Source organism: Streptomyces sp. NPDC001663 (assembly GCF_042893105.1).
Classification (GTDB): Bacteria; Actinomycetota; Actinomycetes; order Streptomycetales; family Streptomycetaceae; genus Streptomyces.
The window spans coordinates 216200-329800 of record NZ_JBIAUR010000008.1; the positions used below are offsets into that span (position 1 = coordinate 216200).

Annotated in this window: 108 protein-coding genes and 2 riboswitches (2 of these 110 only partly in view); of the genes, 52 read left to right on the plus strand and 56 right to left on the minus strand. The window is 70.4% G+C overall.

Annotated features, from left to right (window positions below):
• Positions 1-1083: the 5' portion of an NAD(P)/FAD-dependent oxidoreductase gene (locus ACFY1L_RS26150; RefSeq protein ID WP_388828977.1), read on the minus strand. It extends 159 nt beyond the left edge of the window; only the first 1083 of its 1242 coding nucleotides appear in the window; it begins with the start codon at positions 1081-1083; its stop codon lies off the left edge, out of view.
• Positions 1084-1155: 72 nt separating this feature from the next.
• The gene (locus tag ACFY1L_RS26155) at positions 1156-1500 is read right to left on the minus strand and encodes a hypothetical protein (RefSeq protein WP_361256422.1); all 345 of its coding nucleotides are present in this window, start codon (positions 1498-1500) and stop codon (positions 1156-1158) included.
• A 53-nt stretch (positions 1501-1553) separates the two neighbouring features.
• Positions 1554-1665: riboswitch (TPP riboswitch) on the plus strand.
• Here ACFY1L_RS26155 and thiO point away from each other — a divergent pair.
• The 6 genes from thiO to ACFY1L_RS26185 all read left to right on the plus strand — a co-directional run bounded on the left by thiO (position 1663) and on the right by ACFY1L_RS26185 (position 7379).
• Positions 1663-2817 carry a glycine oxidase ThiO gene (gene thiO, locus ACFY1L_RS26160; RefSeq protein WP_388828980.1) on the plus strand — a complete coding sequence of 385 codons (1155 nt, stop codon included), beginning with the start codon at positions 1663-1665 and terminating at the stop codon, positions 2815-2817. Its footprint overlaps the riboswitch before it by 3 nt.
• Positions 2814-3014 carry a sulfur carrier protein ThiS gene (thiS, locus tag ACFY1L_RS26165; RefSeq protein WP_388828983.1) on the plus strand — a complete coding sequence of 67 codons (201 nt, stop codon included), beginning with the start codon at positions 2814-2816 and terminating at the stop codon, positions 3012-3014. Before thiO ends, thiS begins: the two co-directional genes overlap by 4 nt.
• A gap of 3 nt (positions 3015-3017) precedes the next feature.
• Entirely contained in the window at positions 3018-3812 is a 795-nt protein-coding gene (locus tag ACFY1L_RS26170) for a thiazole synthase (protein ID WP_388828986.1), read from the plus strand.
• A gap of 118 nt (positions 3813-3930) precedes the next feature.
• Complete coding sequence (gene pknB / locus ACFY1L_RS26175) at positions 3931-5862, plus strand: Stk1 family PASTA domain-containing Ser/Thr kinase (RefSeq protein ID WP_388828989.1); 1932 nt, start codon at positions 3931-3933, stop codon at positions 5860-5862.
• Between the two features lie 67 nt (positions 5863-5929).
• The gene (locus ACFY1L_RS26180) at positions 5930-6808 is read left to right on the plus strand and encodes a deoxyribonuclease IV (protein ID WP_388828992.1); all 879 of its coding nucleotides are present in this window, start codon (positions 5930-5932) and stop codon (positions 6806-6808) included.
• Between the two features lie 76 nt (positions 6809-6884).
• Complete coding sequence (locus ACFY1L_RS26185) at positions 6885-7379, plus strand: DUF4396 domain-containing protein (RefSeq protein WP_388828995.1); 495 nt, start codon at positions 6885-6887, stop codon at positions 7377-7379.
• Positions 7380-7401: 22 nt separating this feature from the next.
• On the opposite strand, the gene ACFY1L_RS26190 is transcribed toward ACFY1L_RS26185, so the two are convergent.
• Positions 7402-8049, minus strand: a complete 648-nt coding sequence (locus tag ACFY1L_RS26190) for a sulfite oxidase-like oxidoreductase (protein ID WP_388828998.1) — start codon at positions 8047-8049, stop codon at positions 7402-7404.
• A 174-nt stretch (positions 8050-8223) separates the two neighbouring features.
• Between ACFY1L_RS26190 and bfr the strand changes: the two genes are divergently transcribed.
• Positions 8224-8703 (plus strand): bacterioferritin, encoded by a 480-nt coding sequence (gene bfr / locus ACFY1L_RS26195; RefSeq protein ID WP_388829001.1) that lies wholly within the window; start codon positions 8224-8226, stop codon positions 8701-8703.
• On the opposite strand, the gene ACFY1L_RS26200 is transcribed toward bfr, so the two are convergent.
• Together ACFY1L_RS26200 and ACFY1L_RS26205 are read right to left on the minus strand one after the other, a co-directional pair.
• The gene (locus ACFY1L_RS26200; RefSeq protein WP_388829004.1) at positions 8700-8948 is read right to left on the minus strand and encodes a bacterioferritin-associated ferredoxin; all 249 of its coding nucleotides are present in this window, start codon (positions 8946-8948) and stop codon (positions 8700-8702) included. The two genes, bfr and ACFY1L_RS26200, sit on opposite strands and share 4 nt — an antisense overlap.
• 166 nt (positions 8949-9114) lie before the next feature.
• Positions 9115-10467 (minus strand): class II 3-deoxy-7-phosphoheptulonate synthase, encoded by a 1353-nt coding sequence (locus ACFY1L_RS26205; RefSeq protein ID WP_388829007.1) that lies wholly within the window; start codon positions 10465-10467, stop codon positions 9115-9117.
• Positions 10468-10576: 109 nt separating this feature from the next.
• On the opposite strand from ACFY1L_RS26205, the gene ACFY1L_RS26210 reads away from it, so the two are divergent.
• Both ACFY1L_RS26210 and ACFY1L_RS26215 read left to right on the plus strand, forming a co-directional pair.
• The gene (locus ACFY1L_RS26210; protein WP_078912442.1) at positions 10577-10633 is read left to right on the plus strand and encodes a trp operon leader peptide; all 57 of its coding nucleotides are present in this window, start codon (positions 10577-10579) and stop codon (positions 10631-10633) included.
• Positions 10634-10750: 117 nt separating this feature from the next.
• Positions 10751-12628, plus strand: coding sequence for an anthranilate synthase family protein (locus ACFY1L_RS26215; RefSeq protein ID WP_388829010.1), 1878 nt, complete (start codon positions 10751-10753; stop codon positions 12626-12628).
• 52 nt (positions 12629-12680) lie between these two features.
• Here ACFY1L_RS26215 and ACFY1L_RS26220 read toward each other — a convergent pair whose 3' ends face one another.
• From ACFY1L_RS26220 to ACFY1L_RS26235, 4 genes are all read right to left on the minus strand, one after another.
• Positions 12681-13709, minus strand: coding sequence for a 6-phosphofructokinase (locus tag ACFY1L_RS26220; RefSeq protein ID WP_388829013.1), 1029 nt, complete (start codon positions 13707-13709; stop codon positions 12681-12683).
• 109 nt (positions 13710-13818) lie between these two features.
• The gene (locus ACFY1L_RS26225) at positions 13819-14496 is read right to left on the minus strand and encodes a response regulator (RefSeq protein ID WP_388829015.1); all 678 of its coding nucleotides are present in this window, start codon (positions 14494-14496) and stop codon (positions 13819-13821) included.
• Positions 14493-15722 carry a MacS family sensor histidine kinase gene (macS, locus tag ACFY1L_RS26230; protein ID WP_388829018.1) on the minus strand — a complete coding sequence of 410 codons (1230 nt, stop codon included), beginning with the start codon at positions 15720-15722 and terminating at the stop codon, positions 14493-14495. The genes ACFY1L_RS26225 and macS overlap by 4 nt, the downstream gene beginning before the upstream one ends.
• A gap of 43 nt (positions 15723-15765) precedes the next feature.
• On the minus strand, positions 15766-16509 hold the full coding sequence (locus ACFY1L_RS26235; protein ID WP_388829855.1) for a lysophospholipid acyltransferase family protein: 744 nt from the start codon (positions 16507-16509) through the stop codon (positions 15766-15768).
• 173 nt (positions 16510-16682) lie between these two features.
• Here ACFY1L_RS26235 and ACFY1L_RS26240 point away from each other — a divergent pair, with 173 nt between their 5' ends.
• From ACFY1L_RS26240 to ACFY1L_RS26255, 4 genes are all read left to right on the plus strand, one after another.
• Positions 16683-17462: an alpha/beta hydrolase gene (locus ACFY1L_RS26240; RefSeq protein ID WP_388829858.1), complete on the plus strand. Its 780-nt coding sequence runs from the start codon at positions 16683-16685 to the stop codon at positions 17460-17462.
• Positions 17455-18018 (plus strand): hypothetical protein, encoded by a 564-nt coding sequence (locus tag ACFY1L_RS26245; protein ID WP_388829022.1) that lies wholly within the window; start codon positions 17455-17457, stop codon positions 18016-18018. Before ACFY1L_RS26240 ends, ACFY1L_RS26245 begins: the two co-directional genes overlap by 8 nt.
• A gap of 159 nt (positions 18019-18177) precedes the next feature.
• Positions 18178-18798, plus strand: a complete 621-nt coding sequence (locus ACFY1L_RS26250; RefSeq protein ID WP_388829025.1) for an RNA polymerase sigma factor — start codon at positions 18178-18180, stop codon at positions 18796-18798.
• A complete protein-coding gene (locus ACFY1L_RS26255; protein WP_388829028.1) occupies positions 18791-19774 on the plus strand; it encodes a CU044_5270 family protein in 984 nt (327 codons plus the stop codon). The genes ACFY1L_RS26250 and ACFY1L_RS26255 overlap by 8 nt, the downstream gene beginning before the upstream one ends.
• Before the next feature lie 68 nt (positions 19775-19842).
• Here the strand turns inward: ACFY1L_RS26255 and ACFY1L_RS26260 are convergent, their stop codons facing one another.
• The 6 genes from ACFY1L_RS26260 to ACFY1L_RS26285 all read right to left on the minus strand — a co-directional run bounded on the left by ACFY1L_RS26260 (position 19843) and on the right by ACFY1L_RS26285 (position 24912).
• Positions 19843-20601 (minus strand): endonuclease/exonuclease/phosphatase family protein, encoded by a 759-nt coding sequence (locus ACFY1L_RS26260; RefSeq protein WP_388829031.1) that lies wholly within the window; start codon positions 20599-20601, stop codon positions 19843-19845.
• Positions 20602-20676: 75 nt separating this feature from the next.
• A complete protein-coding gene (locus ACFY1L_RS26265) occupies positions 20677-21630 on the minus strand; it encodes an ROK family glucokinase (RefSeq protein ID WP_361256473.1) in 954 nt (317 codons plus the stop codon).
• Between the two features lie 123 nt (positions 21631-21753).
• Positions 21754-22254, minus strand: a complete 501-nt coding sequence (locus tag ACFY1L_RS26270) for a DUF5304 domain-containing protein (RefSeq protein WP_388829034.1) — start codon at positions 22252-22254, stop codon at positions 21754-21756.
• A 57-nt stretch (positions 22255-22311) separates the two neighbouring features.
• Entirely contained in the window at positions 22312-23481 is a 1170-nt protein-coding gene (locus tag ACFY1L_RS26275) for an ArsA family ATPase (protein WP_388829036.1), read from the minus strand.
• A 76-nt stretch (positions 23482-23557) separates the two neighbouring features.
• Entirely contained in the window at positions 23558-24001 is a 444-nt protein-coding gene (locus ACFY1L_RS26280) for an SRPBCC family protein (protein WP_388829039.1), read from the minus strand.
• Positions 24002-24114: 113 nt separating this feature from the next.
• The gene (locus ACFY1L_RS26285) at positions 24115-24912 is read right to left on the minus strand and encodes a metallophosphoesterase (protein ID WP_388829042.1); all 798 of its coding nucleotides are present in this window, start codon (positions 24910-24912) and stop codon (positions 24115-24117) included.
• Between the two features lie 295 nt (positions 24913-25207).
• On the opposite strand from ACFY1L_RS26285, the gene ACFY1L_RS26290 reads away from it, so the two are divergent.
• Entirely contained in the window at positions 25208-27004 is a 1797-nt protein-coding gene (locus ACFY1L_RS26290) for an AMP-dependent synthetase/ligase (protein WP_388829045.1), read from the plus strand.
• Between the two features lie 19 nt (positions 27005-27023).
• Here ACFY1L_RS26290 and ACFY1L_RS26295 read toward each other — a convergent pair whose 3' ends face one another.
• Together ACFY1L_RS26295 and ACFY1L_RS26300 are read right to left on the minus strand one after the other, a co-directional pair.
• Complete coding sequence (locus ACFY1L_RS26295) at positions 27024-28613, minus strand: GMC oxidoreductase (RefSeq protein WP_388829048.1); 1590 nt, start codon at positions 28611-28613, stop codon at positions 27024-27026.
• Between the two features lie 182 nt (positions 28614-28795).
• Positions 28796-29938 carry a glycosyltransferase family 4 protein gene (locus ACFY1L_RS26300; RefSeq protein ID WP_388829051.1) on the minus strand — a complete coding sequence of 381 codons (1143 nt, stop codon included), beginning with the start codon at positions 29936-29938 and terminating at the stop codon, positions 28796-28798.
• A gap of 138 nt (positions 29939-30076) precedes the next feature.
• Between ACFY1L_RS26300 and ACFY1L_RS26305 the strand changes: the two genes are divergently transcribed.
• Positions 30077-31312, plus strand: a complete 1236-nt coding sequence (locus ACFY1L_RS26305; RefSeq protein WP_388829054.1) for a glycosyltransferase 87 family protein — start codon at positions 30077-30079, stop codon at positions 31310-31312.
• Here ACFY1L_RS26305 and ACFY1L_RS26310 read toward each other — a convergent pair.
• Entirely contained in the window at positions 31273-32595 is a 1323-nt protein-coding gene (locus ACFY1L_RS26310) for an MATE family efflux transporter (RefSeq protein WP_388829057.1), read from the minus strand. The genes ACFY1L_RS26305 and ACFY1L_RS26310 overlap by 40 nt on opposite strands.
• A gap of 91 nt (positions 32596-32686) precedes the next feature.
• On the opposite strand from ACFY1L_RS26310, the gene ACFY1L_RS26315 reads away from it, so the two are divergent.
• Entirely contained in the window at positions 32687-33217 is a 531-nt protein-coding gene (locus tag ACFY1L_RS26315) for a PadR family transcriptional regulator (RefSeq protein ID WP_388829060.1), read from the plus strand.
• Positions 33218-33244: 27 nt separating this feature from the next.
• On the opposite strand, the gene ACFY1L_RS26320 is transcribed toward ACFY1L_RS26315, so the two are convergent.
• From ACFY1L_RS26320 to ACFY1L_RS26340, 5 genes are all read right to left on the minus strand, one after another.
• Positions 33245-34435, minus strand: coding sequence for a hypothetical protein (locus tag ACFY1L_RS26320; protein WP_388829063.1), 1191 nt, complete (start codon positions 34433-34435; stop codon positions 33245-33247).
• A 32-nt stretch (positions 34436-34467) separates the two neighbouring features.
• Positions 34468-35478, minus strand: a complete 1011-nt coding sequence (locus tag ACFY1L_RS26325) for an NlpC/P60 family protein (RefSeq protein ID WP_388829066.1) — start codon at positions 35476-35478, stop codon at positions 34468-34470.
• A 237-nt stretch (positions 35479-35715) separates the two neighbouring features.
• The gene (locus ACFY1L_RS26330; RefSeq protein WP_388829861.1) at positions 35716-36750 is read right to left on the minus strand and encodes an NlpC/P60 family protein; all 1035 of its coding nucleotides are present in this window, start codon (positions 36748-36750) and stop codon (positions 35716-35718) included.
• Positions 36751-36985: 235 nt separating this feature from the next.
• A complete protein-coding gene (locus ACFY1L_RS26335) occupies positions 36986-38329 on the minus strand; it encodes an NYN domain-containing protein (protein WP_388829069.1) in 1344 nt (447 codons plus the stop codon).
• Positions 38330-38363: 34 nt separating this feature from the next.
• Positions 38364-38603, minus strand: a complete 240-nt coding sequence (locus tag ACFY1L_RS26340) for a hypothetical protein (RefSeq protein WP_361256516.1) — start codon at positions 38601-38603, stop codon at positions 38364-38366.
• Positions 38604-38759: 156 nt separating this feature from the next.
• Here ACFY1L_RS26340 and ACFY1L_RS26345 point away from each other — a divergent pair, with 156 nt between their 5' ends.
• The gene (locus ACFY1L_RS26345) at positions 38760-39503 is read left to right on the plus strand and encodes a rhomboid family intramembrane serine protease (protein ID WP_388829072.1); all 744 of its coding nucleotides are present in this window, start codon (positions 38760-38762) and stop codon (positions 39501-39503) included.
• Positions 39500-39781, plus strand: a complete 282-nt coding sequence (locus ACFY1L_RS26350; RefSeq protein WP_388829075.1) for an Lrp/AsnC family transcriptional regulator — start codon at positions 39500-39502, stop codon at positions 39779-39781. Before ACFY1L_RS26345 ends, ACFY1L_RS26350 begins: the two co-directional genes overlap by 4 nt.
• Here ACFY1L_RS26350 and ACFY1L_RS26355 read toward each other — a convergent pair.
• From ACFY1L_RS26355 to ACFY1L_RS26385, 7 genes are all read right to left on the minus strand, one after another.
• The gene (locus ACFY1L_RS26355; protein ID WP_388829078.1) at positions 39778-42345 is read right to left on the minus strand and encodes a PQQ-binding-like beta-propeller repeat protein; all 2568 of its coding nucleotides are present in this window, start codon (positions 42343-42345) and stop codon (positions 39778-39780) included. The genes ACFY1L_RS26350 and ACFY1L_RS26355 overlap by 4 nt on opposite strands.
• 67 nt (positions 42346-42412) lie before the next feature.
• The gene (locus tag ACFY1L_RS26360; protein WP_388829081.1) at positions 42413-43774 is read right to left on the minus strand and encodes an aminotransferase class V-fold PLP-dependent enzyme; all 1362 of its coding nucleotides are present in this window, start codon (positions 43772-43774) and stop codon (positions 42413-42415) included.
• A 163-nt stretch (positions 43775-43937) separates the two neighbouring features.
• A riboswitch (SAM riboswitch) is annotated at positions 43938-44054 on the minus strand.
• 74 nt (positions 44055-44128) lie between these two features.
• On the minus strand, positions 44129-45193 hold the full coding sequence (gene trpD / locus ACFY1L_RS26365; RefSeq protein ID WP_388829084.1) for an anthranilate phosphoribosyltransferase: 1065 nt from the start codon (positions 45191-45193) through the stop codon (positions 44129-44131).
• Between the two features lie 138 nt (positions 45194-45331).
• Positions 45332-46975, minus strand: a complete 1644-nt coding sequence (locus ACFY1L_RS26370; protein WP_388829087.1) for a cytochrome bc complex cytochrome b subunit — start codon at positions 46973-46975, stop codon at positions 45332-45334.
• The gene (locus tag ACFY1L_RS26375) at positions 46972-48027 is read right to left on the minus strand and encodes a Rieske 2Fe-2S domain-containing protein (RefSeq protein ID WP_388829090.1); all 1056 of its coding nucleotides are present in this window, start codon (positions 48025-48027) and stop codon (positions 46972-46974) included. Before ACFY1L_RS26375 ends, ACFY1L_RS26370 begins: the two co-directional genes overlap by 4 nt.
• Positions 48024-48833, minus strand: a complete 810-nt coding sequence (locus tag ACFY1L_RS26380; RefSeq protein WP_388829093.1) for a c-type cytochrome — start codon at positions 48831-48833, stop codon at positions 48024-48026. Before ACFY1L_RS26380 ends, ACFY1L_RS26375 begins: the two co-directional genes overlap by 4 nt.
• A gap of 80 nt (positions 48834-48913) precedes the next feature.
• Positions 48914-49534, minus strand: coding sequence for a heme-copper oxidase subunit III (locus ACFY1L_RS26385; protein ID WP_388829096.1), 621 nt, complete (start codon positions 49532-49534; stop codon positions 48914-48916).
• Between the two features lie 145 nt (positions 49535-49679).
• On the opposite strand from ACFY1L_RS26385, the gene ACFY1L_RS26390 reads away from it, so the two are divergent.
• Positions 49680-50084 (plus strand): hypothetical protein, encoded by a 405-nt coding sequence (locus ACFY1L_RS26390; protein ID WP_388829099.1) that lies wholly within the window; start codon positions 49680-49682, stop codon positions 50082-50084.
• A gap of 5 nt (positions 50085-50089) precedes the next feature.
• Here ACFY1L_RS26390 and ACFY1L_RS26395 read toward each other — a convergent pair whose 3' ends face one another.
• The 4 genes from ACFY1L_RS26395 to coxB all read right to left on the minus strand — a co-directional run bounded on the left by ACFY1L_RS26395 (position 50090) and on the right by coxB (position 54578).
• Positions 50090-51352, minus strand: coding sequence for an Ig-like domain-containing protein (locus ACFY1L_RS26395; protein WP_388829103.1), 1263 nt, complete (start codon positions 51350-51352; stop codon positions 50090-50092).
• A gap of 132 nt (positions 51353-51484) precedes the next feature.
• Positions 51485-51883 carry a cytochrome c oxidase subunit 4 gene (locus tag ACFY1L_RS26400; RefSeq protein ID WP_388829110.1) on the minus strand — a complete coding sequence of 133 codons (399 nt, stop codon included), beginning with the start codon at positions 51881-51883 and terminating at the stop codon, positions 51485-51487.
• Positions 51880-53613: a cytochrome c oxidase subunit I gene (ctaD, locus tag ACFY1L_RS26405; RefSeq protein ID WP_388829113.1), complete on the minus strand. Its 1734-nt coding sequence runs from the start codon at positions 53611-53613 to the stop codon at positions 51880-51882. Before ctaD ends, ACFY1L_RS26400 begins: the two co-directional genes overlap by 4 nt.
• On the minus strand, positions 53610-54578 hold the full coding sequence (coxB, locus tag ACFY1L_RS26410; RefSeq protein ID WP_388829116.1) for a cytochrome c oxidase subunit II: 969 nt from the start codon (positions 54576-54578) through the stop codon (positions 53610-53612). Before coxB ends, ctaD begins: the two co-directional genes overlap by 4 nt.
• 288 nt (positions 54579-54866) lie before the next feature.
• Here coxB and ACFY1L_RS26415 point away from each other — a divergent pair, with 288 nt between their 5' ends.
• Positions 54867-56243 carry a cysteine desulfurase/sulfurtransferase TusA family protein gene (locus ACFY1L_RS26415; protein ID WP_388829119.1) on the plus strand — a complete coding sequence of 459 codons (1377 nt, stop codon included), beginning with the start codon at positions 54867-54869 and terminating at the stop codon, positions 56241-56243.
• Between the two features lie 12 nt (positions 56244-56255).
• On the opposite strand, the gene ACFY1L_RS26420 is transcribed toward ACFY1L_RS26415, so the two are convergent.
• On the minus strand, positions 56256-57230 hold the full coding sequence (locus tag ACFY1L_RS26420; protein ID WP_388829122.1) for a carbohydrate kinase family protein: 975 nt from the start codon (positions 57228-57230) through the stop codon (positions 56256-56258).
• 130 nt (positions 57231-57360) lie between these two features.
• Here ACFY1L_RS26420 and ACFY1L_RS26425 point away from each other — a divergent pair, with 130 nt between their 5' ends.
• Together ACFY1L_RS26425 and ACFY1L_RS26430 are read left to right on the plus strand one after the other, a co-directional pair.
• Complete coding sequence (locus ACFY1L_RS26425) at positions 57361-57570, plus strand: hypothetical protein (RefSeq protein WP_388829125.1); 210 nt, start codon at positions 57361-57363, stop codon at positions 57568-57570.
• 163 nt (positions 57571-57733) lie between these two features.
• Positions 57734-59527, plus strand: coding sequence for a hypothetical protein (locus ACFY1L_RS26430; protein ID WP_388829128.1), 1794 nt, complete (start codon positions 57734-57736; stop codon positions 59525-59527).
• Positions 59528-59614: 87 nt separating this feature from the next.
• Here ACFY1L_RS26430 and ACFY1L_RS26435 read toward each other — a convergent pair whose 3' ends face one another.
• Positions 59615-59971: an iron-sulfur cluster assembly accessory protein gene (locus tag ACFY1L_RS26435; protein WP_030582488.1), complete on the minus strand. Its 357-nt coding sequence runs from the start codon at positions 59969-59971 to the stop codon at positions 59615-59617.
• Positions 59972-60264: 293 nt separating this feature from the next.
• Between ACFY1L_RS26435 and nadA the strand changes: the two genes are divergently transcribed.
• Positions 60265-61449 carry a quinolinate synthase NadA gene (gene nadA, locus ACFY1L_RS26440; RefSeq protein ID WP_388829132.1) on the plus strand — a complete coding sequence of 395 codons (1185 nt, stop codon included), beginning with the start codon at positions 60265-60267 and terminating at the stop codon, positions 61447-61449.
• Positions 61450-61464: 15 nt separating this feature from the next.
• Here nadA and ACFY1L_RS26445 read toward each other — a convergent pair whose 3' ends face one another.
• From ACFY1L_RS26445 to ACFY1L_RS26470, 6 genes are all read right to left on the minus strand, one after another.
• Positions 61465-63717 carry a PQQ-binding-like beta-propeller repeat protein gene (locus ACFY1L_RS26445; protein ID WP_388829135.1) on the minus strand — a complete coding sequence of 751 codons (2253 nt, stop codon included), beginning with the start codon at positions 63715-63717 and terminating at the stop codon, positions 61465-61467.
• Positions 63718-63836: 119 nt separating this feature from the next.
• Positions 63837-66947 carry an efflux RND transporter permease subunit gene (locus tag ACFY1L_RS26450; protein ID WP_388829138.1) on the minus strand — a complete coding sequence of 1037 codons (3111 nt, stop codon included), beginning with the start codon at positions 66945-66947 and terminating at the stop codon, positions 63837-63839.
• Positions 66948-67084: 137 nt separating this feature from the next.
• Positions 67085-67768: a response regulator gene (locus ACFY1L_RS26455; protein WP_388829141.1), complete on the minus strand. Its 684-nt coding sequence runs from the start codon at positions 67766-67768 to the stop codon at positions 67085-67087.
• A gap of 76 nt (positions 67769-67844) precedes the next feature.
• Entirely contained in the window at positions 67845-69059 is a 1215-nt protein-coding gene (locus tag ACFY1L_RS26460; protein WP_388829864.1) for a sensor histidine kinase, read from the minus strand.
• A gap of 103 nt (positions 69060-69162) precedes the next feature.
• The gene (locus tag ACFY1L_RS26465; protein WP_388829867.1) at positions 69163-69441 is read right to left on the minus strand and encodes a hypothetical protein; all 279 of its coding nucleotides are present in this window, start codon (positions 69439-69441) and stop codon (positions 69163-69165) included.
• A gap of 31 nt (positions 69442-69472) precedes the next feature.
• Positions 69473-70237 (minus strand): PspA/IM30 family protein, encoded by a 765-nt coding sequence (locus tag ACFY1L_RS26470; protein ID WP_388829870.1) that lies wholly within the window; start codon positions 70235-70237, stop codon positions 69473-69475.
• 218 nt (positions 70238-70455) lie between these two features.
• Here ACFY1L_RS26470 and ACFY1L_RS26475 point away from each other — a divergent pair, with 218 nt between their 5' ends.
• From ACFY1L_RS26475 to ACFY1L_RS26485, 3 genes are all read left to right on the plus strand, one after another.
• A complete protein-coding gene (locus tag ACFY1L_RS26475; RefSeq protein ID WP_388829144.1) occupies positions 70456-71127 on the plus strand; it encodes a DUF3043 domain-containing protein in 672 nt (223 codons plus the stop codon).
• Positions 71128-71210: 83 nt separating this feature from the next.
• Complete coding sequence (locus ACFY1L_RS26480; protein WP_388829872.1) at positions 71211-71912, plus strand: class I SAM-dependent methyltransferase; 702 nt, start codon at positions 71211-71213, stop codon at positions 71910-71912.
• A 79-nt stretch (positions 71913-71991) separates the two neighbouring features.
• A complete protein-coding gene (locus ACFY1L_RS26485) occupies positions 71992-73071 on the plus strand; it encodes a S1C family serine protease (RefSeq protein WP_388829147.1) in 1080 nt (359 codons plus the stop codon).
• A gap of 35 nt (positions 73072-73106) precedes the next feature.
• Here ACFY1L_RS26485 and ACFY1L_RS26490 read toward each other — a convergent pair whose 3' ends face one another.
• Positions 73107-73319: a hypothetical protein gene (locus tag ACFY1L_RS26490; RefSeq protein ID WP_361256597.1), complete on the minus strand. Its 213-nt coding sequence runs from the start codon at positions 73317-73319 to the stop codon at positions 73107-73109.
• Positions 73320-73432: 113 nt separating this feature from the next.
• Here ACFY1L_RS26490 and ACFY1L_RS26495 point away from each other — a divergent pair, with 113 nt between their 5' ends.
• Entirely contained in the window at positions 73433-74635 is a 1203-nt protein-coding gene (locus ACFY1L_RS26495) for a bifunctional adenosylcobinamide kinase/adenosylcobinamide-phosphate guanylyltransferase (protein WP_388829150.1), read from the plus strand.
• Here ACFY1L_RS26495 and ACFY1L_RS26500 read toward each other — a convergent pair.
• A complete protein-coding gene (locus ACFY1L_RS26500) occupies positions 74624-75157 on the minus strand; it encodes a class I SAM-dependent methyltransferase (protein ID WP_388829153.1) in 534 nt (177 codons plus the stop codon). The genes ACFY1L_RS26495 and ACFY1L_RS26500 overlap by 12 nt on opposite strands.
• Positions 75158-75294: 137 nt before the next feature.
• On the opposite strand from ACFY1L_RS26500, the gene cobT reads away from it, so the two are divergent.
• The 3 genes from cobT to ACFY1L_RS26515 all read left to right on the plus strand — a co-directional run bounded on the left by cobT (position 75295) and on the right by ACFY1L_RS26515 (position 79000).
• Positions 75295-76395: a nicotinate-nucleotide--dimethylbenzimidazole phosphoribosyltransferase gene (gene cobT / locus ACFY1L_RS26505; RefSeq protein WP_388829156.1), complete on the plus strand. Its 1101-nt coding sequence runs from the start codon at positions 75295-75297 to the stop codon at positions 76393-76395.
• A gap of 82 nt (positions 76396-76477) precedes the next feature.
• Positions 76478-78274, plus strand: coding sequence for a phosphatidylglycerol lysyltransferase domain-containing protein (locus ACFY1L_RS26510; protein WP_388829159.1), 1797 nt, complete (start codon positions 76478-76480; stop codon positions 78272-78274).
• Between the two features lie 24 nt (positions 78275-78298).
• Positions 78299-79000: a hypothetical protein gene (locus tag ACFY1L_RS26515; protein ID WP_388829162.1), complete on the plus strand. Its 702-nt coding sequence runs from the start codon at positions 78299-78301 to the stop codon at positions 78998-79000.
• Here the strand turns inward: ACFY1L_RS26515 and ACFY1L_RS26520 are convergent.
• On the minus strand, positions 78943-79704 hold the full coding sequence (locus ACFY1L_RS26520) for a hypothetical protein (RefSeq protein WP_388829165.1): 762 nt from the start codon (positions 79702-79704) through the stop codon (positions 78943-78945). The genes ACFY1L_RS26515 and ACFY1L_RS26520 overlap by 58 nt on opposite strands.
• A 60-nt stretch (positions 79705-79764) precedes the next feature.
• On the opposite strand from ACFY1L_RS26520, the gene ACFY1L_RS26525 reads away from it, so the two are divergent.
• Positions 79765-80559: an adenosylcobinamide-GDP ribazoletransferase gene (locus tag ACFY1L_RS26525; RefSeq protein ID WP_388829168.1), complete on the plus strand. Its 795-nt coding sequence runs from the start codon at positions 79765-79767 to the stop codon at positions 80557-80559.
• 46 nt (positions 80560-80605) lie between these two features.
• Positions 80606-81211 carry an RDD family protein gene (locus ACFY1L_RS26530; protein ID WP_388829171.1) on the plus strand — a complete coding sequence of 202 codons (606 nt, stop codon included), beginning with the start codon at positions 80606-80608 and terminating at the stop codon, positions 81209-81211.
• Here ACFY1L_RS26530 and ACFY1L_RS26535 read toward each other — a convergent pair.
• Positions 81171-81947, minus strand: a complete 777-nt coding sequence (locus ACFY1L_RS26535) for an endo alpha-1,4 polygalactosaminidase (protein ID WP_388829174.1) — start codon at positions 81945-81947, stop codon at positions 81171-81173. The two genes, ACFY1L_RS26530 and ACFY1L_RS26535, sit on opposite strands and share 41 nt — an antisense overlap.
• Before the next feature lie 373 nt (positions 81948-82320).
• On the opposite strand from ACFY1L_RS26535, the gene ACFY1L_RS26540 reads away from it, so the two are divergent.
• From ACFY1L_RS26540 to sucB, 3 genes are all read left to right on the plus strand, one after another.
• Complete coding sequence (locus tag ACFY1L_RS26540) at positions 82321-83847, plus strand: leucyl aminopeptidase (protein ID WP_388829177.1); 1527 nt, start codon at positions 82321-82323, stop codon at positions 83845-83847.
• 254 nt (positions 83848-84101) lie between these two features.
• The gene (lpdA, locus tag ACFY1L_RS26545) at positions 84102-85490 is read left to right on the plus strand and encodes a dihydrolipoyl dehydrogenase (RefSeq protein WP_388829179.1); all 1389 of its coding nucleotides are present in this window, start codon (positions 84102-84104) and stop codon (positions 85488-85490) included.
• A 59-nt stretch (positions 85491-85549) separates the two neighbouring features.
• On the plus strand, positions 85550-87346 hold the full coding sequence (gene sucB, locus ACFY1L_RS26550) for a 2-oxoglutarate dehydrogenase, E2 component, dihydrolipoamide succinyltransferase (protein WP_388829182.1): 1797 nt from the start codon (positions 85550-85552) through the stop codon (positions 87344-87346).
• 52 nt (positions 87347-87398) lie between these two features.
• Here sucB and ACFY1L_RS26555 read toward each other — a convergent pair whose 3' ends face one another.
• A complete protein-coding gene (locus tag ACFY1L_RS26555; RefSeq protein WP_388829185.1) occupies positions 87399-88118 on the minus strand; it encodes a hypothetical protein in 720 nt (239 codons plus the stop codon).
• 279 nt (positions 88119-88397) lie between these two features.
• On the opposite strand from ACFY1L_RS26555, the gene ACFY1L_RS26560 reads away from it, so the two are divergent.
• The 5 genes from ACFY1L_RS26560 to ACFY1L_RS26580 all read left to right on the plus strand — a co-directional run bounded on the left by ACFY1L_RS26560 (position 88398) and on the right by ACFY1L_RS26580 (position 94196).
• The gene (locus ACFY1L_RS26560; RefSeq protein ID WP_361256638.1) at positions 88398-89021 is read left to right on the plus strand and encodes a GntR family transcriptional regulator; all 624 of its coding nucleotides are present in this window, start codon (positions 88398-88400) and stop codon (positions 89019-89021) included.
• Between the two features lie 251 nt (positions 89022-89272).
• Positions 89273-91975 (plus strand): pyruvate dehydrogenase (acetyl-transferring), homodimeric type, encoded by a 2703-nt coding sequence (aceE, locus tag ACFY1L_RS26565; RefSeq protein ID WP_388829188.1) that lies wholly within the window; start codon positions 89273-89275, stop codon positions 91973-91975.
• A gap of 75 nt (positions 91976-92050) precedes the next feature.
• Complete coding sequence (locus tag ACFY1L_RS26570) at positions 92051-93043, plus strand: helix-turn-helix transcriptional regulator (RefSeq protein ID WP_388829191.1); 993 nt, start codon at positions 92051-92053, stop codon at positions 93041-93043.
• Between the two features lie 56 nt (positions 93044-93099).
• A complete protein-coding gene (locus tag ACFY1L_RS26575) occupies positions 93100-93618 on the plus strand; it encodes a DUF4240 domain-containing protein (RefSeq protein WP_388829875.1) in 519 nt (172 codons plus the stop codon).
• A 35-nt stretch (positions 93619-93653) separates the two neighbouring features.
• Positions 93654-94196, plus strand: coding sequence for a carboxymuconolactone decarboxylase family protein (locus ACFY1L_RS26580; RefSeq protein ID WP_388829194.1), 543 nt, complete (start codon positions 93654-93656; stop codon positions 94194-94196).
• 11 nt (positions 94197-94207) lie between these two features.
• Here ACFY1L_RS26580 and ACFY1L_RS26585 read toward each other — a convergent pair whose 3' ends face one another.
• On the minus strand, positions 94208-94435 hold the full coding sequence (locus ACFY1L_RS26585) for a hypothetical protein (protein WP_388829196.1): 228 nt from the start codon (positions 94433-94435) through the stop codon (positions 94208-94210).
• 92 nt (positions 94436-94527) lie between these two features.
• On the opposite strand from ACFY1L_RS26585, the gene ACFY1L_RS26590 reads away from it, so the two are divergent.
• Positions 94528-95655: a lipid II:glycine glycyltransferase FemX gene (locus ACFY1L_RS26590; protein WP_388829199.1), complete on the plus strand. Its 1128-nt coding sequence runs from the start codon at positions 94528-94530 to the stop codon at positions 95653-95655.
• Positions 95656-95661: 6 nt separating this feature from the next.
• Here ACFY1L_RS26590 and ACFY1L_RS26595 read toward each other — a convergent pair whose 3' ends face one another.
• Positions 95662-96465 carry a peptidoglycan recognition protein gene (locus ACFY1L_RS26595; RefSeq protein WP_388829202.1) on the minus strand — a complete coding sequence of 268 codons (804 nt, stop codon included), beginning with the start codon at positions 96463-96465 and terminating at the stop codon, positions 95662-95664.
• A gap of 363 nt (positions 96466-96828) precedes the next feature.
• On the opposite strand from ACFY1L_RS26595, the gene ACFY1L_RS26600 reads away from it, so the two are divergent.
• Positions 96829-98013, plus strand: a complete 1185-nt coding sequence (locus ACFY1L_RS26600) for a MarP family serine protease (RefSeq protein WP_388829205.1) — start codon at positions 96829-96831, stop codon at positions 98011-98013.
• A gap of 12 nt (positions 98014-98025) precedes the next feature.
• Here the strand turns inward: ACFY1L_RS26600 and ACFY1L_RS26605 are convergent, their stop codons facing one another.
• Complete coding sequence (locus tag ACFY1L_RS26605) at positions 98026-98514, minus strand: GNAT family N-acetyltransferase (RefSeq protein ID WP_388829208.1); 489 nt, start codon at positions 98512-98514, stop codon at positions 98026-98028.
• A gap of 41 nt (positions 98515-98555) precedes the next feature.
• Between ACFY1L_RS26605 and ACFY1L_RS26610 the strand changes: the two genes are divergently transcribed.
• Positions 98556-99452 carry a TIGR01777 family oxidoreductase gene (locus tag ACFY1L_RS26610; protein WP_388829211.1) on the plus strand — a complete coding sequence of 299 codons (897 nt, stop codon included), beginning with the start codon at positions 98556-98558 and terminating at the stop codon, positions 99450-99452.
• 174 nt (positions 99453-99626) lie between these two features.
• Positions 99627-100970 (plus strand): NAD(P)/FAD-dependent oxidoreductase, encoded by a 1344-nt coding sequence (locus ACFY1L_RS26615; RefSeq protein WP_388829214.1) that lies wholly within the window; start codon positions 99627-99629, stop codon positions 100968-100970.
• Positions 100971-101063: 93 nt separating this feature from the next.
• Here the strand turns inward: ACFY1L_RS26615 and ACFY1L_RS26620 are convergent, their stop codons facing one another.
• Positions 101064-102500, minus strand: coding sequence for a regulator (locus ACFY1L_RS26620; RefSeq protein WP_388829217.1), 1437 nt, complete (start codon positions 102498-102500; stop codon positions 101064-101066).
• Between the two features lie 253 nt (positions 102501-102753).
• Here ACFY1L_RS26620 and lipB point away from each other — a divergent pair, with 253 nt between their 5' ends.
• From lipB to ACFY1L_RS26640, 4 genes are all read left to right on the plus strand, one after another.
• A complete protein-coding gene (gene lipB / locus ACFY1L_RS26625) occupies positions 102754-103551 on the plus strand; it encodes a lipoyl(octanoyl) transferase LipB (protein WP_388829220.1) in 798 nt (265 codons plus the stop codon).
• A 106-nt stretch (positions 103552-103657) separates the two neighbouring features.
• Positions 103658-104623, plus strand: a complete 966-nt coding sequence (lipA, locus tag ACFY1L_RS26630) for a lipoyl synthase (protein WP_388829223.1) — start codon at positions 103658-103660, stop codon at positions 104621-104623.
• A 277-nt stretch (positions 104624-104900) separates the two neighbouring features.
• Positions 104901-105101 (plus strand): hypothetical protein, encoded by a 201-nt coding sequence (locus tag ACFY1L_RS26635; RefSeq protein WP_361256678.1) that lies wholly within the window; start codon positions 104901-104903, stop codon positions 105099-105101.
• A 60-nt stretch (positions 105102-105161) separates the two neighbouring features.
• Positions 105162-105863, plus strand: coding sequence for a DUF4191 domain-containing protein (locus tag ACFY1L_RS26640; protein WP_388829226.1), 702 nt, complete (start codon positions 105162-105164; stop codon positions 105861-105863).
• An 85-nt stretch (positions 105864-105948) separates the two neighbouring features.
• Here ACFY1L_RS26640 and ACFY1L_RS26645 read toward each other — a convergent pair whose 3' ends face one another.
• Complete coding sequence (locus tag ACFY1L_RS26645) at positions 105949-106416, minus strand: RDD family protein (protein ID WP_388829229.1); 468 nt, start codon at positions 106414-106416, stop codon at positions 105949-105951.
• A 197-nt stretch (positions 106417-106613) separates the two neighbouring features.
• Between ACFY1L_RS26645 and glnA the strand changes: the two genes are divergently transcribed.
• The 4 genes from glnA (at position 106614) to ACFY1L_RS26665 (ending at position 110065) form a co-directional block, all read left to right on the plus strand.
• Positions 106614-108023 carry a type I glutamate--ammonia ligase gene (gene glnA, locus ACFY1L_RS26650; RefSeq protein WP_388829232.1) on the plus strand — a complete coding sequence of 470 codons (1410 nt, stop codon included), beginning with the start codon at positions 106614-106616 and terminating at the stop codon, positions 108021-108023.
• 146 nt (positions 108024-108169) lie between these two features.
• Positions 108170-108427, plus strand: coding sequence for a hypothetical protein (locus ACFY1L_RS26655; RefSeq protein ID WP_388829235.1), 258 nt, complete (start codon positions 108170-108172; stop codon positions 108425-108427).
• A 126-nt stretch (positions 108428-108553) separates the two neighbouring features.
• Entirely contained in the window at positions 108554-109477 is a 924-nt protein-coding gene (gene htpX, locus ACFY1L_RS26660) for a zinc metalloprotease HtpX (RefSeq protein ID WP_388829238.1), read from the plus strand.
• A gap of 3 nt (positions 109478-109480) precedes the next feature.
• Complete coding sequence (locus ACFY1L_RS26665; RefSeq protein WP_388829241.1) at positions 109481-110065, plus strand: hypothetical protein; 585 nt, start codon at positions 109481-109483, stop codon at positions 110063-110065.
• A gap of 28 nt (positions 110066-110093) precedes the next feature.
• On the opposite strand, the gene ACFY1L_RS26670 is transcribed toward ACFY1L_RS26665, so the two are convergent.
• The 4 genes from ACFY1L_RS26670 to ACFY1L_RS26685 form a co-directional block, all read right to left on the minus strand.
• The gene (locus ACFY1L_RS26670; protein WP_388829244.1) at positions 110094-110396 is read right to left on the minus strand and encodes a hypothetical protein; all 303 of its coding nucleotides are present in this window, start codon (positions 110394-110396) and stop codon (positions 110094-110096) included.
• A gap of 232 nt (positions 110397-110628) precedes the next feature.
• Positions 110629-111360 (minus strand): ANTAR domain-containing protein, encoded by a 732-nt coding sequence (locus ACFY1L_RS26675; RefSeq protein WP_388829247.1) that lies wholly within the window; start codon positions 111358-111360, stop codon positions 110629-110631.
• A 76-nt stretch (positions 111361-111436) separates the two neighbouring features.
• Positions 111437-112300: an ANTAR domain-containing protein gene (locus ACFY1L_RS26680; protein WP_388829250.1), complete on the minus strand. Its 864-nt coding sequence runs from the start codon at positions 112298-112300 to the stop codon at positions 111437-111439.
• Positions 112301-112324: 24 nt separating this feature from the next.
• Positions 112325-113601, minus strand: partial view of a CheR family methyltransferase gene (locus ACFY1L_RS26685; protein WP_388829252.1) — the 3' portion only. It continues 604 nt past the right edge of the window; only the last 1277 of its 1881 coding nucleotides appear in the window; its start codon lies beyond the right edge, outside the window — the gene reads right to left on this strand; its stop codon occupies positions 112325-112327.

A 113601-nucleotide genomic window follows, 5' to 3' on the forward strand; every position in this document is an offset into this window, starting at 1 on the left:
CCAGGCGGGGCCCGACGGGTCGCCGCGCCACAGGGTCGTGTCGGCGGAGGTGTGGTGGCCGGCGTACTGGACGAAGCGGCCGAACTGCTCGGACCAGAAGTACGGGACGGGGTCGTAGACCGCCGGCGGCTCCCCGGTGGCCTCGCCGATGATGTTCGCGGCGACCGTGCGCGGGCCCTGGAGGGCGTTGTCCCAGTGGTGGACCAGCAGGCGCTCGCCGTACCTTCCCGAAGGGAAGGATGCGCAGTCGCCCACCGCATAGACGTCCGGTGCCGAGGTGCGCAGGTGGTCGTCGGCCACGACCTCGCGGTGCACCCCGAGGTCGATGCCGGAGTCGGCGAGCCAGGCCGTGGCGGGGCGCGCGCCGATGCCGACCACGACCGCGCCCGCGGGCAGCCGCGCGCCGTCGTCGAGGACGACCGAGCCGGGTTCGATGCGCTCCACGCGCGCGTGCGTACGCAGCGACGCGCCGGCGTCGGCGTACCAGGACGTCATCGGCGCCGCCACCTCGGCGGGCAGCGCGCCCGCGAGCGGCCGGTCCGCGGCCTCGACGACGGTCACCGCGCAGCCCGCCTCGCGCGCTGCCGTGGCGAACTCGGCGCCGATCCAGCCCGCGCCGACCACCACGATGTCGTGCTGCCGGGCGAGCACGGGCCGCAGCCGCTCGGCGTCGTCCAGGGTGCGCAGCAGATGCACTCCGGGCACGCCCTCGGCGCCCGGCAGCCGGATCGGTTCGGCGCCGGTGGCGAGGACCAGGACGTCGTACGGGACGGGCCCGGCCTCGGTGTCCAGTTCGTGCTCGGCGGAGCGCACGCCCAGGGCCTCCCGCCCCAGCTGCAGCTCGATGCCGAGCGCCTCGAAGTCGACGTCGAAGGCGGAGCCCTCGGACTTGCCGAGCAGGACGGCCTTGGACAGCGGTGGCCGGTCGTACGGCTGGTGGGGCTCGGCGCCGATCAGCGTGACGGTGCCGGTGAAGCCCTGCTCGCGCAGGGCGACGGCGGTCTGCACACCGGCCATGCCCGCGCCGACGACGACCACGCGCCGTCCCGGTGCCGTGCTCGCGTCCCGTGTCTGCTCGCTCACCTGATCACCATAGACAACTGACAAATTGTCAGTCAGGAGTCGTGCGCCGTGACCTGCTGCACAAGGGCCGGCTCAGGCGTCGGCGACCTGCTCCACCACACTCGTCCCGCTGCCCGGCTGCGACTCCCACTCCCAGGTCTCCTCGAGGCGCACCCGTCCGTCCGGCAGCTCCACCACCGTCGACACGCAGTGTCCCGAGGACGTCGTCCCGTCGTGCTTGAGCTGCACGTACCGGAAGTCCAGCCGGTCACCCGACCGAGTACCCACAAGGTGCCCGCGTACGACGTCGCCGCCCGCGTACTCGGCCCAGATCTCGCCGTCCTTCTCGTGGTACGTGAAGCGCGTACGGGTACCCACCTGACCTGGGGCTTGGTCGGCGACGGGCGCGAGGACGAGGCCGTCCAGCGAGCGGGGCATGACAGGAGGCTCCCTTACAGAGGCGTCGGGGGGCGGGCTAGGGTGGCCAACGTACAAGCACTCGCGGGAGCCCGGACGCACCGGGCTGAGAGGGAGGCTGGCGGCCTCCGACCGTACGAACCTGATCCGGGTCATGCCGGCGAAGGGAGGGGCTGGACGCCCATGTCGTCACGTACGTCAGACGTCCTCGTCATCGGGGGCGGAATCATCGGCCTGGTCACGGCCTGGCGCGCCGCTCAGCGCGGGTTCGCCACGGCCGTCGTGGACCCCGAACCGGGCGGCGGGGCCGCCCAGGTGGCCGCCGGGATGCTGGCCGCCGTCACCGAGCTGCACTACGGCGAGCAGACCCTGCTCGGCCTGAACCTCGCCTCGGCCCGCCGCTATCCGGACTTCGCGGCCGAGCTCACCGAGGTCACCGGGCTCGACCTCGGCTACCGCCAGTGCGGCACGCTCGCCGTCGCGCTGGACGCCGACGACCGCGCCCACCTGCGCGAACTGCATGCCCTGCAGCGGCAGTCGGGCCTGGAGTCCGAGTGGCTGTCGGGGCGCGACTGCCGGCGCCTGGAGCCGATGCTCGCGCCGGGCGTGCGCGGGGGGCTCAGGGTCGACGGCGACCACCAGATCGACCCGCGGCGCCTGGCACGCGCGCTCGTGGCCGCCTGCGAGCGGGCCGGAGTCGTGTTCCACCGGGTGTGGGCCGAGCGTTTCCATGTCGTACGGGACCGGGCCGCCGGCGTCACCACGGCGGACGGCGCCGAGCTGGGCGCGGGCCAGGTGGTGCTGGCCGCGGGCAGCCTCAGCGGGCGCCTGCCGGGCATCCCGGACGACGCACTGCCGCCGGTGCGGCCGGTGAAGGGGCAGGTGCTGCGACTGACCGTGCCGAAGCGGTTCGCGCCGTTCCTGAGCCGCACCGTGCGTGCCGTCGTCCGCGGCAGCCACGTCTACCTGGTGCCGCGCGAGAACGGCGAGCTGGTGATCGGCGCGACCAGCGAGGAGCTGGGCTGGGACACCACGGTCACCGCGGGCGGGGTGTACGAGCTGCTGCGCGACGCGCACGAACTCGTCCCCGGGATCACCGAACTGCCCCTGACGGAGACGCGCGCGGGCCTGCGCCCCGGCTCCCCCGACAACGCCCCGCTGCTCGGCCCGACGGAGCTGCCCGGACTGCTGCTGGCCACCGGCCACTACCGCAACGGCGTGCTGCTCACGCCGGTCACCGGCGACGCGCTGGCGCACGCCCTGGCCACCGGTGAGCTCCCGGACGAGGCCCGCCCGTTCACCCCGAAGCGCTTCGCGCTCATGGAGCAGCCCGTATGAACATCTCCGTCAACGGAGAGCCGCGGGAGTTCGCTCCCGGCACGGCTCTCGACACCGTCGTACGCGCGCTGACCCCGGCTCCCTCCGGAGTGGCAGCCGCCCTCAACGAAACCGTCGTCCCGCGCGCGCAGTGGCCGTCGACGTCCCTGACCGACGGGGACCGCGTCGAGGTCCTCACCGCCGTCCAAGGAGGCTGAACCATGGCCGACGACCCCTTTGTCATCGGCGGTACGTCCTTCACGTCCCGCCTGATCATGGGCACCGGCGGTGCCCCCAGCCTGGAGGTGCTGGAGCGGGCGCTGGTGGCCTCGGGCACGGAGCTGACGACGGTCGCGATGCGCCGCGTCGACCCTTCGGTGCACGGTTCCGTCCTGTCCGTCCTGGAGAAGCTCGGCATCCAGGTGCTGCCGAACACGGCCGGCTGCTTCACCGCGGGGGAGGCGGTGCTGACCGCACGGCTGGCGCGCGAGGCCCTCGGCACCGACCTGATCAAGCTCGAGGTCATCGCCGACGAGCGCACCCTCCTGCCCGACCCGATCGAGCTGCTGGACGCCGCCGAGACCCTGGTCGACGACGGTTTCACCGTGCTGCCGTACACGAACGACGACCCCGTGCTGGCGCGCAAGCTGGAGGACGTCGGCTGTGCGGCGATCATGCCGCTGGGCTCGCCGATCGGCTCCGGGCTCGGCATCCGCAATCCGCACAACTTCCAGCTGATCACCGAGCACGCGCGCGTACCGGTGATTCTGGACGCGGGCGCCGGTACGGCGTCGGACGCGGCGCTCGCGATGGAGCTGGGGTGCGCGGGTGTGATGCTCGCCTCGGCGGTGACGCGGGCGCAGGAGCCGCAGTTGATGGCCGAGGCCATGAAGCACGCCGTGGACGCGGGCCGGCTGGCGTTCCGGGCGGGCCGCATCCCGCGCCGCCATTTCGCCGAGGCGTCCTCGCCCCACGAGGGGCGCGCGCACCTGGATCCCGAGCGCCCCGCGTTCTGAACGGACGTTCGAAAAGATCCGGAAGTCGGTGCGACGTCCGTCACAGCTCGGCTGCAGTAGCGCCCCGATCCCGCAGGATCCAACGGCCCTGTCAGTCGCGGCTCGTACACTCACCTGCGTGGATACGACCCTTCAGGACCCTCTGGTCGGGCAGGTGCTCGACGGGCGCTACCGCGTGGACGCGCGGATCGCGGTCGGCGGGATGGCCACGGTCTACCGGGCCCTGGACACCCGCCTCGACCGCGTGCTCGCGCTCAAGGTGATGCACCCGACGCTGGCGGCCGACGGCTCCTTCGTCGAGCGGTTCATCCGGGAGGCCAAGTCGGTCGCGCGCCTCGCGCATCCGAACGTGGTGCAGGTCTTCGACCAGGGCACCGACGGGTCGTACGTCTATCTCGCCATGGAGTACGTCGCCGGGTGCACCCTGCGTGACGTGCTGCGCGAGCGCGGGGCGCTGCAGCCGCGCGCCGCCCTGGACATCCTGGAGCCGGTGCTCGCCGCGCTGGGCGCCGCCCACCGCGCCGGGTTCGTGCACCGGGACATGAAGCCGGAGAACGTGCTGATAGGGGACGACGGCCGGGTCAAGGTCGCCGACTTCGGCCTCGTACGTTCCGTGGACACGGTCACCAGCACGACCGACACCGTACTCGGCACTGTCTCCTACCTCGCGCCGGAGCAGATCGAGCACGGCACGGCCGATCCCCGGGTCGACGTGTACGCGTGCGGTGTCGTCCTCTACGAGATGCTGACCGGCGACCGGCCGCACTACGGGGACTCTCCGGCCACCGTCCTGTACAAGCACATCCACGAGGACGTCCCGCCCCCGTCGGGCGCCGTGCCGGGACTGCCGTACGAGCTGGACGAGCTGGTCGCCTCGGCCACCGCGCGCACCCCCGACATCCGCCCGTACGACGCGGTGGCGCTGCTCGCGCAGGCCCGCGAGGCGCGTGCCGCGCTCAGCACCGACCAGCTCGACGCGATGCCGCCGCAGGCGCTCGCGCCGGAGCACCTGGACATCTCCGAGGACCGTACGAGCGTCATCCCGCGCGCGCTGACGCTGCCGCGGCTGCTGCCGGTCAACGAGGACGCGCCGGAGCCCGCGCTGCACCGCACCAGCCGGCTGGAGTCACCCCCGCCGCCGCCCCCGCGGCGGCGCGGCGCGCGCTCCCGGCGCGGTCCGCTCGCGATCGTCGCCGCCGTACTGCTGATCCTCGGTGTCGGCACGGGCGTGTGGTACATCAACTCCGGCCAGTTCACCAAGGTCCCGCCGGTGCTGGCGAAGACCCAGACGCAGGCCACGCAGCAGCTGCAGAAGGCCGGGCTGGACCTCGGGTCGGTCAAGCACGCCTACAGCGACACGGTGAAGCGCGGCACGGTCATCACCTCGGACCCGGCGCCCGGCAGCCGCATCCGTGACAACGCCTCGGTGTCGCTCACCATCTCCGACGGCCCGCAGACGGTGAAGGTCCCCGACGTGAAGGGCTACCGCCTGGACAAGGCGCGGACCCGGCTGAAGGAGGCCGGCCTCGAACCGGGCATGATCACCCGCGAGTTCAGCGACGACGTCCCCAAGGGCTTCGTGATCTCCACGGACCCCGAATCAGGCACCACGCGGCGCGGCGGCTCGGCGATCGCACTGGACGTCAGCAAGGGCAGTCCGGTGGACGTCCCGGACGTCACCGGCGAGGACCTGGCGGACGCGAAGGCCGATCTGGAGGACGCGGGCCTGAAGGTGAAGGTCGCCGCCGAGCGGGTCAACTCGGAGTACGACAAGGGCCAGGTCGCCCAGCAGACACCCGAGGGCGACAGCCAGGCCGCCGACGGCGACACGGTCACGCTGACCCTGTCCAAGGGCCCGGAGATGGTCGAGGTCCCGGACGTCACCGGCGACAGCGTGGACGACGCGAAGAAGGCGCTGGAGGACGCCGGCTTCCAGGTGGACGAGGACCGCGGTCTGCTGGGCCTGTTCGGCGACACCGTCAAGAGCCAGTCGGTGGAGGGCGGGGAGACGGCGCCCAAGGGGTCGACGATCACCATCAAGATCCGGTGATCCCGGCCGGCCGCTCGCCCCGAGATCCGGTGCCGGGGCAGGTCGTGGCGCATGACACCCTGAACGGGTGAAGAGCCAGCACCTTGCCCCGCCCCGCAATCCCGTCGGCGGCCACGTCCCCGTGGCCGGCGGCCTCCACTCCGTAGGCCTGTCCTACGCCCACGACCTGAAGGCCGAGACCGTGCAGGTCTTCGTCGCCAACCCGCGCGGCTGGGCCACGCCCGCCGGCAATCCGCGGCAGGACGAGGAGTTCCGCGCGGTGTGCGAGGCCGAGTCGATCCCGGCGTACGTCCATGCCCCGTATCTGATCAACTTCGGCTCGCACACCGAGGCGACCGTGGAGAAGTCGGTGGATTCGCTGCGGCACTCGCTGCGGCGCGGCCGGGAGATCGGAGCGCTCGGCGTGGTGGTGCACACCGGCAGCGCGACCGGCGGCCGGGAGCGGTCCGTGGCCCTGAAGCAGGTGCGGCAGTACATGCTGCCGCTGCTCGACGAGCTGACCCACGACGACGCCCCGTTCCTGCTCCTGGAGTCGACGGCCGGGCAGGGCGCCTCGCTCTGCTCGCGAACCTGGGACTTCGGGCCGTACTTCGAGGCGCTGGACGCCCACCCGAAGCTGGGCGTCTGCCTGGACACCTGCCACATCTTCGCGGCCGGGCACGACCTGACCGGGCCGAGCGGCATGCACCAGACCCTCGACCTGCTGGTGGACACGGTCGGCGAGGGCCGGCTGAAGCTGATCCACGCCAACGACTCCAAGGACGTCGTCGGCGCGCACAAGGACCGGCACGAGAACATCGGCGCAGGTCACATCGGCGAGGACCCGTTCCGGGCATTGATGACCCACCCCGCGACCGAGGGCGTACCGCTCATCATCGAGACGCCCGGCGGCAAGGAGGGGCATGCGGCGGACGTGGAGCGGCTGAAGAAACTGCGCGATTCATAACCCGTTCCGGAATACCCCCAGGGGGTATACGGTTTCTGCTCGGTGCAGGAACCGTTACCTGGCATTGGGGGAAGTCATGCAGCACGAGGCACACGAGGCACACGCACACCAGACACACGCACACCATCACCCGGCGGCCGCGACCTGGAGCACGGCCGCCCAGGCCACGCTCCACTGCCTCACCGGCTGCGCCATCGGCGAGGTGCTCGGCATGGTGATCGGCACCGCGCTGGGCTGGGGCAACGCCCCGACGACGGTCCTGGCGATCGTCCTCGCGTTCTTCTTCGGCTACTCGCTCACCCTGCGCGGGGTACTGAAGGCCGGCCTCGGCTTCCGCGCGGCCTTCCGGGTGGCGCTGGCCGCGGACACGCTGTCCATCGCCGTGATGGAGCTGATCGACAACGGCGTGATCGTCCTGTGGCCGGACGCGATGGACGCGGAGCTGGCCGACGCGCTGTTCTGGATCTCGCTCGCGCTCTCGCTCGTGATCGCCTTCGTGGTCACCGTGCCGGTCAACAAGTGGATGATCGGGCGCGGCAAGGGCCACGCGGTGGTGCACCAGTTCCACTGAGGTACCCGCAAGACGCCGGGAGTCAGAGCTCGGGGCCGTCCCCGGGCTCCTCCTGGTAGGAGTAGCGCTGTTCCTTCCACGGGTCGCCGACGTTGTGGTAGCCGCGCTCCTCCCAGAAACCGCGGCGATCGGCGGTCATGTACTCCACACCGCGCACCCACTTGGGGCCCTTCCAGGCGTACAGATGGGGGACGACGAGGCGCAGCGGGAAACCGTGTTCCGCCGTCAGCAGCTCGCCGTCCTTGTGGGTTGCGAAGATGGTCCGCTCGGACGCGAAGTCCGCGAGGCGGAGGTTGGAGCTGAATCCGTACTCGGCCCACACCATCACATGGGTGACGGCGGGCGCGGGCGGCGCGATCTCGAGGATCGTACGGGCCGGAATGCCGCCCCATTCGGCGCCGAGCATGCTGAACTTCGTGACGCAGTGCAGGTCGGCCACGACCGTGGTGTAGGGCAGGGCTGCGAACTCGTCATGGGTCCAGCAGTGCTTCTCGCCGTCCGCGGTGGCGCCGAAGACCCTGAACTCCCAGCGCTCCGGACGGAACTTGGGGACGGGCCCGTAGTGCGTGACCGGCCAGCCGCGCTGCAGCCGCTGCCCCGGCGGAAGCTCTGGCTGAGCTGCTCCTCCTGAATCGCGTTCTCCCGATTCACGCTCCACCGGCTGACCCATGACTCCATCCTGACAGACCGGGAACAGTGCGCTTGACCACCCCTTTCCAAAACGGGGCAATTGCGACTAAGCATGCACTTACTTACTAAGTGAAGACTTACTGGACGATCTTCGTCGCCAGTGCAATCATGCGGCGCAACCTGCCAGTTCCCCCGCTTGGAAGGAGCCTCTGCGATGCAGGGCGACCCCGAGGTCATCGAATTCCTCAACGAGCAGCTCACCGGTGAGCTGACCGCGATCAACCAGTACTTCCTGCACGCGAAGATGCAGGAGAACTTCGGCTGGACGAAGCTCGCGAAGTACACCCGGCACGAGTCGTTCGACGAGATGAAGCACGCCGAGGTGCTCACCGACCGAATCCTCTTCCTCGAGGGGCTGCCGAACTACCAGCGGCTCTTCCATGTGCGCGTGGGGCAGACGGTCAAGGAGATGTTCGAGGCGGACCGGCAGATCGAGGTCGAGGCGATCGACCGTCTCAAGCGGGGCGTCGAGGTGATGCGGGCCAAGGGCGACATCACGTCGGCGAACATCTTCGAGTCGATCCTGAAGGACGAGGAGCACCACATCGACTACCTCGACACCCAGCTGGAACTGGTCGAGAAGCTCGGCGAGGCGCTGTACATCGCCCAGCTGATCGAGCAGCCGGAGAGCTAGGCGGCCTCGTCCAATGCGGGCTCGTCCAGCTCGGCGAGGACGGGCTGACCCTGCTCGACGAGCTCGCGCCGCGGGCAGGCGCCCCGGCCGAGGAGTGCCTGGATACGACGGACGCAGGAACCGCAGTCCGTGCCCGCCTTGCAGGCTGAGGCTATCTGGCGGGGAGTGCAGGCACCGTCCTCCGCGTGCTTCTTGACCTGCTGCTCTGTGATGCCGAAACAACTGCAGACGAACACGCGGTTCACCTCCCGCCGGGATCGATAAGTCGTGCCGTACCGATTTACCGAGTGCCCTCTTGATCGGTGAGGCTAACCTAACCTTACCCGTCGCACAGGAACCGTAAAAGTGGGGTGGGGCGCGGATCGTATGTGATCCGCGCCCCAATTCATGTCCCTGTAACAGGCGAACCCGTCACTGGTCCCTGTACATCTCCGCGACAAGGAACGCCAGGTCGAGCGACTGGCTGCGGTTCAGGCGCGGGTCGCAGGCCGTCTCGTAGCGCTGGTGCAGGTCGTCGACGAAGATCTCGTCACCGCCGCCCACGCACTCGGTGACGTCGTCGCCGGTGAGCTCGACGTGGATGCCGCCCGGGTGGGTGCCCAGGCCCTTGTGGACCTCGAAGAAGCCCTTGACCTCGTCGAGCACGTCGTCGAAGCGGCGGGTCTTGTGGCCGGAGGCCGCCTCGAAGGTGTTGCCGTGCATCGGGTCGGTCACCCAGGCCACGGTGGCGCCGGAGGCGGTGACCTTCTCGACCAGCTCGGGGAGCTTGTCGCGGATCTTGTCGGCGCCCATGCGGACGATGAAGGTCAGCCGGCCGGGCTCCCGGTCGGGGTCGAGGCGGTCGATGTACTGCAGCGCCTCCTCGGCCGTCGTGGTCGGGCCGAGCTTGATGCCGATCGGGTTGCGGATCTTCGAGGCGAACTCGATGTGCGCGCCGTCCAGCTGGCGGGTGCGCTCACCGATCCACACCATGTGCGCGGACACGTCGTAGAGCTGCCCGGTGCGGGAGTCGACGCGGGTGAGCGCGGACTCGTAGTCGAGCAGCAGCGCCTCGTGCGAGGAGTAGAACTCGACCGTCTTGAACTCCTCCGGGTCGGTGCCGCAGGCCCGCATGAAGTTCAGCGCGTTGTCGATCTCGCGGGCCAGCTGCTCGTAGCGCTGGCCGGACGGGGACGACTTCACGAAGTCCTGGTTCCAGGCGTGCACCTGGCGCAGGTCCGCGTACCCACCCGTGGTGAAGGCGCGCACCAGGTTGAGCGTGGAGGCGGAGGCGTTGTACATCCGCTTCAGGCGCTCGGGGTCCGGGATGCGGGCCGCCTCGTTGAAGTCGAAGCCGTTGACCGAGTCGCCCCGGTAGGTCGGGAGCGTCACGCCGTCGCGGGTCTCGGTGCCCTTGGAGCGCGGCTTGGAGTACTGGCCGGCGATGCGGCCGACCTTCACGACCGGCACCGAGGCGGCGTACGTCAGCACGGCGCCCATCTGCAGCAGGGTCTTGAGCTTGTTGCGGATGTGGTCCGCGGACACCGCGTCGAAGGCCTCGGCGCAGTCGCCGCCCTGGAGGAGGAACGCCTCTCCCTTGGCGACGGCCGCCATCCGGGCGCGCAGCTGGTCGCACTCGCCCGCGAAGACGAGCGGCGGATACGACTCGAGGTCCGCGATCACTGCGCGCAGAGCCTCGGTGTCGGGGTACTCGGGCTGCTGCGCCGCGGGCAGGTCTCGCCAGGTGTTGCCAGCGCTCGCGCTGGTCTTAGCGTTCACGGTCACCCCGTAAACATTACGGGGTCGTGTCGACTGATTTTCCCCCTGCTCGTCTGGTGAGACGGAGGGATCACGGTCCGGACGGCGGGCTCGGTGGTGCGGTAGGGTGCCTCGCATGTTCGCGCTTTCGACCCAGAACTGGTGGTGGACCGCTCATCCGGCGGCCCACTGACTAGCGCGTACGCAAGACTTCGCGAAGGCCGCCCGAGGGGCGGCCTTCGGCGTTTCCGGGGTCGTTCCTCACCGACATCGACATCGACATCGACTCGACATCGACGGAAGAGGAACCATGGATCTCGTACGGCTCCTGCACGACCCCCGCCCTTTCGCCCTGCTCCGCCGCCGCACCCCCGGCCACGACGAGCACACGGTCGAGCTGCTCCTCGGCCCGGTCACCACGTACGACCGCCTCGCCGATCTCCCCGACGAGGGCCTCGCGCTCGTCCCTTACCGCCAGATCCGCGAACGCGGCTTCGACGTCCGTGACGACGGGACGCCCTTGACCTTCCTCACCCCCGAGGAGTCGTACGAGATCCCGCTCGCCGAGGCCCTGGAACAGCTCCCGGCACAGGACGTGCGCGTCGAGGACGGGGGCTTCGACGTCGACGACGAGGAGTACGGCGAGATCGTCGGGCGGGTGCTGCGGGAGGAGATCGGGCAGGGCGAGGGCGCCAACTTCGTGATCCGGCGGACGTACGAGGGCAGGATCCCGGGGTTCTCCCGCACGGACGCCCTCGCGCTGTTCCGGCGGCTGCTGGAGGGCGAGCGGGGCGCGTACTGGACGTTCGTCGTGCACACCGGCGAGCGCACGCTGGTCGGGGCCAGTCCCGAGGTGCATGTGCGGATGTCCGGCGGCACGGTCGTCATGAACCCGATCAGCGGGACGTACCGATATCCCGCCGAGGGGCCGACCCCCGAGCACCTGCTGGACTTCCTCGCCGACGGCAAGGAGATCGAGGAGCTGTCGATGGTCGTCGACGAGGAGCTCAAGATGATGTGCACCGTCGGCGACATGGGCGGGGTGGTCGTCGGCCCGCGGCTGAAGGAGATGGCCCATCTCGCGCACACCGAGTACGAGTTGCGCGGCAAGTCCACGCTGGATGTGCGGGAGGTCCTGAAGGAGACCATGTTCGCGGCGACCGTCACCGGGTCGCCGGTGCAGAACGCCTGCCGGGTCATCGAGCGGCACGAGGTCGGCGGGCGCGGCTACTACGCGGGCGCGCTGGCGCTGCTCGGCCGGTACGCGGGTGGCGGGCGGGAAGGATCAGCCGGCGCTCAGACCCTCGACTCCCCCATCCTCATCCGCACCGCGGACATCTCCTCGGACGGGCGGCTGCGGGTGCCCGTCGGCGCCACGCTGGTGCGCGGGTCGGACCCGGCGAGCGAGGTCGCGGAGACGCACGCGAAGGCGGCGGGAGTGCTGGCGGCTCTCGGCGTACGGCCGTCCCGGCCGCGTGCGGAGCACGCGCGCGTACGTCTCTCCGACGATCCACGCGTGCGTGCCGCGCTCGACGGGCGCCGGGCCTCGCTCGCGCCGTTCTGGCTGCGGATGCAGGAGCGGTCCGCGGAACTCGCCGGACACGCCCTGGTCGTCGACGCCGAGGACACCTTCACGGCGATGCTCGCGCACGTGCTGCGGTCGAGCGGCCTGGAGGTGACCGTCCGGCGCTACGACGAGCCCGGGCTGCGGGAGGCGGTGCTCGTGCACGAGGGGCCGCTCGTGCTGGGCCCCGGCCCCGGTGACCCCTGCGACCTGGACGATCCGAAGATGCAGTTCCTGCGGGAGCTGACCGCCGAGGTGATCCGCGAGCACCGGCACGGCGTGCTCGGCGTCTGCCTCGGGCACGAGCTGATCGCGGCCGAGCTGGGCCTGGAGATCGTACGGAAGGAAGTGCCGTACCAGGGGGCGCAGACGACGATCGAGCTGTTCGGGCGGGCCGAGACAGTCGGCTTCTACAACAGCTTCGTGGCGCGCTGCGACGACGAGGTGGCCAAGGAGCTGTCCGCGCACGGGGTGGAGGTGAGCCGGGCGGGCAACGGGGAGGTGCATGCCGTACGGGGGCCCGGATTCGCCGGCGTGCAGTTCCACCCGGAGTCGATCCTGACGCTCAACGGGGCAGCGGTCGTACGGCAGTTGGTGGGCCAGTTGCGCAACACGACCGTATAGCCGTCTGGGGGCTCGCAGCCCCCAGACTTCCGTTCCCTCGCCGGCCGAAGGATCAGCCGAAGAAGACTCCGACCTCCTCGTACAGCTTCGGATCGACCGTCTTCAGCTTGGCCGTGGCGTCCGCGATCGGGACCCGGACGATGTCGGTGCCGCGCAGGGCGACCATCTTGCCGAAGTCGCCCTCGCGGACGGCGTCGATGGCGTGCAGGCCGAAGCGGGTGGCGAGCCAGCGGTCGAAGGCGCTGGGGGTGCCGCCGCGCTGGATGTGGCCGAGGACGGTGGTCCGGGCCTCCTTGCCAGTGCGCTTCTCGATCTCCTTGGCCAGCCATTCGCCGACGCCGGACAGGCGGACGTGGCCGAAGGAGTCCAGCGACTGGTCCTTGAGGACCATGTCGCCGTCCTTGGGCATGGCGCCCTCGGCGACGACCACGATCGGCGCGTACGACGCCTTGAAGCGGGAGGTGATCCAGGCGCACACCTGGTCGACGTCGAAGCGCTGCTCGGGGATGAGGATGACGTTGGCGCCGCCCGCGAGCCCGGAGTGGAGCGCGATCCAGCCGGCGTGACGGCCCATCACCTCGCAGACGAGGACGCGCATGTGGGACTCGGCGGTGGTGTGCAGGCGGTCGATGGCCTCGGTGGCGATGCCGACGGCGGTGTCGAAGCCGAAGGTGTAGTCGGTGGCGGAGAGGTCGTTGTCGATGGTCTTCGGTACCGCGACGACGGGGACGCCGTACTCGTCGTTGAGGCGGGCGGCGACGCCCAGGGTGTCCTCGCCGCCGATGGCGATGAGCGCCTCGACCTCCAGCTTGGCGAGGTTCTCCTTGATACGGCGGATGCCGTTCTCCTGCTTCAGCGGATTCGTGCGCGAGGAGCCGAGGATGGTGCCGCCGCGGGGCAGGATGCCGCGCACGGCGGGGATGTCGAGGCGCACGGTGTCGCCCTCGAGGGGTCCTCGCCAGCCGTCCCGGAAGCCGACGAAGTCATAGCCGTACTCCTGCACGCCCTTGCGGACGATGCCCCGGATGACGGCGTTGAGCCCGGGGCAGTCGCCGCCTCCGGTCAGTACTCCGACCCGCATGGAAATGTCCCTTCGCCGCGGTTGCCTGGTGAAGGCCACGCTAATGGTGATCCAGGTCACAGAGGGATGGGCGGGAAGGGCAATTCCGGTGAATCAGCAGGACGTTGGTTTACTCGTCGTCAAGTCCGCGCTCGATCGCGTACCGCACGAGTTCCACCCTGTTGTGCAGCTGCAGCTTGCCGAGGGTGTTCTGGACGTGGTTCTGGACCGTGCGGTGGGAGATGACCAGGCGTTCGGCGATCTGCTTGTAGCTCAGCCCCTTGGCGACCAGCCGCAGTACCTCGGTCTCGCGGTCGGTGAGCTGCGGGACCTTGGGATCGTCGGCGTCGGCGGAGGGCGCGGGCTCGGAGGCCAGGCGGCGGTACTCGCCCAGGACCAGTCCGGCCAGGCCGGGCGTGAACACCGGGTCGCCGACGGCCGTGCGGCACACCGCGTCCAGCAGCTCCTCGGTCGACGCCGACTTCAGCAGATAGCCGGTCGCGCCGGACTTCACCGCTTCCAGTACGTCGGCGTGCTCGCCGCTCGCGGAGAGGACCAGGACGCGCAACGCCGGGTTGTGGCCGACGAGTTCCTTGCAGACCTGGACGCCGGGCTTCAACGGCAGGTTCAGGTCGAGCACGAGCACGTCCGGCGCGGCGGCCTTGGCGCGGCGTACGGCCTGGTCGCCGTCGCCCGCGGTGGCGACCACGTCGAAGCCGGACTCGGTCAGGTCGCGGGCGACGGCGTCGCGCCACATGGGGTGGTCGTCGACCACCATGACCTTGATCGGGCCCTGCTGCTCACTCATCGATGCCCCGCCTTCCCCCGTGGGTCCTTCGCGTTCTTCGGTACCTTCAGTTCGACCTCCGTGCCCTGCCCGGGCACCGAGATCAGGTCGGCGCTGCCGCCGAGTTCGCGCAGCCGGCCGCGGATCGACAGAGCGACACCGAGCCGCCCCTCCCCCTCGGCCTGCGCGAGGCGCCCTTCGGGGATGCCGGGTCCGTCGTCCCGTACGGTCACCACGACCTCGTCGGGCTCGTCCTCGACGAGGATCCACGCGCGCGCGTCCTCGCCGGCATGCCTGCGTACGTTGTCCAGGGCGGCGCCGACGGCCGCGGCCAGCTCCTTCGCGGCGGGCGCGGGCAGCAGCACCGGAGCGCCGGGCTCGGCGAAGCTGACCTTCGCCGCGGCGTACGGGGCGAGGATCGCACGCAGGTCCACGGGGCTGTCCTCGTCGTACGAGGGCTCGTCGACGGCTCGTACGACCGCCCCCTCGGCGGCGTCCTCCGACGCCCGCGAGACGGGCAGCAGGCCTCCGGAGACCAGCGTGCGCAGCGCCACCTCCTGCTCGCCGGCCATCCGGCCCAGCTCGCCTGCCTCGCCGCCGATGACGGCACCGCGCCGCTGCACCATGGCCAGCACCTGCAGCACACCGTCGTGGATGTCCCGGGCGAGCCGCTCCCGCTCCCTCGTCGCGGCCTCGATCTCCAGGGCACGGGCGAGGGTGCGCTCGGAGGCGCGGGCGACCTCGACGACGTAGCCGATGGCGATGGAGGCGACCCAGACGAGGATCACGTTGTGGACGGTGTCGCGCGCGGGGGCGCCGCGCTCGATGAGGTTGGCGGCGGCGACCGGTGTGGAGGCGAACGCGGCCCAGCGCCAGCCGCCCTTGATGGCGTACGCGAGGACCGAGCCGGCGGTCCATATCGACGGCAGGGTGGGGCCGCCGCTCTGGATGTGCTGCTCGTTGACCGCGAGCGGGGTGAGCAGGATGCCGGTGAGCGCGATGGCGAGGTCGACGGCGAGGAAGCGCTTGGTACAGGCGGCCGCGCTCTGGACGCGGGGCAGGGTGGCGAGGGTCCAGAGGAACAGGACGACGTAGTAGACGATGGCGACGCCCGCGTGGTCGTACTCGTCGTAGGCGGTGGCGAACAGGCCGACCGCGTACAGCATCGTGAGCACCCGGTACGCGGTGAGCGCACGCCACAGCGGCTGCTCGACCGACATTCTCATGACCCGCTCGCGCCTGGCCATCTCCCCACCCCCCACAAGAAAGGCCCCCCGCACGGGCAAGAGCCTAGGCCCCGGACTTCTCCTTGTTGGCCTGTTCCTTCTTGGCCAGTTCCTTGGCCTGTTCCTTCTCGGCCTTCGCCGCATCCGCGATCTGCCGCTTGGCCGCGGTCGCGTACATGTCGACGTACTCCTGGCCGGAGAGCTTCATGATCTCGTACATGACCTCGTCGGTCAGCGCGCGCAGCACGAAACGGTCGTGCTCCATGCCCTGGTAGCGGCTGAAGTCGAGGGGCTCGCCGATGCGGATGCCGGGGCGCATCAGCTTGGGCATGACCTTGCCCGGCGGCTGGATCTTCTCCGTGTCGATCATCGCGACCGGGATGACCGGCGCGCCGGAGGCGAGCGCCACGCGCGCGAGGCCGCCGGGCTTGCCCCGGTAGAGGCGGCCGTCGGGCGAGCGCGTGCCCTCCGGGTAGATCCCGAACAGCTCGCCGCGCTCCAGGACCTCGAGGCCGCTCTTGATCGCCGCCTCGCCCGCGCCGCGCGCGCCGGAGCGGTCCACCGGGAGCTGGCCCACGCCCTTGAAGAAGGCGGCCGTCAGCCTGCCCTTCACGCCGGGCGTGGTGAAGTACTCCGCCTTCGCGATGAAGGTGACCTTGCGGTCGAGGACCGCGGGCAGGAAGAACGAGTCGGAGAAGGAGAGGTGATTGCTCGCCAGGATGGCGGCACCCTCGGCCGGAATGTTCTCCAGGCCTTCCACCCAGGGTCTGAAGGCGACCTTCAGCGGTCCCCCGATGGCGACCTTCATCGTGCCGTACAACAACCGAGTGCCTCCTGTTTCCGTCGGTCAGACCTTAACCCGGCGCACTGCCAAAGGAGCCGACGGCCCTGGTCGGTGTCAGTGCGGTCGCGTACGGTGAAGCACACCTGGACTTCACGTCACTCTCATGAACAGTCACTCTCATGAACAGGAGACCGATGGTGCCGGTCCTTCCTGGAGCCGAGCCGTACCGCCATGAGGGCGGGGAGGTCGGCGTCCTCCTCTGCCACGGCTTCACCGGTTCCCCGCAGTCGCTGCGCCCCTGGGCGGAGTACCTCGCCGAGCAGGGCCTGACAGTCTCGCTGCCGCTGCTGCCCGGCCACGGCACGCGCTGGGAGGACATGCAGCTCACCGGCTGGCAGGACTGGTACGCGGAGGTGGACCGCGAGCTGCGCGCCCTGATCGAGCGCTGCGAGCAGGTCTTCGTGGCCGGCCTGTCCATGGGCGGGGCGCTCGCGCTGCGCCTGGCCGCGCGGCACGGGGACGCGGTCAGCGGCGTCGCGGTCGTCAACCCCGCGAACAAGGTGCACGGCCTTTCCGCGTACGCCCTCCCGGTGGCCCGGCACTTCGTCCGTACGACGAAGGGGATCGCCAGCGACATCGCCAAGGAGGGCAGCGCCGAGCTGGGCTACGACAAGGTGCCGCTGCACGCGGCGCACTCCCTGCGGAACTTCTTCCGGCTGGTCGACGGCGAGCTGCCGCAGGTCACGCAGCCGCTGCTGCTTCTGCACAGCCCGCAGGACCATGTCGTGCCGCCGGCCGACTCGGCGCGGATCCTCGGCCGGGTGTCGTCGCGGGACGTGACGGAGATCCTGCTGGAACAGAGCTACCACGTCGCGACGTTGGACCACGACGCGGACCGGATTTTCGAGGAGAGCCTCGCGTTCATCGGCCGGCTCGCACCCAGTCTCGGCAAGGAAGGGACGGCCGCAGGTGGCTGAGCACGACTCGGATCGCGAGGACCGCGAGCCGGAGGAGCAGGGCGTCCCGTTCGACGAGGACGCCGCCTGGGCCGCGATCGTCGCCGGGTACGGCGAGGAGCCCAAGGACCCGCCGGGCACCAAGCCCTTCAGGTCGGTGGAGGACCTGGCCCTGCCCGAGCCGAACACGGACGAGCCCGAGGCCGACGCACCGAAGCAGGAGAAGCCGGCCAAGCCGCTCGGCGGCTCCGTCTCCTTCGCGCCCGGCGTCGGCCCGCGCGACTACACGACCACCGAGCCGGCCGAGGACGACTTCGACGAGGACGACGAGGGCCACTTCGTACCGCCGGAGCCGCCGCCGCTGCCCGAGGCCGACGCGACCTCGAAGTTCGCCTGGCTCGGGGTGATCGGCGGTCCGATCCTGCTGCTGCTGGCGGTGCTGTTCGGCTGGGACATGACCTGGTGGCTCGCCACGCTCGGCATCGGCGGCTTCCTGGGCGGGTTCGCCACGCTGGTGATGCGGATGAAGACGGACGACGACGATGACGGGGATCCGGGGCGCGGCGCAGTGGTCTGACGCGCCCGTCTCCGATCGTTCGAGGGCCCGCCCGGAACTTCCGGGCGGGCCCTGGTGCGTGCGAATGGAACTCGATCCGCCGCTGCGGCGAAGGAGGAGTGACAACAGCACGAACGAGCCCAAGCCTTCGAGGCGTTCGGACGAACGAAAGGAGCCCCGATGACCGTCGGACCGGGCGTCGGCACCCGCGCGGAGGATCGCGGGGAGAGTGACGCCCGCGTGATCGAGCGGTCCCGGGACGAGCCCGAAGCATTCGCCGCGCTCTACGACCGCCACGCCGACGCCGTGCACCGTTACGCGGCCAGGCGGCTCGGTCCCGAGGCGGCGGAGGATCTGATGGCGGAGACCTTCGTCACCGCCTTCCAGAGACGCGAGACCTATGACCTCACGCGTGCCGACGCCCGCCCGTGGCTGTTCGGCATCGCGACCAACCTCGTGGGACGGCACCGCCGGGCCGAGGCGCGCCGCTTCAAGGCGCTCGCCCAGGTGCCGGTGCCGGTCGAACACGAGGAACCGGTCGCGGACCGCGCGGTCGCCAGGGCCGGTGCCACGGGGGTGCGTCGGGATCTGGCGGCCGCGCTGGCCGGGCTGTCCGCCCGGCATCGCGATGTGGTCCTTCTGGTGGCCTGGGGCGGCCTCGACTACGAGGAGGCGGCCGTGGCCCTCGGAGTGCCGGTCGGCACGGTCAGATCGCGGCTGCACCGGGCCCGCAGCAGATTGCGCGAAGCACTGGGCGGCACCGATCCGACAGCTCTCCGGGAGGCAGACGCCCATGCATGACCTCGATCAACTGCGCGAATGGGACGCGGGGGCACCCCCGCTCGACGAGGAGACCCGCACCCGGGTCCGGGCCCGGCTGCTCAGGGCGATGCGGGAGCCGACGCCGGTCGCCGTACGACGCCGGCGGCCCGTCCTCCGTATCGCGCTGACCGGCCTGGTGGCCGCCGCGGTCGCCGGGACCGTCCTGGTCGCCGTGCACGACGACGGGCCGCCGACCCGGACGGCCACGCCGCCCGCCAGTAGCGCGCCGGCGCTGGAGAACGTGAGCGCGCGGACGGTGCTGACGAAGGCGGCCGCCTATCAGCGCGCGCACGAGAGGCAGGTCGCCCCGCGGGACGACCAGTTCATCTACTCCAAGGAGATCATCAAGGAGACCGAGAAGGGCACGGGGACCACGAAGACGTACGTCGACGAGGACTGGCGGTCGGTCGACGGCTCGCAGCGCTCCTGGGTGATGGAGATCGGCAAGGGCTGGTGGTCGCCCCCGCTGAAGGGCAACGAGCGCGTGTGGCCGACGCAGGACTGGACGCTGCTGTCGAAGCTGCCGACGGATCCCGACAAGCTGCTCAAGGCCATGCGGGACCCGTTCGACAGGACGCCGGACTACTCGAAGCCCATCAGGGCCGACGAGTGGGAAATGATCAACTTCAGTCTGCAGGGGCTGCTGTACCGGGTCCCGGTCATGCCGCCGGGGCTGCGGGCGGCCGCGTACGAGGCGCTGGGGAAGATCCCGGGAGTCAAGGCGACGCACGGGGTCAAGGACGCCCGCGGGCGGGTGGGCATCGGGATCACCTACAGCGGGCGGGTGACCCTCGGCACGATGATCTTCGATCCGGAGACATACGCGTTCCTGGGGTTCCGGGACACGCGCACCTCCGGTGACGGCAAGGACATGAAGACCTACATCCAGCTGTCGTACCTGGACAGTTGGGCGATCGTCGACAAGGCGAAGGTACGGCCGTCCGCCGAGGGCTAGGCGGCGGGGACTTCGAGGGCGGCCAGGACCGGGAGGTGGGTGGCCGCCCTCGGGGCAGCAGGCGTGGTTCAGGCCGCGGGCACGTGAAGTGCGGCCAGCACGGGCAGGTGATCCGTGGCCCTCACGAGGTCGGTCTCGGCCACCCCGGGATGCCCCAGCGGAACCCCGCAGCCCAGCACCTCGATGCCCTTGGTGGCGAAGATCGCGTCGATGCGCTGGAAGGGCGTGACCGGCGTGAAGGTGAACTCGCTGCCCCAGGGGGCGGTGGTCCAGCAGTCCTGGAGACCGTCGGCGAGGCGCTTGAAGGTGCGGCCGGTGGGGCGGTCGTTGAGGTCGCCGCCGGCGATCGCATGCTCTGCGCCCAGGCCGGCGAGACGGTCCAGGAGCATGCCGCCCTGCTCGTACCGCTCGTCCTTCTGCAGGGACAGATGGCAGCTCAGGACACCGAGGCGGGCGGCGCCGAAGCGGACGACGGCGGTGGCGAAGCCGCGTCGGTGCTGGCCTGGGGTGAGCGGGAGGAGCACGTCTTCCGTCCGCTCCACGGTGGCCCTCAGGTTGCACAGGATCGCCGGGCCCGCTGCTGTCGCCCCACCCGTGAGGATGACCTGGCCGGAGGCCGCCGCCAGCCGGGCCAGCTTCTTGCGCCAGCGGAAGAAGCGGGGGGCTTCCTGGATCAGGACCAGGTCGGGGGCGCAGGCGGTGATCACCCGGGCGAGGGCGCGGGTGTCGTCACGCATGGAGCGGATGTTGTAGCTGAGGACGCGGATGACGGCTGAACCGTCGGGTTCGGTACGGGAGTTGGGCAGCAGCGGGATCGAGGTCGCCATGGCGATCAACATACGACGAGGCCCGCCGTCCCGGGGGTGGGCTCGGCGGGCACGGTCGTACGAAACCAACTGGTGCTACATGATCGGGTCGGGCTCCCGGGCCAGGTCCGCCGCGCCCACCAGGCCCGCCTTGTTGCCCAGCTGGGCTGCGATGACGTCCGCGACCGGGCGCCAGTTGCCGCCCACCAGCCAGCGCTTGTAGGACTTGCGGATCGGGTCGAGGACCAGTTCGCCCTCGTCGGAGAGGCCGCCGCCGACGATGAAGGCGGAGGGGTCGAAGAGGGAGGCCAGGTCGGCGAGGCCGGCGCCGGCCCAGCGGGCGAGCTCGCGGTAGGAGTCGACGGCGACCGGGTCGCCCTGGCGGGCGGCCATGGAAATGTGCTTGCCCTCGATGCCCTCGGGACTGCCGTCACCGAGGCCGAGCAGGATCTCGGCGTTCTCCGGCGTGGCGTTGGCACGCTGCTTGGCGTATCTGACGAGGGCGCGCCCGGAGGCGTACTGCTCCCAGCAGCCCTGCGAGCCGCAGCCGCACAGCAGGCCGTCCGGGACCATGCGGATGTGGCCGAACTCGGCGGCGACGCCGAAGTGGCCGCGGCGCAGCTTGTTGCCGATGATGATGCCGCCGCCGAGGCCCGTGCCGAGGGTGATGCAGATGACGTTGCGGTGGCCCTTGCCTGCGCCGAACTTGTACTCGCCCCACGCGGCCGCGTTGGCGTCGTTCTCCACGACGACCGGGAGGCCGACGCGGGCCTGGACCTTCTCCTGGAGCGGCTCGTTGCGCCAGTCGATGTTGGGCGCGAAGTAGACCTCCGAGCGCTGCCGGTTCACATAACCGGCGGCGCCGATGCCCACGCCGACGATCTCGTGCCCGGCGCGTGCGCCCTCCACGGCGGAGGCGATGGCGTCCACGATCGCCTCGGGCGTACCCGGGGTCGGCACCTTGTGGGTCGAGAGGATGTTGCCTTCCTCGTCGACCACACCGGCCGCGATCTTGGTACCGCCGATGTCGACGCCGATGGTGAGTCCCATGAATCCCTCAGTTTCGGTCGAGCCCCGCTACGGCCAACCGTACCCGAGGCCCTGCCGTGGGATTCGCGTCGTCCGAACCGTGGGCGGGCCCGGCGGGTTCATGGGACATGTTCGCCGGGGCGTTCAGTCCAGGTCGATGCGCTGACCGGGGCCGGTGCCCTCGCCACCGTCCTTGTTGTGCTCGTCCAGATCCTTGTGCAGGTCGGTCGTACGGGCCGTCCAGCGCTGTTCCTGTGCCTGGACCGCGGAGCGGTAGGCGGCGAGCAGTTCGTTGCCGGCCGCCGCCAGGTGGTCGAAGACGTCCGGGTTGCGCTCGATGACCGGTTCGACCGCGGCCTTCGCCTGCTGGACGACCTGCTTGACCACCTGCTGGGCGGCGGGTCCGGCCACCGCGCCGAACAGCGGCGACTGGATGGACGACAGCTTCTCCGACACGGCGTCGACGAGCTTGCGCAGTTCCTCGGCGGCCGAGCCCGGGGGCGGGCCGTACTCGGCGCGGCGGCGGGCTTTCTCCGCCGCGAGGTCCTCGGCGCACGCCGTCGCCCAGGCGTCGGCGTCGGTCGCCCGCACCTCGTCGATCGCCTCGTGCTCTCCGGCGTCGGACGGGGGGAGCTCTTCGCTCATGACGACCTCCTGACTACGGTTCGTCTCTACGACGTTACCCGAATGGGCGTACGTGGTTCACGGCCTGTCCGGCCACAGATCGGGGTCCGGCGCGAACCGGATGCGCAGTTCGCCCTCGCGCAGCGCCGCCCCGTCGACGGTGCAGCGGCGCAGGGCGGACGGAAGCGGGACGATTCGGCGCAACTGCCCGGCGGCGACGACGAGTTCGTCCCCGCGCCGGATCAGGTCCAGATCGTCGCGTATCGCACCGGGCAGCGGGATGTGCCAGACGAGCACGCCGTCGTCGGCGAGCCGGTCGGTGACGGGCCACTCGACGGTGGAGGTCGTGTCCTTGACGCCGGGGACGGCGAGGCCGGTGAGGTCGTCGGTGCCGCGCGGGTCGTGCCCGAGGTGGGTGACCGTCCGGACGTCGTACGACTCCTGCCACTCCTCCAGGACCTTGCGCTGCTGGGCGGCGAGCCCGGCGAGCCAGGTGACCCCCGCTTCCTCGGGCAGCACCCGGTTGGCGACCAGGGCGTCGGGGCGCAGGCCGCGCAGGGCCAGGGCGAGCCCGGCGGAGCGCACGGCGTCGGCGCCGGCCGGGCCGGGTTCGGCGACCAGCCGTACGACGGTGTTCCGGTCGGCGAGGACGGCCTCGACGGCGCCGAGCTCGAGGTCCCAGCGGGCGACGGTCTCGTACAGCCACTCCGAGGGCATGGGGACGCCGGCCAGCCGCCCGAGGACGGGGCGCAGCGCACGGGCCGCCTGCCGCTCGGGCGGGAGCAGACGGCGCAGATAGCGGCGCAGTTCCTCGGGCAGGGCGAGCAGGGCGAGGGCCTGCGGGGTGGCCGACAGGTCGACGATCAGCAGGTCGTGGGCCTCGGCGAGGGCGGCGTCCCTGAGGGCCCGCAGCAGCGTGAGCTCCTCGGCACCGGGGAGGGGCGTGACCTCCTCGGCGTCCAGCCGGGAGGCACCGAGGAGATCGAGGACACCGGCGGCACGTTCCTGAAAACCGGCGAGATCGTCCCGGAAACCGGCGGTGGCATCGGGCCGCCAGGCGGTGAGGTTCGGGGCGACCTGGACGGGGGCCGCCCCGGTCGCCACGCCGAGCGCCGCACCGAGGGTGTCGGTGCGGTCGGCGCTGAGGACCAGGGTGCGGGTGCCCTGGCGGGCGGCGGCGAGAGCGGTGGCGGCCGCAACAGTCGTACGCCCGCTACCGCCAGGACCCGTGATCAGGATGGTGCGCATGATGCTGAACGGTACCTGTGCCTGGCGGGCGACCGAGCCGTGGACCGGCGTGGGCCGGGCGGCCGGAGGGCCCCGCCTACTTCTCCCCGGTCTCCACCCTCTTCTTCAGCCCCGCCAGCGCCCGGTCGATGATGACCTTCTCGGCCTTGCGCTTGATCATTCCCAGCATCGGGATCTTGACGTCCACGGTCAGCTGGTACGTGACCTCGGTCGCCCCCGCCCCCGCCGCCTTCAAGATGTACGAGCCGTCGAGCGACCGCAGCATCTGGGACTTGACCAGCGTCCAGGAGACCTCGTTCTCGCCGGTCCAGGTGTACGCCAGGACCTGGTCGTCCTTGATCGCGCCGGCGTCCATGACGAGGCGGACCTGCTCGGCGCGGCCCTGGGCGTCGGATTCGAGGACCTCCGCCTCCTTCACCTCGCCGGTCCAGTCCGGGTAGCGGGCGAAGTCGGCGATCACCCCCATGACATCGGCCGGTGCCGCCTCGATCGTGATGCTCGAGCTGGTGTGTTCCGCCATCGCCGTGGCTCCTCCAGATGCGGGCCGGTAAAGACGTCGTCCTGCGCACGGTGTGCGCAGCGTGAAGGCTACCGCGCACGTGACCACCCGACTTCACCCCCACCTGCGTTCATTCACCATTCAAGCGCCCAGGGCTTGCCGGTCCCCGCGAAGTGGCCCACGTTCACACACTCCGTGGCACCGATCCGCATCCGCGGCACCAACGGCTGGTGGACATGACCGAACAGGGCATAACGGGGCCGGGTCCGTCGAATCGCCTCCAGCAACGCATGGCTGCCGCGCTCGAAGCGGCGGGCCACCGTGTCGTAGACCAGCTCGGGCACCTCCGGCGGGATGTGCGTGCACAGGACGTCCACCTCGCCCACCGCCTCGATCTTCGCCGCGTACTCCTCGTCGCTGATCTCGTACGGGGTGCGCATCGGCGTTCTGAGGCCGCCGCCGACGAAGCCGAACGTCCAGCCGCCGATCTCCACGGTCTCGCCGTCCAGCACGGTCGTACCCGGTCCGGCGTACTCCGGCCAGAGAGGCGGCATATCGACATTGCCGTACGTCGCGTACGTCGGTGTCGGGAACGCCGCGAACATCTCTGCGTACTGCTTGCGCACCGCCTTCTCGATCGCGGCGGCCCGGTCCATGCCGATGCCGCCCCACAGCTGCGCCCCGAACTCCCTGGCCTCCTCGAAGCGGCGGGCGGTGCGCAGTTCGACGATGCGGGAGGCGTTCTCCTGGCCGAACAGATCGGGGAAGATCCCGCGCGAGTGGTCGGCGTAGTCCAGGAAGAGGACCAGGTCGCCCAGGCAGATCAGGGCATCGGCGCCCTCGCCGGCTCGGGCCAGGTCACGGGCGTTGCCGTGCACGTCGCTGACCACATGGACACGTGTCCTGCGGTTGCCGGCTGGTGTGGATGCCATGGCGATCAAGGGTAAGCGTGTGGGGTGTACGTGAACAGTGGCGGCGGGACCTGCGGTTACTGGCCGGTCAGTTAGCCGGTGGACTACCGTACGCGTAGGAACACCAACCTGTGTGACGCAGCGAACATCTCGCCGGGACCCCCTGTCGAAGAAGCCATACCGGCGGGTAACGTCCGGGCAGTCCAGTCGTGCTCAGTATTTCAACCACTGAAGCTCTGAGCACCTGCCCGAGCCTTGGACCCACCGTCGCATCACACAACGTCGTGGCGCCGGCGCCTTATTAGGAGCAGCAGTCTTGCGCGAGTTCAGCCTTCCGGCTTTGTACGAGGTCCCTGCGGACGGCAATCTCACCGACATCGTCCGCAGAAACGCCGCGCAGCATCCCGACGTGGCCGTGATCGCCCGCAAGGTGGGCGGCCAGTGGCAGGACGTGACGGCCACGACCTTCCTCGCCGAGGTGCACGCGGCCGCCAAGGGGCTCATCGCCTCCGGCGTCCAGCCCGGCGACCGGGTCGGTCTGATGTCCCGCACCCGTTACGAGTGGACGCTGCTGGACTTCGCGATCTGGAGCGCGGGCGCGGTCACCGTGCCGGTGTACGAGACCAGCTCGCCGGAGCAGGTGCAGTGGATCCTGTCCGACTCGGGCGCGACCGCCATGATCGTCGAGCTGGACAACCACACGGCCGCCGTCGAGTCGGTGCGCGAGTCGCTGCCCGCCCTCAAGCACGTCTGGCAGATCGAGGCCGGCGCGCTCGAGGAGCTGGGCAACCTCGGCAAGGACGTCACCGACGCGATGGTCGAGGACCGCAGCTCGCTGGCGCGGGCCGACGACCCGGCGACGATCGTCTACACCTCCGGCACCACCGGCCGCCCCAAGGGCTGTGTGCTCACCCACCGCAGCTTCTTCGCCGAGTGCGGCAACATCGTGGAGCGGCTGCGTCCGCTGTTCCGCACGGGCGACTGCTCCGTCCTGCTCTTCCTGCCGCTCGCGCACGTCTTCGGCCGGCTGGTGCAGATCGCGCCGATGATGGCGCCGATCAAGCTGGGCCTGGTCCCGGACATCAAGAACCTCACCGACGAACTGGCCTCCTTCCGGCCGACGTTGATCCTCGGTGTGCCGCGCGTCTTCGAGAAGGTCTACAACTCGGCGCGGGCCAAGGCGCAGGCGGACGGCAAGGGCAAGATCTTCGACAAGGCGGCGGACACGGCGATCGCGTACAGCCGCGCGCTGGACACCCCGTCCGGTCCCTCGCTCGGTCTGAAGATCAAGTACAAGACGTTCGACAAGCTCGTATACAGCAAGCTGCGTGCGGTGCTCGGCGGCCGCGGCGAGTACGCCATCTCCGGCGGCGCCCCGCTGGGCGAGCGCCTGGGCCACTTCTTCCGCGGCATCGGCTTCTCGGTCCTGGAGGGCTACGGCCTGACCGAGTCCTGTGCCGCCACCGCCTTCAACCCCTGGGACCGCCAGAAGATCGGCACGGTCGGCCAGCCGCTGCCCGGCTCGGTGATCCGGATCGCGGACGACGGCGAGGTGCTGCTGCACGGCGAGCACCTGTTCAAGGGGTACTGGAACAACGAGGCGGCGACCGCGGAGGCGCTGGCCGACGGCTGGTTCCACACCGGTGACATCGGCACCCTCGACGAGGACGGCTACCTCAGGATCACCGGCCGCAAGAAGGAGATCATCGTCACCGCGGGCGGCAAGAACGTCGCCCCGGCCGTGATCGAGGACCGCATCCGGGCGCACGCCCTGGTCGCGGAGTGCATGGTGGTGGGCGACGGGCGGCCGTTCGTGGGCGCGCTGGTCACCATCGACGAGGAGTTCCTGGGCCGCTGGGCCGACGAGCACGGCAAGCCGGCGGGCTCCACCGCGGCGTCGCTGCGCGAGGACGCGGACCTGCAGGCCGCGATCCAGTCGGCAATCGACGACGGCAACGCCGCGGTGTCGAAGGCGGAATCGGTGCGGAAGTTCCGCATTCTGTCCTCCCAGTTCACGGAGGAGTCGGGCCACCTGACGCCCTCGCTGAAGCTCAAGCGCAATGTGGTGGCGAAGGACTACTCGGCCGAGATCGAGGCCATCTACGCGAAGTAGCGGGCCTCTTGACGGTTCGTCATGGCGCGGTGTCCTCGACGAGGACCCGCGCCATCGTCCGTTCGGCGAGCGCGGTGATCGTCACGAACGGGTTCACGCCGATCGACCCCGGCACCAGCGAGCCGTCGGTGACGTAGAGCTTCGAATACCCCTTCACCCGGCCGTAGTTGTCGGTCGCCCTGCCCAGCACGCAGCCGCCCAGCGGGTGGTAGCAGAAGTCGTCGGCGAAGACCTTGTTGGACGAGCCGAACAGGTCGTAGCGGTAGATCGTGGCGTTCGCCGAGTTGATCCGGTCGAACAGCTTCTTGGCCATGGAGACGGAGACCGCGCTCTGTGCGGCGCTCCAGCCCAGCTTCACGCCCCCGCTCGTCGAGTCGTACGTGAACGAGGCGCGCTCCGGGTTCTTGGTGATCGCCAGATAGAGGCTGACCCAGTGCTCCAGGCCCGTCGGCAGGGGGGCGATCTCCGCGAAGACGGGGTTGGCGGTGTTGGCCCAGTCGTCGATGCCCATGACCGGCATGGTCGACTGGTTGGCGCCGACGGTGTCCCACAGGTGGTTGGCGCGGCCCAGCATCACGTTGCCGTTGGTCCCCCACCCGGCGCCGACGCTCGCGTCCAGCGCGGGCAGCGTGCCCGTCTCCCGTGCCCGGACGAGGAGTTCGGTGGTGCCGAGGCTGCCGCCGCCGAGGAAGAGGTACGTGCAGCCGTACTGCTTGGTCTCGACGACCGCGCCGGTGTTGTCGATCCGGTCGGCGGTGAGCAGCCAACTCCCGTCGCTCGCCCGGCTGATGGCCTTCACCCGCTCCATGGTGTTGATGGTCACGTTCCCGGTGCCGAGCGCGGAAGCGAGGTACGTCTTGTCGAGGCTCCGCTTGCCGTAGTTGTTGCCGTAGATCACCTCCTGCCCGAGCGCGGACTTGGTCGCCGTACCGGCCGCCTCGCGCTCCATGTAGTCGAAGTCGTAGACGTTCGGCACGAAGGTGGTCTTCAGGCCGGCGTTCGAGGCGGCCTTCCGGGAGGTCCGGGTGAACCGGTACCACTCGGTCGACTCGAACCACGTGGGGTCGACGGTGTTGACGCCGAGCATGGAACGGGCCCGCGGGAAGTACGTGTTGTACATCTCCGCGGTGTCCACGCCCGGGAACTGCTCGGCGAAGTAAGACTGGAGCGGGGTGACCGCCATACCGCCGTTGACCAGGGAGCCGCCGCCGACACCGCGCCCGACGTACACGGACATGTTGTCGTAGTGCACGCGGTCCAGGACGCCGGGGTACGGGCTGATGTCCTTGTTGACGACGTCCAGCCACAGGAAGGTCGCCAGCGGGGCCTCCGTGCGCGTCCGGAACCACATGGAGCGCTGGTCCGGGGCGGCGGTGGAACAGAAGATCTTGCCGTCGGAGCCGGCAGTGTTCCACAGCCGGCCCATCTCGAGGACGAGGGTACGGATGCCGGCCTGGCCGAGGCGCAGGGCGGCGACCGCGCCGCCGTAGCCCGAACCGACCACGATGGCGGGGGCGTTGTCGACGGCGGCCGCTTCCTCGGCGGCCTGAGCGGACTGGAGGCCGATACGGGTGAGGCCGGCCGCGGCGGCGGTCTGGAGGGCAGCCATGCCCAGGATTTGACGTCTAGTCAGCTGACGCTGCATCAGTTTTGCTGTCATGCGCGCAGCATGTGCGGATTATTCGGTTCCGACTAGAGCTACTGCCGGGTTTGGGGCGCCATCTGGGGTGCCAGGTACTCAGTCGGGCGGCTGCGGGCCGATTGTGGCTGGTCGCGCAGTTCCCCGCGCCCCTAAAGGAGCGCCTTGAGCTTCTCGGCGAGTAGATCCCACCGCCACTTCTCCTCGACCCACTCCCGGCCCCGCTCGCCCATCCGGCGACGCAGCTCCGCGTCCCCGAGAAGGACGACGATGCGGTCGGCCGCCTCCTCGGCGGAGCCGCCGCGGACCACCCAGCCGGTCTCGCCGTCGAGTACCGCGTCCGGGGCGCCGCCCGAGTCGCCCGCGACGACCGGCAGCCCGGTCGCCGACGCCTCCAGGTAGACGATGCCGAGCCCCTCGACGTCGAGGCCGCCACGGCGCGTGCGGCACGGCATCGCGAAGACGTCGCCGGCGCCGTAGTGGGCGGGCAGCTCGGACCAGGGCACGGCGCCCGTGAAGCGCACCGAGTCGGCGACGCCGGTCTCGTGCGCCAGCTTGCGCAGCTCCTTGTCGTAGGGTCCGCCGCCGACGATCAGCAGCACCGCGTCCGGCTCGGCGGCCAGGATGCGCGGCATCGCGAGGATCAGCGTGTCCTGTCCCTTGCGCGGCACCAGCCGGGACACGCACACGACCACGGGCCGGTCCGTCAGCCCCAGCCGCGCCCGGACGACATCACCGCCCGACTCGGGATGGAAGGTCTTCTCGTCGACGCCCGGCGGCAGCTGCACCATCCGCCCGGCCGCGTCCGGCGTCAGCGCGGCGGCGATCCGCGAGCGGGTGTACTCGCCGAGATAGGTGATCGTGTCCGTCGACTCCCCGATCCGGCGCAGCAGCTGCCGCGCGGCGGGCAGCTGGGCCCAGCCGGCCTCGTGACCGTGGGTCGTGGCCACCAGCCGCTCGGCACCGGCCTTCCTGAGCGCCGGCGCCATCAGGCCGAGCGGCGCCGCCGCCCCGAACCACACCGACGTACAGCCGTGCTCGCGCAGCAGCCCGACCGCCCGCCGGGTCGCGCCCGGCGTGGGCAGCAGCATCGTCGTCGAGTCCCGTACGACCGTGAAGGGCTGCTCGGCGTCGAAGGCGGCCGTAGCCTCGATCCCCTCCTTGCTGCGCTTCCAGGTGGACGCGTAGACGACGAGGCGCTCGGGGTCGAGCCGCAGTGCCATGTTGTGCAGGAACGCCTGGATACCGCCCGGGCGGGGCGGGAAGTCGTTCGTCACGATCAGGGTCTTGTGCATCGCCGCCGACCCTATCCAACGCTCCCGCACAGCTCGCCACGGCCACGTTTATGGCGGGCACACAGCAACGCAGGACATCATGTCCACTCAGGACGAGGAAGCAGGCCAGGCCGGAAAAGTCAGCGAACAGGGGCTCAGGTGGACATTGCGGGTGCAAGGCGGTCCCTGGCGGGGCTGCTGGGGACCTGGGGCCTCACCAGGCTGCTGTTGCTGCTGTTCGTGTTCAAGGTCTACGTCTTCCCCGGCCCGGACGTCACCAGCGACGTGTCCGTGATCTACCAGGGCTGGTACGAGACGCTGCGCACCGGCACCTTCCCGCTGGACGACGTCACCTGGCAGTACCCGCCGGCGGCCGCCCTCGCGATCCTCTCCCCCGGGCTGCTGCCCTTCCTCGACTACGCGTCGGCCTTCTTCGTCCTCGCCTTCGTGGCCGACCTGGCCGTCCTGTGCCTGATGCTGTACGCCGGTCTGCGCCCGGGCAAGACGCTGCGCGGCGCCTGGGTGTGGGTGGTGGGCGTACCGCTGCTCGGGCCCACCGTGTACGCCCGCTACGACGTGATGGTGACCGCGGTGGCGGTGGCCGCGCTGCTCGCGGGCGCCCGCCATCCCCGCGTGATGGGCGCCCTCGTGGGCTTCGCGGCGATGCTGAAGGTGTGGCCGGCACTGCTGCTGGTCGGCGTCCGCAAGCGCGTCGCCTGGGGCTGGGCGGCGGGCACGGTGGCCGCGCTGGCGGCGCTGTTCGCGGTGTCCATGCCGGGCGCGTTCTCCTTCCTGACCTTCCAGCGCAACCGCGGCACCGAGGTGGAGTCGCTGGGCTCGCTCGTCTTCCACATCGCCCGGCAGTTCGGCTGGGACGGCCAGGTGCTGCTCAACTACGGCTCGGTGGAGTTCCTCGGCCCGTATGTGAACCTGGTCAGCTCGGCGGCGCTGTTCCTCACCGGTGTCGCCTTCGGCTGGATGCTGCTGTGGCGGCTGATGGCGACGCGGTTCCTGCCGAACACGCTCGCCGACGCGGCCTTCGTCGGGGTGCTGATGTTCACGGCCACCAGCCGGGTGATCAGCCCGCAGTACATGGTGTGGCTGGTCGGCCTGGCCGCCGTCTGCCTGTGCTTCCGCAGCAGCCGCATGCAGCTGCCCGTGTACCTCGTCCTCGCGGCGGCCTTCGTGACGGTGCTGGAGTTCCCGATCTGGTTCGCGCACGTGGTCGCCAGCGACACCCTCGGCGTCACCCTCCTGATCCTCCGCAACGGCCTCCTGGTCGTCGCCGCCCTGCTCGGTGCCGTGGAGCTGTGGCAGTCGACGGTCTCCCGCGAGCCGGTACCCGCCCTTCCCACTCAGGCGACCCGTACCAAGGAGACCTCGACCTCTTCCTGACGCCGGGTACGGGCGAACAGCACCGCCACCACCGCGCACTGCACGGCCATCGCGAGCGCCAGGGCCAGGCACACGCCCGGCAGGCCGAGCCCCGACAGGCCGTACGCGAGCGGGAGTTGGACCGCCGTGCCGAGCACCGTCACCCGCAGCAGCACCGGCGCTCCCCCGCTCCCCTCGAAGACCCCGCCGAGCGCGATGAAGCCGGCCATCAGCAGCAGGTACGGCCCGATGCAGCGCAGGAAGAGCACGCCGGCGTGCGCGACGTCGGGCCCGGCGCCGAAGGCGGCCATGATCCAGGGGGCAGTGCAGAACAGGAGCGCGGCCGCCCCCGTCCCGACCGTCCCCGACACCAGCACCGCCTGCCGCCCGATGGCCGGCCGCGCGTCCTGCCCCGCACCCCGCGTGTGGGCGGTGTGGATCGAGGCCGCCTGCCGCACCGAGTAGAACGCCATGGTGGCGACGTACATGACCTTGTACGCGATCGAGTACGCCGCCACCGCCGTCACCCCGAGCCGGGCCACGACGGCGACCAGGACCAGCGCGCCGCCCTGCCGCACGGTGAAGTCGGCGGACATCGGCAGCCCGGTCCTCAGCGTGCGCCGCACCGCGGCCCCGACGGGCTCGGCGGGCGGGACCCCGAGTGCCGTACGCAGCAAGGCGTTCCGGCGCAGCGCGACCAGCCCCGCCCCGAGGGCCACGCAGCGGCACAGCACGGTCGAGGCGGCGGCGCCGCGGACCCCGTACAGATGGATCAGGAACGGGTCGCACACCAGGATCAGCCCGTTCGCGAGCAGCGCCAGCCGCATGGGCGTCTTCGTGTCGCCGGCGCCCTTGAGGATGCCGTCGACGAGGTTCTGCGCGAAGAAGACGGCGATGCCCGGCAGCGAGATCGCGAAGTAGGCGACGGCGAGCGGCACGGCGGCACCGTCGCCCCCGCCCAGCACCAGCCGGGCCAGCGGCTCGCGCAGCAGCAGCCCGCCCACCACGACCACCGGCGTCACCAGCGCGCACAGCGCCCAGCCCCCGCGCACGGCGGCCCGCACCGCCCCCGGATCCCGCGCTCCCCTGGCGTGCGCGACCAGCACGGTCGTACCGGAGGCGAAGACCAGTGAGACGCCGAGCAGCACGTTCTCGGTGTTGGTCGCCACGGCCACGGCGGCCACGGCCGGACCGCCCAGCCGGGAGACCCAGACGGTGTTGATGATCCCGGCGGCGACGGTCGCGAGAAGCGAGAAGTAGACCGGGCGGGCGAGCGAGACGAGCTGTTTCCGGTGAGCGTTCACGACGATCCGACCCCCTCGATACAAACTACCTCGATTCGAGGTAGCTCGATAAGAGGTACCATCGACGCACCGCGCCCGCAAGGAGGAAACGTTGCTGGAACTGTCGATCCTGGGCTTCCTGGCCGAACAGCCGCTGCACGGGTACGAGTTGAAGGAACGCATCAAGGCACTGAGCGGCCATGTCCGCCCGGTCAGCGACGGTGCCCTCTACCCGGCCCTCACCCGCCTCGTCACCGCCGGCAAGCTCGACCAGCACACCGAGCCGGGCGCGAGCGCGGCGCCGCGCCGCATCCTCTCCCTCACCGACAAGGGCCGCGAGGACCTGCTGGAACGCCTGCGCCACCCGAAACAGCCGGAGATCACCGACCAGGTCCGCTTCAACACGGTCCTGGCCTTCCTGCGCCACCTGCCGGACCGCCACGAACAGGCCGCGGTCCTCCGCCGCCGCCTGGAGTTCCTCCAGGCCCCCTCCAGCTTCTTCTACGACGCCGGGAAGCCCGTCCGCGCGGAGCAGGCGGACGACCTCTTCCGGCAGGGCATGCTGCGGGTGGCGCGGGCGACCGGCGAGGCGGAGCGGGCCTGGCTGGAAGAGGCCATCGGCCTTCTGGACCGGCCGAATTGACTTGGATCAGCCGAATTCGATCCCAGGTCAGCCGAGTTGAGTCCGGAGGTAGTCCCGCCACTCCTGCGTGAACTGCTCCAGGGTCGTCCCGAGCACCTTCTTCAGCGCGCCCTCGACCGAACCGGCCCGCTGCCCGTGGTCGCCGACAGCCCGGTAGAACTGGCCGAGCTTCACCGCGTCCCAGTGCTCGGCGATCAGCCGGCAGGCCAGCCAGCCGCCCTCGTAGGCCTGCGCGAGCTTCGTCGCGTCACCGCTGAACCCGAAGTCCTTGTCGGTCGGCAGATCCGCCGGCACATTCCCCGCGGCGACCGCCCGCGCCAGCTCCGGCGCGGCCTCGGACGGGGTGCGGCCGGTGCCGCGGTAGCCGATCCAGTCGGCGTACCCCTCGGACAGCCACAGCGGGGTGGCGGCGGTGGTGTGGGCGCGGGTGGCGACATGGGTGGTCTCGTGGGTGAGCACGACCTGCTTGCCGAGGGTGCCGAGGAGGGCGTACGCGTCGGGGTTGACGATGATCCGGTCCGCGGGCGCGGTCGGCGGGCCGCCCACCTCTCCGGTGGTGACCGCCGCGATCCCGCGGTACTGGGAGGCGGGCGAACCGAGCAGCCCCGCCATGCCGTTCACCGAATCCGGTACGAGCACCACGACGTGCCGCGCCCAGTCGCTCCCCCACGCCACCGACACGGCCGGCACCGCGGTGTCCGCGAGGTCGGCGTAGGTGTGCAGCGACTCGTTGGAGTGCCCGATGCCGAGGACGAGGCTGTGGCTGCCGCGTACGACGGTCACCTGGCCCTGGTCCCACAGCTGCTGGGCGGACTTCTTGGCGGGCTTGTCGGCGTCCACGTACCAGCGCCCGTCCGATTCCCGGCTCAGGGTCAGGGTGCGGCCGACGGTGACGGGGGCCTTGTCGTAGCCCTGGAGCTCGTAGCGCAGTTCGGCGTCGGCGGTGGCCCGGTCGCCGGTGCGGTGCAGGGCGGTGACTCGGTAGGACCAGGACGCGAGGGGCACCCCGCGCAGGTTCTCGAACCAGCCGAGCGCGCCCGTCCTGAGGAAGGCGCTCTGGTCGCGGTCGAGGACGGCGGTGGACCGCCGGTCCAGGAGCCGCTGCAGATCGGCCTTGGCACTGTCGGCGGCGGGCTGCCCGCCGCACGCCACCAGCGAGACGAGCAGCAGCACGAGCGCCACCACTGAGAACCTCGACGCCCGCCTGCGACCAGCCATCTTACGATCGTACGGTCGATGAAGGCGTGTGGTCAGACCCTGGTGACCGAGGACACCGGCATCATGTCCACCGGGTCGTAGCGCACGGGCGCGCCGGGATAGGGCGCGTGGATGACCTGGCCGTTGCCCATGTACATCGCGACATGGCTGGCGTCGGAGTGGTAGGTGACCAGGTCTCCGGGGCGCGCCTCGGAGAGCGGGACCTGCCGACCGGCGTACCGCTGCTCCTCCGAGGTGCGCGGCAGCTGCATCCCGGCCCGTCCGTACGCCCACTGCATCAGGCCCGAACAGTCGAAGCCGGAGGGGCCGTTGGCGCCCCAGACGTACGGCCTGCCGAGTGCGGAGCGGGCGGCGGCGATCGCGGCGGCCGCGCGGGCCGAGGACGGCAGGGCGCTGCCCAAGTCGGGGATGCCGCCGGCCCGGGAGGCGCGGGCGTAGGCGGCGCGCTCCGCGTACGGCAGGGAGTTGAGCAGCCGCCGGGCCTTGGCGAGCTTGCGCTCGACGGCCTTCTTGTGGATGGCGACGGCCTTGCGGCTCTTCTCCAGCTCGGCGAGCTTGCCGACCGCCTCGGCGCGCTCCTGGGCGAGGTCGCGCATGGCCGACTGCAGGTCCTGGAGTTCGCCGGCGTCGTGGGCGGTGATCCGGTCGAGGACGGAGGCCTTGTCGAGGTAGTCGGCCGGGTTGTCGGAGAACAGCAGGGCCAGGGCCGGGTCGATGCCGCCGGAGCGGTACTGGGCGCCGGCCAGCGAACCGAGCTTGTCCCGCATGGTGTTGATGCGTTCCTGCTGCCGGGCGATCCGGTCCTGCGCGTCACCGACCTGTCTGCGCAGCCTTCCGGCGCTCTCGTCGGCCTTGTTGTAGGCCTCGGTCGCCTTCTCGGCCTCCGTGTAGAGGCGGTCCACCTCGGCCCTGGTGTCCTCGTGCGGGGCGGCGTTCGCCGGTACGCCGCCGAGGGCGGCGGCCGCGGCGGACAACACACACAGGGCGGCACCGGCACCCTGGTTGAACCCGGACGTCGGTGCAAGGCGGCGATGGGAGCCCACGGGAAGCCGCGCTCCTTCCGTTGGCGACAGGGACTGCCTCCCCGCCGCAGCGGGGAAACGCGGCAGACAGTAGCCGCGCGGCAGGGCCCGGGCCAAAGACCTCCGTGGGCACACACAGTGACGCCCCGCCTCTGACGCAGGTCATCGGCGGGGCGTGAGGTCAGCGCGGCTTCGCGCAATTCGCCCGTTCGGGCGGCGTGGTGTCCCGATCTTGAAACGAACCCCGGGGGGTGGGCGTCAGATCCGGACGCCGAACTGGAACGGCATGTTCCCGATCGACTCGTAGCGCACGACCGTGCCGGTGCGCGGGGCGTGGATCACCTGGCCGTTGCCCGCGTAGAGGCCGACGTGGTGCAGGTCGCCGTAGAAGAGCACGAGGTCGCCGACCTTGAGCTGGCTCTGGCTGTAGATCCGCGTGCCGGCGTTGGCCTGGGCCTGCGAGGTGCGCGGGATGGAGACGCCGGCCTGGGCGTAGGCCCAGGAGGTCAGGCCCGAGCAGTCGTAGGAGGCGGTGCCGGTGGCGCCGTAGACGTACGGCTTGCCGAGCTGGGTCTGGGCTGCCTGGAAGGCGGCGGCCGCGCGGCCGGAGGCGGAGGTGTCGTCGCCGAGGTCCACGCGCGAGGCGGCGTCACGGCTGGCGCGCTGGTCCGCGGCGTTGAGCGCCGCCCGCTCCGCGGCCGTCAGGGTGTTGAGGAGCTTCTGCGCCTCGGCGAGCTTGCCCTGGACCTGCTTCTTCTTCTTGGCCAGTTCGGTGCGGGTGGAGGCGAGGTCCTTGAGCTTGTCGGAGGCCTCGGCCCGCTCCTGGGCGAGCTCGCGCTGCTTCTCCTGGATCTTCTTCAGCGCCTCGACCTGCTGGGCGCTGAGCTGGTCGGCGGTGGACGCCTTGTCCAGGTAGTCGTCGGGGTTCGACGACAGGAACAGCTGGAGGGAGGAGTCGATGGTGCCGGTGCGGTACTGGGCCGCCGCCGCCAGGCCGATCGAGTCGCGCAGGGTGTTGAGCTCCTCCTGGCCGCGCGCCACGTTGTCCTGGATGGTGGAGATCTCCTTCTGGAGTTTCTCCTGCTTCTCCTTGGCGCCGTTGAGCTTCTCGGTGGCCTGCTCGGCCTCCTCGTAGAGCTTGTCGACCTTCGCCTTGACCTCGTCCTTGCTGGGCTTCTCGCTCGGCGCGGCGTTGGCGGCCTGCGCGCTGAACGCGACAGCGGCGGCGGCTGCGGTGGTCAGCACGGTCACACGTGTGCGACTCGGCTGCTTGGGTCGGCGATGGGACGGCACGGAGGTGAACTCCTTCTTCTGAGTGATCACCCGCTCGGAGGTTCGGTGCCAGACCCTAGTGATGTTCCTGTGATCAGATCAAATCCTCCCACCAAAAAATCCCGTCACGCAATGCATTCTTTGCACACAACTCACATGGTGTGATCCGCGGTTGACGCTACGTTGCGTGACGATCCCGCCAATTCGGGCATTAAACCTGCAAGTTCGACGTTTAAGACAGGCGCTACGACGGGCGCTACGACAGCCGCTTCAGAAGCATCGCCGAGGCGACCGGCCGCGCCCCCGCGCGGGCCACTCCGTCGGCCACTTCCCGGTCGGTCGAGGCGACGATGACGGGCCGGCCCGGCGGCTCGGCGCGCACCAGCTGGCGGATCAACTCGTCCGCGGTGACGCCCGGTTTGGAGAACAGCACCCGCACCCCGCGCGGCGGCGCGAGCAGTACCGGCGCGGCCAGCTCGGCCCCGTCGAAGACACAGGTCACCTCGGCGCCGGTCTGGGCGGCGAGCTGGGAGAGCTGCCCGAGGAGCCTCAACCGCTGCTTCTCCAGGGGCATTTGGGGATAGCCGGTCTTGGTGACGTTGTAGCCGTCGACGACCAGATGCGCCTGCGGCAGGGCGAGGAGCTGGTCCAGGATGGCCGGATCATGCTCGGACAGGGCCCGCGCGGCGATGTCCTTCGGGGTCATTCGTCCCGGTTCGACCGCATCGACGGTCTCGGCGGGCCGTACGGACACGGGCGGCAACGCCAGCTCCCGGCGCAGCCCCTGGGCCGCGTCCAGCACGGTGTCCAGAAGCAGACGCACGCGCATGTCCTCGACACTGCGCCCCTCCCGCGCCGCTTTGCGCGTGGCCTCCAGGGCGGCCTCCGCCTCCCCGAGCCGCGCCTTCAGCCGCCGGGTCTCGCTCTCGGCGGCGGACACCTGGGCCTGCCCGTCGGTGCGTACGGCCTCGATCTCGGCCTGGGTCTTGCGCAGGGCCGCCTCGCCCCGCTTGACGTCGCTGAGGGCCGCACGCAGCTTGCGGTGCAGCGAGTCGGCCTCCTTCTTGGCGGCCTCCAGCTCGGCGCGCAGCTGCTCGGTGTCGGCCCGGGTCTGCTCACGGGCCCGGTCGAGCTCCTCGCGCAGCCGCTCCAGCTCGGCCCGGCTCTCCTCGTCGGCGCGCTCGGCATCGGCCCGCTGGGCCTCCTCGCCGGCCGCGGTCACGAGCTTCACCCAGCCCGTGGGGCGCAGAACATAGGCCGCGGCCGCCACGTCGAGCGGATCCGCGGCCGGGGGCGGCGAGCCGGAGTCGAGGGCGCCGGCGAGCTCCGACTGGGCCTCTCTGAGCTTCTCCCCGATGCGCTGCCTGAACAGCGGATCGGTCTCCAGCGCGGCCGCCATGGCGTTACCGGCGAACTTGGCCCGACGGTTCGGGGCGAACCGGGCGTACTGCCTGAGCTGGGCGGGCAGTTCGGCGACGGTCAGCCCGCCGAACCCGTCCGAGACGATCTGTACGACTCTGCGGCGCACTCCGTCGGGCAGCGGACGGTCGAGCACCTCGGCGGCGCCGTCGCCCGGCCCCCCGCCTGTGGTCTCCACCATCCGTCACACCCCAATACCTGTGGGGCCGCTCCGCTCAGGAGTCGGCGCCCGGCCTGTCCACGAGTTCCACCTGATCCACGGCGTTGCACCAGCGGCAGCGCACCGACTCGATGGTCTCACTGACCACCTCGCGCTCCTCGACCTTCGGCTCGCCGGCCAGATCGAGATGGATGTACTCGACGACCTTCGACGAGCGGGTCACGTCGAAGCGCGTGAGGTTGCCGCAGAGGGTGCAGCGCCACCGCGTCGTGGCGGTCGGGAGGGGAACCGTCATCGTGACCGTGCTCTTTCCTTCTAGTGTCCGTGACGCGCCAGCTTCCCTGGGCGTGTGGCTCGTAACCCTACGGCCTGGCGGGGACTCGCCGCCCGTCCGTCCACGGCGGCGAGGCGGTCTGTGCGAGTGCGTCCCGTTACGTCATGCTCTGTGTTCATGATCAGCAACTGGAGCGGGACGGTCGGCAGAACTTTCAGGACGCCCCGCAGGCCGTCCGCACCGGTGACGTACGGCCTGATCGCCCTGTGCTGCCTGATCTTCCTGGCCGGCCCGGCAGCGGGCCTCAATCCGGCCTACGGCTCCGGCGACGCGCTGCTCGCCGCCCAGCGCGCCTATTTCCACCGTTGGGGCGTGGTCCCGGCCGAGCTGTTCGAGGGCTCCCCCAGGGCCGCCCTGACCCCGGCCACGGCCCTGTTCGTCCACGGCAGCTGGGTACACCTGCTCGGCAACATGCTCTTCCTCTACGTCTTCGGGGTGATGACCGAGGAACGGATGGGCCGCGTGCAGTTCACGCTCTTCTACGTCGGCTGCGGCTATCTCGCGCTGCTGGGGTACGCAGCGGCCAACGCCGCGTCCGAGCAGTCCCTGGTGGGCGCGTCGGGGGCGATCTCCGGGGTCCTCGGTGCGTTTCTGTACCTGTTCCCCGGCGCCAGGGTGACCAGTCTCCTGCCGTTCCTCTTCTTCCTCCCGCTGCGCTTCCCGGCCTGGGTGGTCCTGCCGTTCTGGGCGGCCCTGCAGTGGCTGGCGGCGCAGCGGGCGGCACAGGGGCCGGGGGTGGCGTATCTGGCGCACCTGGTGGGCTTCGGGCTGGGCTTCACCTTCGCCTGGGTGCGCTTCGGCCGTACGACTAGAGTGAAGTCCGCCCCAGCTCCGGCCCCCGAGGGAGAGAACCAGCCGTGATCACCGCGATCGTCCTCATCAAGACCAGCGTGGACCGGATCCCCGAGATCGCGGAACGGATCGCTGCGCTGGAGTCGGTGAGCGAGGTCTTTTCCGTCACCGGTACGTACGACCTGATCGCCATGGTGCGTGTGAAGCAGCACGAGGATCTGGCGGAGGTCATTCCGGGCAGCATCAGCAAGATCCCAGGCGTGGAGGCGACGGACACGCACGTGGCGTTCCGTACGTACTCGCAGCACGACCTGGAGGCGGCGTTCGCGATCGGTCTGGACGGCTAGGCGCCGATGTCGAGGGCGGCGACTCCCTCGGCGGTCGCCACGTAGGCGCGTGTGCCGTGGAGTACGGGGCTGTGGACGCCGCCGTCCGGCTCGGGGTCGCCGAAGGACAGTTTCCGGCGCTGCTTGCCGTTGCGGTCCACCGCGTACAGGGCGCCGCCCAGACAGACGTAGACGGTGTTCCCGACGACCGTGGGGTCGCTGTGGTCCGATCCGTCTCCCGAGCCGTCGAAGGTCCACCGCGTCTTCCCGTCCGAGGGGTCGAGTGCCGCGAGCCGGCCCTGGTCGGTGGTGACCGCGAGGTCGCCGAGGCGTACGGAGGTGAAGTACCGTCCGCCGCCCGCTTCGTCGTTGCCGGTGCTCCACACGGTCGTACCGCTGAGGTTGATGCCGTGCAGGGGGTAGTCACCGCTGGATCCCACCAGCAGCCTGCGCCCGACCAGTGTGGGCCGCCCGGTGTCGCCCCCGGTCGGGGCCGACCAGCGCAGATTCCCGTCCTTCACGTCGAGCGCGTTCACGACGTCCCCGAAGGTGCCGACGTAGGCCACACCGCCCGCCACCGTCGGCTCGCTGGTGGGCCCGAAGACGGTCTGCTGGTACCAGGCGACGTCGCCGGCGGCTGTGTAGGCCCGTACGCCACCCGCGTCCGCCGTGCCGCTCGCGACCAGCACCAGGTCACCGGCGGCCACGGGGAACTGACTGCCGACGGGTCCGGCGATCTTCTTCGTCCAGCGGATCCGCCCGTCCGGCCCGACCGCGCACAGCTTCGACGCCCCCTCGCCCTCGTTCTCCAGCAGGCAGTAGGCCCCGTCGGCGGTGGCCAGCGGCGGCATCACCGGCCCGCCCAGATCGGTGGCCCACAGCTTCTTCCCGGCGGGGGACACGGCGTGCAGCGCGCCGTCCGCGCCCCCGACGTACAGGATGTCGCCGGCGGGTGACAGCGCGACGCACGCCCCGTGCCGCCCGCCCGCCCGGCCGCCGAGCCCGCCGACGCCGTACGTCCAGCTCACCCCCGGGGGCAGGGTCCCGGTCGCCGACCGGGACGTGGACACGGACACCTCGGGCGACACCCCGGAGCCCTCCGCCCGGTCCCCGCCGTCCCGGTCCCGCAGCCACAGCCACCCACCGGTCCCGGCTCCCGCAGCGACCACGCCCCCGCCCACCAGCACCCTCAACAACCCCCGGCGGGAAGGACGTCCGACGCCCGCGGCGGCGCTGTCGGTCACGTCCATGACGGTCATCGGGGCCACACCATCGGCCCGGCTCACCCGCCCACCGACCGCCGCGGACCCGACCGGCACATCCGGCGCATCCATCCGAGCAACGCGCTCGCGAGGGTTCTCCGGCCCACCGGCCGCGGCGTCCGTCGTCCCCGGCGGAGCCACGCCGTCGGCCCGGCTCAGCCGCCCACCGGCCGCCTCGGCCCGGATCTCCGCGTCCGGCGACGCCGTCATCGGGTCCGCACCGCCCGGGTTCCCCCGCCCACCGGCCGCGGCGTCCAGGTTCTCCCGCCCACCGGCCGCGGCATCCGTCGTCCCCGGCGGAGCTACGTCGTCGACCTGGTTCTCCCCCTCCCCGGTCAGCGCGGGGCGGGCCGTCGCATCGGTGACGGTCATCGGAGCGACGTACTCGACCCGGCTCTCGCGCTCGCCCGAGTCCCGTTCCGGAAGCCAACGGTCGGCTTCCGGAACGGGATCGGGCGTGGTCGCCGCCCGGGTCGCGTACCAGCCCGGCCGCAGGCCTTCGCGCAGGGATTCGGCGGTGTGACCGGCGGCCTCGACCACCCGGGCCGGAGTCGGCCGGTCGGCGGGTTGCTCGCGCAGGCAGGCCTCCACCAGCTCGCGCAGGCCGTCGGGCACTCCGGAGAGATCGAAGTCGCGGGTCAGGATGCGGAGCAGGATCACCGAGTCCTGGCCCTCACCGAAGGGCTCCCGGCCGGCGGCGGCATGGGCGAGGACCGCGCCCAGGGAGAAGACGTCGCTGGGCGGGCCGACCTCGGCGCCGTTGCGGATCTGCTCCGGCGAGACGTACCCCACCGAGCCGACGACCGCGCCGGTGTTGGTCAGCGCGGTCGCCTCCAGGGCTCGTACGATCCCGAAGTCGATGACTCTCGGGCCGTCCGGCGAGAGCAGGATGTTGGAGGGCTTCAGGTCCCGGTGGACCATCCCCTTGGCGTGGATCGCGGTGAGCGCCTCGCCGAGGGCGCCCGCCAGGAGCCGTACCGCCTGCTCGGGCAGCGCGCCGTGGTCGAGGACGGCGTCGCGCAGATTCGGCCCCTCGACGAACTCCGTGGCCATCCACGGCCGTTCGGCCTCGGTGTCCGCGTCCACCACCCGGGCGGTGTAGGTGCCCGTCCCGCCGATGGTCTGCGCGGCCCGTACCTCCTGACGGAACCGGGCCCGGAAGGTGCGGTCCTCCGCGTGTTCGGCCCGCACCACCTTCACGGCCAGCCGTGGACCCCCGCGGCCCTCCGCGAGGTACACCTCGCCCATCCCGCCCGCGCCGAGTCTGCCCAGCACCTCGTACGGCCCGATCCACCGCGGATCGTTCGCGCGCAGCGCCTCCACCCGTGCTCCCCCCGTCCAGCGTCCGGCTGACGAAGGGGAGCGTATACGTCAGACGACGTACGTCGGGTCAGACCGCCGGCACGCAGCGGCCGTCCTCGGTCCGGTACTGCCACTTCGCGCCAATCGTCACCAGCTCCTTGACTGCGGTGACGAAGCGCTCGACGTGCTCGTCGGGGGTGCCGGCGCCGAAGCTGACGCGGATCGCGTTGAGGGACTTCTCGCCCGGGGCGGCCTCGGGGGCGCCGCACTCGCCCTGGGTCTGCGGGTCGCTGCCCAGGAGGGTGCGGACCAGCGGGTGGGCGCAGAAGAGGCCGTCGCGGACGCCGATGCCGTACTCGGCGGAGAGGGCGGCGGCGAAGTGGGAGCTGTTCCAGCCCTCGACGACGAAGGAGATCACGCCGACCCGCGGGGCGTCGTCGCCGAAGAGGGAGAGGATCCGGATCTCCGGGACCTCGGCCAGGCCCGCCCGCACCTTCTCGATCAGGTACTGCTCGCGGGCGACCAGGGTGTCGAAGCCGGCCTCGGTCAGCGCCTTGCAGGCCGACGCGATGGAGTAGGCGCCGATCACGTTCGGCGAGCCCGCCTCGTGCCGGGCGGCGCTGTCGTGCCACTCCACGTCCACGCCGCCGTCCTCGCGCCGGGTGACCTTGCGGCTGGCGCCGCCGCCCGCGAGGTAGGGGTCGGCCGCCTGCAGCCAGTCGGCGCGGCCGGCCAGGACGCCGGAGCCGAAGGGCGCGTACAGCTTGTGGCCGGAGAAGGCGACCCAATCGACGTCGAGGTCCTGGACGGAGAGCGGGTGGTGCGGGGCCAGTTGGGCGGCGTCCAGAACGATGCGGGCGCCGTGCGCGTGGGCCGCGGCGGCGAGTTCGCGGACCGGCCACAGCTCGCCGGTGACGTTCGAGGCGCCGGTGACGCAGACCAGGGCCGGGCCGAACGGGTCGCGGTCGGCGAGGGCGCGCTCCAGGGTCTCGACGGCCTGCTGCGGAGTGCGCGGGGCGTTGAGGTAGGTGACCCGGGCGTCCTTCCAGGGCAGCAGCGAGGCGTGGTGCTCGGTCTCGAAGACGAAGACCTGGCAGTCGGCGGGGAGCGCGGCGGCGAGGAGGTTCAGGGAGTCCGTGGTCGAGCGGGTGAAGATCAGCTGGTCGTCGGCGCGGCAGTCCAGGAACTCGGCGACCGTCCTGCGGGCGTTCTCGAACAGGTCGGTGGAGAGCTGCGAGAGGTAGCCGGCGCCGCGGTGGACGCTGCCGTAGTACGGGGCGTAGGCCGCCACGTCGTCCCAGACGCGCTGCAGGGCCGGGGCGCTGGCCGCGTAGTCGAGCGCGGCGTAGGTGACTTCGCCGCCCGTGACGAGCGGGACGGTGACATCCCTGCCCAGAACGGGCAGCGGAGCACAAATGGCGGTGGCGGCGGCAGCGGTGGAGACAGACATGGCGAACTCCTGTGAGGGGTAAGCGGAATCGCCGTACCGGACGGTGCGTCGACGGCACGGGAGAAGGTGAAAGGGGTATGCGGAGGCGGGGCTCGACGCCCTATCGCATTCGCTTGCTCACAGAAGACTCCCTCGAACGACCAGGACCCCTGGTTTCGAGAGGGGCCCGCGCTTGCCGTAGACCTCGCTGCCTACGGCCTGGTCTTCACCCGGGGCACCCCGCCACGGACGGAGGGTTGCCGGACAGTCGGCCGGGGCCTCATGACTGTCACTCATGACCTGGAAAGGAACGTACGTGAAGTGATCGCGGTCCCGCAACCCGTGTCCGAATTACGGGACCGCAGCGCCTGTCGGCTACTTGTTGCTGGCCGCCACCCAGCGCTCCAGCACCCGCTTCGCCGACCCGGAGTCGATCGACTCCGCCGCCTTCTCCATGCCGGCGCGGATCTGCTCGGCCAGGGTGCCGGGGCCCGGGTCGAGGGCCACCAGGGCCGCCGCCGAGTTCAGGAGTACGGCGTCGCGGACGGGGCCCTTCTCGCCGTCCAGGAGGCGGCGGGCGACCTCGGCGTTGTACGCCGGGTCGGCACCCCGCAGCGCCTCCACCGGGACCAGCTCGATGCCCACGTCCCGCGGGTCGAACGACTCCTCGGTGACCTTGCCGTCGCGGACGATCCACACCCGGGAGGTGGACGTGGTCGTCAGCTCGTCGAAGCCGTCGTCACCGCGGAAGACCAGGGAGGAGTTGCCGCGCTCGGCGAGGACGCCGGCGATGAGCGGCGCCAGACGCGGGTCGGCGACACCCACCGCCTGGGCCTTCACCTTGGCCGGGTTGGTCAGCGGGCCCAGGGCGTTGAAGGTCGTCCGGATGCCCAACTGCCCACGGGCGGCGGCCACATGACGCAGCGCCGGGTGGAACTTGACGGCGAAGCAGAAGGTGATCCCGGCTTCCTCGGCGACCTCCGCCACCCGCTTCGGCGTCAGCTCCAGATTGACGCCCAGCTTCTCCAGGACGTCCGAGGCACCCGAAGCCGAGGAAGCGGCCCGGTTGCCGTGCTTGACGACCTTCGCGCCCGTGCCGGCGATGACGATCGACGACATCGTGGAGATGTTCACCGTCTTCGCGCCGTCGCCACCCGTCCCGACGATGTCCACGGTCCGTCCGGGCACCTCGATCACGTTCGCGTGCTCGTACATCGTCCGGACCAGGCCGGTGATCTCCTCGACGGTCTCGCCCTTGGCCCGCAGGGCCACCGCGAACCCGGCGATCTGGGCGTCGGTCGCCTCGCCGCGCATGATCAGGTCCATCGCCCAGGCGGTGTCGTCGGCGGTGAGGTCGTGGCCGTCCAGCAGGCCGTTCAGCAGCCTGGGCCAGGAACGGCCCGCCGCGGTGTCGCCTCCAGCGGGGGTCACAGCGCTCATACGGCCGCTCCTGGGTGTCGTAGAGGAAAGTGCGCATCCCACATGCGCATCCCCACCCTATCCAGCTCAGGGGCATGGAGAAGGGCCCCGTCCGAACACCGGACGGGGCCCTTCTGGTGCGCGTGGCGAGCGCAGCGATCAGTGGTGGCCGTGGCCGCTCGTGATCTCCTTGTACTCCTCGACGGTCGGCTTCGGGATCTGGGACTCCTCGCCGTAGTACGCCTCGCTGAGCTTGGCGCGCAGCTTCTCGGCGCCCTTCACCTTGCGCTCGACGCCGTTCTCGTCGACCGTCGGGCCGATCTCGAGCGGCTTGTACTGCTCGTGCGCCGTGAGGGTGTGCAGCGCGTCCTGGCTGAGCGGCTCGTGCACCTCGATGAACTCACCGTGCGGCAGGCGCTTGATGATGCCCGACTCGCGGCCGTGCAGCACCTTGTCCTTGTCCCGGCGCTGCAGGCCGAGGCAGATCCGCTTGGTGGCGATGAACGTGAGCACCGGCACGATGAAGAACGCGCAGCGGACGAACCAGGTGATCGAGTTGATCGACAGGTGGAAGTGGGTCGCCCAGAGGTCGTTGCCACCACCGACGAGCAGCACGAAGTACCAGGAGATCCACGCCGCACCGAAGGCGGTACGCGTCGGGGCGTTGCGCGGGCGGTCCAGGATGTGGTGCTCGCGCCGGTCGCCGGTGACCCAGGACTCGATGAACGGGTAGACCGCGATCGAGACCAGGACCAGCGGGAAGATCACCAGCGGGATGAACACACCCAGGACGAGCGTGTGGCCCCACAGGTTGATCTCCCAGCCCGGCATGACACGGATCAGGCCCTCGGAGAAGCCCATGTACCAGTCGGGCTGGGCGCCGGTCGACACCTGGTCCGGACGGTAGGGGCCCATGGCCCAGATCGGGTTGATCGAGGCGATCGCCGCGATGGCCGCGATGACACCGAAGACCAGGAAGAAGAAGCCGCCGGCCTTCGCCATGTACACCGGCAGCAGGGGCATGCCGACGACGTTGTTGTTCGTCTTTCCGGGGCCCGCGAACTGCGTGTGCTTGTGGTAGAAGACCAGGATCAGGTGGCCGACCACCAGGCCGAGCATGATGCCCGGCAGCAGCAGGATGTGGATCGAGTAGAAGCGGGCCACGAAGTCGCCGCCCGGGAACTCTCCGCCGAAGAGGAAGAACGACAGGTACGTGCCGACGATCGGCACGGACAGGACCGCGCCCTCCATGAAGCGGACACCGGTGCCGGAGAGCAGGTCGTCCGGGAGCGAGTAACCGGTGAAGCCGGTGAACATGCCCAGGACGAACAGCAGGAAGCCGAACAGCCAGTTGACCTCACGCGGCTTGCGGAACGCACCCGTGAAGAACACGCGCATCATGTGCACGAACATGCCGGCGAGGAAGATCAGCGCCGCCCAGTGGTGGATCTGCCGGATCAGCAGACCACCGCGCACATCGAAGGAGATGTGCATGGTCGAGTTGAACGCCTCGGACATCAGCTGTCCCTGCAGCGGGACGTAGCTGCCGTGGTACTCCACCTCGTTCATCGACGGGTGGAAGAACAGCGTCAGGTACACACCCGTGAGGATGATGATGATGAAGCTGTAGAGGCAGACCTCGCCCAACATGAACGACCAGTGGTCGGGGAAGATCTTGCGCATGTTGGACTTGGCCAGGGAGTAGATCCCCAGTCGGCCGTCGGCCCAGTCGGCGACGCGCTCGCCGGCGGGCGCCTTGCCGCGGCGTGCGGCATTGTTCCCGTTGGTCTCGTTGGTGCTCATCCGCGCTCCCAGAATGCAGGACCGACGGGCTCTTCGAAGTCGCCGAGCGCCTCGAGGTAGCCCTCGTCGTTCACGCTGATGCGCAGCTGCGGCAGAGCGTGACCGGCGGGGCCGAAGATCACTCGGGCACCGTCGGAGAGGTCGAAGGTGGACTGGTGGCAGGGGCACAGCACGTGGTGCGTCTGCTGCTCGTACAGGGAGATCGGGCAACCGACGTGGGTGCAGATCTTCGAGTACGCGACGATGCCCTCGTACGACCACTCGAGCTCGCGCTTGTCCTTGATGTTGTCCGGCTGCAGCCGGACGATCATCAGGGCCGCCTTGGCGATCTCGGTCTGGAACTCCTCGTCGTGCTCCTCCAGGCCCTCGGGCTTGGCGAAGGTGAGCGAGCCGACCGCGACGTCCGAGGGACGCAGCGGCTGGTTCGTGTTCATGTTGACGAGCAGCTTGCCCTTGGACCACAGCGTGTGGCGGAGCTTGGTCCCCGGCAGCGGACCGAGGTCGCGCAGCAGCATGACGCCGGAGAGCGGGAACAGGGCCAGCGCACCGAACATCGTGTTGCGGATCAGCTTGCGACGGCCGAGCGCGGACTCCTTGGCGCCCTGCTTGAAGTCGGCCATGACCTTGGTCTTGACCTCGGGCGACGCCTCGATCGGGTGGCGCTCGTCGGCGATCTCCGCGTCGGACATCAGGGTGCGGGCCCAGTGGACCGCGCCCGCGCCGATCGCGAACAGGGCCAGACCGAGGGTCAGGCCGAGCGCGAAGTTCAGCGCGTTGATGTGCCCGATCGGGAAGACGAAGATCGCCTTGTCGTGCGGGATCGCCACGTACGAGGCGATGAAGCCGACCGTGGCCAGCATCGACACCGTGAACAGCATGGCCACCGTGCGCTCGGACCGCCTGGCGGCCCGCTCGTCGATGTCCTGCACCCGGTGCTCGTGGGGCGGCAGACCGGGGTCCGCGAACGGGTCCTTCTCGTCCGCGATGCCTACGGTGCCGTGCGCGTCCTGCTCAGCGGGCAGGTTCTCTTCTGGAATGTCTTGGCTACTCATGACTTCTTGGCCTTTGCGGTCCGAGCGGCGACCCAGACGGCGACCGCGATCAGCGCGCCGAGTCCGAAGATCCAGGCGAACAGGCCTTCGGAGACCGGGCCGAGACCGCCCAGCTCAAGACCGCCGGGGCTTTCGGTGTCGTCTCCGTTGACCGCGTTCAGGTACGCGATGATGTCCTTCTTGTTCTGCTCCGACAGCGTGGTGTCGGGGAACGACGGCATGTTCTGCGGGCCGGTCTGCATGGCCTCGTAGATGTGCTTCGGGTCGACGCCCTCGAGGCTCGGCGCGAACTTGCCGTGCGTCAGCGCACCGCCCTTGCCGGTGAAATTGTGGCACTGCGCGCAGTTGGTGCGGAACAGCTCGCCACCCTTGGAGATGTCGGCACCGTCGGGGCCGTACTCCGCCTTCGTCGGGATGGACGGACCGGCGCCCAGGGAGGAGATGTACGCCGCGAGCTGGTCGATCTCGGCCTGCGTGTAGATGACCTTCTTCTTCGGGACCTGCGCGCCCGGCTGCTGGGCCGGCATACGGCCGGTGCCGACCTGGAAGTCGACGGCCGCGGCGCCCACGCCGACGAGGCTCGGACCGTCGGAGGTGCCCTGACCGCCGGTGCCGTGGCAGCTGGCGCAGCCCACGGAGTAGAGCTTCTTGCCCTCGTCGATGGCGAGAGACTGGGCGGTTTCATCGGCCTGCGCCTTGCTCGCGGGTGCGAACGCGGCGTACAGCCCCCCGGTGCATGCCAGCGCGAGGAGTAGGACGACGAGCGCCGCCATGGGATGGCGTCGTCGTACGGAGAGCTTTTTCACGGATTACCCCGGTGTCAGGATCTTCTGCGTCGATGCTTTGGGTATGTGCGCCGCGCGGGCGCACGCGGGAACGGGCCCGGCTACTTGATCAGGTAGATCGTGGCGAAGAGGCCGATCCACACGACATCGACGAAGTGCCAGTAGTAGGACACGACGATGGCCGCGGTCGCCTGCTCGTGGGTGAACCTCCTCGCCGCGTACGTGCGGCCGAGGACGAACAGGAAGGCGATGAGGCCGCCCGTCACGTGCAGGCCGTGGAAGCCGGTGGTCAGGTAGAACACCGAGCCGTACGGGTCGGAGGAGAGCGAGAGCCCGTCCTTCGTCACCAGCTCCGTGTACTCGAAGATCTGACCACCGATGAAGATCGCACCCATCACGAACGTGACGATGAACCAGCCCCGGAGCTTCTTCACGTCCCCGCGCTCGGCGGCGAACACGCCGAGCTGGCAGGTGAGGGAGGAGAGCACCAGGATCGTGGTGTTGGTCGCGGAGAACGGAAGGTTGAGATGGCTCGCCATCTCCTTCCAGTGATCCGGACCGGTCACCGATCGCAGGGTGAAGTACATCGCGAAGAGGGCCGCGAAGAACATCAGCTCGGAACTCAGCCAGATGATGGTTCCGACGCTGGTGAGGTTCGGCCGGTTGACCGACGGGTGCGCGTGCCCGGTTTCTACTGTCGTTGCTGTCGCCACGACCGACATTATGTCGGTCGCTTATCCCGCCCTCACTCCGGGGGGTGCCGTTCGGAGTGTTGCTCCCGTCCATACCGGTGTTGACGTGGTGTTGAACGGAGTAACATCCGCCGCAACGGGCCTTTCCGTACGACGCTGACGTCTCGGAGGAACAATGCAGCCGACCGCCACGGTGCTGGTCTACAGCGACGACTCCAACACCCGCGAACAGGTGCGGCTCGCGACCGGGCGAAGGCCTGCTCCCGACGTTCCCGTCGTCGAGTTCCTGGAGTGCGCGACGCCGGCCGCCGTCCTCAAGGAGCTGGACCGGGGCGGGATCGACGTCTGCGTCCTGGACGGCGAGGCCGTGCCGATGGGCGGGATGGGCATGTGCCGGCAGATCAAGGACGAGGTGTTCAACTGCCCGCCGGTGCTGCTGCTCATCGGGCGGCCCCAGGACGCGTGGCTGGCCACGTGGAGCCGTGCGGACGCCGCTGTGACGCTGCCGGTGGAGCCGGTGGAGTTCGCGTCGGCCCTGGCCTCCCTGCTGCGGAAGAAGAGCCTTCAGCAGAGCGCCTAGACGCCTCACACGGACTCTGGGCGCAGCCTCGCCGCATCCTCCGGGCGGGGCCCGTCCGGTGTCCCGCTCACCAGGGCGCTGCCCTGGCGCCACTTCTTCCAGTCCAGATTCCAGTCGCCGAAGCCGTTGCCGAACGTCTCCATGGTGTCGCCCTGGGAGTTGACGACCTTCACGACGTCGCCCTCCTCGACGTGCTCGAAGAACCACTCGGCGTTGCTGGTGCTCATGCCGGTGCAGCCGTGGCTGACGTTGGCGTAGCCCTGGGAGCCGACCGACCAGGGGGCGGCGTGGACGTACTCGCCGCTCCAGGTGACGCGGGTGGCGTAGTAGACGGGCAGGTCGTACGAGTCCGCGGAGCCCTCGGAGATGCCGACGGTGGCACTGCGCATACGTACGAAGTACTCCTTGCCCAGTACCACCTTGACGCCGTTGCGGGTGTCGAAGCCGGGCTTGCCGGTGGTGACGGGGATCTGGTTGATCTCCTCGTCGTTCTTGTAGAACGTCATGGAGTGGGACGCCGCGTCGGTGACGGCGATGACGCGGTCGCCGATGGTCAGCTTCAGGGGCTTGGTCTTCGTGCCCCACAGCCGGTCGCCGACCTTGACGCCGTCCAGGTCGCTGCGCACCTGGACGGTGGCGTGCGCGGGCCAGTACTCCTTGGGGCGGTAGTGGAGTTCCTTGTCGTCCACCCAGTACCAGGTGCCCTGCACGGCGGGCACGGAGTCCACCCGTAGCGCCCGTTCGACGACGGCCCGCTGGGCCTTGTCCTTGACGGGCTTGTTCAGCTTGGCGGTGATGGGCTGGCCGACGCCGTACTTGCCGGACTTGGGCCCGAACTCGACGGTCAGGCGCTTCTTGGTGGTGGGCTTGCTGGTGTCGAAGGCGAGGACCTTGCGGCCCGGCGCCCCGTCCTCGTCCTCCGTGCTCACCCGCACCGTGTAGTGCGCGTCGGCGGCCAGCGGGGAGGTGCTGTGCCAGCGGGTGCCGTCGGCGGAGAGTTCGCCCGTCACATAGCGACCGGTGGCGTCCGTGGCCGTGACGTCCGTGATACGGCCGTCGTCGTCCTCGGCGGTGACCTCCAGGGGCTTGTCGGGGTCGGCCTTCTTCCCGGTCTCCTTCGGTCCGTTGAAGGAGATCTGGTCCGTCGCGTCGTACGGCTTGTCGGTCAGCGGGTTGCCGCCGCCGCTGCAAGCGGTGCCGCCCGCACCGAGGGCGATCACCAGCATCGTGCAGCTGACGACGGTGCGGGTGCTCGGAGTGTGGTTCATGTCCCCGACGCTATGGACATTCGTCAAGCACGGCGCGCCGGGTGACTCGTACGAGGGAACATCATTACGGCAAACGCAGGAGCCCGGACGCTCCTGACGGAGTGTCCGGGCTCCTTTGGTGCTCGGGTCGTGCTACTGGGTGCGGTTCTCACCGCGGTAGTACTCGAAGACCCAGCCGTACAGGCCGATCAGGATCAGCGGCGCCGAGAAGTACATCAGCCACCAGCCGATCGCGATCGACAGGAAGGCGAGCGCGCCGCCGACCGCGAGGGAGAGCGGCTGCCAGCTGTGCGGGCTGAAGAACCCGACCTCGCCGGCGTCGTCCGCGACGTCCGCCTCCTTGTTGTCCATGGCACCCGCGTCGACCCGCCGGGCGGTGAAGCCCAGGTAGAAGCCGACCATGATGCACAGCCCGAAGGCCAGGAAGAGCGCCGTGGTACCGGCCGGCTCCTTCGACCACACGCCATAGACCACCGCCATGGCGAGGACGAAGACGCTCAGCCACATGAACATCTTGCCCTGAACCTTCACTTGCCGGCCTCCTTGCCACCAGCCAGAGCCTTCTCACCATGAGGCGCGTTCTCGAGCTGGTCGAGGGCCGCGATCTCAGGGTGGTGCAGGTCGAACGCCGGGGATTCGCTGCGGATCCGCGGCAGGGTGAGGAAGTTGTGCCGCGGCGGCGGGCAGGAGGTCGCCCACTCCAGCGAGCGGCCGTAGCCCCACGGGTCGTCGACGCCGACCGGCTTGCCGTACTTGGCCGTCTTCCACACGTTGTAGAGGAACGGCAGGATCGACATGCCGAGCAGGAACGAGCTGATCGTCGAGATCGTGTTCAGCGCGGTGAAGCCGTCGGCCGCCAGGTAGTCGGCGTAACGACGCGGCATGCCCTCGGCACCCAGCCAGTGCTGGACCAGGAAGGTGCCGTGGAAGCCGATGAACAGCGTCCAGAAGGTGATCTTGCCGAGGCGCTCGTCGAGCATCTTGCCGGTCATCTTCGGCCACCAGAAGTGGAAGCCGGAGAACATCGCGAAGACGACGGTGCCGAAGACGACGTAGTGGAAGTGCGCCACCACGAAGTACGAGTCGGAGACGTGGAAGTCCATCGGCGGCGAGGCCAGGATGACACCGGTCAGACCACCGAAGGTGAAGGTGACCAGGAAGCCGGTCGCCCAGAGCATCGGGGTCTCGAAACTCAAGGACCCCTTCCACATCGTTCCGATCCAGTTGAAGAACTTCACGCCGGTCGGTACGGCGATGAGGAACGTCATGAAGGAGAAGAACGGCAGGAGCACACCGCCGGTGACGTACATGTGGTGGGCCCACACCGTCACGGACAGGCCGGCGATCGCGATGGTCGCGCCGATCAGGCCCATGTAGCCGAACATCGGCTTGCGGGAGAAGACCGGGATGACCTCGGAGATGATGCCGAAGAACGGCAGCGCGATGATGTACACCTCTGGATGGCCGAAGAACCAGAAGAGGTGTTGCCAGAGTAGGGCGCCGCCGTTTGCCGAGTCGAAGACATGGGCACCGAACTTGCGGTCCGCCTCCAGGGCGAACAGCGCGGCCGCGAGGACCGGGAAGGCGAGCAGGACCAGCACCGCGGTCAGCAGCACGTTCCACACGAAGATCGGCATGCGGAACATGGTCATACCCGGCGCGCGCATGCAGATGATGGTGGTGATGAAGTTGACCGCACCGAGGATCGTGCCGAAGCCGGAGAAGGCCAGACCCATGATCCACAGGTCGGCGCCGATGCCCGGCGAGCGGACCGCGTCCGACAGCGGGCTGTAGGCGAACCAGCCGAAGTCGGCCGCGCCCGACGGCGTGAGGAAGCCGCCCACCGCGATCGTCGAGCCGAACAGGTAGAGCCAGTAGGCGAACATGTTCAGCCGCGGGAACGCCACGTCGGGCGCGCCGATCTGCAGCGGCATGATCCAGTTCGTGAAGCCGGCGAACAGCGGCGTCGCGAACATCAGCAGCATGATCGTGCCGTGCATCGTGAACGCCTGGTTGAACTGCTCGTTCGACATGATCTGCAGACCGGGCCGGGCGAGCTCGGCGCGCATCAGCAGCGCCATGACGCCGCCGATCAGGAAGAACGCGAAGGACGTGACGAGGTAGAGCGTCCCGATCGTCTTGTGGTCAGTGGTGGTGAGCCACTTGATCACGACGTTGCCGGGTTGCTTGCGCCGGACCGGCAGCTCGTCCGCGTAGTGGGACTCTGCCGCGGCACCCTGGGGTTCGTTGAGGATGCTCACAGGTTGTTCGTCTCCCGGTTCTTCTCGTGGCTCGTCTGCGCGATGCCGGCGGGAACGTAACCGGTCTGCCCCTTCTTGGCGAGGTCCTTGAGGTGCTGCTCGTAGCGCTCGGGGGAGACGACCTTCACGTTGAACAGCATCCGGGAGTGGTCGACGCCGCAGAGCTCGGCACACTTGCCCAGGAAGGTGCCCTGCTTGTTGGGGGTCACCTGGAAGGCGTTGGTGTGGCCCGGGATGACGTCCATCTTCATCAGGAACGGCACCACCCAGAAGGAGTGGATGACGTCACGCGAGGTGAGGACGAAGCGGACCGTCTTCCCCTCGGGGAGCCACAGCGTCGGACCCGGGTTGCCGGTCTGCGGGTTCCGCGTGCCCGGCGTACCGACGTCGTAGACACCGCCGGCGTTCGCCGGGAATTCCTTCTTGAACCGGTCCGGGATCGCGGCCAGGTTCTTGTCGGTCTTCGCATTACCGGTGACGCCGTCGACGGGCGCGATGTAGTTGAAGCCCCAGCTCCACTGGTAGCCGACGACGTTGACGGTGACGTCCGGCTTCTTGTCCGTGAGGCTGAGGAGCTTCGTCTCGTCGCGGGCCGTGAAGTAGAACAGCACCGAGACGATGATGAGCGGAACGACCGTGTACAGCGCCTCGATCGGCATGTTGTACCGGGTCTGCGGAGGGACCTCGACCTTGGTCCTGCTGCGCCGGTGGAACATCGCGCTCCACAGGATCAGGCCCCACACCAGCACGCCGGTAGCGAGCGCGGCAGCCCAGGAACCCTGCCACAGGGAGAGGATCCGCGGAGCCTCTTCCGTGGTCGGGGTGGGCATACCAAGGCGGGGGAAGTCTTCCCAGTTGTACGAGCAACCGGTGGCTGTCGCCAGGACCAGGCCCGCGGTCATTGCCTGCAGCAGCTTCCGCCGCATCGGGCGCCGCGGCGAGCGGTCGGAGCCGTTGGGACTCACGTAGCGCCTTCCCGAGAGTCTCGCCCGCGCGGATTGGCTGCGGCCTGCCTTCTTCGGTGGTCGGTCGCCGCCCTGCGTCGGGCAGGGGTTTGGATGTTTATGCGGACCAAACCCTAGCCGACGCGTTCCGGGGGTTCGCGGGGAGGGGTGCCTACTCACTCCATGGGTTCGCTTGTTTGGCGGGTGCGGGTTGTTTGTGGCTGTTCGCGCCCCGCGGCGCAGCCGCTGACGTCACCGCCCCGCGCCCCTTTGGGGCTGCTGTCCTGCACCACGTCTTACGGTTGCCATGTGTCCTACTTCGACGCTGCATCTGCTGCTCCCCTCCATCCCGTCGCTCGTCAGGCGTTGTTGGCCTCGCTCGATGAAGGGTGGGCGGATCCCGCACGCCTGTACAGGGAAGGACGTAAGGCCCGACTGCTCCTGGACGCCGCGCGTGAGGCCGCTGCCGAGGCCGTTGGCTGCAGGCCGGACGAGTTGGTCTTCACCTCCTCCGGCACCCGGGCGGTGCACGCAGGCATCTCGGGCGCGTTGGCGGGGCGGCGGCGCATCGGGCGTCACCTGATCGTGTCAGCTGTCGAACACTCCTCGGTGCTCCATTCGGCCGAAGTGCACGAGGCGGACGGCGGGTCGGTGACCGAGGTGCCTGTGCTGCGGTCGGGGGCGGTGAGTGTCGAGTCGTACGAGAGCGTTCTTCGGTCGGACACCGCGCTGGCCTGTCTTCAGTCGGCCAACCACGAGGTGGGGACGGAGCAGCCGGTGGCGGAGGTGGCCGCCGTGTGCCGGGAGGCCGGGGTGCCGTTGTTGGTGGATGCGGCGCAGTCGTTGGGGTGGGGGCCGGTCGAGGGGGACTGGTCGTTGTTGGCGGCCAGTGCGCACAAGTGGGGTGGGCCGTCCGGGGTGGGGCTGCTCGTCGTGCGGAAGGGTGTGCGGTTCGCTCCCCAAGGGGCCGTGGACGAGCGGGAGTCCGGGCGGGCGCCGGGGTTCGAGAACCTGCCCGGCATCGTCGCGGCAGCGGCTTCGCTGCGGGCGGTGCGTGCCGAGGCGGCGCAAGAGGCGGTACGGCTGCGGGAGCTGACGGAGCGGATTCGGGTGCGGGTGGCGGAACTGGTGCCCGATGTGGAGGTCGTGGGCGATCCGGTGCGGCGGCTGCCCGGGATCGTCACCTTCTCCTGTCTCTATGTCGACGGGGAGACATTGCTGCACGAGCTGGACCGGGAGGGTTTCTCCGTCTCGTCCGGGTCGTCCTGTACGAGCAGCACGCTGACGCCCAGCCATGTGCTGAAGGCGATGGGGGTGCTGAGTGAGGGGAACGTGCGGGTTTCGCTGCCGCTCGGGACGCCGCGGGAGGACGTCGAGCGGTTCCTGGAGGTGCTGCCGGGGGCGGTGGCGGGGGTGCGGGAGAAGCTGGGGGCGCCTGTTCCCGTGACGGTGCGGCAGGAGGACACGCTGGTCGTGGATGCGCTGGGCAAGCTGTGCCCGCTCCCCGTCATCGAACTGGCCAAGGTGATCGGCGACGTCCCGGTGGGCGGCACGGTCAGGGTTCTGGCCGACGACGAGGCGGCCCGCCTGGACATCCCGGCGTGGTGCGAGATGCGGGGGCAGGAGTACGTGGGCGAGGAGCCGGCGGACCAGGGCTCGGCCTATGTGGTCCGCCGGGTCTCGTAACCCTTCGGGGAGTTACGCCAGGTACTTCTGGACCTCGGCGGCGGCCTCGTCGCCGTACGCCTTGGTGAAGCGGTCCATGAAGTGCGCCCGCCGCAGCTGGTACTCCTGGGTGCCGACCGTCTCGATGACCAGGGTGGCGAGCATGCAGCCGACCTGTGCGGCCCGCTCCAGCGAGACCCCCCACGCCAGTCCCGACAGGAACCCCGCGCGGAAGGCGTCGCCGACACCCGTGGGGTCGGCCTTGCGGTCCTCCTCGGGGCAGCCGACCTCGATCGGGTCCTCGCCGTCGCGCTCGATACGGACGCCGCGCGCGCCGAGCGTGGTGACGCGGTGGCCGACCTTGGCGAGGATCTCGGTGTCGGACCAGCCGGTCTTGGACTCGATCAGGCCCTTCTCGTACTCGTTCGAGAAGAGGTATGTGGCGCCCTCCAGCAGTATCCGGATCTCGTCGCCGTTCATCCGGGCGATCTGCTGGGAGAAGTCGGCGGCGAAGGGGATCTGGCGGGAGCGGCACTCCTCGGTGTGGCGGAGCATCGCCTCGGGGTCGTCGGCGCCGATCAGGACCAGGTCGAGGCCGCCGACGCGGTCCGCGACGGTCTTCAGCTCGATCTGGCGGGCCTCGCTCATCGCGCCCGTGTAGAAGGAGCCGATCTGGTTGTGGTCTGCGTCGGTGGTGCACACGAAGCGGGCGGTGTGCAGGGTCTCGGAGATACGGACCGAGTCGGTGTCGACGCCGTGCCTGTCCAGCCAGGCGCGGTACTCGTCGAAGTCGAAGCCGGCGGCGCCGACCAGGAGCGGGTTGGTGCCGAGCTGACCCATGCCGAAGGCGATGTTCGCGCCGACGCCGCCCCGGCGTACGTCGAGGTTGTCGACCAGGAAGGAGAGCGAGACCGTGTGCAGCTGGTCCGCGACGAGCTGGTCGGCGAAGCGGCCGGGGAAGGTCATGAGGTGGTCGGTGGCGATGGAGCCGGTGACTGCGATGCGCACGGCGGGGACTCTCCTGAGGGGAGACGGATTGACAGTTCACGCTACCGGGTCGTAGCAGCGCTCTGAAGTGGCCAAAACTACCCGATAGTAGATCTTTCTTCGCGGGGTGCTGCGTGCATACGGTTCCGCTATGACGAACCTCAAGGTCCACTCCCCGGCCCCGGTCGACCTCGAAGGCGACATGGCGTCGCTGTGGGGGGACTGCGCCAGGATGGTCCCGCACTGGGCTGCTCCCGACCGGGTTGCTTCCCGCCCGGTCTCCCCGTCACTCATCCACGGCGTGCAGGTGCCACCGAAGTCGGCCCGGCTGCTGGACGCGATGTCGGACTACGGCGACTGAATCCGGCTGCGTAGTCCGGATCGGCGCCTTCGAGGGAACCGCGCGCTCCCCCGGTGCGTCCCATCGCCGTCCCCCGTAAAGGGGATGCGCGATACGACCCCCCGCAGGCCGTTTTGACAGGGCCGGGTCAGGGTCATGGACAGCACGGTGAAGGAGCGATGCGGTGACTACCGAGCAACCCGACAAGGACGCCGCCGGCCCCGCCGAGGAGCGGGAGGACACCGGCTCCACGGCGGAGCGGGGTGCCGGGCGCGAGCAGCGGGCCGAGGCAGAAGAGGCTCGAGGCGTCACGGAGGGCGATGCGGAAGCTGCCGAGGCGGACGCCCCCGAGTCAGGAGCCGCCGAGGTCGAGGGGACCATGGCCGCCGAGGCCGAGGAGAACAAGGCCGCCGAAGCTCCTGCGACCGAGTCGGGTGACGGTCCTGCGACCGACGCCGGCGACGACGACATCCCCGACGCCACTCCCGGTCCCGAGGCCGAGCACCCCCGCCCGCCCCGCCGCCGCTCCCCCGTGCTCATCGCCTCCGTCGCCGCCGCCGTGCTGCTCGTCGGCGGTGGTGGGGCCTATCTCGCGGCGTCCGCCACCGGCGGCTCCGGCGGCGCTACGAACTCCGGGACGCCCGGTGACGGCGGCACTCCCCCGCCGCTTGCCCTCGACGGCTACTCCGAGGGCGGTACGAACGGGATCGCGCCCGGCGAGCCCAACCCCTACGGCGTGACGTACAAGATCGACGGCAGCCTCCCCGACGGACCGGACTCGGCGCCCGTGTACCGCGCGTCCGGCGAGGTCACCAAGGACGAGGTGGCCCGGCTGGCGAAGGCGCTCGGGCTGGACGGGACGCCCGTGGCGACGGGGCAGGCCTGGCAGGTCGGACCGAGCAAGGACGGATCCGGGCCCAGTCTCGTGGTGAACAAGCAGGCGCCGGGGACCTGGACCTTCCATCGGTACGCGGCCGGGACCGACGCCTGCAAGAGCATGACCGTGTGCACGCAGGACCCCGCCAACCCCGCCGGCGACACGGTGAGCGAGGCGGCCGCGAAGAAGGCGGCGGCGCCGGTGCTGAAGGCGTTGGGTCAGGACGACGCGAAGGTGGACGCGAGCCAGGTCATGGGCGCCCAGCGGGCGGTGAACGCCGATCCGGTGGTCGGCGGACTGCCCACCTACGGCTGGTCGACCGGGCTGACCGTGAGCGCACAGGGCGAGGTGGTGGGCGGCAGCGGCCAGCTGAAGGCGCCGGTGAAGGGGGACACGTACCCCGTGCTGGGCGCGCAGAAGACGCTGGACCTGATGAACGCGGCGCCGACCACCGACCACCGCATGGGCATCGGCGGCTGCGCCAGCCCCGTACCGCTGAAGGACCGGCTGGAGGCGCCCTGCGGCCAGTCGACCTCGACCTCTGGGGCGACGGCCACGCCCGCGAAGGAGACCGTCACCGTCGACAAGGCGGTGTTCGGGCTGGCCGCGCGGGCCGTGGACGGGCGGCAGGCGCTGGTGCCGTCCTGGCTGTTCCAGGTGAAGGGCGCGGGCGCGCAGAACGGCTTCACGGTGACGTATCCGGCCGTGGACCCGAAGTACCTGGCCTCGAACTCGCCCTCCGGCGAGCCCACCCCGTCGGCGACCGCACCGAGCGACGAGCCGACCTCGGGGCCGGTCACGCGTGACGTCGCGGTGGAGGGCTACACGGCCGACGGCAGGGACCTGACGGTGACCTTCACCGGCGGGGTGTGCGCCGACTACGCGGCGAAGGCGAGCGAGACCTCCAACAAGGTGACCGTGACGGTGACCGAGACCAAGGAGCGGGGCAAGGTCTGCATCATGATCGCCAAGGAGATCGAGAAGACGGTGCAGCTCGACGAGCCGCTGGGTGACCGGAAGGTCGTCGGCTCGGACGGCAAGGAGATCCCGCTGATGAAGCAGGGGGCGCGGCTGCCGCGGACGTCGGCCGGCGTGCAGTAGCGCTGCAGATACACGAAGGCGGCGGCCCTGTCGGAGGGGGCCGCCGCCTTCGGCGTGTTCAGTTGTTCAGCAAGCCGGCTTCAGGGCTCAGCTGAAGGAGTCGCCGCAGGCGCAGGAGCCCGTCGCGTTCGGGTTGTCGATCGTGAAGCCCTGCTTCTCGATGGTGTCGACGAAGTCGATGGACGCGCCGCCCAGGTAGGGGGCGCTCATGCGGTCGGTGACGACCTTCACGCCGCCGAAGTCCTTGACCACGTCGCCGTCGAGGGAGCGCTCGTCGAAGAAGAGCTGGTAGCGCAGGCCGGAGCAGCCGCCGGGCTGAACGGCGACGCGCAGTGCCAGGTCGTCACGGCCTTCCTGGTCGAGCAGGGCCTTGACCTTCGCCGCGGCGGCGTCGGACAGGATGATGCCGTCGGTGACGGTGCTGGTCTCGTCCGATACGGACATCTACATCTCTCCCGGGTTGTACGGAGACTGCTTGCCGACGATTGCAACCGCCGGGGCCGCGGATTCATTCCGCGCCGAGCAACTTGTCTTTTCGCCTGTCCTTTCATGCTCGCACACCGGCGGGAAAGCGAACAGCGGCCCAAAGGTCACCTGCCGGCCAGGCACCGGGATTCATGTCACATCGACGTTATGACCATCGTCAAAGTGACGTGAAGCGGGTTATGATAGATAGCGTCAGTTCGACGAGAAGCACTCCCGCAGAGAACATCCGCAGAACAGAAAGGGTGCGTGTCGTGACCACCGCCCAGACCACGGAGCTCGACGTACAGCCGACTCCGCTCGCCCTGCTGCTGCTCGGCCGCGAGGCCGACCCGAAGAGCGAGCGGGGCGTCGAGTGCCCCGGCGACCTGCCGTCCCCGTCCGACCCGGACCTCGTGGCCCGCGCCCGCGCGGCCAAGGAGAAGCTCGGCGACAAGGTCTTCGTGCTCGGCCACCACTACCAGCGCGACGAGGTCATCCAGTTCGCCGATGTCACGGGCGACTCCTTCAAGCTGGCCCGGGACGCGGCCGCGCGCCCGGAGGCCGAGTACATCGTGTTCTGCGGTGTGCACTTCATGGCCGAGTCGGCGGACATCCTGACGTCGGACGACCAGAAGGTGGTCCTGCCCGACCTCGCCGCCGGCTGCTCGATGGCCGACATGGCGACGGCCGAGCAGGTCGCCGAGTGCTGGGACGTGCTGACCGAGGCCGGCATAGCCGAGCAGGTCGTGCCCGTCTCGTACATGAACTCCTCCGCGGACATCAAGGCGTTCACGGGCAAGCACGGCGGCACGATCTGCACCTCGTCCAACGCAAAGAAGGCCCTGGACTGGGCCTTCGAGCAGGGCGAGAAGGTGCTGTTCCTGCCCGACCAGCACCTGGGCCGCAACACCGCCGTCCGCGACATGGGCATGTCCCTCGAGGACTGCGTCGTCTACAACCCGCACAAGCCGAACGGCGGGCTGACCGCGGACCAGCTGCGCGCCGCGAAGATGATCCTGTGGCGCGGTCACTGCTCGGTGCACGGCCGGTTCTCGCTCGACTCGGTGAACGACGTGCGCGAGCGCATCCCGGGCGTGAACGTCCTCGTCCACCCCGAGTGCAAGCACGAGGTCGTGGCCGCGGCCGACTACGTCGGTTCGACGGAGTACATCATCAAGGCCCTGGAGGCGGCCCCGGCGGGCTCCAAGTGGGCCATCGGCACCGAGCTCAATCTCGTACGGCGCCTCGCCAACCGTTTCGCGCCCGAGGGCAAGGAGATCGTCTTCCTCGACAAGACGGTCTGCTTCTGCTCGACCATGAACCGCATCGACCTGCCCCACCTGGTCTGGGCGCTGGAGTCGCTGGCCGAGGGGAACCTGGTCAACCGGATCGAGGTCGACAAGGAGACCGAGGCGTTCGCGAAGCTGGCGCTGGAGCGGATGCTGGCGCTGCCGTAGCCGTGTGCCCCGCTGTCACCCCGATGCGGACTTCCGCTCGGGGTGCGCGGGGTCGAGGGAGAAGACCGTGCCGTCCGGCGTGCTCACGACCACTGCGCCGCCGTACAGCAGCACCTTGGACTTGGTCACGTCACCGCTGGCGAGCTGGTCGGCGCGTGCGCCCGTCTCCCACAGCAGCTTGCCCTTCCGGGTGTCCAGGGCCCCGACCCGGCCGCTGGTGCTGGCCAGGTAGAGGGTGCGGGTGCGGGCGTCGTACGTGGGCTGTCCCGAGCCCTCGACGTCGGTACGGGTCTGCCACAGCTGTTTGCCGGTCAGCGGGGACACGGCGGTCACCTGGCCGTTGGCCCCGGTGATCCACAGGGTGCCGGCGGCCAGCCGCACCGCGCCGTCGTAGGTCTTCGTCAGCTTCGTCGTGGTGGCCGCGCCGGTGTCCGGGTCGAGCAGCCGGATCTCGCCGAACTTCAGCTCCTCGGGGCGCACCGGGCCGCTGTCGCCGCCGACCACGAAGGCCAGTCGGCCGCCGACGGTGCCGAGCAGGCCGCTCGCGTTCGGGGTGTTCAGACGCCGGAGCACCGATCCGTCGGCCTTGTTCAGCTCCAGGAGTACGGCGTCCTTGTTCGCGTCGTCCGGGAAGCAGTGCGCGTACAGGCGGGAGCCTTCCGTCGCGAACTGGCAGTAGTCGCCGGAGGGCAGCTGGGTGGTCCAGCGGTCGGTGCCGGTGCGTGGGGAACGGGCCGTCACCAGCCGACCGCTGGTGTCGGGGGTCAGGATGAGGTCGCCGGACACGATCTGGTCGACGGTCACGTTGTTCCGCTCGCGGGCCCACAGCTGCTCGCCGCTCTCGGTGTCGAGGGCGACGATGCTGGCCTTCGTGCCCCCGTCGGCCCCGTAGACGTAGTGCTGGAGGAGCATCGCGTCGTCCCGCACCCCGAGGAGTTCGAAGTTGTCCCGCGCCGAGTCCGCGCCCTCGGCGGAGGTGGCGAGGGCGGAGCGCCAGACGGTTTTGCCCGTACGGCCGTCCAGACGGACCGGGAGGACGTTGTTGCCCGCGCAGTAGACCGCGTTCTCGTACCGCTCGCAGGTGGCGTCGCCCGGGTCTCCGTTGTCCTTCGCCAACGGGTTGACCTCGCCCAGCGCCGCCGTCTTGAACATCGTCGTCTGCCAGGGCTGCCAGCCGGTGGGCACGGCCGGCCATCGGGAGTTCGCGGACACGGCGGAACTCGCCGCCGGGGCACCGTCCGGGAAGCCCGGGCCGAACCGTATGTACCACCCCGTCCCCAGGGCCAGTACGCCCACCGTGCAGGCCACCGCCAGCCATGGGCGGACCCTGCGGCCACGCGTGCGCCCGAACCGAGTGACCTTTCCGGGCGCCGCGTGGCCGGTCCCGGCGTAGGTCTCCTCGAAGGTCCTCAGGTCGGCCAGGCGGAGGGTCGTGGTGTCCGGGTCCATGGGGTCGGACTCGGGCAGGGCCTCGGCGAACTCCTTGGCCAGTACGTCCAGTTGAGGCCGGTCGGCGGCGTCCTTGACCAGACAGCGCTCCAGGACCGCGCGCAACGGCCCCGGTACGCCGTCCAGTCCGGGCGGCTCGTGGACGACCCGGAAGGCGGTCAGGTACGGGCTGTCGGCGTCGAAGGGGCCGCGTCCGGTGGCCGAGAAGACCAGGAGCGCGGCGAGCGAGAAGACGTCCGAGGCGGGTCCGACCGTGCGGGCGTCGGTGAACTGTTCCGGTGACATGAAGGGCGGAGTGCCGATCATCTGGCCGGTCTCGGTGAGGGTCTGGTGGTTCTCGGCGGCGCGGGATATGCCGAAGTCGATGACGCGGGGGCCGTCCTCGGCCATCAGGACGTTGGCGGGCTTGAGGTCCCGGTGCACCACTCCGGCCCGGTGGATGTCCTGCAGCGCCTCCACCAACCCCAGGGCCAGCCGCCGCAGTTCGGTGCCTTTGAGCGCGCCGTGGTCGCGGATCCGTTCGGCGAGGGAGCTGCCCGGCACGTACTGGGTCGCCATCCAGGGCCGTATCGCCTCCGGGTCGGCGTCCACCACGGGCGCGGTGAAGGCACCGCTGACCTTGCGGACGGACTCGATCTCCTGGCGGAAGCGGGCGCGGAAGACCCTGTCCTCCGCGTACTGGGCGTGCACCACCTTGACGGCGACGTCACGGCCCGAGCGCGATCTGCCCCAGTAGACGACGCCCATGCCTCCGGAGCCGAGCCGGTCGACCAGCTTGTACCCGCCGACCGATTTCGGGTCGTCCTTGTGCAGTGGCACCGCCGGGATCCCCTTCACCGTAAAGCAGTTCGAGGCACAAGATACATAACCGCGAAACGGCGGCGGCCGGGTGCCGAACCACAGGGGTTCGCCACCCGGCCGCCGTGGGACTCGGGCCGTCACACGCCCGCGGGCTCCGGCTCCTGCACCGGTGTGCCCGTCTTCGCCGCCTTCTTCGCCGCCCGCTTCTTCGCGCGGCGCTCCTTGCGGAGTTCGAGCATCGCGTAGAGCGTCGGGACGAGGAGGAGGGTCAGCAGGGTCGACGTGATCAGGCCGCCGATGACGACCACCGCGAGCGGCTGGGCGATGAAGCCGCCCTCGCCCGTGACGCCCAGGGCCATCGGGAGCAGGGCGAAGATCGTCGCCAGGGCCGTCATGAGGATCGGGCGCAGACGGTGGCGGCCGCCCTCGACCACGGCCTCCACGACGCCGTAACCCTGCTTCCTGTACTGGTTGATCAGGTCGATCAGCACGATCGCGTTCGTCACCACGATGCCGATCAGCATCAGCATGCCGATCATCGCGGGGACGCCCATCGGGGTGCCGGTGGCGACCAGGAGGCCGATCGCGCCCGTCGCCGCGAAGGGGATCGAGACCAGGAGGATCAGCGGCTGGGCCAGCGAGCGGAAGGTCGCGACCAGGAGCATGAAGACGATCGCGATCGCCGCCAGCATCGCCAGGCCCAGGTTCTTGAACGCGCTGTCCTGGTCGGAGGTGACCCCGCCGATCTCGGCCGTGGCGCCCGCCGGGAGCTTCAGGGCGTTGATCTTCGACTGGAGCTTGGTGCTGACCGCGCCCGTGTTGTCGCCGGTCGGCTTCGCCGTGATGGTGGCGGCCCGCTGGCCGTCGATACGGGTCATCGAGACGGGGCCGTCGACCAGCTTCACCGTGGCGATGTCACCGAGCTTCACCGGGCCCAGCCGGAGGTTCTTCAGCTGGTCGACGGTCGTCGCCGGCTTCGCCGACCTGATGACGACGTCGCGCTCGGTGTCGTCCAGGATCGCCTTGGCGGCGGTGGTGCCCTTGACCGCCTGGGCGACGGCGGCGCCGAGCGTCTGGTCGTTGAAACCGGCCGCGGCCGCCTTGGAGTTGGCCTTGACCGAGATGCGCGGCACGCTCTGCGACAGGTCACTCGTCACGTCGGTGACGTGGTCCAGGCCCGCCACCGCGGTACGCACCTGCTCCGACGCCTTGCGCAGGACGTCCGCGTCGGCCGCCTTCACGACCACGCTCAGGTCCTGGTTGCCGAAGCCGTCACCGGCCGAGACCGTGGTCGTACCGATGCCGGAGAGCTTCTTCAGACCCGCCTCGATGGCGTCGGTGACGTCCGTGGACTTCGCGTCGTCCTTCAGCATCACCTGGTAGGACGCCTGGTTGGTGTCCGTGCCGCCGCCGAAGGCCGCCAGGAAGCCGGACGAGCCGACGGTCACCTGGTAGTCCTTGACGCCCTTGGTGTCCGCGAGCAGCTGCTCGACCTTCTTCGCCTGCTCGTCGGTGGCCGCCAGGCTGGTGCCGGGCTTCAACTCCTGCTTGACGGTGAGGACTTCCTGCTCGCCCTGGTCGAAGAAGTTCGTCTTCAGCAGGGGTGCCATGCCGAAGGTGCCGATCAGGATCACGACCGCGAGCAGCACGCTGGTCAGACGGCGACGGGTCGCGAAGCGCAGGACGGGCACGTAGAAGCGCTGGAGGCGGCTCTTCGCCTCCTTCTCCTCGGCCTTGCGGCGGGCCTCCTCGGCGTCGTCCGGTGTGCCCTTGGGGGCCCGCAGGAACCAGTACGACAGGACCGGTACGACCGTCAGGGAGACCAGCAGCGATGCCAGCAGGGCCGCCGTCACCGTCAGGCTGAACGGGCCGAACAGCTGGCCCACCATGCCGCCGACCAGGCCGATCGGGAGGAAGACGGCGACCGTGGTGAGCGTGGAGGAGGTGACCGCGCCGGCGACCTCGCGGACCGCCTTGAGGATGGCCTCCTGGCGCTCCTCGCCGTAGCCGAGGTGCCGTTTGATGTTCTCCAGGACCACGATCGAGTCGTCGACGACCCGGCCGATGGCGATCGTCAGCGCGCCGAGCGTCAGCATGTTGAGCGAGAGGTCCCGCGTCCACAGCACGATCAGGGCGAGGACGACCGAGAGCGGGATGCTCACCGCGTTGACGAGCGTCGAGCGGATCGACGCGAGGAAGACCAGGATGACCAGGACCGCGAAGAGCAGGCCGAGCCCGCCCTCCGTCGTCAGGCCGGAGATGGACTTGGAGACCGCCGGGCCCTGGTCGCTGACGACCGTGATCTTCGTGCCGGCGCCCAAGTCCTTGCGCAGGTCGGGGAGTTTGTCCTTGACCGCGTCGGAGATGGCGACCGCGCTGCCGTCGTGGTCCATGGTGACCTGGACGGCGAGGGAGGGCTTGCCGTCGGTGCGGGTGATGGAGTCGGCGGTGGCCTGCTGCTGCTCGACGGTGGCCACGTCCCCGAGGCGGACCGGCTTCTTGCCGCCCTCGCCCGTGACCATCAGGTCCTGGATCTGGGCGAGCGAGGTGAAGCCGCCGCCGACCTGGACGGTGCGGTTCTTGCCGTCCTCGGCGAAGGATCCGGCCGGGACGGTCGCGCCGCCCGCCTGCAGGGCCTGGGCCAGGGACTGGGTGGTCAGTCCGGCGGCCGCCAGCTTCTTGTCGTCCGGCGTGACCGAGACCTGCAGGTCGCGTACGCCGCCGACGGTGACCTGGCCGACGCCGCCGATGTTCTTCAGGTCCGGCACGACCGTCCTGTCGAGCTGGTCGGCGAGGGCCTGCTGGTCCTTGTCGGAGCTGACGGCGAGGACGACGGTCGGGATGTCGTCGGTGGAGCCGGCGACGACCTGCGGGTCGACGTCGTCCGGGAGCTGGACGCGGGCCCGGTTGACGGCCTGCTGGACGTCGGCGACGAGCTGCTTGGTGTCGGGGCCGTAGTCGAAGGACGCCATGATCACGGCGTTGCCCTCGCTGGCCGTGGAGGTGACGCCCTTGATGCCGTCGACCGCTTCGAGGTTGTCCTCGAGGGGCTCGACGACCTGCTTCTCGACCACGTCCGGGGAGGCGCCCTGGTAGGGCGCGAGCACGGACACGACCGGCAGTTCGATGGAGGGCAGCAGTTGCTGCTTGAGCTGGGGTATCGCGATCGCCCCGAAGGCGAGCGCGATGATGGACATCAGACCGATCAGGGCCCGTTGCGCGAGGCTGAACTTGGACAGCCAGGACATGGGTCAGGAATCTCTCTTCTGGAGCGGCAGAAGTGGTGGCTCCTAAACCCTGTGGCATCTGTGAGTGCTGTTTCGTAGCCCCCAGGTCCATTTCCTTATACGGCGCATACTCCGGCCGCAGTACGGCCGGGTTGAGCTCACTCCACCCTTGGACGTACCAGCCCGGACTCGTACGCGATCACGACGAGCTGGGCCCGGTCGCGCGCGCCGAGCTTCGCCATGGCGCGGTTGACGTGGGTCTTCACGGTGAGCGGGCTGACCTCCAGCCGCTCGGCGATCTCGTCGTTCGAGTGGCCGCCGGCGACCTGGACGAGGACCTCGCGCTCGCGGACGGTCAGGGCGTCCAGCCGTTCGGTGCGGGCGGGGTCGCGGTCGTCGTCGCCCGCACCGCCCTGGGCGAGGAAGCGGGCGATCAGGCCCTTGGTGGCGGCCGGGGAGAGCAGGGCCTCGCCGCCGGCCGCGACGCGGATGGCGTTGAGCAGTTCGTCGGGCTCGGAGCCCTTGCCGAGGAAGCCGGAGGCGCCCGCGCGCAGGGACTGCACCACGTAGTCGTCGACCTCGAAGGTGGTCAGGATGACGATCCGGACGTGCGCGAGGGTGGGGTCGGTGCTGATCATCCGGGTGGCCGCGAGGCCGTCCGTGCCCGGCATCCGGATGTCCATCAGCACGACGTCGGCCCGCTCCTCCTTGGCCAGCCGCACCGCCTCCGCGCCGTCGGACGCCTCGCCCACGACCTCCATGTCGGGCTCGGAGTCGACGAGCACACGGAAGGCGCTGCGAAGCAGGGCCTGGTCGTCGGCGAGCAGGACGCGGATGGTCATGCGGGGTCCTTTGCGGGGCGTGAATTACTTGTCCTACGACAACTACCGTGAGGTGCGCGGAAGTTCCGCACGTCGGTCATACGGCGTCTTCCGCCGCCCGGGAGCGGGTCTTGACCGGCAGGATCGCATGGACGCGGAAGCCGCCGCCGTAGCGCGGGCCGGTGGTGAGGGTGCCGCGAATGGCGGTGACGCGCTCGCGCATGCCGAGGAGGCCGTGGCCGCCGCCGTTGTCGGGGTCGTTGTCCTCGCCGGTGCCGTTGTCCAGGACCGTGACCTCGATGTTCGGGCCGACGCGGACGACGCTGACCTCCGCCTTCGCCTCCGTGCCGGCGTGCTTCTGGACGTTGGTGAGGGCTTCCTGGATGACGCGGTAGACGGCCAGGTCGACGGCGGCGGGGAGGGTGGTGCCGTGGTCGGCGCGGGCGACCTCGACGTGCAGGCCGGCGCTGCGGAAGGTGCCGACGAGTTCGTCGAGGCGGTCGAGGCCGGGGGCGGGTTCGGTGGGGGCCTCGGGGTCGCCGGACTGGCGCAACAGGCCGACGGTGGCGCGCAGTTCGTTGAGCGCGGAGCGGCTGGCCTCGCGGACGTGGGCGAGGGCTTCCTTGGCCTGGTCGGGGCGCTTGTCCATGACGTGCGCGGCGACTCCGGCCTGCACGTTGACGAGCGCGATGTGGTGGGCGACGACGTCGTGCAGGTCGCGGGCGATACGGAGCCGCTCCTCGGCGACCCGGCGGCGGGCCTCCTCCTCGCGGGTGCGCTCGGCCCGCTCGGCGCGTTCGCGGATGGCCTGGACGACGGCTCTGCGGCTTCGTACCGCATCCCCTGCGGTCGCGCCGATGCCGGTCCAGGCGAAGATGGCGAGGTTCTCCTGGGCGTACCAGGGAAGCGGGCCGAACAGCATGGAGGCGCCGGTGAGGACCGTCATGGTGAGCAGGCCGAGGCGCCAGGTGGTGGGGCGGTCGGTGGTGGAGGCGACGGTGTAGAGGGCGATGACGGCGGACATCGCGACGGGGGCGCGGGGGTCGCCGACGACGCACTCCACGAGGGAGACGGTGCCGGTGAGGGCGAGGACCGTCCTGGGGGCGCGGCGGCGGAAGACCAGGGCGAGGGCGCCGAGGGCCATGAGCACGAGGGCGAGGACGTCGGGGGTGCGGACGCCCCAGGTGACGCCGTCCTTGCCGTGCGGGTCCACGAAGGAGCCGGCCACCATGCAGGCGAGGACGCCGGCCGCCAGGGTCGCGTCCAGCGCGAGGGGGTGCGCCTTCAGGCGACATCTGGTGCGTTCTAGCATGCCGCTCACATCTGAACAGTACGGTGCGCCTGTCCGGGCCGGAACTGGTGGTAGCCGTACCTTGGCGCGCCGTTGACCGGGGGCTTGCAGCCCCCGGCCCCCGTCACCCGGGAATCAGGCCGTCGTCGCTCAGCAGCTCCCGGACCTCCTCCAGCGTCGCGTCGGCCGACGGCAGGATGAGTTCCGACGGTTCCAGGGAGTCGTCCGGCAAGGGAGTGCCGAGTTCGCGGACCTTGGAGAGGAGGGCCGTCAGGGTGCGGCGGAAGCCGGGGCCGTCGCCGTTCTGCATTTCCTGGAGGAGCTCGTCGTCCAGTTTGTTCAGTTCGGTGAGGTGGCTGTCCGCCAGCCTCATCTGGCCCTCCCCCATGATCCTTACGATCATGTCGCCCATGTCGGCCTCCTAGGCGTGGCCCCTACTGCTTGTCGAAGCGCGGGGTGTCCTTCGGCTGCTGCTGGGACTGCGACTCGCCCGTGCCGCCCTCGATCGCCTGCTGGGGCGATCCTCCGGCGAGCTCCGCCTTCATGCGCTGCAGTTCCAGCTCTACATCCGTACCACCGGAGATCCGATCCAGCTCGGCCTGGATCTCGTCCTTGTGCATCCCGGAATGGTCGTCCAGGGCGCCCGAGGCGAGCAGTTCGTCGATCGCGCCGGCCCGGGCCTGGAGCTGCGCCGTCTTGTCCTCGGCACGCTGGATCGCCAGGCCGACGTCGCCCATCTCCTCCGAGATGCCGGAGAAGGCCTCGCCGATGCGGGTCTGGGCCTGGGCCGCGGTGTACGTGGCCTTGATGGTCTCCTTCTTCGTACGGAAGGCGTCGACCTTGGCCTGCAGGCGCTGGGCCGCCAGGGTGAGCTTCTCCTCCTCGCCCTGCAGCGTCGCGTGCTGCGTCTCCAGGTCCGTCACCTGCTGCTGGAGGGCGGCGCGGCGGGAGAGCGCCTCGCGGGCCAGGTCCTCACGGCCCAGCGCGAGCGCCTTGCGGCCCTGGTCCTCCAGCTTCGTGGACTGCGACTGCAGCTGGTTGAGCTGGAGCTCCAGGCGCTTGCGGGAGGTCGCCACGTCGGCGACGCCGCGGCGGACCTTCTGGAGCAGCTCCAGCTGCTTCTGGTACGAGTAGTCGAGGGTCTCGCGCGGGTCCTCGGCCCGGTCAAGGGCCTTGTTCGCCTTCGCGCGGAAGATCATCCCCATACGCTTCATGACACCGCTCATGGGCTTCGCGCGCCCCCTTCTGACGGACTTCCAGCTCCAGCTCTGCGACAGAACCCACAGTACGGGCCCTGCATCCATTGACGCACTGTTCCGGGACGGATGCGCTCATCCCCAAGGACGACTGCGTCCGGCCCCGCTCCGGCGTAGGGAGTAGGTGCTCCCCTGGGGAAAGCGCCCCCTCTGTCCCTTACATGACGACTGGTGTTGCCGGATCGTTCCCCGCCGGACTGGGGTCCAACCCCGGGCACCCCGTACCCTTGGGTTTTGTGTTCCGTAGCCGTTCCAAAGATGAGAAGGTCCCCACCGACAAGGTGCCGGTGACCGACTCCAACGAGTCCCGTCACCCCGAGGCCAAGAAGGGCCGCCCCACGCCGAAACGCAGTGAGGCCCAGTCCCAGCGCCGCAGCGTGGCCAACACGTCGATGACGCGCAAGGACGCCTCCAAGCGTCAGCGCGAGGAGCGCCGTGCCGCGCTGGACCGGCAGCGCCAGGCGCTGGCCGGCGGTGACGAGCGGTACCTGCCCGCCCGCGACAAGGGCCCGGTCCGCAAGTTCGCGCGTGACTTCATCGACTCGCGGTTCAACGTGGCGGAGTTCTTCCTGCCCATGGCCGTGGTCATCCTCGTGCTCAGCGTGGTGCGGGTGGCGTCGCTGCAGAACATCGCGCTGCTGCTGTGGCTCGTCGTGATCGTGCTCATCGTGCTCGACGCGTTCGTCACCGGTTTCCGTCTGAAGAAGCGGCTCGCCGAGCGCTTCCCCGACCAGAACCGCAAGGGTGCCGTCGCCTACGGCCTGATGCGTTCCCTCCAGATGCGTAGGCTCCGGCTGCCGAAGCCGCAGGTCAAGCGCGGAGAGCGGCCCTGAGCACGACGTCTTTCTCCGGGGGCGCGGCGGATGCCTGGCTGAGCAGGTTGGGCGGTCTGCGCAATGCCGTACGGCAGGAGCTGGTGGCGCGGCAGCTCGACGAGCAGATCGTGGCGCGGTTCCCGGTCGGGCAGCGGCTGCGGGTGCTCGATGTCGGGATGGGCCAGGGCACGCAGGCGCTGCGGCTGGCCCGGGCCGGGCATCAGGTGACCGGTGTCGAGCAGGACCCGAAGATGGTCGCGGCGGCGCGTGAGGCGCTGTCCGGTGAACCCGAGGGCATCCGCGAGCGGGTGCGGATCGTCGAGGGCGACGGACGCGACACCGGGGTCCACTTCCTGCCCGGCAGCTTCGACGTCGTGCTCTGCCACGGCGTACTCATGTACGTCGAGGAGCCGGACCCCCTGCTGGCCGGGCTCGCCCGGATGCTCGCCCACGGCGGGCTGCTCTCGCTGCTGGTCCGCAACGCCGACGCGCTCGCGATGCGGCCGGGCCTGTCCGGCGACTGGGCCGGCGCGCTGGGCGCCTTCGACACCGTCTCGTACACCAACCGGCTGGGCCTCGACGTCCGGGCCGACCGGCTGGCGACCCTGACCGCGACGCTCGCCGGGATCGGCGCGCCGCTGCACGCCTGGTACGGGGTGCGGGTGTTCACGGACACGGCGACGGACGACGCGGAGACCCCGGCCGACGCGGAGACACTGCTCGCGGCCGAGGAGCGGGCCGGGCGGACGGATCCGTACCGGTCGGTCGCGGCGCTGCTGCATCTGTGCGGAGTGCGCGGCTGAAGCTGTGTGGAGTGCGCGGCTGAGCCCATTCGGGCGCGCACCACAAGCCGGACATTCGACCCGAAGTCAGACTCGGGGCATGGATGTTTCCCGTATCCGTGGCCTGCGGCTGCTCGTGCCCGTGGCCGCGCTCTTCTGCACGCTCGCGCTCGTCACCGGCTGCTCCGGCTCCGGTCCCTCCTCGACCAAGGAGAAGTCGACGACGCAGGCCGCGCAGGCCGCCGTTCCGATGTCGGGCAACGACCTGCAGAGCGACTACCAGAGAGTGATCAAGGACGTTCTGCCGTCGGTCGTCCAGATCCAGGCCAGCAACGATCTGGGGTCGGGGATCGTGTACGACGACAAGGGGCACATCGTCACCAACGCGCACGTGGTCGGCGACGAGAAGACCTTCAAGGTGACGACGGCAGGCAGCGAGGACACGTTCACGGCCAAGCTCGTCTTCTCGTACCCGGAGCAGGACCTCGCGGTCGTCAAGCTGGACAGGATTCCGGACGGGCTGAAGGCGGCGACCGTCGCGGACTCGTCGAAGGTCATGGTCGGGCAGATCGTGCTGGCGATGGGCTCGCCGCTCGGGCTCTCCTCCAGCGTGACGCAGGGGATCGTGTCGGCGACCGGACGGACCGTCACCGAGGGCAGTTCGGACGGCGGCACGGGGGCGACCATCGGGAACATGGTGCAGACGTCCGCGGCCATCAACCCCGGCAACAGCGGCGGCGCCCTGGTCAACCTCGACGGGCAGATCGTCGGCATTCCGACACTCGCCGCCACCGACCCGAACTTCGGGGGCAGTGCGGCGCCCGGCATCGGGTTCGCGATCCCCTCGTCGATGGTGAAGACGGTCGCCGACCAGATCATCAAGAACGGCAGGGTCACCGACTCGGGCCGGGCCGCGCTCGGCATCACCGGCCGTACGGTCGTCGACGACAGCTTCCAGCCCGCCGGGGTGGCCGTGGTCTCGGTGAAGAGCGGCGGGGCGGCCGACAAGGCGGGCATCCAGGCCGGGGATGTCATCACCGGGCTGGGAAACACGGACATCACCACGATCACGTCCCTGTCCGAGGCGCTGGCCGCGGACAGCCCGGGGGACAGGACGACGGTGACGTACACACGCAACGGCAGTGAGACGAAGGCCGACGTGACGCTGGGCGAGCAGTGAGCAGGGGGCGGCTCGCACCGCCCCCTCCGTGCGGGTTACGCCTCTTCGGCGTGCAGGCTCATCGGCCCGTAGATCTCCGTGGAGTCCTCGTACAGCCGTACCTGGTCGGCGCCGCCGTCCTGCAGGGCCTTCCAGTGCTCCCCGATCCAGGACTCGGCGTCGCCCTGTGTGGTGAACTCCTCGGGCTGCACCGCGGGCGGGACCTCCGCCCCGTCGGACTTCTCGAACCGCCACGTCCATGCCGCCATGTAGGCCTCCCGTGTCCGAACACCTGCAAAACAGAAGCCGGATCTTGGTCCGGCTCCTGCGTGAAGACTAGTCGGATGCGCAGCACCTGCGCTCAGACGCGAAAATCACTTCCGTGGAAGTGACTCTGCTCGGCACCGGTGCCCCCGCGGGACTCCCCCGCCCCGACTGTCCCTGCGCGGCCTGTGCGGTTGCGCTCGGCGAGGACGCGCGGGCGGCCACTGCCGTCCTTGTGGACGGGACCCTGCTGCTCGATCTGACGCCGGGCGCGGCGTTCGCGGCCGCGCGGGCCGGGCACTCGCTCGGCGGTGTGCGGCAGGTGCTGCTGTCGCATCCGCACGACGGGCCCGCCGTCGAGGTGCCGGCGGGGCTGCCGCAGCCCGCGCGGGTGCCGGACGGGCGGGAGTTGGCGCTGCTGACGGGGCATCGGGTGCGGGCGGTGCCGATGGACTCGCCGGGCACCGGGTACGCGGTGACCGGGCCGAACGGGCAGCGGCTGCTGTATCTGCCGCCCGGGGGCGCGCCGGCCGGGCTGGAGAACGGCTCCGTGGAGTCGTACGACATGGTGCTCGCCGATGTCGTGGGGCGGCCGGACGCGCTGGCCAAGCTGCGGGCGGTGGGCGCCGTGGGGCCGACCACCGATGTCGTCGCCGTCCATCTGGACCATGACGTGCCGCCGGGGCCCGAGTTGCGGCGCCGGCTGGCCGCCGCGGGAGCGCGGGCCGTGCGGGACGGGGCGACGCTGACCGTCGGTGTGTACGAGGACGTGCCCGATGTGCCGCGCCGGACGCTGGTGCTGGGCGGGGCGCGGTCCGGGAAGTCCGTGGAGGCCGAGCGGCGGCTGGAGGCCTTCCCGGACGTGCTGTACGTGGCCACGGGCGGCTCGCGGAACGGGGACGTGGAGTGGGCCTCGCGGGTCGCCGTGCACCGGGAGCGGCGGCCCGGGTCGTGGCGTACGGCCGAGACCTGCGATCTGGTGCCGCTGCTGGCGGCGGAGGGGCCGCCGTTGCTCATCGACTGTCTGTCCCTGTGGCTGACGGACGCGATGGACTCCGTCGGGGCGTGGGACGACGCGGAGTGGGCGGACGGCGGGGAGCGGGCCCTCAGGGAGCGGGTGCGGGAGCTGACCGAGGCGGTGCGGGCGACCCGGCGGACCGTGGTCGCCGTATCCAATGAGGTGGGGTCGGGGATCGTGCCCGCCACGGCGTCCGGGCGGCGGTACCGCGATGAACTCGGGCGACTGAACGCGGCGTTCGCCGGGGAGTGCGAGCAGGTGGTGCTGGTGGTGGCGGGACAGGCGTCGGTGCTACGGGGCTGACGGCGCCCGGCGTGCGATGACCCGGTACGTCTGCGGGAACCGGCCCAGGACGTGCCGGCTCGTCGCGACGATCGTGCAGTCGTGGGAGTCGAGTCGGGTGCGGAGTTCGTCCGACTGCAACGAGGGGGTCTCCACGAGGAGGAGGCCGCCGGGGCGCAGGACCGTGAGGGCGGCGCGGAGTTCCTTGTCGGCGTCCGGGACGGGTGAGCGGTGGCGGAGCAGTGAGACGACGTCGTAGCGGGCGCGCAGGATCGTGGTGATGTGCGGGTCCGTCACGTGTCCCGTGAACGCCTCCTCGATGCGCTCGGCATGGCGGGCGTAGGCCACGCTCGTGGTGGGGTCGAGGCCGTCGAAGGAGGTGTAGGGGAAGAACTCCTTCGCCGTCTCGGGGAAGTGCGCGTCGCCGGTGCCCACGTCCAGCCAGCTCTCCGGTTCGGGCAGAAGCCGGTGGATCGCGCGGGCCGTCGAGCGGTGGCGTCGTTGTCGGTCGAGGACGCTGACACGGGTGCGCAGGCGTTCCATGGGGGCTCCCGGAGACGTAGAACAATCCGCTGCAAAACGGAACATATGGGGTCTCGATCTTGGGAGCAAAGACGTCACGCGCGCGTGGTGACCATGTGGCGCTGTCCTGTTCGATCGGTGCCGGTACTGTTCGGCGAATGAGCTCGCTTAATCTCGACGACTTCACCGACCTGATCGAGCGCCCCGACGGCGGGGTGCGCCGCGACGCCGAGGCGCGCCGGGAGCGTCAGGTCGTGCCGCCCGGGTCGCTGGGCCGCCTCGACGACCTGGGTGAGTGGCTGTCCGCGGCGCAGTCCGCCGTGCCGGTGCGGCCGATCGAACGGCCGCGGGTGGTGCTCTTCGCCGGTGACCACGGAATCGCCGAACTGGGCGTCTCCGCACAGCCTTTGGGCACCGCGGACCGGCTGGTGCGGGAGGTCCTGGAGGGCGGCCGTCCGGTGTCGGTGCTCGCCCGGCGGCTGGGCGTGCCGGTGCGGATCGTCGACATGTCCCTGGACTGCGACCCCGAGACCCTGCCCGACGAGGTCGTACGGCACCGGGTGCGGCGCGGCAGCGGGCGGATCGACGTCGAGGACGCGCTGACGCTCGAGGAGGCGGAGGCCGCGTTCCTCGCGGGCGTCGCGGTGGCCGACGAGGAGGCCGACGCCGGTACGGATCTGGTGGTGCTCGGTGATGTCAGCGTCGGCGGGACCACGGTGGCGGGCGTGCTGATCGCCGCGCTGTGCGGGACCGACGCGTCGGTCGTCACCGGGCGGGGCGGGCTCGCGATCGACGACCTGGCGTGGATGCGCAAGTGTGCGGCGATCCGCGACGCGCTGCGCCGGGCCCGGCCGGTGCTCGGGGACCAGCTGCAGCTGCTGGCGACCGTGGGCGGCGCCGACGTCGCCGCGATCACCGGATTCCTGCTGCAGAGCGCGGTGCGCAAGACGCCGGTGATCCTGGACGGGGTCGTGGTGGCCGCGTGTGCGCTGGTGGGCCAGCGGATCGCGTTCCGGGCGCCGGACTGGTGGCTGGCCGCGCACGACAGCGGCGAGCCCGGACAGGCGAAGGCCCTGGACCGGATGGCCCTGGAGCCGCTGCTCTCGCACGGGGTGACCGTGGGCGAGGGCGCGGGCGCCCTGCTGGCGCTGCCGCTGGTGCAGGCCGCGGCCGCGCTGGCCGCCGAGTTGCCCGAGAAGCCGCAGGCCGTGGAGGAACCGGAGAAGGAAGAGAAAGAAGAAAAGGAAGACACCGAGTAGGCCGGAGAAGGGTCGGAAGTCGACCGACCCCAGCCGAAAGATGGAGTGGTTGGCCAGGGCATCCCCCATATGATCCCCTCTCATGGGAGATGCCCGAATTGACGCCCCGCAGGTACGCACCCCGGCACCGCCGGGTGAGCAGGCCCGTCCGTCCACCACCGCCTCGCGGCGGGCCGCCGCCTTCGCCGTCTGGTACCTGCGAGCCGTCGCGTTCGTCAACTTCCTGAGCGCCGTATGGGTCTCCCTGGGGCAGGACGTGCGACGGCACAACCAGGAGAACTTCTTCACGCCGTACCTGCTGACGGCCGGCTTCGCCTCCGGTGTGTTCACGGCGTTCCTCGCCATCACCATGCGGCGCCGCAAGCGCGCCGCATGGATCCTGAACCTCGCCCTCGCGGGCCCCTTCCTCGCGCTGTTCGCCTTCGCCATGACGTTCGCGGAGATCCGGCAGTACGCCCAGAACTGGATCTCCCTCGGCCTGACCGCCGCCTTCCTCGCCGCACTGCTGGTCGGGCGGCGCGAGTTCTACGCCAAGGGCGACCGCTCGAACCCGAGGCTCGCCGCGGCCGTCGCGGTGGGCAGCACGCTGGTCGCCTCGCTGCTGGCCGCGCTGCTGGTGACGGTCACCAACCAGGCGCCGGACGCGGCCCGTTCGACGTTCCCAGAGCGCTGGCGCTACGGCACCTTCCGCCTGGTCTCGGTCGCCGTCGACGAGTCCCACTTCCCCGGCGTCGACGCGCCCAACTGGGTCAACGTCGCCATCAACGTGCTCAGCACGCTCATCGTCCTCGCCGTGTTCTACGCCGCCTTCCGTTCCCGGCGCGCCGTCGACCCGCTCACCGAGGACGACGAGAAGCAGTTGCGGGCGCTGCTGGAGCGGCACGGCGAGCGGGACTCGCTCGGGTACTTCTCGCTGCGGCGGGAGAAGAGCGTCGTGTGGTCGCCGACCGGGAAGGCGGCCGTGGCGTACCGGGTCGTGGGGGGTGTCTCACTGGCCTCCGGTGATCCGATCGGCGACCTGGAGGCCTGGCCCGGTGCCATCGAGCCATGGCTGGCCGAGGCGCGCGCCCACGGGTGGATCCCGGCGGTGATGGGGGCGAGCGAGGAGGCCGGGACCGTGTACGCGCGGCACGGTCTGGACGCGCTGGAGCTCGGCGACGAGGCCCTGGTCGAGGTCGCCGAGTTCACCCTCGAAGGACGTGCCATGCGCACCGTGCGGCAGGCCTACAACCGGGTGAAGCGGGCCGGGTACACCGTGCGCATCCGACGGCACGAGGACATTCCGGCCGACGAGATGGCGTATCTGCTGAAGCGGGCGGACGACTGGCGCGACGGGGCCACCGAGCGCGGGTTCAGCATGGCGCTGGGGCGGCTCGGGGACCCCGAGGACGGGCAGTGCGTGATGCTCGAATGCAGCGACGGCGACGGCGAGTTGAGGGCGCTGCTCTCCTTCGTGCCGTGGGGGCCGGGCGGGCTCTCGCTCGACCTCATGCGGCGCGACCGCGACTCCGACAACGGGCTGATGGAGTTCATGGTGATCGAACTCCTGCGCCGTGCCGCAGAGATCAAGATCACCCAGGTGTCACTCAACTTCGCCATGTTCCGTTCGGTCTTTGAACGTGGCGCACGTCTTGGTGCCGGGCCGGTGCTGAGGCTGTGGCGCTCACTGCTCAGCTTCTTCTCGCGCTGGTGGCAGATCGAGTCGCTGTACCGCGCCAACGCCAAGTACCGGCCCATCTGGGAGCCGCGCTTCCTGCTCTTCGAGAAGAGCGCGGACCTGCCGCGCATCGGCATCGCGTCGGCGCGCGCCGAGGGGTTCCTGGAGGCGCCGGGGCTGCCGAAGTGGCTGCACCGCAAGCACCTGGAAACGCACAGATGAGGACCGCCGGATGAGGACCACCGGATGAAGAGGCTCGCCCGCTGGGCCCGCGCCGAATGGGGACTCCTGTACGTCACGGTGCGGGAGCCCCTGGTCAAGCGGCGCTGGCGGGCGATCCCGATGACCCTCGGGGCGGTGGTCCTGACGGCGGTCATCCAGATCGTGCAGAACCAGTCGTGGGGCTACCAGTTCGTACAGAACATCGGGGCGGTCCGGGCCGAGGACCCGCTGTGGCTGGCGCTCCTGCGCACCCCCCTGTCGCTGTTCGTCCCGGCGCTGGACCTCCCCGTCTGGGGTGCGCTCGCACAGATCCTGTTCGTGTTCGGGATCGCGGAGATCTGCCTCGGCCGCTGGCGCACGCTCGTCATCGCCTACGCCGCCACCCTCGCCGGGACCCTGTACGCGCGCCTGGGCATCTGGCTGGGCTTCGACAACCCCTTCGGGCTGCCCTCGGGGGACGCCCGGGTCGTGGACACCGGGCCGTCGGCGGCCGTGGTGGGCCTCGCCGTGTTCCTCGGGTGGCGCTACGGCGCGTACGTCACGGCGTGTGCGGTGACGGCGGCGATGGCGGTCGAGGTGCTGCTGAAGGGAAACCTCGCCGGCAAGGAGCACATGGCGGCGATCGCGGCGGTGGGCGTGCTGTGCCTGATCTCCGCGCTACGGCACCGTCACCGGCCGATGGCGCGGTTCAGCTCGGGATCGGGCTTTCCGCCGAGCAGATCCTGAAACTTGCGGCGCGGTCCGGCCCATCGCTTGTCGTGGTGGTAGGCGCGCAGGGTGGCCCTGGCGCGGGCGCGCGGGCGGCGGCGGTAGAAGCGTCTGGCCCACGGCGAGGCGGGGCGGGCCAGCCGGACGAAGCCGATCAGGCCGATGAACGGAATGATCACGCTGAAGATCGCCATCCGGGCCTTGCCCTTGCTCAGGACGGCCAGCGAGAACAGGAAGTTGACCACGACGGTCGAGATCACGCTGCCGCGGTCCTGCAGCTCGTCCTGGGTCATGTCGTTGACCCCGAACGGCGAGAAGCCCGCCAGCATCAGCCCCACCAGGGCCGCCGTGAGCACCACGACCTCGACGCTCTTGCGGCCCTCCTCGCTCCAGTAGACGTCGTCGAGATGCAGGATCAGCGCGAACTCGTCGAGGACCAGGCCCGCGCCCATGCCGAAGACGACCGCGAAGACGGCCGCACCGAACCCGTACCGGCTGCTGGCGACCGCCCCGAAGCCGCCGAGGACGGTGAGGACGACGCCGGGCACCACGTGGTGGATGTGCACCCCGCCCGCCTTGACGTTGCCGAAGGGCCCCTTGCCCGCCCGGATGAGGCGGGTGATGAGCCGGGTGATGAGGAACGTCAGCACGAACGCGGTGAGGGCGAGCAGCAACGGCAGTTTGCCCGGTTCGATGACGTTGCGCTGAAGCCAATGTCCCATAAGCGCACTTTATCCACGGAGGCCGCCGCTCTCCTGGCAACCGCCGGGTAACCTGCGCCGGTGCCCGAACCCTCCAAGACCCCCTGGCCGGACGGCCTTCGCTTCGCCTTCGGCACTCTCACCGTGCTCCCGGTGAAGGTGACCCGCTGGGACCGGGACGCGGCCCGCGGCGGCATGCTCTGCGCCCCGCTCGCCGGGCTGGCCGTCGGCGGGTGCGCGGCCCTGGTCGGCGTACTGCTGCTGGCACTGGGCGCGGGCCCGCTGCTCGCCGCCGTCGCCTCCGCCGCCGTACCCGCCGCGCTCACCCGTGGTCTGCACCTCGACGGGCTCGCGGACGCCGCGGACGGGCTCGGCAGCGGCAAGCCCGCCGAGGACGCGCTGCGGATCATGAAGCAGTCGGACATCGGGCCGTTCGGGGTGATCACCCTCGTCCTGGTCCTGCTCGCCCAGGTGGCCGCACTCGCTCAGGCCTACGGCGACTCGTGGGCCCGGGGCGCGCTCGCCGCCGTCGTCTCGGCGGCCGCCGCCCGCCTCGCGCTCACCCTGGCCGCCCGGGCGGGCGTGCCGGCCGCCCGTCCGGAGGGGCTGGGGGCGGCGGTCGCGGGCGTGGTTCCGGTACGGGCGGCGGGGCTCGCGGCGGTTCTCGTGACCGGGGCGGCCGCGGCCGGGGGTGCGCTCGTGGGGACGTACGACATCGTCCGTACGGCGGCGGCGGTGATCGCCTCTGTCGCCGTGGCCGAACTCCTCCTGCGCCACTGCACGCGCCGCTTCGGCGGGGTGACCGGCGATGTGTTCGGCGGGCTGGCCGAGACGGCTGCGACGGTTTCGCTCATCGTGCTTTCGCTGGGGCAGTAGTCTCTTCCGCCGTACACGGACAAATGATCGTGATCGGGGGATGTTCGTGCCGAAGCTTCGTCGTGCCGTGGCCTGGTTCATCGACTTCGCGCTGGTGCTCACGCTGGCGACCGGGCTGGCCGTGCTCACCTTCCACCGGATATCGGCGCTCGTCACCGACGTGCCCGAGCTGGCCGCCCGCGGCGGTCTCGACCTGCTGACCTCGCGCGGCGACGTGATCGACGCCTCTCAGGGCCTCGGGCTGTCGCTGTGGGACAAGGCGGTCCTCGACGTCGAAGAGGCCTTCGGGGTGCTGATCGTGGCGGCCTTCCTCTACCAGTGGGGCTGCCTGGCGTTCGCCGGGCGGACCGTCGGCAAGGGGCTGCTCGGGCTGAAGGTCACCCCGAGCGCCCCTCGCCGCGCCGCGGTGCGTGCCGCGGTGACCACGGCCGCCGACATCGCGATCTACGCCGTCGCCTGCGTGCTGCTGGTCGAGGGGTACTTCGTGCTGTCGGTGCTGGTGTGGACGCTGGCCGTCGTCGTGTTCTTCCTCAACGCGCTGCCGGTCTTCTCCCCCACCCGACGCTCCCTCGCCGACCGGGTGGCCGGTACCGCGGTCACCGGGCTCGGCATCAGCACGCCCGGCGCCACACCCCCAGTTCGTACTTTTTGAGCATCGAGCTCAGCTTCAGTCGGCGGGACTGTGCGCAGAAGCGGCTCGTCGGCAGCTCGTACTCGACGTGGAAGACCGCCTTGTCCGCCTTGATGAAGGGCTTCATGGCGGCGCACTCGCCGTACTGGGCGCACTGTTCGTTGACCGCGAAGTCGAAGTCCCCCACCAGTGCCGGGATTTGGCCCAGGTCGTTCTTCAGGCCGACCGCCATGCCGCGGTCGTGGGCCAGCTTGGCGATCAGGCGGTTGTAGCGGAGCTGGTCGGCGGCCTTGAGGGGGAAGCCGGTGCTGTTCTTGTAGCCGTCCATGTTGTCGGGCTCGACCGCGTCGAAGCCCTTCTTGCGGCACATGTCGAAGCGGGCCGCCATCAGCGGTTCCAGTACGTCCGTGCGACGGATGTCGAGCCAGCGCTCGCCCTTCCAGCCGTTGCCCTTGCCGATCACCGACTTGGGGAACTTCTTGGCGTCGGGCCGCCAGTCCTCCCAGGCGCCGGTGGAGATGTAGCAGATGACCTTGCGGTCCTTGCGGTGCAGCGTGGTGACCGTCGCCCTGGGCTGGTCGAAGCCGTCGATGTCGTAGACCGGCACGTCGACGGAGGTGTCGACGCGGCCGCTGAGCTGCCACTGCCAGGCCACGCCGGGGCGCGGCCGCCAGCGTTCGCCGGACGGCTTGGAGTCGGCCACGGTGCTGCAGCCCGCCAGCAGAAGCAGGGCGAGCAGGGGGATGGTGCGTCTCAACGCGCTGGCTCCAGGGTGTGGGGAAGCGTTCCCCACGGATGATCTCCGATGCCGGTTACGGCGCAGTACACCGAGGCCCCCTTTGCCCGGGCCGGTCAATTGCCCGTCCCTCCCCCCAGAAGATCCCGCTGTGGCAGCCTCGAGGAGGATCGGGAAATGGCCACCGCGTCACCCGCAGGTGAACGACGACAGGAGGGCGACAGGAACGAGCCGGCGCACGCACGCGCGTAGGCTCATCCCGAGTGTTCGCCGCACCGGGGAAGGCCCCGCTGGAAACGCACCCTGAACTCGGATCTAGGGTCGGCTGTCGGGCCCGGTCGACCCACACAGATCGACTACAGAAACTTCACATCGGAAGCGAGATTTCACCACCGTGACTGCTCTCACTCTCAGCACCGCCGCGGCGTCCGGTCTGCGGGCCGACGCGATCGTGATCGGTGTGGCCAAGGGCGCGAAGGGCCCGGTCGTCGCACCGGGCGCCGAGGCCGTGGACAAGGCCTACGACGGCAGGCTCGCCGGCGTCCTGGAGACCCTCGGTGCCTCCGGCGCCGAGGGCGAGGTGACGAAGCTGCCGGCGCCGTCCGGCTTCAAGGCCCCGCTCGTGGTGGCGGTGGGCCTGGGTTCGGAGCCCGAGAAGGACTCCGGCTATGCCGCCGAGTCGCTGCGCAAGGCCGCCGGTGCCGCCGCCCGTACCCTCGCCGGCGCCAAGAAGGCCGCCTTCCTACTGCCGATCGGGGACGCCTCGGACGTCGGCGCGATCGGCGAGGGCGTGCTGCTCGGCGCGTACTCCTTCGACGCCTACAAGGAGAACGGCAAGGACGAGAAGGCCAAGAACGGCAAGGCCCCGCTCGCCGAGGCCGCGCTGCTCGGCGCCAAGCCGCGCGACAAGGAGCACAAGGCGGCCGTCGAGCGCGCCACCGCCGTCGCCGAGGAGCTCAACCGCGCCCGCGACCTGATCAACATGCCGCCGAACGACCTCGACCCGGAGGCGTTCGCGGCCGTCGCGACGGCCGCGGCCAAGGAGCACGGCCTCAAGGTGCAGGTGCTCGACGAGAAGGCACTGGAGAAGGGCGGCTACGGCGGCATCCTCGGCGTCGGCGCCGGCTCCGCGGCGGGCCCGCGGCTGGTGAAGCTGTCGTACACCTCCTCCAAGGCGAAGAAGCACCTCGCGCTCGTCGGCAAGGGCATCACCTACGACTCGGGCGGCATCTCGCTGAAGCCGGCGGGCCACAACGAGACGATGAAGTGCGACATGAGCGGTGCGGCGGCGGTCTTCGCGGCCGTGGTCGCGGCCGCGCGTCTCGGCCTCGAGGTCAATGTGACCGGCTGGCTGGCCCTCGCCGAGAACATGCCGTCAGGTTCCGCGACCCGGCCCGGTGACGTGCTGCGCATGTACAGCGGCAAGACGGTCGAGGTCCTCAACACGGACGCGGAGGGCCGCCTGGTCCTGGCCGACGCGCTGTGGGCCGCCTCGCTGGAGAAGCCGGACGCCATCGTCGACGTCGCGACCCTGACCGGCGCGATGATGCTGGCGCTGGGCAGCCGGACGTTCGGGATCATGGCGAACGACGACGCGTTCCGCTCCGCGCTGCACGAGGCCGCCGAGGAGGTCGGCGAGCCGGCCTGGCCGATGCCGCTGCCGGAGCACCTGCGCAAGGGCATGGACTCCCCCACCGCCGACATCGCCAACATGGGTGAGCGGATGGGTGGCGGCCTGGTCGCAGGCCTGTTCCTGCGGGAGTTCGTGGGCGAGGGCATCACCTGGGCGCACCTGGACATCGCGGGTCCGGCCTTCAACGAGGGCGGGCCGTTCGGCTACACCCCCAAGGGCGGTACGGGCACAGCAGTGCGGACGCTGGTTCGGCTGGCCGAACTCACCGCCGCCGGCGACCTCGGGTGAGGTTGCTCTGAATGAAAGGGGGCTCCGCGCGCGGGTAGGGCGGAGCCCCCTCATTCATGCGCCTCATCGGTCCGCTCGACCGAACGTGGGACGTCTCACACACCGGCCCGGCGTCTCGAACGCCCCGGACAAGTGCGAAGATGGGGCTCGGCAGGACAGGGCCCCCACCACAGGGCCGAAGAATGAGCGGCCGGACACCAGCCGCCGACCGGTCACCGCTGACCGGCGTGGCGCACATGCATGGAGGACGTGACGTGGCGAACGACGCCAGCACCGTTTTCGACCTAGTGATCCTCGGCGGTGGTAGTGGCGGTTACGCCGCGGCCCTGCGCGGAGCGCAGCTGGGCCTGGACGTCGCCCTGATCGAGAAGGACAAGGTCGGCGGTACCTGCCTGCACCGTGGGTGCATCCCCACCAAGGCCCTGCTGCACGCGGGCGAGATCGCCGACCAGGCCCGCGAGAGCGAGCAGTTCGGTGTGAAGGCCAGCTTCGAGGGCATCGACATCGCCGGGGTCCACAAGTACAAGGACGGCGTGATCTCCGGCCTGTACAAGGGACTCCAGGGCCTCGTCGCCTCCCGCAAGGTGACGTACATCGAGGGTGAGGGCCGCCTGTCCTCCCCGACCTCCGTCGACGTCAACGGCCAGCGCGTCCAGGGCCGCCACGTTCTGCTGGCGACCGGCTCCGTGCCGAAGTCTCTGCCGGGCCTGGAGATCGACGGCAACCGCATCATCTCCTCCGACCACGCCCTCGTCCTGGACCGCGTTCCGAAGTCCGCGATCATCCTGGGCGGCGGTGTCATCGGCGTCGAGTTCGCCTCCGCCTGGAAGTCCTTCGGTGCGGACGTCACCGTCATCGAGGGCCTCAAGCACCTCGTCCCGGTCGAGGACGAGAACTCCTCCAAGCTTCTTGAGCGCGCGTTCCGCAAGCGCGGCATCAAGTTCAACCTGGGCACCTTCTTCTCCAAGGCCGAGTACACCGCCGACGGCGTCAAGGTCACCCTCGCCGACGGCAAGGAGTTCGAGGCCGAGGTCCTGCTGGTGGCGGTGGGCCGCGGCCCGGTCTCCGCCGGTCTCGGCTACGAGGAGCAGGGCGTCGCGATGGACCGCGGCTACGTCCTCGTCGACGAGTACATGCGCACCAACGTCCCGACCATCTCCGCCGTCGGCGACCTCGTCCCGACGCTCCAGCTCGCGCACGTCGGCTTCGCCGAGGGCATCCTGGTGGCGGAGCGTCTGGCCGGTCTGAAGACCGTTCCGATCGACTACGACGGCGTGCCCCGGGTGACGTACTGCCACCCCGAGGTCGCCTCCGTGGGCATCACCGAGGCCAAGGCCAAGGAGATCTACGGCGCGGACAAGGTCGTCGCTCTGAAGTACAACCTCGCGGGCAACGGCAAGAGCAAGATCCTGAACACCTCGGGCGAGATCAAGCTCGTCCAGGTCAAGGACGGTGCCGTGGTCGGCGTCCACATGGTCGGCGACCGCATGGGCGAGCAGGTCGGCGAGGCCCAGCTGATCTACAACTGGGAGGCGCTGCCCGCCGAGGTCGCCCAGCTCATCCACGCCCACCCGACGCAGAACGAGGCGCTCGGCGAGGCCCACCTGGCCCTGGCCGGCAAGCCCCTTCACTCGCACGACTGACCCTCGGTCGACGAAGCGACGACTCAGACTTCCGCAATTCGTAAGGAGCAACCGAAACCATGGCGGTTTCCGTAACCCTTCCGGCGCTCGGCGAGAGCGTCACCGAGGGCACTGTCACCCGCTGGCTGAAGGCCGAGGGCGAGCGCGTCGAGGCCGACGAGCCGCTGCTCGAGGTGTCGACCGACAAGGTCGACACCGAGATCCCCTCCCCTGCCGCCGGTGTCCTCGCGTCCATCAAGGTCGCCGAGGACGAGACCGTTGAGGTCGGCGCCGAGCTGGCCGTCATCGACGACGGCACGGGCGCGCCCGCTGCCGCCCCGGCCCCCGCCGCTGCCGAGGCTCCGGCCCCGGCCGCCGAGCCCGCCCCGGCGCCGGTCGCCGAGGCCCCGGCCGCCCCGGCCCCCGCGCCCGCCGCCGCCCCCGCCGCCCCGGCCGGTGGCGCGTCCGGCACGGACGTGGTCCTCCCCGCGCTCGGCGAGAGCGTCACCGAGGGCACCGTCACCCGCTGGCTGAAGGAGGTCGGCGAGGAGGTCGCGGAGGACGAGCCGCTGCTCGAGGTCTCCACGGACAAGGTCGACACCGAGATCCCCGCGCCGGTCGCCGGCGTGCTCCTGGAGATCGTGGTCGGCGAGGACGAGACCGCCGAGGTCGGCGCCAAGCTCGCCGTCATCGGCGCCCCGGGTGCCGCTCCGGCGGCCGCCCCGGCCCCCGCCGCTCCGGCTCCGGCTGCCGAGGCGCCCGCCCCGGCTCCGGCTCCCGCCCCGGCCGCTCCGGCTCCGGCGCCCGCTGCTCCTGCCGCGCCGGCCCCGGCTCCGGTCCAGGCCGCCGCCCCGGCTCCGGCTGCCCCGGCCCCCGCGCCGGCCGCTCCGGCCCCGGTCACCCCGGCTCCGGCCGCTCCGGCTCCCGCCGCGCAGGCCACCGACGAGGGCGCCTACGTCACCCCGCTGGTGCGCAAGCTCGCCGCCGAGAACGGCGTCGACCTGGCCGGCGTCAAGGGCACCGGCGTCGGCGGCCGTATCCGCAAGCAGGACGTCATCGCCGCCGCCGAGGCCGCGAAGGCCGCCGCCGCTGCTCCGGCCCCCGCTGCCGCCGCCGCTCCGGCCGCCAAGAAGGCCCCGAGCCTGGAGGCCTCGCCGCTGCGTGGCCAGACCGTCAAGATGCCGCGCATCCGCAAGGTCATCGGCGACAACATGGTCAAGGCGCTGCACGAGCAGGCCCAGCTGTCCTCGGTCGTCGAGGTCGACGTCACGCGTCTGATGAAGCTGCGCGCCCGGGCCAAGGACGCGTTCGCGGCCCGCGAGGGCGTCAAGCTCTCCCCGATGCCGTTCTTCGTCAAGGCCGCGGCCCAGGCGCTGAAGGCGCACGCGCCCATCAACGCCAAGATCAACGAGGCCGAGGGCACGATCACCTACTTCGACACCGAGAACATCGGTATCGCGGTGGACTCCGAGAAGGGCCTGATGACCCCGGTCATCAAGCACGCCGGTGACCTCAACATCGCCGGTATCGCCAAGGCCACGGCCGACCTGGCCGGCAAGGTCCGCGCGAACAAGATCACGCCCGACGAGCTGTCCGGCGCGACCTTCACCATCTCCAACACCGGTTCGCGCGGTGCGCTCTTCGACACGATCATCGTGCCGCCGGGCCAGGTCGCGATCCTCGGCATCGGTGCCACGGTCAAGCGTCCGGCCGTCATCGAGACCGAGGAGGGCACGGTCATCGGCGTCCGCGACATGACCTACCTGACCCTCTCCTACGACCACCGTCTGGTGGACGGCGCCGACGCGGCCCGTTACCTGACCGCGGTCAAGGCGATCCTGGAGGCGGGCGAGTTCGAGGTCGAGCTCGGCCTGTAAGGCTCGTAAGGCGCGCCCCCGTCCGGACTCTCCGGACGGGGGCGTCGCCGTTCTACCGGGGCGTCAGCGTGTGATCGCTCCAGTCCCACAGGGTCTCGACCCACACGTTGGGGACGTCCAGGTGCGGCGCGTACGTCAGGTGCCGCGTCCGGTAGGCGTGCAGGACGTCGTAGGTGGCGTCGAGGCAGTCCCGGGAGGTGAGTTCACCGGTCTTGCGGTCGAAGCCGACGAGGAAGCCGCGGCTCTCGACGGTCCGGATCATCGCCCAGGCGCTGTTCACGTCACTGGTCGAGGAGGAGACGCAGCGGTAACGGCTGTACGGATGGCTGGACTTGCCGGGGTAGTGGGCGTCCCGGGACATCTCGCTGAGCATGCGGGCGTACGTCCCCTTCGCGTGCCAGGCGCCGATGTAGCCGCCGGGCGGGGTGTAGAGCTTGTTGGTGGGGTTCTCCACGGCGCCGTAGACCCACTGGTCGGTGCCCGTGACCCGGAAGCCCCAGCCGACGTGCCCGAACTTCTGGGCCCCGTCGGGCTTGACGAAGACGCAGGCCCCGCCGGGTCCGGCGGGCTGCTTCGCGGACGCGAGCGAACCCGCCATGCCCTGGACCTCCGTGCCGCTGCTCCCGGACGGCTCGCCGGCCGCCGCCCTGGTGGGCGCGTCCGATGCCGCCGTGGGCATCTCCCGGCACCCCGTCACGCCGATGACCGCGGCCGCGGCCGCCGCCGCCGCGACGGTCCATCCGAGCCTGCTACGCCGTTCCCCTGTGTTCATGCCGTCCCCCTGATGGTGCGGGGGCGCCCCGCTCGGATGCCCCTTGCCGACCGCGACGGCATCGGCGGCCCGGGGGTTCTGCCGGTGACACGGTGGTGACGACTCCGGGTCCGGCCCGGTACGGGTCTTTACAGCAGCGACGCTCTGTACGGCGTGTAAGTCTCGTCTCACCTGCACGAAAGCGCCCCCGTGCGCCCCACCCCAAGGCGTCCGCGGCCTTATTGTCTAAACGTCAAACGCCCCAGGGGCCGATGGGCGGCCCCTCCCTAAGGAGCCCTCATGACCGCGCCCGTCGTCCACTCGCTGCGCGAGCAGATCCGCGAGCACATCGTGGAGGGGATCGTCAGCGGGCGCTGGAAGCCGGGCGAGCGGATCGTGGAGCGCCGTATCGCGACCGAGCTGGAGGTCAGCCAGACGCCGGTGCGGGAGGCGCTGCGCGAGCTGGAGTCGCTGCGGCTGATCGAGTCGGCGCCGAACAAGGGCGTACGGGTACGCAACCTGACGGCGGCCGACCTGGAGGAGAGCTACCCGGTCCGGGCCGGCCTGGAGGCGATCGCCGCGGAGCTGGCCGCGGAGCGGCTGGCGGAGGACTGCTCGGCGCTGGAGCCGCACGTGGTCGCACTGTACGAGGCCGACCGCAACGCCGACGGCACGGGTCAGGTGCGGCACACGGTGGCCTTCCACCGCGAGCTGGTCCGCGCGGCCGGCAACTCGGTGCTGCTGCACACCTGGGAGGGCCTGGGCATCGAGGTCTTCACGGCACTGTCGATCCGCTGGCTGGGCACGGTTCAACAGTCGTACGCGGAGGAGCACGAGGAGCTGGTCCAGGCGTTCCGGCGCCGGGACCCCCGTATCGCGGAACTGGTGAAGGCCCACGTGCTGGGCTGCGCACCGCGAGCTTGAGCACGACCCCGCTCACCTGCGGAAATCCCTCGAGAACACGGCACCGGGTGCCTGCCCGAAAGACACCCCGTGCCTACTTTCTCGTAATCGAGAAGTTTTGCCCCTCAACCCTTTGATCGATCATCGATCAGCGAGTTATTGTCGCCGACGGGCCTCCACCCGGGCCCCGCGCCCTGTCCTGCCAAAGACCAAGGGCACCCCCGAACCCCTTACCGATGAGGGAACCCCCTTCGACTGAGGAAGGCGGCGACATGACCGACCCCAACGCCATCCAGCCGAGCGAGCTCGACCAGCTCCCGGACCGGGACCCCGAGGAGACCGCCGAATGGCAGGCCTCCCTGGACGCGGTCGCCAAGGCGGCGGGCCCGCACCGTGCCGCGTACCTGATGCGCCGCACGCTGGAGAGGGCGGAGGGCAACGGCATCGCGCTGCCGAAGCTCCTCGAGACCGACTACGTCAACACCATCCCCACCGCCGCCGAGCCGGGCATGCCAGGTGACGAGGAGATGGAGCGCCGTATCACTGCGTGGAACCGCTGGAACGCGGCCGCGATGGTGACCCGTGGCTCCAAATACGGCGTCGGCGGCCACATCGCCACCTTCGCCTCCGCGGCCTGGCTCTACGAGACCGGCTTCAACCACTTCTTCAAGGGCAAGGAGGCCGACGGCTCGGGCGACCAGCTCTACATCCAGGGCCACGCCTCCCCCGGCATCTACGCCCGCGCCTTCCTCGACGGCCGCCTGAACGAGCACCACCTCGACAACTTCCGCCGGGAGTCCGGCGGCAACGGCCTCCCGTCGTACCCGCACCCGCGCCGGCTGCCCTGGCTGTGGGAGTTCCCGACGGTGTCGATGGGCCTCGGCCCGCTCTCCGCGATCTACCAGGCGCGCTTCAACCGCTACCTGACGGCCCGCGGCATCAAGGACGTCTCGCAGTCGCACGTCTGGGCCTTCCTCGGCGACGGCGAGATGGACGAGCCGGAGTCGACGGCCGCACTCGCTCTCGCGAGCCGCGAGGGTCTCGACAACCTCACCTTCGTCATCAACTGCAACCTGCAGCGCCTCGACGGCCCGGTGCGCGCGAACTTCAAGATCGTGCAGGAGCTGGAGGCCCAGTTCCGCGGCGCCGGCTGGAACGTCGTGAAGTCGCTGTGGGGCTCCGCCTGGGACGAGCTGTTCCAGCTCGACACCACGGGCGCGCTGGTACGCCGCCTGCGCGAGGTACCGGACGCCCAGGTGCAGACGTACCAGACGCGCGACGCCGCCTACATCCGCCAGGACTTCTTCGGCAAGGACCCGGCGCTCGTCGAGATGGCGAAGCTGCTGAGCGACGACAAGATCCTCGAGTGCTTCCACCTCTCCCGCGGTGGTCACGAGGCCCGCAAGGTCTACGCGGCCTACAAGGCGGCGATCGACCACAAGGGCGCCCCGACCGTCATCCTGGCCCAGACCGTCAAGGGCTTCACGCTCGGCGAGGGCTTCGCGTCGAAGAACGCCAACCACCAGATGAAGAAGCTGACGGTGGACGAGTTCAAGAAGATGCGTGATCTTCTCGAACTCCCCATCAAGGACAGCGACTTCGTCGACGGTCAGGTCCCCTACGGCCACCCCGGCGCCGACTCCCCCGAGGTCCGCTACCTCCAGGAGCGCCGCGCGGCCCTCGGCGGCCCGGCCCCCGCTCGTCGTACGCATGCACTCGCGCCCCTGCCCTCCCCTGCGGAGAAGGCCTTCGCCTCCTTCGACAAGGGCTCCGGCACCCAGAACGTGGCGACGACGATGGCCTTCGTGCGCCTCATCAAGGACCTGGTCCGCGACAAGGAGACCGGCAGGCGCTGGGTGCCGATCGTCCCCGACGAGGCGCGCACCTTCGGTATGGAGTCGCTCTTCCCGTCCCTGGGGATCTACTCCCCCAAGGGCCAGACGTACGAGCCGGTCGACCGCGACCAGCTGATGTACTACAAGGAGGCCAAGAACGGCCAGATCCTCAACGAGGGGATCACCGAGGCCGGTTCGATGGCCGACTTCATCGCCGCTTCGACGTCGTACGCGACGCACGGCGAGGCGATGATCCCGTTCTACATCTTCTACTCGATGTTCGGCTGGCAGCGCACGGCCGACCAGATGTGGCAGCTCGGCGACCAGCTGGGCCGCGGCTTCCTGGTGGGCGCGACCGCAGGCCGGACGACCCTGACCGGCGAGGGCCTGCAGCACGCGGACGGTCACTCGCCGGTGATCGCGGCGACGAACCCGGCGGCGCTGACGTACGACCCGGCGTTCGCGTACGAGGTGGCGGCGATCGTGCGTGACGGCCTGCGCCGTATGTACGGCGAGGCGGCCCCGGGCGAGGACCCGAACGTCTTCTACTACCTCACCGTCTACAACGAGCCGCTCCCGCAGCCCGCCAAGCCCTCCGGCCTGGGCATCGACGAGGGCATCGTCAAGGGCCTGTACCGCTTCAACACGGCGGAGTCGGCGGGGGTCTCGCCCGCGGCCAACGCCCCGCGCATCCAGCTGCTGGGCTCCGGCACGGCGATCCACTGGGTGCTGGAGGCGCAGAAGCTGCTCGCGGAGGAGTGGGGTGTCGCGGCCGACGTCTGGTCGGCGACGTCCTGGACGGAGCTGCGCCGGGACGCCCTGGAGGCGGACGCGGCCCTGCTCCGCGGCGAGGAGCGCGTCCCGTACGTCCGCCAGGCGCTGCACGGCGCCGAGGGCCCGGTGCTCGCGGTCTCCGACTACATGCGCCAGGTCCCGGACCAGATCGCGCAGTGGGTCGAGCAGGACTACTCCTCGCTGGGCGCCGACGGCTTCGGCCTGTCGGACACCCGCGAGGGTGCCCGCCGCCACTTCGGCGTCGACGCGCAGTCGATCGTCGTGGCGGCCCTGGCCCAGCTGGCCAGGCGCGGCGAGGTCAAGGCGACGTCCGTGAAGGAAGCGCGCGAGAAGTACGGCCTGTAGGGCCTGAGCTCGGACGGAGGGGTACGGCGGTCGCCGTGCCCCTCCGTTGTCAGTGGCCCCCGGCATCATGGCCGTATGCGCGCTGCCCGCCTGATCAAGATGGTGCTGCTTCTGCAGTCCCGGCCCTCCATGACCGCCGCCGAGCTGGCGCGGGAGCTGGAGGTGTCGGAGCGGACGGTCACGCGGGATGCGCAGGCGTTGTCGGAGGCGGGGGTTCCGGTGTACGCGGACCGGGGGCGGGCCGGCGGGTACCGGCTGATCGGCGGGTACCGGACGCGGCTGACCGGGCTGGCCCGGAGCGAGGCGGAGGCGCTGTTCCTGTCCGGAGTGCCGGGGGCGCTGCGCGAGATGGGGCTGGAGGACGCCGCCTCCGCCGCCCGTCTGAAGGTCTCGGCGGCTCTTCTGCCGTCCCTGCGGGACGCCTCCCGTACGGCAGCGCAGCGCTTCCACCTGGACGCGCCGAACTGGTTCACCGAGCCGAAGGCGCCCGGCCTGCTGCCCGCCGTCGCGGACGCGGTGTGGGACGACCGGCGGGTCACCGCGCGCTATCGCAAGGGGGACGGCGAGGTCGAGCGGGAGCTGGAGCCGTACGGGCTCGTGCTGAAGGCCGGGGTCTGGTACCTGTGCGCGCGGGTGGCCGGACCGGGCGGCGGGGCGTACCGCGTCTACCGCATCGACCGGTTCACCGCGGTGGACGTATCGGCGGACCGCTTCCCGCGGGACGAGGAGTTCGACCTCCCCGGCTTCTGGGAGGAGCAGGCCGAGCAGTTCGCGCGGTCGATCCTGCGGGCCGAGGTCGTCGTACGGCTGTCGGTGGACGGGGTCCGAAGACTTCCGTACGTCGTCGATCCGGCGTCCGCGCGGGAGGCGTTGGCGGCCGCGGGCTCCCCGGACGGGGACGGGTGGCTGACGGTGACGCTGCCCGTGGAGTCCGAGAAGGTCGCCCACTCGCAGCTCACCGGGCTCGGCCCGGAGGCGGAGGTGCTGGCGCCCGAGAGCCTGCGCAGACGCTTCGCGGACGACGCGGCACGGCTGGCCCGGCTGTACGACGGGCTGAACGGGACATAACAATCCGCCGCACTCCACGTGCGCCCCACCCGCCCAGGGCCGATGCTGTACCCGTGATGGAAGAGTCGGAGTTCTGGGAGCTGGTGGACGCCGCCCGCGAGGCCGCCGAGGGCGACCCCGAGGAGCAGGCGGACCTGCTCGTGGAGCGGCTTCTGGAGCTCGACCCGGAGACGGTCCTGGACTTCGCCCGTCACTTCGAGTCCCGCTACAACCGTGCGTACAGCTGGGACCTTTGGGGCGCGGCCTGGGTGCTGCTCGACGGGGCGAGCGACGATGCGTTCGACTTCTTCCGGTGCTGGCTGATCGGGCAGGGCCGCGAGGTGTACGAGGGCGGTGTGCACCATCCCGATTCGCTGGCCGAGCTCCTGGACGACTTCGACGAGGAGATCGACGGCGACGGGGAGGAACTGGGCTACGCGGCGGACGAGGCCTACGAACAGCTCACCGGGACCGTCGCGCCCGACCTGGGCATCCCGCCGGCGGCCTCCGAGCCGGAGGGCGCGCCCGTCGACTTCGAGAACGAGCGGGTGCTGTCCGAGCGGTATCCGAAGCTGTGGGAACGCTTCCGGGACTGACGACCACACCTTCATACGCGCAGCAAAGGGGGACCATGGCCCGCATCCCGTACCCGGAGCGTCCGGCCGACGGCGTGGCGAAGCTTCCGGTGCCGCTCAACGCCTTCCGCATGCTCTCCCACGCCCCGCCGCTGACGGACTCGGCGATCGACCTGGGCCTGGCCGTGCTGCGTGAGTCGACCCTTCCGGTGCGGTTGCGCGAGCTGGTGGTGATGGCGGTCGCGAGCGGTACGCGCTGCGAGTACGAGTCCGTCCAGCACCGCCCGATCGCGCTGAACTCCGGGGCGACGCCCGCGCAGTTGGCGGCGATCGCCGAACGGCGCTCCGACGGGCCGGAGTTCGACGGGACGGAGTCGGCGGCCGTGACCGCGGCCTTCGAGCTGGTGGCCGGGCACACCCTGTCCGAGGGCACGCTGTCGGCCCTCCGCGCCCGCTTCACCGACCGGCAGGTGGTCGAGATCGTCACGACGGTCGGCTACTACGTCATGCTCGCGGGCCTGATGAACGGCCTCGCGGTCGACGTAGACCCGTCCGGGGAGCGTTTCCTGGGCCTGTCCGGCGCGGACGGCGACACCTGAGCGAACCAGGGTCAGGCGACGGTGCGGCGGCGGGTCGTGTCCGACGGGATGTAGGCCTGCGTCTGGTCGGCCTTCACCGCGTGGTGCATCGGGGCCGCGTTGGCCTGGTCCAGCGCGGACGCGGTGACGGCGGCCGGGCCCAGGATCACGGCGGCGGCCGCGCAGAGCGCCGCCCAGGGGCCGCGGGCACTCCGCTGCCGGCCTTCGGTCTTGTGCGTGGTGTTGTTGAGACTGTTCACTTCTTCCCCACCTCCAGTCAGTGCGTGTGCATGACGATAGGGACCGCGCCTCGGGAAGATCCGTGAGGCGGCTGAGAGAAACCTGTGAGGCCATGACCAGCCCGTACGTAAGGGAGATCACCCGCGAGGAACATCTGGCCCATCTGCGGCAGCACCCCGACGCGAGTCATCTGCAGATACCGGAGTGGGCGGATGTGAAGCCCGACTGGCTGGCCGAGAGCGTCGGCTGGTTCGAGGGGAAGTTGATGGTCGCCGCGGCACTCGTGCTGTACCGGCCGCTGCCCGGCACCCGCCGCTTCCTCGCCTACCTCCCCGACGGCCCCGCGATCGACTGGTGGAGCCCGCGCCTGGAGCAGTGGCTCGATCCGCTCGTCGCCCACGTGGAGGAACGCGGGGCGTTCTCGCTGCGCATCGGCCCGCCCGTCGTCGTACGGCACTGGGAGGCGGCCACCGTCACGGCGGGCATCGCCGACCCCGACGTACGGCATCTGCACGATCTTCCGGCGGCCGGCATCGACGGGTACGCGCTGGACGCGGCCGAGCGGCTGGCGCGGCTCGGGTGGCGGCGGTGCGAGAAGGACGACGGCAGCGGCTTCGGGCTGGGGCAGCCGCGCTACGGCTGTCGGATCCCGATCGCGGGACGGTCGGTGAGCGAGCTGCGCGAGGCCCTCGCCCCGCACTGGGAGCAGGCGTTGCGCACGGCGGAGCAGGCGGGCGTCCGTGTCTCCTGGGGCTCGGCCGCCGACCTGCCCGACTTCTACCGCCTGTACGCCGCGACCGCCGCCCACGACGGCTTCAAGGCCCGCCCGCCGGAGTACTTCGGGCGCATGTGGAAGGCCCTGAACGCCGAGGACGACGACCGGCTGCGGATCTATCTCGCCGAGTACGACGGCGAGGTGCTCTCCGCCGCGCTCATGATCAACGTCGGCTCCTGCGCCTGGCACTCCTACGCCGCGTCCGGCCGCCGGGGCCGTGAACTGCGGCCCAGCAGCGCGCTGTTGTGGCGGATGCTGTGTGACGCCCGGGGCGCGGGCGCCGACACGTACGACCTGCGCTCCATCACCCCCGCCCTCACCGAGGACCGGCTGCTCGGCCGGCTGCGCTTCAAGACGGGGGCGGGCGGCCGGGCCGTGGAGTACCTCGGCGAGTGGGAGCGGCCGGTGGGCAGCCAGGGCAGGGTGCTGCAGCGGGCGGTGCGGGTCTATCTCGGGCGCAGGTGAACCCCGCTACGGGATCCGGCCCTGCAGTCGCGCCGCCTGCTGTCTGATCTCGGGGAGGCTGGCGATGAGTGCCAGGCCGGGGCAGCTGGTCATGTAGGCGTCCTTGTGGCCGGCGAGGGCGGGCAGGGTGGCGGCGGTGCCGGCTGCGTAGCGGCTGAGGCTGTTGCTGGAGACCAGGTGCGCCTTGCTGCGCGGGTCGATGCCGGCGAGGCCCAGTTTCCAGGCGGCGAGGGCGGCGATCGCGTCCGTCATCGCCTTGGGCACGGCGACGCCCGCCGTGAAGGTGCCGATGGCGGCGATGCCGGCCGTGCGGTGGTTGAAGCCCTGGGTGTGGGCGCCGGTGACGGGGCGGTCGACGCCGCCCGAGCGGCCCTCGTAGACGGTGCCGCAGCGGTCGACGAGGAAGTTATAGCCGATGTCGTCCCACTGCCGGGCGCCGGTCTGGCCCGCGTAGAGGTAGCGGATGATGCGGGGCACGTCCGCGCAGTCGTAGCCGTTGGGCGAGTCGGTGTGGTGGACGAAGACCGCGACGACCTTGTCGTCGTAGCGCGGCGGCGGCTGGACGTGCCGGGCGAGGGAATCCAGCCAGACCGACCGGGGCACGATGTGCGGCCTGGCCGCGGCGTGCACGACGGCGGGGCGGGCGGCCACCGGCGGCCGGTGCTTCGCGCCGGTGTGTCCGATGCCGTCGGCGCACAGCACCAGCCCGAGGACGGCGGCCAGGCCGGGCAGCCAGGACAGCAGCAGGCGCGCGGGGCGGGGTATGCACGCGCGTGCTTGCCGTGGTCCTCGCGATCTGCGGACACGCATGACTTCACTCTCGGCCCGATCCGCTCCGTCCGCGATGTGTGCTGTGCCACCCGGTGGAACCATCGTCCTGGTCCGAGACGTTTTTCCTGATGCACGCACGCGTGGCGGGTTCCGGCCTCCACGCGCGCGTGGCTGATCACTGGGCCCGTCCTGCGCGTACTAGGGGGTGTCGCCAGATTCCCCTCGTCCGCCCGAAGGGCGGGCTCCGCGGCGGCCGGTGCGTGCAGCTGCAAGGCGGAGGAGGGAGTCGACGCGGAGCGTCGGCGACTGACGACAACGCCGCAGATGCGCGTGCCGGGCGTCGCGGAGCAGAGGGGAATCTGGCGACACCCCCTAGGGGTGATCTGAGAGAAAGGCGGCTCCGTGGACCTGCTCGACATCCTGCTGTTGCTGGTGGTTGTGGCCTACGCGGCGTCCGGCTACCGGCGCGGACTGGTGGCCGGCTGCGTCTCGCTCGCCGGGTTCGTGGGCGGCGCGGTGATCGGCGTGTGGGTGCTGCCGTGGGTGATGGACCTGGTGACGGCGGGGACGACCCGCGCGACCGTGGCCGCGGTGCTGACGGTGCTGGTCCCGGCGGTGGTGGGGCACGAGCTGGCGGGGCGGCTGGCGCTCCGGCTGCGCCGCGAGCTGGACCAGGGGCCGCTCAGGGTGGCCGACGGGGTCGGCGGGGCCGCGGCGAACTCGGTGGCGGTGCTGATCGTGGCGTGGGTCGCCGCGAGTGTCCTGGGCGCGTCCTCGTCGCCGGTGGTCACGACCGCGATCCGGGACTCGGCGCTGCTCGGCGCCGTACAGGACGCCATGCCGAACACGACGCCCACCTGGTTCTCGCGGGCCACGTCGGCGCTCACCCAGGCAGGCTTCCCGCAGGTCTTCAACCCGTTCGAGAACGAGTCGACGGCCGAGGTCGCCAAGCCCACCGGCGACAGCGTCACCGCGAGCGCCACGAACGCGGCCAAGCTGAGCACGGTGAAGATCGAGGGCGTCTCCGGCGACCAGGGCCGTGAGGGCAGCGGGTTCGTGTACGCGCGCGAGCACGTGATGACCAACGCGCACGTGGTGGCGGGCATCGACGACCCGAGCGTACGGATCGGCGGGGTCGGGCGGTCGTACGAGGCACGGGTGGTGCTCTTCGACCCGCAGAAGGACGTGGCCGTGCTGTACGTGCCCGGGCTGCGCGCGCCGGTCCTGAAGTTCGACGACAGCGCCTCGCGCGGCGACTCCGCGGTCGTCGCGGGCTATCCGCAGGACGGCGACCTGAACCTCCAGGCGGCCACCGTCGCCAACCGCGTCCGCGCCACGGGCCAGAACATCTACAGCGACGGCATGGTGACCCGCGAGATCTACTCGATCCGCTCGACCGTCCGGCCCGGCAACTCCGGCGGCCCCTTGCTGACGACCGGGGGCCGGGTCTACGGCGTGGTGTTCGCCCGCTCCACCTCCGACAACGAGACGGGCTACGTGCTGACGGCGGCCGAGGTCTCCTCCGACGCCGGGCGCGCGGCGAGCGCGACGGCGGCGGTGGACACGGGCGACCTGGTCACGTCGTAGCAGCCCTCTGGGTCAGAGACGGCATCCCATGAAAATGTCGTCCACGTACTCGCCGTCAAGGAGGAACTCCTCGGGCAGCACGCCCTCGACCACGAACCCCTCGGCCTCGTAGAGCCCCCGGGCCGGGGTGTTGTGCCCGAGCACGCGCAGGGTCAGCCGGCGCGCCCCCTGCCGGCGGGCCTCCTCCCGCACGGCCCGCAGCAGCGCCCGGCCGACGCCTGCCCCGCGCGCCTTCTCGGCGACGACCAGCCCCTGGATCTGGCGGACATGGGAGTTGGACGCGAGCGGGGTCGGGTACCCCAGCCGGATGTAGCCGACGAGTTCCCCGTCGAGCTCGGCGACGAGGTGGTCCCGCGGCCCGAACCGCTCGTCGAAGAAGGGTTCGTACGGCGGCTGGGGCCTCGGTCCGACGGAGTGCAGCGTGGACCAGGTGATCCGGTCGAGGAGACCCAGTGCGTCCTCGTCGTCGAGGGTGGCATGACGTATGTGCGGTACGGGCATGGCGGCCACCTTACGTGCGCCCGCCGCGCAGAATGGGGGTCATGGAACGTTCCCGAATCGCGGTGGCCGGTGCGTCCGGGCTCATCGGCGGCGCCCTGGCGCGGTCCCTGACCGCCGACGGGCACGAGGTGGTGCGGCTGGTGCGCCGGGCGCCCCGGACGAAGGACGAGATCCGCTGGGATCCCGAGGGCGGGCGCGTGGACGCGGCCGGGCTCGCCGGATGCGACGCCGTGGTCAACCTCGCGGGCGCGGGGGTGGGCAACCGCCGCTGGACGGAGGACTACAAGGCGCGGATCCGCAGCAGCCGGGTACTGGGCACCACGGCGCTGGCGGAGGCGATCGCCTCGCTGGACGAGAAGCCGCGGGTGTTCGTGAACGGCAGCGCGATCGGCTACTACGGCGAGACGGGCGACCGTGAGGTCGACGAGAGCGCACCGCACGGGAAGGGCTTCCTGCCGGAGCTGTGCGTGGAGTGGGAGGCCGCCACCGCACCCGCGCAGGAGGCGGGCGTACGGACCGTGTTCGCCCGCACAGGGCTCGTCGTGGACCGGCACGGCGGCGCCTGGGGCCGGCTGTTCCCGCTGTTCAAGGCGGGGTTGGGCGGCCGGATGGGCGACGGCCGCCAGTACTGGTCGTACGTCTCCCTGCACGACGAGGTCGCCGCGATCCGGCATCTCGTCGACACCGACGGCCTGTCCGGCCCCTTCAACCTCACCGCCCCGAACCCGCTGACGAACCGTGAGATCACCGCGGCGATGGGGCGCGTGCTGCACCGGCCGACGCTGTTCACGGTGCCCGCGCCCGTGCTGCGCGCCGTGCTCGGCGAGATGTCCGGGGACGTGCTGGGCAGCGCGCGGGTGCTGCCGAAACGGCTGCTGGAGTCGGGCTTCACGTTCGCGTTCCCGGACATCGAGGCGGCGATTCGAGCCGCACGGTGAAGCCCGTCCGAACGACGCACTGTGACCGTATGCGACCACCGTGCGACCGTGCCCTGTTCGTGCGCGACTGTTCTTGACCGATCACGGCCCTAACCTCGACCCGAACTCGGGTATTCCCAGGGCCTGTTGGGGGCATGACGTCTCCACCGGCCGCGCAACCTCGAGGAGGGGCACGTGCTTGAGCCCGCGTACCAGGCGGACGTCGTCATCGTGGGAGCCGGGGTCGCCGGGCTCTCGGCGGCGCATCGGCTGACCAGCGCAGGAGTGACGACCGCGGTCCTGGAGGCCGCCCCTTGTGTCGGTGGCCGCATGTCGACCGAGAAGGTCGACGGGTTCCGCCTCGACCGCATCGGACAGCTGCTGTCCACCGCGTACCCCGAACTACGCCTCACACCCGGCCTCGACGCCCTCGTCCTGCGCCCGTTCGCGCCGGGCGTCCTGCTGCACAGCGACGGCCGCCACCACCGCGCGGGCGCTCAGGCAGGCGCAGGGGGCGCAAGGGGCGCACTCCATGCAGTACGCGCCCTGGCGAGCGCCCCCGCCAAGAGCGCCCCGCGCACCGGCGCCCCGCTGGGCACGGCCGTCGATCAGGCCCGGCTGGGCGCGGCGCTCACGCGGCTCGCGGGAATGCCCGTCGAACGGCTGCTGTCCCGGCCCGAGTTGCCCGCCGGCCAGGCCCTGGCCGCCCGCGGTGTCCCCGCCCGCACGATCGACGGCTTCCTGCGCCCGCTGCTCGCCGCCCTGCTGTGCGACCCGGACCTGACGACGTCCAGCCGCTGCGCCGACCTCGCGCTGCGCGCCTTCGTCTGCGGACGCCTGTGCCTGCCGGAGGGCGGTGCCGAGATGCTGCCGGACCTGCTCGCCCGGGCACTGCCGCCGGGCACCGTGCACACGGGAGTCCGCGTCACCTCGGTCTCCACCAGCACGGTGACCACCGCCGAGCACGGCGAGATCCGCTGCCGGGCGGTACTGCTGGCCACGGACGCCCGCGCCGCCGCCGAACTGCTGCCGGGCCTGCGGGTACCGGACTTCCACCCGCTGACGCTGGTCCACCACACGACGGACGACCCACCCACGACAGACGCGTCCCTCCTCCTGGACGCCGACCGCGGCGGCCCGGTGGCCCACACGGCGGTCGTGAGCGCGGTGGACCCGACCCGGGCCCCCGCAGGCCGCGCGCTCATCACCTCCACGGTCCTGGGCCGCCCCCCGGTCGACCTGGACACCGCCGTACGCATGCACCTCTCACGCCTCTACGGCACCCCGACCCACCGCTGGGAAACCCTTGCCGTCCACCACAGCCCCGAGGCCGTCCCCGCAATGCGCCCACCACACGACCTGCGCCGCCCGGTAAGGCTGTTGGCAGGCCTCTACGTCTGCGGCGACCACCGAGACACAAGCACGGTCCAGGGCGCCCTGCACTCCGGCCGCCGCGCTTCAACGGCGATCCTGACGGACCTGGGGGCATCCGGATCGATGCACAGGGCCGACCCGCTCCCCACAACGGAGGCTGCCTGAAGCGGGCCTGTTTTTCAGGGGCGCGGGGAAATGCGCGACCAGCCACAACAAGCCCGCACAAGCCCTACAACGTCCCGGAGTTACGGCGAACAGTCACCCCAGTGCCGCGACCTTGTCGCGATACCCCCGCACAGGCGCCGCATCCTTGTACGGCTCCAACCTCCGCTCGAATTCCCGCACATACTCAACCGCCCGCACAGACCGCATCTCCGCAGCAGCCCCCGCCGCCTCGGCCCCCAACGCACAGGCCTGATCAAGCTCCCCGAGCCCCAGCCGCGCAGAGGCAAGCACCACCCGACAGAACAACCGACTACGGGCAAAGGAGGGCGCCCGCAGCTGAAGCGACCGCTCGGCATGCTGAGCGGCGGCCCGGAACTGCTGCAAGTCACGGTGCGCATGCCCGAACTCATCGGCAAGCTGCGCCTCGTCGAAGAACCGCGCCCAGTAAGGAACTTCGTCCCCGGCCCGCGCTGCCTCCAGCGCCCGCTCCGCACGCACCAGCGAGGCCGTACAGTTCCGCACCTCCCCCAGCACCCCGTGCCCACGTGCCTCGGCCGAGTGCAGCAACGCCTGCACGACGGGCGGTGCGTTGGTCCCGACCCCCTGCTGGGCGACCCGTGCAAGCTGCACCGCCTCGCGCCCGTGCCCGAGATAGACGGCCTGCCGGCTCATGGTGACGAGGACGTACGAGCCGTACGCCCGGTCCCCCGACGCCTGCGCGAGCCGCAGCGCCTGCACGAAGTACCGCTGGGCGAGCCCGTGCGCGGCGATGTCGTACGACGTCCAGCCGGCGAGCCGCGTCAGATCGGCCGCGGCCGCGAACAGCCGCCGCCCCGTCTGCTCGCCGTACGTGCCGCGCAGCATCGGCTCGCACTCGTGCTCCAGGTAGCGCACCAGGGCCTGGCGGGCGTGGCCGCCGCCGTACATGTTGTCGAGGGTGCGGAACAGCTCGCCGACCGAGCGCAGCGCGGCGATGTCGCCGCCGGTGACCTTCTGGCCGGGGCCGCGCTCGGCCCGGCCGCGCTGCTGGGGGACGACCGGGCGGCCCTGGGCCGGGACACGGAAGGGCTGTTCGCCGCGGGCGACCTTGTCGTCGGCGCGGCCGATCAGCCAGTCGCGGCTGGGTACGACGAGTCCGGCCGGCGTGAACGCGATCTTGCGCAGCTCGGCGTGCGAGCCGGAGTCCTTGCGCCAGAGCCCGCCGACGATGTCGACGGCCTCCTCGGGGGTCGCGGCGAACTCGAGCCCGGCGTACACCGGCGCACAGGCGTCGAGCCCGAGGTCCTGGGCGGTGAGGCGGCGACCGAGGCGGCGGGTGAAGACCTCGGCGATCAGGGCGGGAGTGGTGCCGCGGGGCTGCTGCCCGCGCAGCCAACGGGTGACGGACGTCTTGTCGTATCTGAGATCAAGCCCGTGTTCGAGACCGAGCTGATCGACTCGACGGGCGAGACCCGCGTTGGAGAACCCGGCTTCTGCGATGAGCGCGGCGAGCTGTCGGTTGGGCGTGCGCTGCGCGGGTCGTTCCGTCATCTGCGGTGCGGTCTCCTGCCTTTCGGGCCTCCAGGGCCGCTGCCGGCCCTGCCGTGCCCGGATTGCCTGTGAGCAGCCCTTATGGCCTCTGTGAACGGCGCGAATGTAGCGGAGAGTGAGCAGGCGCTCGCACACTTCGACGTTCGTTCATCCGATCGTGTGAGGATTGCCCGCGGGGCTGACGCAGAACAGTCGGTCGTACAGTGGCGTAGGCACGTTTCGTGCCTTACGACCTTCTAGGGAGGCGCTTGCCGTGAGTGAGTTGCGGTTCGTCCGCATGGGATTCGATGCCGAGGCGGTCGAGTACCAGGTGGCGTGGGACGAGCAGCGCCGGGTGCACGCGGCGCGATTCGCCGACGAGATCCCCGACACCGTACTGCTCCTTGAACACCCTCCGGTGTATACGGCCGGACGGCGCACCGCGGACAACGAGCGGCCCCTGGACGGCACTCCCGTCATCGACGTGGACCGCGGCGGCAAGATCACCTGGCACGGCCCGGGCCAGCTGGTGGGCTACCCCATCCAGAAGCTCCCGCGCCCGGTGGACGTGGTGGCCCATGTCCGGCGCCTGGAGGACGCCCTGATCCGCACGTGCGCGGAGTTCGGGGTGGAGACCAGCCGGGTCGAGGGCCGCAGCGGCGTCTGGATCCTCGGCGACCCGGTCGAGCAGCGCCCGGCGATCGGCGGCCTCTCCCTCGACTTCGACCCCCGTCTGCACGACGAGGAATTCGACCCGCGCATGAACGGCCCGGAGTACGCCCCGTCCAACGCCGGCCAGCGCCGCGAGGACCGCAAGATCGCGGCGATCGGCATCCGCGTGGCCAAGGGCGTCACGATGCACGGTTTCGCACTCAACGTGAACCCGGACAACAAGTGGTTCGACCGCATCATCCCGTGCGGGATCCGGGACGCGGGCGTGGCCTCCCTGGCCGACGAACTCGGCCGGGACGTGACGATCGCCGAGGTGCTGCCGGTCGTGGAGCGGCATCTGAAGGACGTACTGGAGAACGCGGAGCTGAAGCCGCGGGAGATCGAGAAGGCGACCGCCTGACCCCGGGAATCAGCCCTGGAGCCATGCGGTTGGCCTGACAGCAGAGCTGAGTAAACACGGGCGTACGCTGGTGTACGCCGAAGAATCGAAGCTACAGGGAGCCGATGTGTCCGCAGTCACACCCGACGGACGCAAGATGCTGCGCCTGGAGGTCCGCAACAGCCAGACCCCCATCGAGCGCAAGCCCGAGTGGATCAAGACCCGGGCGAAAATGGGCCCCGAGTACACGAAGATGCAGAACCTCGTGAAGAGCGAGGGCCTGCACACCGTCTGCCAGGAAGCCGGCTGCCCCAACATCTACGAGTGCTGGGAGGACCGCGAGGCGACCTTCCTCATCGGCGGCGACCAGTGCACCCGGCGCTGCGACTTCTGCCAGATCGACACCGGCAAGCCCGAGGCGCTGGACCGCGACGAGCCGCGCCGCGTCGGCGAGTCCGTGGTCACGATGGACCTGAACTACGCCACCATCACCGGCGTCGCCCGCGACGACCTGGAGGACGGCGGCGCCTGGCTGTACGCCGAGACGGTCCGCCAGATCCACCGCCAGACCGCCGACCGCGAGGCCGGACGGACGAAGGTGGAGCTGCTCGCCCCCGACTTCAACGCGATCCCCGAGCAGCTCGAAGAGGTCTTCTCCTCGCGCCCCGAGGTCTTCGCGCACAACGTCGAGACGGTCCCGCGGATCTTCAAGCGCATCCGCCCCGGCTTCCGCTACGACCGCTCGCTGAAGGTCATCACGGCCGCCCGCGACTACGGCCTCGTCACCAAGTCGAACCTCATCCTCGGCATGGGCGAGACCCGCGAGGAGGTCAGCGACGCGCTGAAGCAGCTGCACGAGGCCGGCTGCGAGCTGGTCACCATCACGCAGTACCTGCGCCCGTCGGTGCGCCACCACCCCGTGGAGCGCTGGGTCAAGCCGCACGAGTTCGTCGAACTCAAGGAGGAGGCCGAGCAGATCGGCTTCTCGGGCGTGATGTCCGGCCCGCTCGTCCGGTCCTCGTACCGTGCCGGCCGGCTGTACCAGATGGCCGTCGAGAAGCGCGGTTCGTACGTCGCCTCGCAGGCCGTCTGACGATTGCACCGACCGCCTCAGATGGCACGGAGTGCCACTCCTCCGTGTGAATCTGAGCACAAGTAGCTACTCGCCGGTAACGGCCGATTCGACGCGGTTCTGACCGTCCTCGCAGATGAGGGCGTCGTCAGGGCCGCGTCAGTATTTTCGCCCGTCGCATCAAGGCTTCATTGGTGTTTGACCGGTCGGTCACGCCCTGGTAACACCAATCAGTAACGCTGGACTCACACCACGTACACCCACACCGAGCGCCCGTATCCGAGGGGGGACCTCCACCATGCAGGCCGCGCCCGTTCGCGCCACCGCGATCCCGTCGTTCACCGATGCACTGCGTGCCGTCGAGTCGCTGCTGATGAGCAGCGGCCAGCGCACCGCCCGTCGCAACGCATGGACCTCCGTCCTGGAGGACCGCCGCCGCGCCAAGGACCGTGTCGAGGCACAGCGCGTAATCGAGCAGACCCTCGTCACCCACCCCTGAATCCCAGCCTCCGGGCACTGCCGTCGTACGGCGCTCCCAGGGCCACGTAGACTTCGTGGCATGGCGAGGAAGGACACGGCAGCGGACGCTGCGAACCCCGGGCGACTCAAGCAGATCGCTCTGACCTACAAGATGACCCGCAAGGCCGACAAGAAGATCGGTCTTGTACTCGCGGCTGTCGGCATCGGCATCTTCGGTGTTTTCCTCGCGATCGGTTTCTTGATCGGTCACCCCATCTATCTCGGAATCCTGGGCCTGTTGCTCGCCTTCCTCGGGACGGCGATCATCTTCGGGCGCCGGGCCGAGCGGGCGGCCTTCGGGCAGATGGAGGGCCAGCCGGGCGCGGCCGCCGCGGTGCTCGACAACATCGGCCGGGGGTGGACCACCACTCCGGCGGTGGCCATGAACCGCAGCCAGGACGTGGTGCACCGGGCCGTCGGCAAGGCCGGCATCGTCCTGGTCGCCGAGGGCAACCCGAACCGGGTGAAGAGCCTGCTGGCCGCCGAGAAGAAGAAGATGAACCGCATCGTCGCGGACGTGCCGGTGCACGACGTGATCGTCGGCACGGGCGAGGGCCAGGTCGAGCTGAAGAAGGTGCGGACCACCATGCTGAAGCTCCCCCGCGTGCTGACCGGCCCGCAGGTGACTGCCACCAACGACCGACTGCGCGCCATGGGCGACCTGATGAGCAACATGCCGCTGCCGAAGGGGCCGATGCCGAAGGGCATGAAGCTCCCGAAGGGCGGACCGAAGGCCCGCTGAGCGCCTCTTCAAGGCCGCTGACTCCCTCGTACGAGAAAGGGGGCGCCCGGATCACTCTCCGGGCGCCCCCTTCGTCGTACGAACGCTAGATGCGGACCTCGACCGTGCGGGCCAGGCGGTCATGAAGGCCCCTGCCGTCGCGGTCCCAGATCAGGGCCGGGATCGCGATGCACAGCAGGGCGGTGCGGAGGGCGGCCCGCAGGGGGTTGGGGCGGCCCGTGTCCAGAGCGACCACGCGGAGGCCGAAGAGGCGCTTACCCGGAGTGAAGCCGATGGTGCCGACCGTCAGGACGCCGAGCAGGAAGAAGACGAGCAGGGCCCAGTTGCCGGTGGCCTGGTTGTAGCCGTGAGTAATAAGACCGTATGCGATCAAGAGGCACAGGCCCCAGTCGACGATGAGGGCTCCGAAGCGGCGGCCGGGGCGGGCGATCGAACCCGGGCCCTCCTCCGGCAGACCGAGCTGTTCGCCCCGGTATCCGAAGTCGACACCGGCCCTCTCCGCGGCCTCACGCGGGCCCGAGAGCCACGAGCCGATTGCATCCCTGTTGTCCACCCGTCCACCGTACTGCTCGCGTTTCGCGATACGGACAGGTGGGGTACACCGGGCTGGGTCCGGTTAACTTGTGCGAAACAAATGGGTCACGCCCGAGAAATCACGCGTCCCTAGTGTCGAGGACAGCGTGTGCCACCGCACTGGCCGCACGAACGAACTACCACCCCGGCAGGACGGTCGGGAGTAGGAGGAGCTGGATGTTCCAGAACGCCGACGAGGCCAAGAAGTTCATCGCGGACGAGGACGTCAAGTTCATCGACGTCCGCTTCTGCGACCTGCCGGGCGTCATGCAGCACTTCACGGTGCCCGTCGAGTCGTTCGACCCGGACGAGGAGCTCGCGTTCGACGGATCCTCGATCCGTGGTTTCCAGGCGATCCACGAGTCCGACATGGCCCTGCGCGCGGACCTGTCGACCGCCCGTGTCGACCCCTTCCGCCGCGACAAGACCCTCAACATCAACTTCTTCATCCACGACCCGATCACGGGCGAGCAGTACTCCCGTGACCCGCGCAACGTGGCCAAGAAGGCCGAGGCCTACCTCGCGTCGACCGGTATCGCGGACACCGCGTACTTCGGTCCCGAGGCCGAGTTCTACGTCTTCGACTCCGTCCGCTTCGCGACCAGCGCGAACGAGAGCTTCTACCACATCGACTCCGAGGCCGGCGCCTGGAACACCGGTGCCCTCGAGGACAACCGTGGTTACAAGGTCCGCTACAAGGGCGGCTACTTCCCGGTCCCGCCGGTCGACCACTTCGCCGACCTGCGCGCCGAGATCTCCCTGGAGCTGGGCAGGGCCGGTCTGCAGGTCGAGCGCCAGCACCACGAGGTGGGCACCGCCGGCCAGGCCGAGATCAACTACAAGTTCAACACGCTGCTCTCGGCCGCCGACGACCTGCAGCTCTTCAAGTACATCGTGAAGAACGTGGCCTGGCGCAACGGCAAGACCGCGACCTTCATGCCGAAGCCGATCTTCGGCGACAACGGCTCGGGCATGCACGTGCACCAGTCGCTGTGGGCCAACGGCGACCCGCTGTTCTACGACGAGGCCGGCTACGCGGGCCTGTCGGACACCGCCCGCTACTACATCGGCGGCATCCTCAAGCACGCCCCGTCGCTGCTGGCCTTCACCAACCCGACGGTGAACTCCTACCACCGTCTGGTGCCGGGCTTCGAGGCGCCGATCAACCTGGTGTACTCGCAGCGCAACCGCTCCGCGGCCATGCGTATCCCGATCACCGGCTCGAACCCGAAGGCCAAGCGCGTCGAGTTCCGTGCGCCCGACTCCTCCGGCAACCCGTACCTGGCCTTCTCCGCGCTGCTGCTCGCGGGCCTGGACGGCATCAAGAACAAGATCGAGCCGGCCGAGCCGATCGACAAGGACCTCTACGAGCTGGCTCCCGAGGAGCACGCCAACGTCGCGCAGGTCCCGACCTCGCTCCCGGCCGTCCTCGACTCCCTCGAGCGCGACCACGAGTTCCTGCTCGCCGGCGACGTCTTCACGGCCGACCTGATCGAGACCTGGATCGACTTCAAGCGCGCGAACGAGATCGCCCCGCTGCAGCTGCGCCCGCACCCGCACGAGTTCGAGCTCTACTTCGACGTGTGATCGGACCGCGCGTGCACCACGCGTGAGCCGTCCGGCGCCCCCGTTCCTGTTTCACAGGGCGGGGGCGTCGTCGTATGCTCTGGCACTGCTGTTCGACACAGACGGCGCACAGACGGTTTCGCCAGAGGCAACGGGGAGATACGGGGATGTCCGAACAGGACGACGCTGAGCGGGAGTTCGACATCAGGTGGGCCGATCAGGCCGAGCACAAGGAACCCTCGGCGCGGGCCCGGATGCTGGCCGCGCGGTGGAAGGAGAATCCGCCCGAGCCGCAGCCCTTCCGCGCCGACCCGGAGCCGGCGGCGCCGCGCCGGTCGTCGTGGGTGTCGACGGCCATCGTGCTGGGGTGTGTGGCGGCGGTGATCCTGCTGCTGGGATACGCGCGGTTCCAGGCGCCGTACTAGAACCGGCTGCGGCCGGGCCGCGGCTGCTGACAGGGACCTTTTGCAGCTCCTAGGGCCGATCGGAACCACTTCATGGGAGTGGCCGGGTGCACACTGGCAGTGGGACGAGTGCCTGACTGCGGGGTGATGCAGATGCAGAGCCGCTTCCGGAGCGACCGGCGGTTGACCGTGCGGATGACGGTCACAATGTTCCTGCTCGGATTGCTGTACGTGGCCTTCGTCGCCGCGTTGATCGTGTTGCTGAAGTCCTGGTTGCTGGTCGTCGCGGTGGTGGCGGTGATGTTCGTCGCGCAGTTCTGGTTCTCCGACCGGATCGCGATGTTCGCCATGCGCGGGCGGGTCGTGGAGCGCGAGGAGTATCCCGAGCTGCACGCGGTGGTCGACCGGCTGTGTGCGATCGCCGACATGCCGAAGCCGGTGGTCGCCGTGTCCGAGATGGACATGCCGAACGCGTTCGCGACCGGGCGCAATCCCGACCACGCGGTGGTGTGCGTGACGACCGGCCTGCTGCGGCGACTGGAGCCCGCCGAGCTGGAGGGTGTGCTCGCGCACGAGCTGTCGCATGTGGCGCACAAGGACGTCGCCGTGATCACGATCGCGTCGTTCCTCGGTGTGATCGCGGGGCTGATCGTGCGGTTCGCCTTCTACAGCCAGTTGTTCGGCGGTGGCCGGCGGGACCAGAACACCGCGGTGATCTTCGCCGCCGTGATGGGGGTGTCGGCCGCCGTGTACGCGATCAGCTTCCTGCTGATCAGGGCCCTGTCCCGGTACCGGGAGCTGGCCGCGGACCGGGCGGCGGCGCTGCTCACCGGGCGGCCCTCGGCGCTGGCCTCCGCGCTGACCAAGGTGTCCGGCGACATCGCCCGGATCCCGACCAAGGACCTGCGGACGGCGCAGGCCTTCAACGCCTTCTACTTCACCCCGGCGACGGGCAAGGAGCCGGGCATCGAGCGGTTCTTCTCCACCCACCCGTCCCTGGAGCAGCGGCTCGATCAACTGGGCCGGATCTCCGCGGAGTTGGGTGAGGCGGCAACCCCCGGAAAGGGATGATGCATGGGGCTTCTGGACATTCTGCTCGGCCGTACCAAACCGGTCCTGCCCGACCTGGACCGGCTCTTCGCGCTGCCGTCGGCGGCCGTGACCCTCGAGGCCGCGGCCGGTTTCACGCCGACCGGCACGGGTGCGGTGTGCTTCGCCACGGTCGAGGGCGGGGCCTTCGAGCAGACACACCGGGAGGTCCAGGCGCTGCTGGACGCGGACGCCGACCGGGACGGTTTCCCGGTGGAACTCAAGCAGGACGAGTACGGCTACTCGTGGCTGGTCTCGCGTCGCTCCCCCGGGCAGCTGTCCGAGCTGGTCAACGACCTGCACGCGGTGAACAGTTCGATGGAGGTCAACGGCTTCGGCCCCCAACTGCTGTGCTCCCTGGCCGGGTTCGAGGCCGAGGGCGGCAAACGGCTCGCGCTGGTCTACCTGTACAAGCGCGGCACGTTCTACCCGTTCGCGCCGCTGCCCGGCGGTGGGCAGCGGCGCGACAACGCGCTGGAACTCCAGGTCAAGGCGGCCCTCGGCGACGACCTGCGGATGGAGCAGGATCTGAACCGCTGGTTCCCCGTGTGGGGCGCGCCGGGGCTGTGACCGGCGCTCACCAGCGGCTCGGATCGTCTCACTTGCTCTTCTCGCGCTCCTGACGCCGGGACTCCATGGGGCGCTCGCGGCGGTAGCGGCGCTCCCACTTGGCCTGCATGTCACGGCGCTTGCGGTAGGCCTGGTACGTCGCCGGCATGGCCCCTCCCGACGAGGAACCTCCCGACGAGGCGGCCCCGCCCCCCGAGGAGGAGGTCGGGGTCGAGCTTCGCCCGTACTGCAGGTACAGAAAGAGCACGGCGACCGCGGCCAGCCACCAGACGTGGTTTCCGAATCCTAAGACGACCAGGACGACGGTCCCGGAGATGACGATGGTGCCCATGACGGGCCTCCGTTTGGGCGTGGGTGATCGAGCGGTGTTGGTGTGTTTCTCCCGACGGGGCGCTGGGGGAAGGGCGTCCGTCCGTCGGTGCGTTAGAGAGTAGCCCCGAGTCCGCAGGGTGATGCCTGTCCTGCGGAAAGCGGTGGTGGGCAGCTCCGCAACGTGTGTCCAGAGTACGGACGCGATCACGCACCGTGCATCTGGTTTTTCGCGCCCTCGCCCACGCCCTCGCCTACTCCGCGGGCACTTCCAGTCGCCGTTCCACTACCTCGCGGGCCACGTCCGTGAGGCGGCGGCGGTGCGAGCGGGCGTGGCTGCGCAACAGGCGGAAGGCCTCGTCGACCGAGACGGAGAGGCGGGCGGCGAGCGTGCCCTTGGCCTGTTCGATGACGATACGGCTGGTCAGGGCCTGGCCCAGCTGCTCGGCCAGGGCACGGCTCTCGTGCAGTCGGCGAGCCCGCTCCAGGGTCCAGCCGGCCGCGTCGGTGAGCGACTGGCCCAGCTCCAGAAGCTCGGGGCGCAGCGGTGTGCTGCCGGGCCCCAGCAGCACCAGGGCGCCCAGGGTGTCCTCGCCGACGTGCAGGGGCAGGGCGGCGGCCCGGCCGTAGCCCAGCTCGACGGCGCGGGGCGCACAGCGCGGCCAGTCCCGGCGGGCCGGGCCGCCGTCGAGGGCGGTGTCCGGCACCGGGCGGCCGGTGCGGCGGGCTTCCACGCCGGGGCCTTCGCCCCACTTCGCGGCGTCGCGCACCAGCCGCACCAGTTCTTCGCCGGTGCCTGCCACCTGCACCGGGGTGCGCTCGTCGGGGGCGTACACAACGATCGCCGCGCAGTCGTCGAGCAGCTCGGATCCGTGTGCCGCGAGGTCTTCGAGGAGTCCGGTCGGATCGGCAGGGTCGGTGACCGCGCTCGCGGCGAGGTCGACGAACGCCGTCGCCAGCTGTTGCTGTGACGCGGTCCTGGTCATGAGCTTCCCTCACCTCTCGGACATCGGACTCTCGTCGGACATCGGCCTCTTGGACATGGGTCTCGGTTACCCCGCCTCAGTCGAGACGCAGCTCACCGCGCAGGATTCGCTCTGCCACGGAGTGTGCCGAGGTGCCCTCGGCGAAGGCGCGTGCCTTGATCTGTTCCAGTGCGTCGGCCACCGGGCAGTCGAGGTGCACGGAGACCATGCCCGCGGCCTGGTGCACCATGGCGCGCAGGTCGGTGCCGCCGTACAGGCCGGGGTCGCCGTCCGGGTTGAGGATCATGGTGCGGGTGAGGACGTCGGCGACCTCGGCGAAGGTGTCCGAGCCGGCGAGGCGCGGGGCCGGATCGAAGATCGTGAGGGCGCCGACGCAGGTGCCCGACATGTTCAGCGGTACGGCCGTCACCTCCTCGATGCCGAGTTCGGTCACCGCAGGTCCGTAGCCGGGCCAGCGGTCGGTCAGCGCCGAGCCGACCGCCGTCACCGCGCGGGCCTGGCTGGTCGCGTCCCGGGCCGGCCCCTCGCCGAGCAGGAACTCCAGCTCCTGGGCGGCGCGGGACGAATCGTCGGATGCGGCCAGGGCGAGCTGGTCGAGGGTCGCTCCGACCAGCGTGAGGGCGGCGCTGCTGGTGCCGCAGGCCTCCGCGACCCCCGTCATGAACAGGGGCAGTGCGATCTCCCCCGTGCCCGCCCAGGCCGCGAGCCGGGTCACGTACTCGCCCTGCAGACGCGCCGCGGTGCTGTGGCGGCCTGCTGTCGAGCGGTGGAGGGCCGCGATCCGCAGATGGATGTCTCTGCCCACCTCGGTGGTGGCCTCGTCGGCGAGGGTCTCCTGGCGCTCGGCACGGCTGGTCTCGTGCGCCGAACGGGCGCGCGCCACGGCGGCCTTCCGCTCCGCGGAAGCCATGCGGTCGTGGGCCCCATCTGCGGTGGCCATACCGGAATCGTACGCCCCGCCCGCTCAGCCCGGGCTGTTCGTCGGGCGCTCTTCCATGAGCAGGACGACTCCGCCGTTGTGTCCGTCGAAAGGACTGCAGTGCACCAGGCACGTGATCGCCCTGCCGAGGCGGTTGACGGCCGGTACGGGCAGCGGCTCTCCGCGTCTGCCGGTCTCGACGCAGATCTGGATGGTCTCGCGCAGCTTCTCGACGGGCAGCCCGAAGTCGAGGCCGTAGAAGGGCTGGTCGAGGACCTCGTCCGGGCGCAGGCCCCACATGTCGACGGCGCCGCGGTTCCAGCTCTTGACCTTCAGGCCCTGGTCGAGGACGACGACTCCGGCGGCGATGGAGGTCAGCACCGCCTCCAGGAAGGCGCGGGCCTCGTCCAGCTCCTCGGTGCGGACCCGCATCTCCTCGTTCATGGTCTCCAGTTCCTCGTTGCCGGACTGGAGTTCCTCGTTGGTGGTCTCCAGCTCCTCGTTCGTGGACTGGAGTTCCTCGTTGGTGGTCTCCAGCTCCTCGATGCTCGACTGGAGTTCCTCGTTCGTCGTCTCCAACTCCTCATTGGTGGACTGGAGTTCCTCGTACGCCGTCTCAAGGTCCTCGCGTACGCGCTTGATCTCGGACTTGAGCTGGGTGGCGACGGTGACGTCGGTGAACGTGATGTTGACGGCCGCGGTCAGGCCGTCGGGGCCGGCCAGCGGCTGGACGAGGATGTCGAAGTACTGGACGTCCTCCCCGGTCCGGCGTTCGGCGCCGTTGACGCGCAGGGTGCGCCGCTCGTGGGCGGCCTGTTCGATCAGGGAGCGCAGTTCGACCGGGCGGTAGGAGATCTCCAGGTCCTGGAAGGGGCGCCCGATGTCGTTCGAGGAGAGGCCGAACTGCACGCGTGCGTGGCTGTTGACGAGGATGACCATGCCGTCGGCGTCGACGGCCACGGTGGCGCTCGGGGTCGAGTCGAGGATGAGGTCGCGCAGCTGGCGGTGGCGGGCGACGCTGTGCAGATCGCCGCTCATCCCCGTCCTGATCTTCACCGGGGCGGGCTGGTACGGCGGCGAGGCCACGCCCGGGCGGCGCCGGAAGGTGCGCTGGCGCATGCTCATCACGTCGAACCGGTCACCGTCGTTGAGCAGCATCTCCGCCTTGCCGAGGAAGAGGAAACCGCCCTCGCGAAGGGCGAAGTGGAAGCGGTCGACGATCTGGGTCTGCGCCTCGACGTTGAAGTACATCAGCGTGTTGCGGCACACGAGCAGGTCGAGGCGGGAGATCGGGGCGTCGCGGGTGATGTCGTGGCGGCCGA

Coding starts and splice junctions, on each gene's coding strand:
- ACFY1L_RS26470 (WP_388829870.1), bottom strand. CDS start 70,237: ATGATCTTCCGCGCGAAGGCGAACAAGGCCCTTGACCGGGCCGAGGAC.
- ACFY1L_RS26385 (WP_388829096.1), bottom strand. CDS start 49,534: ATGTCGGTCGTGGCGACAGCAACGACAGTAGAAACCGGGCACGCGCAC.
- ACFY1L_RS26680 (WP_388829250.1), bottom strand. CDS start 112,300: ATGGCCACCGCAGATGGGGCCCACGACCGCATGGCTTCCGCGGAGCGG.
- ACFY1L_RS26220 (WP_388829013.1), bottom strand. CDS start 13,709: ATGCGGGTCGGAGTACTGACCGGAGGCGGCGACTGCCCCGGGCTCAAC.
- ACFY1L_RS26370 (WP_388829087.1), bottom strand. CDS start 46,975: ATGAGCACCAACGAGACCAACGGGAACAATGCCGCACGCCGCGGCAAG.
- ACFY1L_RS26280 (WP_388829039.1), bottom strand. CDS start 24,001: ATGGCGGAACACACCAGCTCGAGCATCACGATCGAGGCGGCACCGGCC.
- ACFY1L_RS26340 (WP_361256516.1), bottom strand. CDS start 38,603: ATGACGGTTCCCCTCCCGACCGCCACGACGCGGTGGCGCTGCACCCTC.
- ACFY1L_RS26485 (WP_388829147.1), top strand. CDS start 71,992: ATGGATGTTTCCCGTATCCGTGGCCTGCGGCTGCTCGTGCCCGTGGCC.
- ACFY1L_RS26255 (WP_388829028.1), top strand. CDS start 18,791: ATGCATGACCTCGATCAACTGCGCGAATGGGACGCGGGGGCACCCCCG.
- ACFY1L_RS26250 (WP_388829025.1), top strand. CDS start 18,178: ATGACCGTCGGACCGGGCGTCGGCACCCGCGCGGAGGATCGCGGGGAG.
- ACFY1L_RS26580 (WP_388829194.1), top strand. CDS start 93,654: ATGGCCCGCATCCCGTACCCGGAGCGTCCGGCCGACGGCGTGGCGAAG.
- ACFY1L_RS26345 (WP_388829072.1), top strand. CDS start 38,760: ATGATCAGCAACTGGAGCGGGACGGTCGGCAGAACTTTCAGGACGCCC.
- ACFY1L_RS26590 (WP_388829199.1), top strand. CDS start 94,528: ATGACCAGCCCGTACGTAAGGGAGATCACCCGCGAGGAACATCTGGCC.
- ACFY1L_RS26390 (WP_388829099.1), top strand. CDS start 49,680: ATGCAGCCGACCGCCACGGTGCTGGTCTACAGCGACGACTCCAACACC.
- ACFY1L_RS26670 (WP_388829244.1), bottom strand. CDS start 110,396: ATGGGCACCATCGTCATCTCCGGGACCGTCGTCCTGGTCGTCTTAGGA.
- ACFY1L_RS26335 (WP_388829069.1), bottom strand. CDS start 38,329: ATGGTGGAGACCACAGGCGGGGGGCCGGGCGACGGCGCCGCCGAGGTG.
- ACFY1L_RS26235 (WP_388829855.1), bottom strand. CDS start 16,509: ATGAAGGTCGCCATCGGGGGACCGCTGAAGGTCGCCTTCAGACCCTGG.
- ACFY1L_RS26510 (WP_388829159.1), top strand. CDS start 76,478: ATGGGAGATGCCCGAATTGACGCCCCGCAGGTACGCACCCCGGCACCG.
- ACFY1L_RS26215 (WP_388829010.1), top strand. CDS start 10,751: ATGGATCTCGTACGGCTCCTGCACGACCCCCGCCCTTTCGCCCTGCTC.
- thiO (WP_388828980.1), top strand. CDS start 1,663: ATGTCGTCACGTACGTCAGACGTCCTCGTCATCGGGGGCGGAATCATC.
- ACFY1L_RS26300 (WP_388829051.1), bottom strand. CDS start 29,938: ATGCACAAGACCCTGATCGTGACGAACGACTTCCCGCCCCGCCCGGGC.
- ACFY1L_RS26425 (WP_388829125.1), top strand. CDS start 57,361: ATGACGAACCTCAAGGTCCACTCCCCGGCCCCGGTCGACCTCGAAGGC.
- ACFY1L_RS26515 (WP_388829162.1), top strand. CDS start 78,299: ATGAAGAGGCTCGCCCGCTGGGCCCGCGCCGAATGGGGACTCCTGTAC.
- ACFY1L_RS26465 (WP_388829867.1), bottom strand. CDS start 69,441: ATGATCGTAAGGATCATGGGGGAGGGCCAGATGAGGCTGGCGGACAGC.
- ACFY1L_RS26450 (WP_388829138.1), bottom strand. CDS start 66,947: ATGTCCTGGCTGTCCAAGTTCAGCCTCGCGCAACGGGCCCTGATCGGT.
- ACFY1L_RS26675 (WP_388829247.1), bottom strand. CDS start 111,360: ATGACCAGGACCGCGTCACAGCAACAGCTGGCGACGGCGTTCGTCGAC.
- ACFY1L_RS26595 (WP_388829202.1), bottom strand. CDS start 96,465: ATGCGTGTCCGCAGATCGCGAGGACCACGGCAAGCACGCGCGTGCATA.
- ACFY1L_RS26655 (WP_388829235.1), top strand. CDS start 108,170: ATGTCCGAACAGGACGACGCTGAGCGGGAGTTCGACATCAGGTGGGCC.
- ACFY1L_RS26460 (WP_388829864.1), bottom strand. CDS start 69,059: ATGCTAGAACGCACCAGATGTCGCCTGAAGGCGCACCCCCTCGCGCTG.
- ACFY1L_RS26260 (WP_388829031.1), bottom strand. CDS start 20,601: ATGGCGACCTCGATCCCGCTGCTGCCCAACTCCCGTACCGAACCCGAC.
- ACFY1L_RS26610 (WP_388829211.1), top strand. CDS start 98,556: ATGGAACGTTCCCGAATCGCGGTGGCCGGTGCGTCCGGGCTCATCGGC.
- ACFY1L_RS26270 (WP_388829034.1), bottom strand. CDS start 22,254: ATGAGCGAAGAGCTCCCCCCGTCCGACGCCGGAGAGCACGAGGCGATC.
- ACFY1L_RS26285 (WP_388829042.1), bottom strand. CDS start 24,912: ATGGCATCCACACCAGCCGGCAACCGCAGGACACGTGTCCATGTGGTC.
- ACFY1L_RS26170 (WP_388828986.1), top strand. CDS start 3,018: ATGGCCGACGACCCCTTTGTCATCGGCGGTACGTCCTTCACGTCCCGC.
- ACFY1L_RS26490 (WP_361256597.1), bottom strand. CDS start 73,319: ATGGCGGCATGGACGTGGCGGTTCGAGAAGTCCGACGGGGCGGAGGTC.
- ACFY1L_RS26185 (WP_388828995.1), top strand. CDS start 6,885: ATGCAGCACGAGGCACACGAGGCACACGCACACCAGACACACGCACAC.
- ACFY1L_RS26190 (WP_388828998.1), bottom strand. CDS start 8,049: ATGGGTCAGCCGGTGGAGCGTGAATCGGGAGAACGCGATTCAGGAGGA.
- sucB (WP_388829182.1), top strand. CDS start 85,550: ATGGCGGTTTCCGTAACCCTTCCGGCGCTCGGCGAGAGCGTCACCGAG.
- macS (WP_388829018.1), bottom strand. CDS start 15,722: ATGGCCAGGCGCGAGCGGGTCATGAGAATGTCGGTCGAGCAGCCGCTG.
- aceE (WP_388829188.1), top strand. CDS start 89,273: ATGACCGACCCCAACGCCATCCAGCCGAGCGAGCTCGACCAGCTCCCG.
- ACFY1L_RS26295 (WP_388829048.1), bottom strand. CDS start 28,613: ATGGCTGCCCTCCAGACCGCCGCCGCGGCCGGCCTCACCCGTATCGGC.
- ACFY1L_RS26375 (WP_388829090.1), bottom strand. CDS start 48,027: ATGAGTAGCCAAGACATTCCAGAAGAGAACCTGCCCGCTGAGCAGGAC.
- ACFY1L_RS26520 (WP_388829165.1), bottom strand. CDS start 79,704: ATGGGACATTGGCTTCAGCGCAACGTCATCGAACCGGGCAAACTGCCG.
- glnA (WP_388829232.1), top strand. CDS start 106,614: ATGTTCCAGAACGCCGACGAGGCCAAGAAGTTCATCGCGGACGAGGAC.
- ACFY1L_RS26395 (WP_388829103.1), bottom strand. CDS start 51,352: ATGAACCACACTCCGAGCACCCGCACCGTCGTCAGCTGCACGATGCTG.
- ACFY1L_RS26640 (WP_388829226.1), top strand. CDS start 105,162: ATGGCGAGGAAGGACACGGCAGCGGACGCTGCGAACCCCGGGCGACTC.
- ACFY1L_RS26320 (WP_388829063.1), bottom strand. CDS start 34,435: ATGGCTGGTCGCAGGCGGGCGTCGAGGTTCTCAGTGGTGGCGCTCGTG.
- thiS (WP_388828983.1), top strand. CDS start 2,814: ATGAACATCTCCGTCAACGGAGAGCCGCGGGAGTTCGCTCCCGGCACG.
- ACFY1L_RS26435 (WP_030582488.1), bottom strand. CDS start 59,971: ATGTCCGTATCGGACGAGACCAGCACCGTCACCGACGGCATCATCCTG.
- ACFY1L_RS26560 (WP_361256638.1), top strand. CDS start 88,398: ATGACCGCGCCCGTCGTCCACTCGCTGCGCGAGCAGATCCGCGAGCAC.
- ACFY1L_RS26455 (WP_388829141.1), bottom strand. CDS start 67,768: ATGACCATCCGCGTCCTGCTCGCCGACGACCAGGCCCTGCTTCGCAGC.
- ACFY1L_RS26635 (WP_361256678.1), top strand. CDS start 104,901: ATGCAGGCCGCGCCCGTTCGCGCCACCGCGATCCCGTCGTTCACCGAT.
- ACFY1L_RS26620 (WP_388829217.1), bottom strand. CDS start 102,500: ATGACGGAACGACCCGCGCAGCGCACGCCCAACCGACAGCTCGCCGCG.
- ACFY1L_RS26225 (WP_388829015.1), bottom strand. CDS start 14,496: ATGAGTGAGCAGCAGGGCCCGATCAAGGTCATGGTGGTCGACGACCAC.
- ACFY1L_RS26475 (WP_388829144.1), top strand. CDS start 70,456: ATGACGACTGGTGTTGCCGGATCGTTCCCCGCCGGACTGGGGTCCAAC.
- ACFY1L_RS26555 (WP_388829185.1), bottom strand. CDS start 88,118: ATGAACACAGGGGAACGGCGTAGCAGGCTCGGATGGACCGTCGCGGCG.
- ACFY1L_RS26570 (WP_388829191.1), top strand. CDS start 92,051: ATGCGCGCTGCCCGCCTGATCAAGATGGTGCTGCTTCTGCAGTCCCGG.
- bfr (WP_388829001.1), top strand. CDS start 8,224: ATGCAGGGCGACCCCGAGGTCATCGAATTCCTCAACGAGCAGCTCACC.
- ACFY1L_RS26605 (WP_388829208.1), bottom strand. CDS start 98,514: ATGCCCGTACCGCACATACGTCATGCCACCCTCGACGACGAGGACGCA.
- ACFY1L_RS26265 (WP_361256473.1), bottom strand. CDS start 21,630: ATGGGACTCACCATCGGCGTCGACATCGGCGGTACCAAGATCGCGGCC.
- ACFY1L_RS26155 (WP_361256422.1), bottom strand. CDS start 1,500: ATGCCCCGCTCGCTGGACGGCCTCGTCCTCGCGCCCGTCGCCGACCAA.
- ACFY1L_RS26360 (WP_388829081.1), bottom strand. CDS start 43,774: ATGTCTGTCTCCACCGCTGCCGCCGCCACCGCCATTTGTGCTCCGCTG.
- ACFY1L_RS26575 (WP_388829875.1), top strand. CDS start 93,100: ATGGAAGAGTCGGAGTTCTGGGAGCTGGTGGACGCCGCCCGCGAGGCC.
- ACFY1L_RS26275 (WP_388829036.1), bottom strand. CDS start 23,481: ATGCGCACCATCCTGATCACGGGTCCTGGCGGTAGCGGGCGTACGACT.
- ACFY1L_RS26665 (WP_388829241.1), top strand. CDS start 109,481: ATGGGGCTTCTGGACATTCTGCTCGGCCGTACCAAACCGGTCCTGCCC.
- cobT (WP_388829156.1), top strand. CDS start 75,295: ATGAGCTCGCTTAATCTCGACGACTTCACCGACCTGATCGAGCGCCCC.
- trpD (WP_388829084.1), bottom strand. CDS start 45,193: ATGAGCGCTGTGACCCCCGCTGGAGGCGACACCGCGGCGGGCCGTTCC.
- htpX (WP_388829238.1), top strand. CDS start 108,554: ATGCAGATGCAGAGCCGCTTCCGGAGCGACCGGCGGTTGACCGTGCGG.
- ACFY1L_RS26500 (WP_388829153.1), bottom strand. CDS start 75,157: ATGGAACGCCTGCGCACCCGTGTCAGCGTCCTCGACCGACAACGACGC.